The following is a 101648-nucleotide window of genomic DNA, read 5'->3' on the forward strand; positions in this document are numbered from 1 at the left end:
GGCAACATTGACGTTGTACTCAACGTCGTTTAATAGATAGGAGAATTCCTGGCTCTTTCTCTTTGAGAGTGACAGGTAAAATAAAGAGCAAGGTATCCAGTGATATCTGATCTTCAAGCACACAAACCCTGCTGGTAGCTCAGCAGGGTTTTGTTTTCCAAATTATTACACCCAAGAATCACCTAATCTGAAAACGGGGGAGGATTTCTCCGTGTTAGGTCGTACTCTTTTACATAAACGTACAGTCACTTCATGCCACATATTCCATAAGGGGGAACGGCGATGAGTATTGAAGAGATGATTGAGAGAAAATTTGTATGCACCAAATGCCGGGGCACGGAATGCAGTATCAAGGAGGTTTCCATGTCAGGGGCGGGGCTCAGCAAGGTGTTTGATATTCAGCATAACCATTATTTGTTTGTGGGCTGTACGGCTTGCGGATATGTGGAGGTCTTTAACCCGGACGTGCTGAAAGGCAAGAAACAGGGACAAGTTGGTACGATTTTGGATATTCTGTTTGGCGGATAGACATGCGTGAGTTGACATCGACCTGAAATTTCTTTAATATGATTTAGTACTGAAAGTGTCAGTGTCATTAGCATGAACCAAATTTGAATTCACGGGTGATATCCATGTCTTATAGACCAAGCATTGCACAACTGCAAGTAGCCAGCAAAAACGAAAAAGACGGATTGTACGAATTTACGATGAAACTGGTGGATGGTACACAGTGCCGTGTATTCTACTCCAAATCTCCGGATTGGAAAATGACTGCGATCAGCCGTCTGCAGAAAACACCTTGTCCTGTATGTCGCAAAGACTTTATCTGCAAATGTATGGATCAATGGTCAGGTGACCTGCATCAACAAATGATTAACGACGAGTGGATGGAAAAAGCACTGGCTGAGTAATTGTCGGACAGTTATGAGCGTAGGCACTGAGCCTGCGCTTTTTTTCTATTTTACCAGAGAGCTTGGCAGGATAAATTCAGGTTAGGCGAGAAAAGTTGGCTCAAAATGGGTAAGTAATCTAACAGCACCATATAGGAGGCCACGATCATGATGACAGTAGCGCAAGAGGATAAGCACCAGGGACACCCAATTGTTCTTGTAGACGGCGTATGCAACTTTTGCCAGGGGATAACAAAATGGATTATCAAGCGTGACCCGGAAGGGAAATATCACTTTGCTTCACTTCAGTCAGATGTGGCGAAAGGGTTGCTGGAGAAGGGTGGACTGAGAACTGACAGCATGGATACGTTTGTATTGATTGAAAATGGAACATATTATACACGCTCAACAGCAGCGTTAAGATTGGCTAAAGGTCTCAAGTTTCCTTATCCGCTACTATATGCGTTTATTATTGTACCCAAATTCATTCGTAATGCAGTATACAACTGGATTGCGCGCAATCGTTATCGTTGGTTTGGGAAAGAGGAGGCATGTATGTTGCCTACATCTGAGACTAAAGATCGATTTTTATAAGTATAAAAGTATCAGTTTTCGAGGATAAGCTTCCATAAGAAAGAAGTTTCATGTAAGGTGATTAATATCGGAAATTACTGGGTAATTACTGTGGGTTACATTATTTTTTACATTATTGGGAGGACAACAACTTGAAGAAGTGGACGACAATGATTATTGGGGCATTATTGGCAGTAAGCTTGGCAGCATGCGGAAATGACACAGATAAATCTGCAACGCCGCCAGCAGGTAATGAAACAACGACTGAAAGCAACAATACAGCGGAGCAGAATGCGGCTGTTCCAACACTGGATGAATTGCTTGCCAAAACAGGTGAAGCAACGAAAGCGCTGAAAAGCTTCACTACGGAAGCTAACATTGATCAAAAGATCAAATTGGATGCTGGTGAGCAATCTCAGGATCAGCAGGTAAAAACGTCTTTGAAAATGGATATCATTAAAGATCCAATGATGATCTATCAAGAGATGGAAATGGATATGTCTGGACAGAAGCAAAATGTAAAACAGTATATTACTTCAGACAAAATTTACTCCCAAGTGGGTGACCAGTGGGTATCGATTCCAGAAGATCAAACGAAGGCACTCATCGAACAATTGAAAGCTAGCATGAATCCGGAAAAAGAGCTGGACCAATTCAAAAAAGTAAAAGAAGACGTTAAGATCACCGAAGAGGGCGACAGTTATGTTCTGAACGCAGATGTATCGGGTGACAATGTCAAGGAATTGGCTAAATCCGTTATGGAACAAAACGGTTCAGATGCTCAAATGCAGGCTATGCTTGATCAAATGAATATTAAGAGCATGAAAATGAAATATTTGATTAACAAAGAGACGTCTCTTATGGAAAAGATCGATGTAGAAATGGTGATGGAAATGGAGCAAAACAATCAGAAAATGACGATGGACATGAAAATGGACACTTCGTTCTCCAACCATGACAAAGTTGCAGAAATCAAAATCCCGCAAGAGGCTTTGGACAGCGCAAAATAAGTAAAGCCTTAAACACCTTTGATTCTGAATACGGACTACCTGTGGGTAGACCGGATAAGGATCAGGGGTGTTTTTTTGATTTTTGCATTTCTTTAGCGTGTTATAATAACATGTATGATTTATTTTTAGATTTGCTATTTGCAGAAGGATGATCTGTAAGTAAAAACATGGTTGCCTGAGGTTAATGCATCATTGTTTAATGGGGAGGGGATGCCGAGATGATCAGATATGCACATATTCATCACGTAAGTCTGGCTGTTCGAGATTTAGAAACGGCAAAAAAATTCTATTCAGATTTGCTCGGAATGCAGGAGATTGAGCGTCCTCCGTTTCGTTCCACGGGTGCATGGTATGCGATTGGCAGTCAGCAACTTCATCTGTTGCAGCATCCAGAAGGTCACACGCTGCGGGAAGCGGGGATTGATACGACCGACGGACATTTTGCACTTTGGGTGGTCAGTTATTCGGAGACGATCGCTTGGCTGGAAGAGCAAGGTGTTGAATATGAAGCGAGACCGGATAGTGTGGCTGGATTTGCCCAGATTTTTATTCTTGATCCTGATCGAAATATCATCGAATTTGGAGCGCCTTACGGTTCCTAACTGAGAAGGCTAGAATAAATCCCTTGCTCGTCCAAAAATTGTATGTTATAGTATGCATACATTCATAGCACGTGACGGAAGCACCGTCCATATCCTGCAATTTCATGCGGGAAATGGGCGGTGTTTTTTTGTGCTTTTTTTGATGGGAGGTAGACGTAATTGATTGTCCTTAAGGCAGTGCTGATATCGAGGGATAAAGATTATATCCGAGCTTGGCTTGACTACGTGCAGAGTAGTTCGTCAGGCTCCACGATGCGATTCATTGCTTTTTCACAGTGGGAAGCATTCAGAAATCATATGGATAAACAGGACGAACAAGAGCTGCCTGATCTAATCATCGCTGAACCGGAGTTTCTAAACCCATGGTTGATGAATGGTGGGGATGCCTCAGGTATCCCATGGCTTATGCTTAGCGAAGGAACTGACGAGGGACACGAGGTGAATCGACTGATGAAGTATCAGCCGTTGCCTGCGTTGTTTGAAGCCGTTAGGAGGGCTTGCAGGCAACCGCGTAGTAAGCGGAGTCGACATTCGGGTCAAGAAACGTTAGCGATCGGTGTGTTATCGGCATCGGGTGGGAGCGGTAAAACAGCCGTAGCTCTGCATATGGCGAAGCAACTTGGACTCGCTGGGTATTCTGTGTTGTATCTCAATCTGGAGACTCTGGACAGCTCGTTTCCTTTCCTTGAGAAAGGTTTGCGGCGGGGCAGTCAGCATCACGTAGAAGCAGAGACAGGTTTATCACGACTATTATATGATCTGAAGGCTGCTAAAAGGGAAGTAGCTGGGGGGCAGCGACTACGGAGGGATCAAGGTCCCGTACAAGAGAAGGCAGCAGGGTTAAGGATCAGTACGGATGCACATACAGATGTAGTCTCTGGTGCTGATTCTGATATCTCGGTAACGGGAAAAATGAAAGCAACAGTGGAGTATGTGGTTGGGCATGATGCGTTAAAGGCGGATGTGTTCTGGCCTTTAGCCAACCGTAAGGAAATGGTACAGATGTCTAAAGCGGACACGGCGGATCTGATTAAGTATCTGACCGATTCCGGGCAATATGAAGTGCTGATTCTGGACGGAGACTCAGGCTGGGATGAACGTAGTGAGGGTATCCTGGAGACGGCAGATACCTTCGTCTGGCTAGTAGAAGATGATATCGCTGCGATGCATCGATGGGGGCAATGGCTTCAGCATAACGAGCGTACCCGAACGGAACGGTTAGGAAGTATGCTAGAGCGCACATATTTTGTCATCAACAAATATCGGGAGCAAGTGATCAATCCATTGCCAAGACCTGATCTGTATGTGGATGCGGTGTTGCCTTATATTCCTTCTTGGAAACAGATGAATCAGGAAGAGGTCATGCTGAGCTCACCGATCTTCCAGCGTGAAGTCAAGAGATTGTGTGAATTGCTGATTCAGGCTGAAGGAGGCGGTTAGCCAAAGACAAGATGCACATTTAAATTGGAGGAGCCTGGAGAGTTATGACAGATCATTTATGGAGCATCACAGATCGTGAAGAACGATTTCAAATGCTTCGCAGAGAGGTTCGAGCTTCGCTCGACATGACTTCTTCTGCCGAGGATGAGGAGTTGTGGCAAGGGATTGAGAGAAAAGTTCTCGGTGATTCGGGCCTGGAAGATTTGACTTCAGGTGAGCGCCATGTCCTGGTGCGGCGATTGTACGATTCTTTTCGCGGGTTGGATATTTTGCAACCTTTGGTGGATCACCCGGACATTACGGAGATTATGATCAACAGTCATCAGGAGATCTTTGTTGAGCAAGAAGGGGAGGTCAGACAGATTCCACTGCACTTTGAATCCAGAGAGCGGCTGGAGGATATTATTCAAATGATCGTGTCTGGTGTGAACCGCATTGTCAATGAATCTTCCCCCATTGTGGATGCTCGCCTGAAGGACGGTTCACGGGTTAACATTGTGCTTCCGCCTATTGCGCTAAAGGGGCCAACGATGACGATCCGGAAATTCCCAAGTGAGCCAATGAAGATGTCTGATCTGATTGAGAAGGGGGCCCTGCATGAGGAAGCAGCCGTGTTATTACAGCAGTTAGTAAGGAGCAAGTACAACATTTTTATCGGGGGAGGCACGGGCTCGGGAAAAACAACTTTTCTAAACGCGTTATCCCAATTCATCCCTGCTGATGAGCGGATTATTACGATTGAGGATTCAGCGGAGTTACAGATCGTGACCGTGCCCAATCTCGTCTCCCTGGAGACGCGAAATGCCAATACAGAGGGCAAAGGTCTTATCTCCATCCGGGACCTGATTAAATCCTCTTTACGGATGCGTCCAAACCGGATTGTTATTGGGGAAGTACGCGGAGCGGAAGCGCTGGATATGTTACAGGCGATGAACACTGGGCATGATGGATCGTTGTCGACTGGTCATGCAAATACGATCTCGGACATGATCAGTAGACTTGAAACGATGGTCCTTAGTGGAGCGGAACTTCCCATTACCGTCGTAAGACAGCAGATTAGCTCGGCCATTGATATTTTTGTACATCTTTCGCGGCTTCGAGACCGTTCACGTCGTGTGACTGAGATCAGTGAAGTGACGGGTTTACATCATGGTGAAGTGCTTCTGAACCCGTTGTTTCGATTTCAGGAGCAGGAGGAACGGGAAGGGCGTATCATCGGTGGACTCATCCGGGTGGGCAGCCTGAAGAAGGTGGATAAGATTCAAATGGCCGGCCTTGGAGAATGGCTTGAGAAATACATAGAACAAATAGCCGTGCAGACTGGACAAGAGGACAAGCGGTGAATTGTAAAACATAAACTGAGCAATAGAATGGGATACAAAGTAGGGGGATTACATCTTATAACAACTATAATTAGTTATTTTTTGATGTAACCAGTTATGTTGTTAACGATTTTGGGAAGTTCCAAACCATATCGTGAAAGAAAGAGGGTGCAGCGTGGGGCAGGGCAGGCAGACATTGACGAATTACACCATATATACACTTAGCTCAAGACAGCGAGTTGTCTGTATGCTGGTCAGTGGATCATTATTTTTCGGTATTGGTTTGTTATTTTACCATCACTGGATGGCAGGGATGATACTGGCTACAGGTTGTATATGGGTGCCCAGGTTTTGGACAAAGGTGCTACTGGACCGCAGAAGGATGACACTAAGTTTGCATTTCAAGCAAGCTCTATATGCGCTGTCCTCGGCCCTGGCGGCTGGGAAGTCGGTGGAAAACGGTTTTAAGGAATCCGTTGAGGACCTGCGGATGTTGAACCCTGAGGCTGATACCGATTTGATTCGGGAGTTCACTATATTGCGGACACGCATGGAATATGGTCAGCCGATTGAAGAGGCGCTGCAGGATTTCTCGGAACGGGCACAGATTGAAGATATTACGAATTTTGCAGACGTGTTTATTACTTGTAAACGAACGGGAGGTGATCTGGTAGAAGTGGTTCGTCGTACCTCCACAGTGATTGGAGAAAAGCTGGATATTCAACAGGACATTATGGTTGCTGTGGCACAGAAAAGATTTGAATCCAAGGTGATGTTTGCGGCACCATTCATTTTTCTGTTATTTCTCAACCTGACCGCCAATGATTTCATGGAACCACTATACAGTGGGCTCGGATATCTCATTTCTACAGGTACACTTGCGGTGCTGGTCTGCTGTTATCTATGGATTCATCGCATTATGGATATCAAAGTGTGAGGAGATGAAAAGATGCTGTTTCCCCTCTTGATTGGAGGAGTACTCAGCGCGGGCTGGATTTGGCTTGATCGAACCCTGGGGAAAACCTACAAGCATTTGCGAAAGCTGCATATGGAAGGTTTACGTTTGAAAAAAATGCACGCTCCGTTTCTGTTTATGCTGGACAAGTTCGAGATCGGCCGCAGACTGCCTGTACTTATGTTCCGGATGCAACACGCGATCCAGAAGATGTATGGCATACAACATAGCGGTGAAAAAACGATGCTCTATTGTGCTGAAATGTTGACGTACTCGTGGCTAGTGATGCTGGCAGGATGTTTACTATCCCTCGTGAAGGAGGTAGGCACGGGAGGATTAGCTGGTGGGGTTATTCTTGCAATCGCTTTGCCGTTTGCGATGTATAAGGATCTTTACACCAAGGTAAAGCGAAGGGATCAAGATATCCTTATAGAGCTGCCTGAACTGCTTAATCGAATTGTGCTCTTGGTTGGAGCGGGAGAAACGGTACAACGTGCAATCGTTCACTGCGTGAATAGCCAGAGTGAGCGGGATCACCCATTGTACAACGAATTGCGGAGAGCAGCAGGAGACTGGAATAACGGGTACTCGTTTCAGCAATCTTTAGAGCAGTTCAGCCGCCGCTGCGGTGTGCAGGAAGTGACGATTTTCACAACGACGGTTCTGCTGAATTTCCGGCGTGGGGGAGGTGACTTTGTATTGGCGCTGCGCGATTTGTCACATGTATTGTGGGAGAAACGCAAGACGGTTAGCCGGGCCAAGGGAGAGCAGGCCTCTTCGAAACTGGTATTTCCGATGGTATTGATCTTTTTTACAATCGTGGTCATGATCGGTGCGCCTGCTTTTATGATGATGAATATGTAGGAGGAATTGGGATGATTAGAGTAGGGGAGCAGATGATGGAAGTAAAGGAGCGGACAATGGAAATGAGTGGTCAGATGAGTGAGATGATGAAAAACAAGGCAGCGGCATTTTGGAAAGAAGAAGAGGGTTTGGGTACGCTGGAACTGATTCTAATTATTGGTGTAATCATCATTATAGCATTGATCTTCAAAGACCAGATTAAAACTTTGGTAGAAAGACTGCTGAAAAATGTCAGCAACAAAAGTAATGAGTTTTTTGAGTAGACGTTTCAGAAAGGAAGAAGGGAGCTTCACTATCGAAGCTTCCCTGGTCTTCCCGATCATATTATTTATCCTTGTGGTACTGCTTTTCTTCACGATGTACATGTACCAAAAAACATTTTTAAACCAGCATGCTTATGCCGCTTCTGAACGAGCTGCCTACAGTTGGGACAATAGCCACAAACAGGCGCTGACAGGTGAATATGCTACCGGCGAATATGATCACTTGTACTGGCGGCTAAGCGACGATCGGCTGTTAGGAGCATTGTTTGGTTGGGCGGGAGCGGACAATGAGGTTAGCGCTTCTATACCTGGAGCTGAAGGCGGCAATCTTTCGGAAACAAAACTAGCACAAGCTTCCAGCCACATGCCCTCAGCCATGAAGGGTACAATGACATATCAAAATGCATTGATCCAGCGGAAGGTAACCACTGAGCTTGAGCAGGTTATATCGTTGCCGCTGCCCTCATTTTTGTTTAATTCCGGCCATCGTGTGCTCACGCAGGGCTCCTCTGCTGTTGTAGAACCGGTTGAGTTCATCCGAACGGTGGATTTGATCCGTTATTACGGTGCGAAGTTTAAAGGAAAAGGCGGAAAGGGAGCAACTTCAGCGGTGGAGGCAGGACAAGTTATACAGCATTTTGGGAAAAACGAAAAATGAGGAAAGGGGAGGGAGGCACTGTTTAGAAAAAGAGATGGTGAGTCTGGAGCTGTAACGTTATTTCTGATCTTGATCCTGGCTGGAGTATATATGTTTGTGGCGATTTTTATTGATTATGCGAGAATTGCTGCATTCAAAGTGCAGACGGAACGGATGGTACATGCTGCAATGAGATCCGTTATGTCAGCTTATGATACATCACTTCGAGAGTATGGTTTGTTTGCATATGGCGACAGTAGCGGAGATGCCATTATGGCAAAAGTGTTAAATGATAGTGTGAAACCTTCCTCCGTAAAGGATAGTTTTCCGATTCTGGATATGCAATGGGACACCACTTCACTCGGTATGGACCGTGAACTGGGCAGGTATGATATTTTTAATCGTCAAATTCAGGAAGACATGAAGTATAGAGCTCCGGTTGATTTTGTTATTGAAGTGATTAATCGATTCAAACCGATGTCAGAGGAGATGAAGGAAGCCGCACATACCGTGGATCTGTTGAAGAAATTACAAAAGCTCTATGACAAACGTGAGAAATTGCTGGATGAAGCGATCAAAAATCAGATTGAATCTGCCGAGAAGGTAATGAAACTTCCAGATTTAATCATGAAACCGCCAGCCCAGGCCATCTATGAAGAAATGCTTGAGGCAACACCTGAGACAGCAGCAGAAGCGGCGGCACGTTATGCCGATTACCTAAGCAAGAAACAAGCAGATGAAGGACTGCCTTTAATTGAACAGCTGTACATATTGGAATTGGGGCGTTACCGGACAGGTGTAAATCAGATTGTGACAGGAATCAGTATGTTGATACAACCAGCGCTAGAGGCGCATAAGACCAAACTATTGGAAGCGCAGGACAAGATCGAAGAGGCACGTAAAATGAATGAAGAGATGAAACGAGTGATTGCGGAAGGGGAAAGTCGTTCCGAGAATGCCAGTTATGATAACGTGGGCAATTCTAGCCTTCCTGGAACGAGTCCGACATCTGCGGGTTCCGGCAATGAGGCCAAAAGCACACGTTCGCTCGCTTCCGAGCTTGTCAGGGAAGATGCGCTATTTGATCGGATAAAATCTCGTGTGATCTCCCAAAATGAAGACTTCTCTGGCGTGCGAAAAGATAGCATGGAACTTAATGCCCAGCTTCGGAGTGTGACGGGTATGAGTGGTGTTCCAATTAAACCTGCGGTCAGGCAGGCAAGTCAGACTACCGAACGTTATATGAATTCTTTTGGCAGAACAGGTCCTTTCAATCTTATCTCACAGAGCCAACAGGAGCTCGAAAACGGTCGGGGATCGGATGCCCAGCGTAAAGAGAATGATAAGCAATCCAAAGGGAAATTGAAGGAAATGAAACGGTTATTTAGCCGGATTGAAAACGGGACTTCTGGTTCCGTGCAGAAATTCAAACAGCTGGAACAATTTTATGAGGCTAACATCGCGTTCAATCAAAAAAGCTCTGATCGAGCGGAAAAGGCAAAGATTGCGAGTGATCCGTATGATTCCGGTGGAAATGCCATGAAGGGAATGGATCACCTGTTTGGAGGAATGTCAGGACTACTGGGAGACCTTGGCGATGAGCTGTTTCAAAATGAATATGCGCTTGCTTACTTTGATTCCATGGATTTTAGTCAATTGTTTTCCTGGACGGAAGGCAGTGGAGATGTTAATGACGTGTTCAAACTGGAGAATCAGGAGCTAGAGTATATCCTATACGGCTTTCATAACCCTTCAGGTAACATCGCATCTTCATATGCGGAAGTCTTCGGAATCCGTCTGGCAATTCGTACAGCTGAGGGGCTAAGTGAGAATAGTAAGCTGGGAAATCCGCTTCTTGTGTTGTCTGCCGCGATCCTATACGGAATTACGCATGCAATTGAAGATATGGACAAGCTGGCGAAGGACGGAAATGTTGAATTGTCCAAATATATCAAGGTGAAGCTGACATACAGGGATCACCTCAGATTGTTCCTGCTAATGCATAGCAATAATGATCGCAAAATGTCCCGAATGTTAGCCTTGATCCGATTGAATACGGGAGCTAACCCGGATGAGAAAAAGACTTATGCTTCCGGACAGGTACGCAGCAGCATTAAGCTATGGTTTTTGCCTGGAATTGTGCGAAGTATAGGCGCTGTTATGGGCAGTGAGGATCAAGTACAAGATGGACGCTTTTTCATTGAACGGAAGGCGGATTATTCCTATTGAACAGGTGAAAACATGTTGATGGAGGCATGATGGAAAAAAGGGTTCAGGTTCAGGGTGAAAGGAAATGTGTGCAGATGCAACATCGAATCATGCGGATAAGCAGATTGGAACGCTTGAAGTCCCTGAGGAAACAGATGCTTGAAGCGAAGAAAGAACAGGGCACTATGGTGCTGGAGGCTTCGCTGGTGCTACCTGTTTTTCTATTCTTTATTCTATTTCTTATCTTCATTGTTCAGATGACGCTGATTTCCACCGCATTGCAGAGTACAGCGGGGGAAACGGTAAAACAGTTATCAACGAAGATTTATCCAGTATCGCTTGCCTTCGTGCCTTCGGATTCTGCTGGAGGAGAGGGCCTAGAGGAGAAAGGGAAATGGCCCCAGCTGTCTCTGACAGAATGGGCAGACGGTTACGCTTCTTCCCTGCCCTCACCCTTAAGTGACTGGGTGCGAGATGCAGCGAAACGTGGTGAAGAGCCACTGCAAAGAATCAAAACGTCGGTAATGGAAGCCATACTTGACCCGGTTGTGAAGCCGTTGTTGCAACCCTTTGTTGAAACTACTCTGCTAGACATGGAACGTATTCATGTTAACGGAGTATCTGTTCCTAACTTGAAGAATAAAACGAATCCGTATTTCAGATTAGAGCTGAGTTATGAGCTGCCTGTGAAGGTTCCTTTTCTCGGCAAACCTTTGCGAATCCAGGTTGCTGCAGCAGAACGGATATGGATTGGTGACACAGGCGAGGGAACTGGTTACGGAAGCGGGGGAGAAAATAGTGCCGGTTCAGCAACTGTTTTATCAAAACCAGATCCGGCTTTTATAGGGAACCATGCAACGATAAAGGTTCAGGTCGAGCCAGGGGCAACGGCTAATCTCACGATTTTTTACAAGTCTGGTGAGAGTTCTGCGAAGCATATTGGCTGGGCAACAGCTGACGAGAATGGAATCATAGAATGGACATGGTTTGTGGGCACTCGAACAACGGAAGGGACTTGGAGCTTTGTTGTAGAGACCGCGGAGGGGATGCAGACGGAAACTTCATTTACGGTAGCATCCAGAAAATAAGGAGCGATGATATAGGTGGGTTGGTTTTATGTAATCTGTGGTGTATATCTTCTGGTGGCGTTTGTAACCGATATAAGGTCGATGAAAATTCCGAATCGGTTGACTCTGCCAGTAACGGCAATAGGAGTAGTTGCTCATCTTGCGTGGGGGGGCTGGCGAGGGATGTGGTTCTCTTTAGCTGGATTTGCTGTTGGTTTCGGTATGTTGTTTTTAATGTATGTCATTGGTGCAGTCGGTGCAGGAGATGTGAAATTATTTGGGGGTATAGGAGCCTGGACGGGGTTTACATTTGGTATACACGTGATCATATATTCCATTTTGTACGCCGGATTGATCGGCTTAGTGATCCTTTTGTTTCGCAAAGATGAGTCAATGCGGATACGTACAATGATGTTTAATGTATTCGGTTTCTTTAAACTAGGTTCTCTTAAACTTGTAAGTCACGAAAAAACGTTGAAGTTTCCGTTTATGCTGGCTGTACTTCCCGGTTTCGTAAGCTCATGGATTTATATGTTTGGGTAGTTGTATGCACGGGGGAAACAGCATTTGATAGACTCACCTGTCATCACAGTATCCGTGAAATGATTCTAGTTCAACGTACTATATTAACAATGGGAAGTGAGGAGCGGTATGTATGGATTAACGAGGGATTTCGTACGTAACGGCGGGACATTTATGATTTTGGAAAAAACGGACGGGCTACGGATGGAGGAACTTAGCAGGATACAGATCGGCATGTTAACTTCAAATCGAATTCCTCGTATGCTGCCTTTGTTCACACGGGAGATTGATCAGAATGTAACGTTACAGTATGACATCTCTGGATATAAGATGTTGTCCCAGATGTTAAAATCGAGTCAAATCAGCTTGACAGTGTTGTACAATCTTTTATTTCAGTTAGCAGAAGCCCTCGCGGAGTGCAGGCTCTACATGTTGGAGCCGCAAAATTTGTGCATTCAGGAAGACTATATATTTATTCAGGGGGCAATGGCGCAAGGGGAATTTGGTTTAGTTTACGTACCCATCATGAATGCCCATGCCCGGCAGGAGAAGCAAACGCCGCAGTTATTCCGTGACTTGGTAATCAAGCTTATGGCTCATGTTCAGGAAATAGAAGGAGAGGGCATACAACGAGTATTACAGTTATGTGACGACGAGCGGTGGGACATTCGGCAATTACGTGAACTATTATTAGAATTGAGTACTGGCCAACCTGCACGATTGGTATCCAGTCAGCTACCGGAAAAGAAAAGTGACGCCAGCTTTAATTACAATAAAGCTGATATAGAGCAATCAGATCGTCATCAGCGTGAGCGCCAGCAAATCATTAAACTGGATGCAGACATTAAAAAAGTAGCCCCCTATGCGAAATCTTTGTTACACAGGCCAACAGCGGCTGGTCAACTTTCGACGATAAATACAAACTACTTTCATCAGAATCAGACCTCAACTCAACTTGAGTCTTCTTCATCATTTGTTTCCGCGGATCAGGAAAATGTGGTGATGGAAGAGCAAAATTCGGTTACTGGCTCTTCGCGTACAACATATATCTGGCTAGGCTGTATGGTTGCCATGGCTTTGGTATGGAGGTTTATCTATATGCAAGAGCCAGGTCAGAACGCAATGATTCTGTCTACGGTGCTAAGTATTGTCCTCATTGCAGGGGCAAGTTGGATGTGGAAGAGAATGGGTGGTTCTCCTGATAAATCTGACGTTCGTCCGCTTTTCTCTTTATCATTGCTAGGCAGGAAAAAGGACAAGGGTGCTAAAGTAGAAGAGGAAATGTTTCAGGAGAGTTGGCGCTGGAATGCCATGGATAAGTCCAAAGAAGATAAGGTGAAATCCATAGAATCTTTGCCTGCCGCTGCTGTTGATGAAGATCATACCTCTTCCCGTCTTCGCCATATGAGCACATCCTCTAAGAACTTAACGTCTGAAGATATGCTCAATCCGCTGTATACTGCGGAACAGGGAAGAGAAGGCGGGAACACTTCTGAACTCCATCTTAGGGCTTCTGCCGCAGAGGCAACAGTTAATCTGCAGCCACTGGCCGGGTTAGCTAATAAAGACAGAAGCTCTAATGCACCATCATATTACCTGGAACGAACTCTAAATAAAGGTGAACGGAGCGAACGTGTTGATGTGAAGGGGGCATCGTTTGTCATCGGAAGAGCAGCGGATATGGTTCAATATGTCGATAACTCGACAGGTGTATCCCGTGCACATGTAGAATTGAGTCGAGGCCAGTCCGGCTATGCTATCAAGGATTTAGGGTCCGTCAATGGAACGATGCTTCAAGGAAATCTGTTGGCTCCTTACAAAGAATATCCACTGACGGACGGGGATACGTTCATCCTGGTCGAATCGGTCTACGTTTATCGAGTGGCAGGATGAACTGTACACACCAATTATACTGTTTTAGTCGGACAACCCTCGATGCTTCAAGTCCTCGAGAGCCTGAGTCAATGTGGGGAAGGTGAACTTGAAACCGTGATCCAAGGCTTTTTGCGGAATGACCCGCTGCCCTTGCAGCAGGACGACGGATAATTCACCAACTAGTGTTTTGATCAGGAAGCCGGGCACAGGGAACCAGTGGGGACGATGATAGACTTTACCTACTGTACGGCCGAATTCATCATTGGTTACCGGGTGGGGAGAAGAAGCGTTAACTGGACCCGAAATTTCTTTGTTATGAATAGTAAAGTCGATCAATCGAACGATATCCATGATGTGAATCCAACTGGTCCACTGCTTTCCGCTGCCGATTTTGCCGCCGAATCCGAGCATATAGGGCAGTTTCATCAATGGGAATGCCCCTTTTTTATGACCCAAAACGAGACTGACCCGGATTTTGACGAGTCTTACATCCCGGATGGCATCGGCAGCAACTTCCCATTGTTCCGAAACGCGAGAGGGAAAATTCATCGGTTTTTGCGGACTGTTCTCATCAAAGGTTTCGTCGGGAGATGTTCCGTAGATCGCCATGGCTGAAGCCTGGACAACAACTTCCGGCTTTTGCTGTAGCGATTCCACTAATCTAGCAACCCGGGCAACCGTCGTAACTCTGGATTCCACAATTTCCAGCTTGGCCTTCGTAGTCCAACGTTGGTTCAATGTCTCACCCGCTAGATTCACCAGAGCATCAAAACCTTCCAGTTCCCGCGGCATTTCTTCGAGCTGATCCCAAGATATATATGTAAGGTTTTTACTCGGATTATGCATGTCAGGCAGCTTGCGAGTGATTACTTTCACATGATGTCCGGCCTGCAACCAGTAATCTACAAGTGCGCCTCCGACAAATCCGGTTCCTCCACAAATGGCAATTTTCATATTGAACATCCTCTCTTATGGGTCAAAAAGCCCCGCAGGGTAAGTTAAATGAGTGAAAAGGACTTACCAAGCGGAGCTAATATGTGTTTAATTTAACCAAATTGGTGCCATATCTAACGATGCTGGCCTGCTTTATTTTCCAATCTGTTCATACGTTATAATTCATCAAAAGATTATTTCATCAAATGGCGATAGGGAGTATAGTCGATTTTATTTTTCTCCAAAAATTTCACCAGAAATTTGTTGTCCCGTTTTGGTGTCGCAATGATGTAACCTTTAATGCAATGATCTCTCGACACTTCGGTTGCATGATCTTCCACGGCAATTTTACCAATCTCGGCAGCAATGGAATGTTTGGCAATGTCGCGAAATGGTCCGGGAACAGGCTCAACCAGTTGATCCAAAAAAGCTTTGGCTTCATCCGTCCACAAGTGGCGGCTTGTCTCCACCCAGTAGTTCTGCCAATCCAGCTTGGACTTGCCGTCTGCCTTGGGCAGCACCTTAAGGAACTTGCGCATCATGAAAAATCCACCAATGCACATGCTGCCAAGCAGCACAAGCGTCCAGAAAGCAATCGTATTCATAAACCAGTTGCTGGGAGAATTGCTCGTTAGAAGCTGGACGTAGGTATTATAAATCATTGCGAAATCACCTCGGTTTATTGATTTTCACGCCCTGATGAATAGGCGTCCATGTTCCGTAATATGCTGTCAAAAATAGCCTCTCATTCGAATTATATCGCATTTCTAGATTTATTTCGATAATCGCGTTATGATAGTGGATAATTCAGAAAAAGGGGGATCAATGATGCTGAAAATCGGCTCCCATGTGTCCTTTTCGGACAAGGGATTATTGAGTGCAACGAAGGAAGCGTCCTCGTACGGTTCCAGTTCGTTTATGATATATACGGGTGCACCGCAGAACACACGCCGCAAGCCAATTGAATCAATGTTTATTGAGGAAGGCAAGCTTGCCATGCAGGCAGGCGGATTTGAGGAAATTGTTGTGCATGCTCCTTATATCATTAATCTGGGCTCTTACAAGGACAGCACATATGGACTGGCTGTGGACTTCCTGCAGGAGGAAATTCGCCGTACTCACGCCATTGGTGTGAAAAACATCGTATTGCACCCTGGTGCATTTACGGACAAGGATGCTCATTATGGTATCGAACGTATTGCGCAAGGCTTGAATGAAGTGCTCGATGGCATTCAGGAAACCGATGTGAATATTGCGCTGGAGACGATGGCCGGTAAAGGAACCGAGATGGGGCGCAGCTTCGAGGAACTTGCACAGATTATTGAGAAAGTAAAACATAACGAACGACTGACCGTGTGTATGGATACATGCCACATTCATGATGCGGGTTATGATATCGTCAACGATCTGGATGGTGTATTGGATCAATTTGATCGCACGGTTGGACTTGACCGAATTGCTGTAATGCACATTAACGATAGTAAAAATGCTGCCGGTGCACGCAAAGACCGTCATACACCGATTGGGTCGGGCTGGATTGGATTTGAAGCGATCAACCGCATTGTAAACCATGAAAAACTGAATAATCGTCCATTCATTCTGGAAACGCCGTGGATTGGTAAAGATGCCAAAACCCAGCGGCCAATGTATGAAATTGAAATTGCATTGCTGCGAGGAGATGTGGAAGGCCGTTTCGGTCAGGAGTTCCTGAGTGAAGTCGAGCAACTGCAACATTTCTTCAAAGGTAAGGAAGTGAATTCCCGTGCTTATGTACTTGATGTATGGACACTGCTCAAAAATGATGCCAAAGCCAAAAAAGCTGATCCGCGTGAACCGCTGGAACGCTTGTATGACATGGTAACAGAGGCGGCATTGTTCCCGCATTTGAATGAAGAACAAATCAATCATCGCTTGATAGCTTGGCTTGCAGGGTAATCCCTGCAAGTCTTGCCTGATATACTTCACGTATGTCTTGTCTAATTGAAGGAGGAAGATTAACCCGATGGAGATTCACGCAAAACAAATACGACCTGATGATCAAAACCGCGCCAATCGAGCGCGTATGCTTATTTCCTGTCCGGATGGACCGGGAATTGTAGCAGCGGTATCACATTTTTTGCATCAGCATGGTGCCAACATTGTACAGTCTGACCAGTATACGATGGACCCGTCAGGCGGTATGTTTTTTATGCGGATCGAGTTCGATCTTCCGCAACTGGAGAGTAACTTGGCGAAGCTGGAAGCGGATTTTGCCGATGTGGCGGCACGTTTCGAGATGGAGTGGTCTCTTTCCGCGGTTAGCCGCAAAAAAAGGTTGGCTATTTTTGTATCCAAAGAAGATCACTGTCTGGTAGAGTTGCTCTGGCAATGGCAGGCTGGCGATCTTGATGCGGACATCGCGCTTGTGGTCAGCAACCATTTGGATATGAAAAACTATGTGGAATCGTTCGGCATCCCATATCACCATATTCCGGTTACAGCCGATACGAAAAAAGAAGCAGAGCAGCGTCAGCTGGAAGTGATCGGCAACGATGTGGATGTGATTATTCTCGCTCGTTATATGCAGATTATCTCTCCAACGTTTATTGAACATTACCGTAACCGTATTATCAACATTCATCACTCGTTCTTGCCAGCCTTTGTTGGAGGTAAGCCATACGCTCAGGCCTATAACCGTGGTGTTAAAATCATTGGCGCAACGGCGCATTATGTTACGGAAGAGCTGGATGGCGGACCAATTATTGAACAGGACGTTCAGCGTGTAAGCCATGGAGATAATGTGACTGAATTAAAACGCATTGGACGTACCATTGAGCGTGTTGTGCTTGCGCGGGCTGTAAAATGGCATGTGGAAGACCGTGTTCTTGTACACGAAAATAAAACAGTCGTATTTTAAGTCTAAGTTTACGCTTTAATACTGCGCAAGGTTGATCCGTAACCTCATAAGAGAGTTACTCGGTAACCGTTTAGACTTCGATGCACCATAAAGCCGAGCGGCTCCAGTTCAATAATGAACTGCGTGCCGCTTTTTGGCGTGCAAGTATTTTCCGCACAGACCTAGCAAAGCGCCAAAGAGAAGGTGGCCAATGACCCAATAGAAAATGGCACCAGCGTCATTCAGATCGGGCACACGTGAGGATAACGGAGACAAAGGGAGATAGAGCAGGGAAGAGGCGGCGCCGAGAAATATTCCGCTGCTGACTGGACGGCCTGTACGTCTGACCCACCAGATGTAGAAAATCCCGATGACAACAGATACAGCCAGGTGTAAGGAGAATTCGATCCATTCGGGCAACCGCGGAGGAAGCCCTGGTACAAAATCAACGTTCAGTAGCAGGGTGTACACTTTTTCGCCAGTTAATGTCTGAACCACTTTTAGAAATAGTCCTAGAAAAATGCCACTAACGATTCCGGTTATGATCCCCGAAAACCAGGGTAATGATAATTTTAACGAATTAGACGGGTGTCGCGTTTGATCTGGCATTTCAAGCCCTCCTTGGGTATGAAGCGTATCTAATTGAAAAATAAACCGTTAACCGTATGCTCGAATCGAGAGGCGCTGATCAGCACAAGCCGATTTTCACGTTAATCTCTAAAATGTGTATGGTTTTCGGCTTAAAGGTTATACTTCATCCGATGGACTAGGGCGTATCTTAAAACCGACTGAATTGCATCTTTTACCGCCTTTTCGCCCCCTGCTGCGTCACTTTCCCTTGACGTGCCCCGGCACGCCTGCGGTAAACTTCCTGGCTTGGAACGAAAATTTGGCAAAATCTGCTTCCTTCAGCGTTTTCAGACACACCCTAGCAATGTTTAATCAGGATCACCTGAATTTTCCGTAACTTTCTAAAAGAAGGTTATGGAAAAGCTTCACGGCAAGTGATACAATACAAAAGTGAATAAGTCAAAATGAAACATTCAAGCGGATTCACTTATTGTTTATGCGGTTTGCTTGTATGATGAGAGGGACTCGCTTGCGCACCCGACTTATCTAAAGACATGAGGAGGACAAACCATGACTGACAAGAACGAAGCGATTCAAAAGGACGAGAACACCACAATCGACAACCTGTCGATTACAACCGTACGTACTTTGGCGATTGATGCAATTGAGAAGGCAAATTCCGGGCACCCGGGTATGCCGATGGGCTCCGCTCCGATGGGGTACCAGCTTTTTGCAAAAACGATGACTCATAACCCGGACCACCCGACTTGGATTAACCGGGACCGCTTTGTGCTGTCCGCAGGACATGGCTCCATGTTGCTGTACAGCTTGCTGCACCTGAGCGGCTACGATCTTCCTATGGAAGAATTGAAACAATTCCGTCAATGGGGAAGCAAAACTCCGGGTCACCCGGAATTCGGACATACAGCTGGTGTTGATGCAACTACCGGACCACTGGGTCAAGGTATTGCGATGGCAGTTGGTATGGCCATGGCTGAAGCTCAGCTGGGCGCAACTTATAACAAAGATCAATTCAACGTTGTTGATCACTACACATATGCAATCTGTGGTGATGGTGACCTGATGGAAGGCGTATCTCATGAATCTGCTTCCCTGGCTGGACGTCTCGGCCTTGGCAAACTGATCATGCTGTTCGATTCCAACGACATCACGCTGGATGGCAAACTTGACCTGTCTTCTTCCGAAAGCATCGCTAAACGCTTTGATGCGTATGGCTGGCAAGTGCTGCGCGTTGAAGATGGTAATGATCTGCCTGCAATTGAAAAAGCAATCAAAGAAGGTCAAGCAGACACAGCACGTCCTACATTGATCGAAGTGAAAACCGTAATTGGTTATGGTAGCCCGAACAAACAAGGTAAAGGCGGCCACGGCGGTACTCACGGATCTCCACTGGGTGCAGAAGAAGCTAAACTGACTAAAGAATATTATAAATGGGTATACGAAGAAAACTTCCACGTACCGGCTGAAGTACGCGATCACTTTGCTCAAGTCAAAGAAAAAGGTATCGCTGCAAATAAAGCTTGGGACGAGCAATTTGCGGAGTACAAAAAAGCATACCCTGAACTGGCTGCTCAGTTCGAAACAGCAATTAACGGCGACCTTCCAGAAGGTTGGGATCGTGATCTGCCTAAATATGCAGCAACGGACAAAGCATTGTCTACGCGTGTAGCTTCCGGTAACGCTCTGAACGGTCTTGCACATAATGTGCCTCATCTGACAGGTGGTTCCGCTGACTTGGAAAGCTCCACAATGACTCACCTGAACAACTTGACTAACTTTACTCCAGAAGACTATTCTGGCCGTAACATCTACTTCGGTATCCGTGAATTCGGTATGGCTGGTGCGATGAACGGTATGGCATTGCACAGCGGTGTGAAAGTATTCGGCGGTACGTTCTTCGTATTTACCGACTACCTGCGTCCTGCTGTTCGTCTGGCTGCACTGATGAGCCTGCCAGTCACGTATGTCCTGACTCACGATAGTATCGCTGTTGGTGAAGATGGTCCTACGCATGAACCGATTGAGCAATTGGCTTCCCTGCGTATCATCCCGAACCTGACGGTAATTCGTCCAGCTGACGGTAACGAAACTTCTGCAGCTTGGGCTTACGCGCTGGAGAACAAGAGCAACCCGGTTGCCCTGGTTCTGACTCGTCAAAACTTGCCGATCCTCGAAGGAACTGTAGAAGGTGCACGTGAGAACTTGAAACGTGGTGCTTATGTGGTATCCGACGCTAAAGACGGCAAAGCGGTAGCACAAATCATTGCTACAGGTTCTGAAGTACAGCTGGCGGTTAAAGCTCAAGCTGCACTTGCTGAGCAAGGGATTCAAGTTCGCGTAATCAGCATGCCTAGCTGGGATCTGTTCGAGAAACAAGACAAAGCTTACAAAGAGTCTGTTCTTCTTCCAGATGTTAAAGCACGTCTGGCGATCGAAATGGCTCACCCAATGGGCTGGGAAAAATATGTCGGAGATCAAGGTGACATTCTCGGAATTAGCACATTCGGTGCTTCCGCGCCTGGCGACCGTGTAATCCAAGAGTATGGTTTTACTGTGGATAACGTAGTTAGCCGCGTAAAAGCATTGCTGTAATAAAAACTTTATACTTTAACCGTCTGTCATGGGCCGAACGTCTTCCGGCGCTTCTGGCTCATGACAGTTGTTATTTCCGCAGAGTCAAGGGCGGCATGGCTGCCCTGATCTGTGTTGCCTTTTGTTTTCATTAACTTCAGGGGAGCGGGTACGCATGTCACAATTCGATCAAGTCAGTGTAGTGAAAAAGGCCAACATTTATTATGATGGTCAGGTAACCAGTAGAACGGTTATTTTGGGGGATGGCAGCAAAGTGACGCTGGGCATCATGCTTCCAGGTAACTATGAGTTCGGCACAGGTTCCCGCGAAATTATGGAGATTCTGTCCGGCGATCTGAGAGTATTGCTTCCTGGTGAAGAAGAGTGGCAAGAGATTCAAGGCCAAGCGACATTCCACGTGCCTGCTGAATCCAAATTTAAACTGGAGATACGCAGCGTTACCGACTACGTCTGCTCGTACCCGGCGGAATAACACAAGAAGGGGAACTCGAACCGCAGTGTTGCGGATTCGATTTGCCCTTTTTGCTTCTTGATTGTTAACAGCCAAGTTCATGCGTAAGCTTGTCAGCAGGGTGGATTTGAAGTATCCTTAGGACAAGTTGTTTAACATGGAAAACGGAATTATTATACCGATATCAGGAGGTTTTTGAGATCATGGCAAAAAAAGTGACATTTGACTATAGTACAGCTTTGCAATTTGTAAACCAGCACGAAGTAGACTATTTCGCTGAACCGATCCGTTTGGCTCACGAGCAACTTCATAACGGTACAGGAACAGGTTCCGACTATCTCGGATGGATCGACCTTCCGACAGCATACGACAAAGAAGAATTTGCCCGCATTCAAAAAGCCGCAGCTAAAATCCAAAGTGATTCCGAAGTGCTGATCGTGATTGGTATTGGTGGATCATACCTGGGAGCACGCGCAGCGATCGAAATGCTGACACATTCTTTCTACAACAACTTGCCGAAGGACAAACGCAAAACTCCTGAGATTTATTTTGCTGGTAACAACATCAGCTCCACGTATGTGACACATTTGCTGGATCTGGTAGAAGGTAAAGACTTCTCCGTGAACGTTATCTCTAAATCGGGTACAACAACTGAACCAGCGATTGCTTTCCGTATTTTCCGTGCAGCTCTGGAGAAAAAATACGGGAAAGAGGAAGCTCGCAAACGCATCTACGCAACAACAGATAAAGAGCGCGGAGCGCTCAAAAAGCTGGCAAATGAAGAAGGTTATGAATCCTTCATCATCCCGGATGACGTAGGCGGACGTTATTCCGTACTCACAGCCGTAGGTTTGTTGCCAATCGCAACAGCGGGCATCAACATCGAAGAAATGATGCAAGGCGCAGCTGACGCTTCCAAAGAGTACAGCAATCCGAATGTAGCGGAGAACGAAGCGTATCAATATGCAGCCGTTCGTAACGCATTGTATCGCAAAGGCAAAGGCACAGAGATTCTGGTGAACTACGAGCCGTCCTTGCACTTCGTATCCGAGTGGTGGAAACAGCTCTTTGGTGAAAGCGAAGGTAAAGACTACAAGGGGATCTATCCTGCATCGGTGGATTTCTCCACAGACTTGCACTCTATGGGCCAATTCATTCAGGAAGGTAGCCGGAACATCTTCGAAACCGTTATTCAAGTCGCTGAAGTATCCGAGCACATTTCCATTGAAGCTGATGCAGACGACCTGGACGGTTTGAATTTCCTGGAAGGCAAAACGATGGATTTCGTCAATAAAAAAGCATTCCAAGGAACGTTGCTTGCACATACAGATGGCCAAGTTCCAAATCTGATTGTGAACATTCCAGATATGACTCCATATTCGTTTGGATATCTGGTATACTTCTTTGAAAAAGCATGCGGCATTAGCGGATATTTGCTGGGTGTGAATCCATTTGACCAACCGGGTGTGGAAGCATACAAGAAAAACATGTTCGCATTGCTGGGCAAACCAGGCTTTGAAGAAGAGAAAGCAGCGCTCGAAGCGAGACTTTCTGAATAATTCACGGCTCCGCTCATATAGTTAAATAAAGATTGTTAAGTCCATCCGGGAATGCGAGCTTTTGCAGGGTATCGTTTCCCGGATGTCATTAACCAAGGCAGTTCATCCGCAATATGCGGGGAACTGCTTTCTTGTAAAATGGATGATTTACGGAAAGTTGGATTAAAAATGATGGAACGTTATCGAACAGTTCGAGGATCGGGCCAACTGGAAATTGTGATCAAAAAATCACGGTTTATCGGTCATATCATGCCGGTCACAACTGAGGAGGAAGCCATTGCTTTTATTGATGATATCAAGAAAAAACATTGGAATGCGACACATAACTGCTCAGCATACATGATTGGCGAGCGGGATGAGATTCAGAAGCAGTCTGATGACGGGGAACCGAGCGGTACAGCGGGTAAACCTATTCTTGAGGTGATCAAGAATCAGCAATTGAAGAATGTAGCGATTGTCGTTACACGATACTTCGGGGGAATCATGCTTGGCGCTGGAGGACTTATTCGTGCGTATACAGACGGAGCTGTCGCAGCAATTGAAGCAGGAAAAGTTATTACCAAAGTGCTGCATCGAGAAGTATTTGTAGAACTGGATTATACGTGGCTTGGGAAAGTGGAAAATGAGTTAAGAGGCCGGGAAGTGCGTACAGGTGAAACGGCTTTCACCGATAAGGTTACGTTAACGTGTCTTCCGCCGGATAGTGAAACCGAGGCATTTATTGCCTGGATTACGGATTTGACGCAAGGACAATCCCGGATCACGGAGGGACAGCGGCTTTATTTTATTGAAGGGGAATAAAATATATGGCTAGAAGAGCAGTCGAACAGGAGTTGTCGAGGGAGCGGATACTGGAGGCGGCGAGGCATCTTTTTATTACCAAAGGATACCGCGCCATTTCGATGCGAAGCATCGGCCAGCATCTAGGCTATAGTCATGGGTCGCTGTATTATCATTTTAAGGAAAAAGCAGAGTTGTTCTATGCGATCGTGGTAGAGGATTTCAACCATCTGGGACACCTACTGTTGCAAGCCATGGTCAGGCCGGTTGCAGGCGGCGTGAACAAAGTTGAGCATATTTTGATGGAGTTTATTCGATTTGGTCTGGAAAATCCATATCAATACGAGATTATGTTTATGATTCGAGACGAGGAGTTATTGTCCTATTGTCGTACGGAGCAGGGGCGTTGTTTCGAACTGTTTGCGTCGATCATTCGGCAGTATATGAAGGAAGAGGGCTGTGCCGAAGAGGATATTGAGCATGTGCCGCGTACTTTGTTTCTGGCTATGCACGGATTCATATCTTATTATATTCAAGACCGTTTGACGTTTGCGGAGATCGAATCCTCTGCATTGTCTCATGTGAAAGTATTGTGCCGTAATTTGGGTCAGCAGCCTGGCGTGCAATAATTGCCGCTTTTGCTTGTCCTCATACTTCAAGGCGGTGATTGATCATAACGTTAACTCTTTATTACGTTATCATGCGAAAGATAATATCTGTACACGCTGAAGACGACGACAGGCGTTCCTGAACCCAGTAAAGGGTGGAACGCCTGTTTATGTTTGTCTTTTTTGAGATGAAACTTAACCTTCCATAATTTTGATGAAATACTCCCGATGACGTGGCCCATCAAATTCACAAAAATAGATCCCTTGCCAGCGTCCCAAGAGTAGTCTGCCTTCATGCAGGATGACAGTCTGTGACGGACCGGTAGTTATTGATTTGAGGTGAGAGGCCGTATTGCCCTCGGCATGACGATACTGAGGGTGCTCCCAGGGGTACACCTCATCGAGACGTAACAAGACGTCATGTTTAACATCGGGGTCCGCATTTTCATTAATGGCAATCCCTGCCGTTGTATGGGGGCAATAAATAAGCACGGTGCCATTCCGGATGCCACTACTTTGTACAACCTGCTCAACATCCCGTGTGATCTCCTTCATTTCATCTCTTGCAAATGTTGATATGCTTTTCGTATATAACATAATTAATCACTCCTTCACGTAGTAATGTCTTTCCTGAATTTTAACTCTTTAGATTGTACCTTAACCACCCGAGGCTAAACAAACCGCACGGATAACATGTATACATAAATGTTTGATCTCAAGTATTGAACGAAATTGCGTCAATCTAATGTACTAAATTCGTTTATGAAAATGGGGAGATTCGTTTAAACAGAGCATCAAATAGTTCGAATAAAAGCATTGACGATCAGCACTGCAAACTGGTAAAGTATCAGATAAGCAAAAACCAAGTAGACTAATGGGAATAATAATAAAGTAAACTTATCCAAATCAGGGGAATATCGCATGAAATCAGGTAGACTGCCGACCGGAGTTAAAGCCGGAGGCTGGGAGGGAACACAGTAATGAACACCGTTCTTCGTCACAAGGGATGGACTTGGGGTTTTCGAAGTACCGTATTGTTATATTTCATCGTACTCATTGTACTTCCAATCATCGGTGTGTACGCCAACTCCTTCTCTGAAGGGTGGAGTAATTTTGCTGAGAGTATCATGGATCCTATTGCATGGAAGGCGGTGCTGTTAACGGTTCGTCTGGCCGTGGTTGCCGCTTTAATTAATGTGATCTTAGGAACCATGATTGCCTGGGTGTTAACAAGATATCGATTCGTTGGCAGATCATTTCTTAACAGTCTTGTCGATTTGCCTTTTGCATTGCCAACAGCTGTAGGCGGTCTGATGATTATGCTGTTGCTCGGCCCAATCAGTGCTGTCGGGAAACTGGCTGAGTCGATGGGGTTTGAAATTGTATTTCATCAGCCTGCAATTGTGATTGCGATGACCTTTGTTACCTTTCCTTTTGTCATTCGCGCAGTGCAGCCTTTGCTGGAAGAGATCGATCCTTCCGAGGAAGAGGCTTCATACACGATGGGTGCTTCCAAGGCACGTACGTTCATGCAGGTCATTCTTCCATCCATGGCTCCCGGCATGATTAGCGGCGGAATGTTGGCTTTTTCCAGAGCGCTCGCTGAATTTGGCGCAGTTGTACTGGTTGCCGGTAATATTCCAGGCAGAACACTAACAGCTTCCGTTTTCATCTATGGAGAGATTGAAAGTGATAACCCGACAGGGGCGGCCGCGGTATCCGTATTGTTGCTAACACTCTCCTTTCTGATCCTCTGGCTAATCAATCTCGTACAGATGCGGGGGAGAAGAAGATGAGAAGACTCTTAATCGGACTTACGTTTGTAGTGTTCACATTGCTGTTGATCATTCCTCTCGGACGGATTCTGATTGGCGCATTTGAGGACGGTGCTGGCGGCTTTGTTAAAGGTATTATGCGTCCGGAGGCGCTTCACGCACTGATGATGACAGGGCTGGTCGTTCTGGTGGTTACCCTGTTAAATACATTGTTTGGCATTATGATGGCGATTTATCTGGTTCGTGCAGGCTGGCTGAGTGATCGGGTGAAAGGGTTGCTTAACAGCATTGTCGATTTACCTTATGCGGTATCGCCGGTTATTGGCGGTTTGATGATTGTTTTGCTGCTTGGACCGAACAGCATCATGGGAGGATTTTTTGAGGGCATCGGATTTAATGTGGTATACGCTTTTCCAGGCATGGTTATTGCCACGTTGTTCGTTACGTTTCCGTTGATGGTAAGAGAGGTCATGCCTGTCTTGCAGGAGCTTGGTTCGCAGCAGGAGGAGGCGGCTTCCACACTCGGAGCCTACGGCTGGAGAACGTTCTGGAGTGTAACCTGGCCTTCCATTCGCTGGGCAGTGGTTTATGGTCTGGTTCTGACGGTAGCGCGCTCACTGGGAGAATTCGGGGCAGTATTGGTCGTGTCCGGTAACATTATGAATAAAACGCAGACAGCAACAACGCTGGTGTATCAGGATGTAGAGAATTTCAACGTGTCTGCCGCGAACGGTGTGGCATTGGTACTGGTAACCTTCTCTGTAGGACTGCTGCTCCTGATGGAGTGGGCCAAGAAGCGAAAGGAAGTGCATTGAGATGCATGTAGAAGTTCGTGATCTTAACAAACACTTTGGTGATTTTCATGCGGTAAAAGATGTCTCATTCGATATTGCCAAAGGCCATCTGATCGGTTTGCTCGGCCCCAGCGGAGGCGGGAAAACGTCGATCTTGCGTATGCTCGCAGGGCTCGAAAGCCCAGGCTCGGGGGAGATCCGGTTCCACGGAAAAGTCGTGAATCATCTACCGCCTCAAGAACGGGGCATTGGATTTGTATTTCAGAACTATGCGTTGTTCAAACATATGAGTGTTTTTGATAATATTGCATTTGGTCTCAAGGTGAAAAAAACACCTAAAGCCCAGATTCGTGATCGCGTGATGGAACTCGTTGAGCTGACTGGGCTGAAAGGTTTCGAACAGCGTTATCCGCACCAGCTGTCGGGTGGACAGCGTCAACGTGTGGCTTTTGCCAGAGCGCTTGCGCCTGAGCCGCAGTTACTGCTTCTGGACGAACCGTTTGCCGCCATTGATGCTAAGATTCGTCAAGAGCTTCGTTCATGGCTGCGTGAGCTGATTGAAAGGGTAGGCATCACGTCCATCTTTGTTACTCACGACCAGGATGAAGCGATTGAAGTCGCAGACGAGATTATGATTATCAGCCAAGGTCGTTTAGAGCAAAAGGGTACCCCTTGGAATATTTATAAAAATCCGCAGACCCCATTTGTGGCGACCTTTATTGGGGAGTCTACGGTGGTAGAGGATGCCTCTCAGCTGAAAGGCTTCGAACATGCGGTGCAAGGTGGCAATACGCGTGCACTGATCCGACCGGAGTACATCGAGATTGGACTCAAGAATGAATTCACCATGCTGTCTGCAACGGAAAAAGGGATCGTAAAACATCTTCACTTCCGCGGTAGTGAATGGATGGTTGAAGTTGAGGTGGAGGGCCACAAGCTCATCACCTATCGCTCTCTGGAGAAAACGACACTGGAGATTGGGCAAACGATTCGTGTACTTGTGCATCGTGCGTATATGTTCAATGACTCGGTGAGCTGGGTCGTGGAGAACCGATTGAAAGAAGATCCGATGCCAGTCATGATCTAGAATGGAAGATGTTAAGGAAAAAGCAGAAAAGAAAGAAGGAGCAGCCATGCCGACGAGCCGAAACAAGAAGAAATTCAATCCTCTATATTTCATTCTGATGCTTGTGCTCGTCTGTGTGACTGCCGGATGCAGCAAGCAGGAGCAAGGACAAACAGCCACAGTTACGAGTGGTGATTCTTCGAACACACTGGTTATCGGTGCATATAGCGTAGCGAAGGATGCGGTAGGCGAACTGTTGCCCAAGTTCCAGGCAGAATGGAAAGCCAAGACGGGACAGACCATCAATTTTCAAGAATCCTATGAAGCTTCAGGAACACAGGCGAGAGCGATTGTTGGCGGGTTCGAAGCGGATGTAGCCCTGCTTGCGATGGAAAGTGACGTCGATAAACTGGTGAAGGCCAAGCTTGTCACTGCGGATTGGAAACAAACGCCGAATGAGGGCATGATTACACGTTCAATCGTTGTGCTGGGTACACGAGCAGGCAATCCACTGGGGATTAAAGATTTCCAGGATTTAACCAAGCCTGGCGTGAAGGTGCTGTATCCTAACCCGAAAACATCTGGCGGTGCACAGTGGGATATTAATGCGATCTATGGTGCGGGACTGAAGCTGTCGGAGGAGAAAGAGGGCAAGAAAGACCCTGCCGCAGCGAAAGCATTTCTGGAAGAGGTACACCAGAACGTTGAATCCCTGGACAAGAGTGGTCGTTCCTCGATGGCTGCGTTTGAATATGGTGTAGGAGACGTTATCGTAACGTATGAAAATGAGCTGCTTGCCCGAATTGCCAAGGGTGTAGATTATGATATCGTGGTACCGAAAAATACGATTTTAATCGAAAATCCCGCAGTGGTGGTGGATAAATACGCCGACAAACATGGCAATCGGGAGCTGGCGGAAGCCTTTATCGCGTACTTGCGAACACCTGAAGCACAGCGTATATTTGCGAAACACGGCTTCCGCTCCGTAGACCCGGACATATTTGCCGAGACGAAAGAATCGTTCCCGACACCAGCGGGGCTGTTTGATATCAACTATCTGGGTGGATGGGATGAGGTGCGTAAGACACTGTATTCCAAGCGTGGAGTCTGGTATCAGGTGCTGGCAGGCCTGTAACCGCTACTCTCCAGGTTATTCTGTCATCGGAGTGTTCCGTGTAAAATCTCTAGTTCAACTTATATAGGAATGCGAACCTTCATTTTGCGGCATGCCGAGATGGAGGTTTTTTACTACGAAAAGGTTATAATAGGAAGTATACTAATACACATGTTGGCATAATTGTAGTTGCAGAAAGGTGTGACCTTAATGAGTACAGAGATTAAATTGTCCCAAAGCACAGCGATTCGACTGGAGCAAGCCCGTGGCAAAGGCATGTCAGAAGCGGATATATTAAAAGCGATTCAAGCCAAGGATGTAGCGGCATTTGATAGCGTATCCGAGGAGCATTATCGGTACGATACGTTTTTCTCGTATGCGGACGAGCATGGTGAGAACTTGGAAGGGGCTCTACAGAACGGATATCGAATTACGTTTAATACGCGTGGAGGGCTTGGCATCTGGCTGGAAAAAGCATTTAATCTGCAAGCAGACAAGGATTTCACGGTGGGTGAGGGGATCATCACCGGTTTGCAGTTGACCGCAGAACAGGCTGAGGTGCTAGAGCAACGTCTGGCATGGAACTGGGTCATTACGGATAACATAGAGGTTCCTGCTGGCCGTGAGCTGACGTTGAAGCTGCGTGCGCTGGTGTGAGCGGACGGATATGGAACTATCATGTCTGAGGCTGGGCTTCTCCAGCCAGATCAGACGACAGACTTTCCCGGCAGCAGCGATGCGCTGTGAGTGGGGGAGTCTTTTTTTTGCAAAAGCGGAGGTAGGGGATTACAATTTACATAAAATATTTGAGGCACAACTATGTTGATTACGAATGAAGAGACATCACATCTGAGCTGAATAGGCTTCAGGGAGCGAGAGGGGAATGCGGAATGAATCAGCTCACATTTCTGGGCACAGGAGATGCCATGGGTGTCCCACGGGTATATTGTAGTTGTGAGATATGTACGGAGGCAAGGCGGACAGGGGAAAATCGACGAAAACGTTCATCTGTCCTGATTCACGGGGGCGGTGACTTTCGAGATCAGCATGTAGACGGGATGTTTATGATCGACTGCGGGCCGGACTGGCGTTCTCAGATGGAAGATCAGGGAATGCGGATGGTGCATACGCTGCTGATTACACATGCTCATTTTGATCATATTGGCGGTTTGCCAGAATGGGCAGATGCGTGCCGCTGGCTAGGCGTGAAGGGTAGATTGTATGCCCCGCGAGAGGTAATCGTTACGATACAGGGGCAATTTCCGTGGCTAGCTCGTCACATGGATTTTTTGGAAACCGATAATGGGATCGAACTTGGTGGATGGAAGATTCGTTCCTGGAAAGTGTGTCATGGACATAACGGTTTTTCGTATGCATATCGGCTGGAGCGTGAGGAGTATGCGTGGGCGTACTGTTCGGATGCCATAGATTTGAAGGAAGAAGAACAGGAACTGTTGCATGGACTGGATCTGCTGGTTCTGGGGACGAGTTTTGTACATGAGCTGGCGGAGTTTTCGACGCGTTCGGTGTATGATATGCAGGAGGCGCAGGAGCTTTTGCGAGTGTTGAAGCCGGGACACACCTATTTTACACATATGTCTCATGATGTAGATGTAAGGCAGAACTATAAACTGGATGAGGGCATCACCATAGCACGAACGGGCATGACGGTGGCACTGGGTTAGGATTCGATGTGAAATCGGGATTCAGCAATGAAAGTGGATAATTTGAGATCCAGGAATAGTTTTGTTTTGAAAAAATAAATGAAGAAGAGCGTATCCTTTACAGGAGGTTCTTCGTTTACATAATGAAACACTTAATCAGGAACCAGCAAAGGGGGGCCCCCGAGATGGCCTTTGTGAAGTCCGCAGATTGCGAAGTCTATGAAATGAACCTAGTCACAGCCATGAGAAACGATAAATTGAAGGCGATAAATCAAACGAATCAAGGAAGTCAAAACCATCATCAAGCTATAGCAGTTAATCAGACTGATGCCATTGATTGTAGAGACGGTGCTGAAGGTAAACGTGTTCCAAATCCAGCGTTGCACGATGTATTGCCTGAACTAATGGCTTCGCTTTATGCATACTGCATGTCACTCACCAAGTCGGTGACAGAGACAGAGGATCTTGTGCAGGAAACTTGCCTTAAGGGATTATCATCTGCGGTGGCGCAAGCTTCGGAAAGAACAGACACGTCGTTTAACTGGGAGGCTTATCTGATTCGTATCGCACGCAATACATGGATTGACGGTATTCGTAAGCAAGAAAAGCTGCGCTCTATACTCGACGAGATGAAACCTGTCATGTTTGAATTTGCGAGAGAGGAATCCTTTGAAGAGATGGAATCTGCGGTACAACTATTGATTCACACCTTGCCGCCCTGGCAGCGTGCGATCTATATATTACGTGAAATCATGGGATATAAGGCGGCAGAAACTGCTGAGATGCTGCGTACAACCGAAGGTGCCGTAAAAGCAGCATTAAACCGTGCCCGCACAGCTTTGAGCAAGGTCAGGCATAAATTGGTGGAAGCAGGGATGGATGCTGCATTGGAACAGGGGACGATGGAAGAGCCCGCTGATCTGGAGCAAGAGCAGCTCCGCAGTTATCTGATGGCTTTCCGTCAAGGGGATACTGCACGTCTAATTGATCTGTGCCTGAATCGCACGGAAGATCCGATGGCTGTGGCGGGTATGATTCTGCAGCAGACTCTGCCGTCTAAAGCGATGCAGCCAGTGATGTACGGTTATGCCGCTTCGAGCACGAATTCGATGTCTTTTGGAGGTGGGTATACGGTCATCATGGCTGCCTAATATAAGGAGGCGACATATATGAACGTAGTACCGTATGTTGTAGAACAAACTGCTCGCGGCGAGCGGAGTTATGATATATATTCGCGATTGTTGAAAGACCGCATCATTATGGTGTCGGGAGAGATTGAGGATCAGATGGCCAATGCTATCGTGGCTCAATTGTTGTTTTTGAGTGCCGAGGACCCGGATAAGGATATTCAGATGTATATTAATAGTCCGGGGGGATCGGTTACAGCGGGATTCTCGATTTATGATACGATGCAGTTTGTGAAGCCGGATATATCGACGATCTGTACCGGTATGGCGGCGAGTTTTGGTACGATTTTGCTGGTGGGCGGCACGAAGGGGAAACGAATGGCGTTACCGAACAGCGAGATTATGATTCATCAGCCGCATGGAGGCACACGCGGGCAGGCATCTGATATGCTGATACATGCAAACCGTATTATCCAGCACCGCCAGCGTCTGAATCAGTTGCTTGCAGACCATACAGGCCAGCCGCTGGAGCGCATTGAAAAAGACTCTGACCGCGATTATTTCCTCACCGCAGCCGAAGCAGTGGAATACGGTCTGGTGGATAAGGTTGTTACAGGTGCGTAGTGTCACCGTAGATGAAATTGACGAAGCGAGTGGCACAGAAAACAAATATAAGCGCAATAAGGAATGAAAAGATTTGGACGACAGGGGACTGTCGTTCTTTTTTTGTTTTTTTCTGATGGAGAGAAGAAAATGGATAAAAAAGGTTGACCTTAACCAGGTATAGTGTGTATATTATATATATACAATATGCTTGGTTATTTATATGAAACAATGGCAATGAGGTGAAGGAACAAACATGAATATACGGATATCCAATGCATCAAGCGATCCCATATATATCCAGATTTTATCCCAGATTCGGCAGAGCATTCTGAACGGAGAACTGGCAGCAGGAGACCACCTGCCTTCTATCCGTCAACTTGCGAAGGATTTGCAAGTCAGCGTCATTACAACGAAACGTGTATATGAAGAGCTGGAAAAGGAACAGTTAATTGATTCCGTGGTTGGCAAGGGAAGTTTTGTATCCGGTGCAAATCAGGATTTTATCCGGGAGAGACGTATGAAGCAGTTAGAAGCGAAGATGCTTGAGGTTATCCAGGAGAGCAAGGAACTGGGCATGAGCGCACAGGATTTGATTCAACATCTTACTTTGTTGTTAGAGGAGGAATAGGCACGATGAATGCGATAGAATTGCGGAATGTTACGAAGGGGTATCCGTTATTTAAGGTGGATAACATATCCACGGATGTGAAGCAGGGATTTATCACAGGGCTCATTGGCCCAAACGGAGCCGGAAAAAGCACATTAATCCGAATGATTACCGGACTCATCCATCCTGATCAGGGGACAGTGCGAACGCTGGGCAGTGAGAATCCGAGCGGTGATGTGGCTGTCAAGCAGCGGCTCGGTATTGTGTCCGATGAATGCTTTTATTATGAACATTTGACCATCAGGGAGATGTCACGTTTAATTGCCCCTTTTTACAGTCGCTGGGACCATGCCGTATTCAAGAGTTATTTGGAGCAATTCGAATTGTCTCCGAAAAAGAAAATCCAGGATTTATCTAAGGGCATGAAGATCAAATTCTCGCTTGCCGTTGCTCTGTCTCATGATGCCGATCTGCTTGTCATGGATGAACCAACATCCGGTCTTGATCCAGTTTTTCGGAGAGAGTTGCTTGATCTACTGGCCAGCATGATTCAGGACGAGACCAAATCCATCATTTTCTCGACACATATTACGACGGATCTGGAGCGGATCGCGGACTATATCGCTTTTGTTAATCAAGGCAAGCTGATTTTCAATGAAGCCAAAGACGACGTGCTTGAGCGCTACATCATTGTGAAAGGGGATATGGATCTGCTGGATGCTGATACCCGGCGTCAATTCATTGGCATACGTGAAACATCGATTGGTTTTGAAGCGTTATCGGACAACAAAGCGGAGGCGCAGCGTATGTTTGGCAGTGAGGCTCTTATGCATAGGCCCGCATTGGAAGACTTGATTTATTTCACGGCAAAAGGGGGGCGTCAACATGCTTAATCTGCTTCGCAAAGACTTTATTGCACTGAGAAGTTCGTTGTGGATTATTGCTCTGTATGTGGTGATTTTCAGCTGGGCGTTTATTCCGAAGATGGAAATGTCCATGTATCTCGTGGGGATTTATACGGCTTTTGGCTCGATTATGCTAGCTACGATGGTGGACATCAAAAACCATAATCATAACTTTTTAGTTACACTTCCGGTCAGTCGCAAACAGATCGTGCAAGCAAAGTACCTGTCTTCCATTCTCTATTCCCTGTTTGGAGTCCTTGTATCCTTCGGCATTCACAAGATTGTTAACCTGAATTATCCTGAACTCAACAAACCTCATTATTCCCTGTTAGATATCCTCATTTCTATGGGGTTGGTATGTATACTGGTCTCTATTTATATGCCACTTTTCTATGCACTCAGTAAAAAGGGAGCAGGCATTATCAATACGGTTTTCTTCGTTTGTTTAATTGTTCTTGCTCAACCGACTGCGTTTATTCTTGATGTTGCGGGTAAAGAAGGGCTTATTACAACGCCAATTATCTTGGGGATTGCCGTAGCCGTAGTGGCTCTGTTTCTTGTATCGTATGTCGTCACGATCCGGTTATTTGAGAGAAAAGATCTGTGAGCGATTTGCTTTATGGACTATTGACTTATATAAATCTAGGTGTGCCACAGGGGGAGTCGAGCGCTAACGATCACAGATGACCCTATTTGCTACAATTCAGGTGATTTCGGAATGTAACGATCTCAGGAGACGCTATTTTAATTATTTCGATGGAAAACAGGCCTCAATAGCTCGTTTTCATTGAAATAAGCTCCATGGTGATCGTTACATTTTTTAGTTCGTGAAAAAAGACCACATAAGTTTTCTGGTGATCGTTAGCGTTGGCACGAGGTGGATGTTGACGTTGACGTTGACGTGCTCACAGAGGAAACAGCCAGTTTGATGATAGACAAAAAGTTGTCTGACCTAAGCCTTGGACACAATTCCCCGTTTTCGTTGAATCTCTGAGCTTTCGTTGACCGACTGTGGAATCCACGCCGGATAAGGAAGTTTGAGGAGTGAATTAAACCTCGGCAAGTCTTAAAAGAGTGCAGGATTCTGAATGTACCCACAGTGGTACTCCTTCGTATCTCTGTTGCTCTTAGGCCCTCAATGTCGATCCTAAACGAAGTTTCGTTTTTAACTTCTCGCCGCTAAGGTGATCAGTCTGTCCATGCCTTCCCGGATTTGCTGCTCACGGGCATAAGAGAAGGAGAGGCGAAGCTTACGATTTCCTGAAGTGGGGGAGGGATCAAATACGGTTCCAGGTACAAAAGCAATGGAGTGCTCCATACTTTGGTGCAATAACCTGCCTGTATCGATACCCTCTGGGAGCACTGCCCAGATATTCAGCCCCCCTTCAGGACGTGTCCATGCCCAGTCCGTATCCAGCAGACACTGCTCCATGACCTCCATTCGAAGTTGAAGCGCAGTTCGCAGTTTGGACAGATGCTGATGCATACGATCCGACTGGAAATAACGAAGAAACAGCTTCTGATTCAGGAGCGGTGATCCGTTATCTGTCAGGGCTTTGATCGCCTGGAGTCCTGCCATGAGATGTGAACGGCACATGATGGCTGCGATACGCAGACCCGGAACAACATATTTGCTGTAGCTGCGTATGTACAATGTATGTCCGGAAGTATCATAAGTGAAGATCGGCGCAGGTGGCTTCTCTTTAAAATAAATATCATATGTGCTGTCATCCTCCACCAGGAAACAGCCATATTGTTCAGCCAGCTCAGGCAGCTGTTTGCGTTGCTCTACAGAGATGCTGATGCCTGTCGGGTTTTGGAACGTCGGTGTCATATAGAAGAGGCGTGGTTTTTCTGTTTTCATCAGATGTTCAATCTGCTCCAGATCATACCCTTCGGGATGGATGTCGGTAAAAACAAGCCGTGCACCCTGTTTGCGGAAAATTTCCATGGCAGGGCCGTAAGTTGGTCGCTCAATCAGTACCCGATCTCCAGGCTTGACCAGTGCACGGGAGATGACATCAATCGCCTGTTGAGCACCGGATGTAATCAGCACTTCGTCAGAGGACAGGTAGAAGCGTTCTTTGGCCGTCAAATGGGTGGCCAGACTGGTACGAAGCTCTAAATCGCCTTGGATCGTTGAATACGTACCGAGTAGACGAGGATATTGATCTAACAGATCGCGCATTAACTCGCCCCAATATCGGTTGGGCAATAGTGCAGGATCGATTAATGATTTGGAAAACTGATATTCCGCTTCCAGTGATTGGACCCGGTCAAGTGTGTCCCAATGGAGCCAGGCAGACACGGAGGGATCATCTCCCTGATCTGTATCGGCTAGTGGTTTGGCTGGACTGACGTAATAACCAGATTTGTCTCTAACATAGACGATCCCACGCTGTTTTAACTCCTGATACGCTTTGAAAACCGTTAGCCGGTGTACGCCGAGCAGTTCGGATAAGCTTCGTACCGAAGGCAGTTTTTCCTGTTCAACCCACTCCCCTGCCTCAATCCGTACCATGAGATAGTGGATAACTTGCTCGTACCGTTTCATGCTGTTGTCTGCCATCATTACCGTTTTGCTCACCCGGCCCACGCTCCTTTTGATCTCCATTGTAACAGTTAATGAGAGATAACTGTTCTATTTTGTTCATTCTGTTCTGTAGACCATGAGCTATGATGGAGAACAGATAAAGGAGTGGTTAACATGGTAGGGATTGCATTTACCGTAATGTGTCTCGTTTTTGGAACAACGTTTCTGGCGATTAAAATTGGAGTGGAGGCAGGCATGCCGCCTTTTCTATCTGCTGGACTGCGGTTTGTGATTGCGGGAGCTTTAATGTTTACTTGGATGTGGATGAAGGGGAAAGTGAGTTTGTCCCTGTTATTCCGCAAAGAAATGCTGATTACAGGTGCAGGTCTAACATTTGCGACCTTTGCCACGTTATATTGGGCAGAGCAGCATGTCAGTTCCGGTGTTGGCGCTATTCTATCGGCAACAGGGCCGCTGATGATTATGCTTATGCAAACGGCATTGTTACGGCAGAAAACCTCTGCCCGCATGCTAATTGGTTGCTTGATCGGGTTTACAGGTGTTGTACTAGTCGTTTTGCCAGGCGTATCGCTTGGTGCAGGCTCTTTATTTTTGTGGGGATGCATCGCGGTGCTGGTGGGGGAAGTCTGTTATTCCGCAGGTACGTTATATTCCAAAAAAGTCATTCATCAATTCAGTGACATGAATCCTGTTGCCATTAATGCGGTGCAGATGATGTATGGCGGTGTGTTGTTATTTATCCTCTCTGCACTGACGGAATCCTGGAATATGTCGGCACTGGATGTACTGCCGGCAGTGTCGTCCGTAATCTATCTGACGGTCATCGGTTCAATGGTCGGGCACAGTCTGTTCTATTGGATTATGTCACGCACTAATCCGCTGTTCCCAGCAACCTGGTTATACATATCGCCACCAATTGCCGTTGGGCTCGGTGCGATCGTGTACGGAGAACATGTCAGTTGGGTGACGTGGGTCGGTGTCGTTTTGGTTATCTCGGGGCTGTTAACAATGAATGAGAAGGTAAACAACTGGTTAAAGAAAGGAAAGCGTGTGAGGGCGAACGTTCGAACTTCTGAATCTGTTTAGTAAAGTGATTTCTTCATTCCACCTATTCTAGTGTCTTTTTAACAGCTCAATCTGGAAATCAGTAGTTAATTTCAGATTGAGCTATTTGTTATTTCAACAAGATTTTCTCGTTAACCAATAGATAGTAATACTCATCCATCTGTTCAGCTGTAATATTTTCTTCAAAATGATGTATCCACCAATTCACAAGTAAACTAATAACCCCTGAGTGAAACTCGACTGCAAGTTCTACGGGAAGTGAGAATTGTTTACCTCTATTTTTTAATTCCATAAAATCCTGCTTGAATATTTCTTCGATGTATTTTCTGAAAAAATGTTTGAATCCCTCATCCTTCTTTTGATTTTGGACCATTCTCTCCAGTACATTGCCTGACAAAATTGTAGCGATACTTTGCATAGGCTGTCGCAGTCTGTCTTCCACGTTCATTTGTAAATAATCCTGAAGGAGCGAAGTCAGGGTAGAGGACAACAGCGCGAATTTATCTTCAAAATGTTTATAGAACGTTGTTCGGTGCACCATGGCTTTATCGCATATTTCGTTAACCGTAATGTTACTGAATAGCTGGCCTTGCTCACATAACAGAGTCAAAAGGGCCATCGTCAACAGTTTTTGAGTTCGAGCAACTCTCAAATCCGTTATTTTTCCAATTATTTTCATCTACACCATTTCCTTATTGTAGTTTAACTATATATTATTCTTAAATTGATTATTACTAAATAAGATATTTTAACTATATATTAGTATTATAAGAAATATTTTGATTACTCTACAAGTGTAGATAAAATCTAACGTCATAGAAAGGATGGAAGAGAGATGTCTGATATGAAAAGAGCTGTGGTGATCGGAGCAGGGATTGCGGGGTTAATCACTGCAAGAATGTTATCTGATTATTATGATGAGGTATGTATTATCGAGCGAGATGAATTGCCTTCTGAGCCGTCGAACCGGCAGGGAGTCCCTCAATCTTTTCATCCACATCGGGTATTACCGCGCGGCGGACTCATTCTGGAGCATTACTTTCCCGGGTACAATGATGAATTGATTGCACTTGGCGCCATTCCTTCACATGAAGAAGAGATTGTGAATGCAAATAAATACGGTAAATTTAATCATAAAGTGAATGCTTCTTTCATCGAAATTGCATCAAGCAGCAGACCCTTGCTGGAATGGGTACTGCGGAAGCGAGTGCAGAATATAAGTCATATCCGCTTTTTAACGAATACGGAAGTTACCGGGCTGATGGTTTCGGAAGATCAGAGTTCCATTATAGGCGTTTATACAAAGGAAAGACGCTCGGAGAGTCGGAAAGAAAGACGGGCTGATATGGTGATTGATGCCTCAGGGCGTTCCTCCAAATTGATTAAATGGCTTGATCAGATCGGATTATCTGTACCGGAGCCCGAGGTGTTGAAGGTATCTCTTGGCTACAGTACCCGGTATTATAAGATACCATCTCTTATTCAAAACGAATGGAAAACGATATTGACAGAATCAGATCCCGAGCAAGGTATTCGTGCAGGTATGTTGTGGCGCATTGAAAATGATATCGCTGGAATGCTGCTTTTCAATGCAGGAGGAGATGCATATCCTTCGACCCATCCCGATGAGTTTCAGGAACAAATGAAGCATCTGTTTGCTTCAAATGAAATCATGGAGTTGGCGGAACGGCTGGAACCTTTCCAGGGACCGAGGGGATACCGCATTTCCGAGTCTATCCGTCAACATTATGAACGCATGGAGGACTGGCCTTCCGGATTACTCGTCCTTGGCGATGCATTTTGCAGCTTTGATCCGATTCATGGACAAGGAATGACGGTTGCTGCCATTGAAGCCGATACGATAAGAAAATGTTTGGAGCTGCAGCGAGTACATCCTGAGTCGAAGTTTGAGCTCAAAGTGCTGCGTCGGATGCAGCAAGCCATTGAACCGGCATGGTGGCTTAGTTCTGTAGCTGACTTGCGTTGGAGAGGTGTTGAACATGTTGGGTCATCTCAACCACGAGGGGTTACTTTTGCTCAGAAATATATCAATTTGTTTACGAAGCAGGCGATGAAAAAGGCGATGTATGAAAAAGATACTCATCTTTTTTTCATACAGTTTCTGACGAATGCTTTGATTCTTCCTCCGGGTGAATATTTCAATGGTGGCGTACTGAAGATGATCCTGAATGACAATGGTTCCGAGGAAGAAATGGCGTTAAGAGCAGAGCTTGGTGTACAAGATCCCGAGCTGTTCCAGCAGAGGATAGATGAGCTCATTCCATCATTTCAGCTGGAACATGATGAACAGATCGAGAAGCTGCTGGAAACTTTTCAACATGCCATGAGCGAATAAGAGGGATAACATGAAAAACACAATGTTAAATTTCATAGCTAGTATTATTATTTCTCTCATTGTATTTTTTGTCGTTTTGTTTTTGGTCGCAGTTCCAGATACAAATCGTGTCATTTTATCAATAGCGATTACGATATCACTTCAATTATCTTTACTCACTGCCATATTGCTCTCAAAACAAAAATAATAAAAAACAGTCTGGAACCACACATTTTTGTGTTATCCGGACTGTTTTTTTTGTTAACGTCTTATGTTTACTTTGTGTTCAGTACAAATTTCTCGATAACCTCTTTTACGCCGTCTTCGTTGTTGCTCGCTGTAATATAGTCCGCTAATTCTTTCAGCGCAGGGATGGCATTGCCCATGGCTACACCCAGACCAGCGACTTCCAGCATCTCGTGATCGTTCCAGGAGTCGCCAATGGCGATACACTCGCTGAGTTGGTGACCAAAGTGGTCAGCCAGGAACGTCAGAGCATGACCTTTCGTACCTTCTTTATGCATGATTTCGAGGAAATAAGGCTTGGATTTGGTAATATGCACTTCAGGTCCGAGCAACTCACGCAGCTCTACAGCTACTTGATCCAGATAGTCAGGCTCGTCGATGATGAGCAGTTTTGGCGTTGGTTGTTCAATGACTTTGATGAAGTCAGACTCGATGTAATATTGTGTGCCGTTTAACTTGGCATAATCGAGCAGTTTCTGGTTTTCCTCACGAGCGTACAGCTTGTCGTCAATGTATGTTTGCAGGTGCAGATTTTTCTCCAGACAGTAGTCAAATAGTTTGCGGGAAGCTTCTTGCGGTACATAGCGCTCATAGAGCACCTTTTCATCCAGCAAGTTCTTTACCAATGCACCTTGATATGTGATGATCGGCACGTTCAGCTTGGTTTGGCGAGCAAGTGCCTGTGCGGAAGCGTAAGCACGTCCTGTAGCGAGGGTTACAACTACGCCGTGTGCTACCGCTTGTTCCAAAGCCGTTTGCGTAGCGGGTGTAACTTCCTTGTTGTCGTTAATCAGGGTGTCATCGATGTCGATGGCAATCAGTTTGTAAGTCATGCGATGTTTCTCTCCTTTTTTATCTGCTTCTATTTCATTGAACGAAACAGTCTCACGCAAAAACTACGATGACAGAATAACCTTTCAATCACTGTTATCCCCGGATTTTTTTGATCTTTATATTTCATAAAGAGAAAATCCGGTGATAAGCATATGCTTCCGATGTAGCTTTCTTGCAGAAAGCTTTTAGGCGAACGCTTCGCTTTTCCAGGTTTTTTCTGTCCTCTCCGTTGCTGTGATTCTATTTCGTTCAAACAATCTATACCCATCTAAATGTCGTATTTGCTTTATTACTCTTCCAGGAAAACAAGACCGATAAAGTCTTCCAGCTCCAGGTTGCCGAAGTAATGCTTCACATCCAGACCTTCCAGTGCGGAGCGAACCTCAGTCTCGTCATAACGCTTGCCGCGCAACATGTTCTCGATATCCGCTACATCGCCAACACCGAAGAAATCGCCGAAGATTTTGATATCTTCGATGCGTCCATCCTTGATGTTCATGCGCAGATCGATGATGCCTACCGGGAATTTGCGGGTATGCTTTACATTGCTTTCCGGTGACAAGCCGTAGTTCCAGTCCCAGTTGTTATAACGCTCGGCCGAGATTTCCTTGATTTTGTCCCAGTCCTTCTCAGTCAGCTTGTACTGAGGAACGTCCTGCGGCTCCATGCGGAAAATGTGACGAAGCAACTCATCACGGAACTCTTCAATCGTCAGGTTGGTGTCAATCAGATCACGAATGTTGGCAACGCGGCTGCGTACCGACTTGGTGCTCTTGGATTTGAATTTCTCGGGATTGACGTTCAGAGAAGCCTGAACATGCTCCAGATTCAGATCAAACATCAAGGTACCGTGGCTGAACATGCGTCCGCGGGTGGCGAATTGTGCGTTGCCCGAAATTTTCTTTTCACCGACTTGCAGATCATTGCGCCCGGTCAATTCGGCATTAACGCCAAGTTCTTGTAACGCTTCAACCACAGGCTGGGTGAATTTGCGGAAGTTGTGGAAGGATTGACCGTCATCCGCCGTAATGAAACTGAAGTTCAGGTTGCCCAGATCATGATACACTGCTCCCCCTCCGGAAAGACGACGCACCACCTGCACACCGTTATCCTGAACGTATTCGATATTAATCTCTTCAATCGTATTTTGGTGTTTGCCAATGATGATCGACGGACGGTTGATGTAAAACAGCAGGTAGCTGTCATCCTCCATCGGCAAATGTTTCAAAATGTACTCCTCAATCGCGAGGTTTACAGAAGGATCTGTAATGCCCTGGTTATCTACAAACAGCATGGTCATTCCTCCATTAATGTATGTGAGAGGCGCTTAGCCCCTTATGTAGTGATACTCGTGCAAAAGAATCAGAAAACCGAAGTCCTGAAATTCCTCTTCTATTGTAAACGAATTGTCGTTGGGACACAAAGAAAACAAGTAGACACGATGGAATTGGACTGACTTATGATAAACAGATGAATGGAGAAGGAATGCAGGATTGACCCATCCCTCCTATGCCATCCATAATAAAAAGAACATACAGAGAGGATGACGGAAGAATGACCGGTTATATCGAAGTGTTCGGACATGGTGGAGATGTGGAGACCGCAGCTTCGAGGTTTGGTGGGAGGGCAGCGGATTTTCTGGATTTTAGCGCTAATATCAACCCATTAGGTCCTCCCAAAGAGGTTTTGGAAGCATTACAGCAAGGTCTGCATTCGGTGCTTCGTTACCCTGACCCGGGCCATCGGGGATTCAAAGCACTCCTGAGCGAACGCTTGGGAGTAACACAAGAGCAGATTTCCGTAGGGAATGGTGCGGCTGAAAGTATGGCATTGATCCTGCTGGCACTTGCTCCGCGCAAGGTTGGCACGGTGGAACCGGGTTTCTCGGAATATCGCGCTTTGGCACGGCAATTTGGTGCGGAGGTTCTGCATACGGAAGGCCTTGAAGAACTGAATTGGCAAGCGGCGCCTGAACGTATCGAACAGTTGATGGAAAAGGTAGACCTGCTTTTTCTTGGACAGCCCAACAACCCGAACGGTGTGCAATATCCAGTGGAGGTGCTTCACAGGCTCGCCCGCAAAGCCGAAGAGACGGATACAGTGCTCGTTATTGACGAGGCTTTTATCGACTTTATTTCACCGTCCCTGCGACAGACACTTGCTCCAGATCTGAATAAATATTCGCATGTGATCATCATCCGTTCGATGACGAAGTTTTATGCGATTCCGGGTTTGAGACTCGGGTACGCCATAGGCAGCGCAAGATACATACAGGCGATGACGGAGAAACAGGTCACCTGGAGCGTCAACGGACTGGCTCTTATTGCAGGAGAAGCCTGTCTGCGCAGCCGGGAACATTTCGAGCAGGACACGATATCGCAAATTACACATGAACGGACACGTTTAATCCAAGCACTGGAGTCGTGTGGGTGCAGTGTAACGCCGGGTGAAGCCAATTTTATTCTGGCGCGTGTGCCGGAACCTTGGACAGCGGCTTCCGTGCAGGAAGCTTTGGGGCGGCGGGGCATTCTGATTCGCAGCTGTGCCATGTATCCGGGGCTTGAGGCAGGACATGTACGCTTTGCGGTCAAAGGTGCTGAAGCCAACGACAGGTTGCTTGACGGACTCAGAAGTGTGCTTGAACGAAGCGGGGATCTGGACGTGAATCCGGCATCTGCCGATCAGGGGAGTCAGCAGGATCATACGCAACATTTTGAAAAAACAAAGGGAGGGAAGCGGTTGTGACACTCCCGTTTTATGACTATTTTACAGATGGAAAAAGAGACGAGAATATCTATGTATCCTCTTCCTGGCCGGGTCTGCACATCTCTGCTCATGAACGGCATGTTAAAGCACAGAGCCCACAACCTGCTCTCGCACTTTCCAGCGCAGTATACGGCGGTGGTATGCTCGAATTAAATCGTGTATTTAACATCTATGTGGACAAACACTACCGATGTGATGATCCACCCCGTGATATCGCAGAGGCGCTGTATGAATGGCAAGAGCAAGCCGATCAGTGTGCAGGGTTGTTAACTGCGGTCAGAATGGAGCATACCTCCATTCAGGAGTATACGAGTTCAGCATTCGGTCTGTTGTGCTGTACGACTGCAGGCGTATCCAATGCAGCACGGGCAAGTTCGGAGAGAACTGTTTTTGATGTGCATGGGGAAAAACAAAACAGAATTTCATATATCCCCGGTACGATTAATATCATGCTGTGGTTCAACGGACAGATGACCCCAGGGGCGATGGTTAATGCGGTTCAGACGGCAGTGGAGGCCAAGGCTGCTGCTCTTGCCGATGCAGGTATTGCCGATATGGAGAACGGACTTCCTGCCACAGGTACAACAACCGATGCCATTGTACTTGCTGTACGTCAGGACGAGCATGAAACAAAGCCGATTCACGCATATGCGGGTACGGCTACTGCTTTGGGCGCGGTTATCGGCAGACTGGTATATGACACGGTGACAGAAAGCCTTCAGGCCGGATTGCGATGGAAAGAAAGGAACGGGCACAGTAATGACATTTGAATTGGAGCATCTATGGACATCATCGTTCTGGATTGGCATGTCTGGAGCTTGGATCATCATTCTTGCATACATATTAGACCGATGCATCGGAGACCCGCGCTGGATTCCGCATCCCGTTATCGGCATGGGGAAAAGCATCTCGGCACTGGAGCGTGTTATTCGTGCACGTGTACATACAGATATGGGACTGAAAAAAGCGGGGATCTGGTTCCCGATCTTGATTGCAGGGGGGGCTTTTGCTGTCACATGGGGTCTTCTCCTTCTGCTGGGTCTGATTCATCCGATCTTGGCGGCTGCAGCCGAAATTATCCTGATCGCAACAACGATTGCTTCCAAAGGGTTGCGTGATGCAGGCATGGAAGTGTACCGCCACCTGAAACAGCAGGATTGGCCTGGAGCCAGGCGTTCACTCGGCATGATTGTTGGACGTGATACGGCGCATCTGGACGAGCCGGAGGTTGTTCGGGGAACGGTGGAGACCGTTGCGGAAAACATTGTGGATGCCATTGTGTCGCCGCTATTCTATGCGCTCATTGGCGGTGCTCCGCTGGCTATGGCCTACCGTGCCGTCAATACGCTGGATTCCATGGTTGGATATAAAAATGATAAATATCTGCATCTCGGCTGGGCCTCCGCCCGGCTTGATGATTGGGCTAACTGGATTCCCGCGCGCGTGACCGCTCTGCTGTTAATTGTAGGCGCATGGGTGCTAAAACTGGATGCCAAAGGCGCAGCGCGTATGGTTTCTCGGGACGCGAGGCTGCATCCCAGCCCGAATAGCGGTTTTCCCGAGTCGGCAGTGGCTGGAGCGCTAGGCATTCGGCTGGGCGGGCATAACGTGTATCACGGCGTTGCTTCATTTCGAGCTTATATGGGCGAAGCTGCGCGGCCGATGGAGTCGGAAGATATCGTGCGAACGACACGACTGATGTTTTGGTCAGCGGGAGCTTTTGTGAGCCTTTGTTTCTTGGCAACCTGGGGTGTGTGGTTAGCAGGAGGTGCGTTGTTGTGGTAATTAAGGAATTAGAACAGCTTGGATCAAAACAGTTTTCGTCGAAGCGGAGCATCGTACTGATCCGTCATGGAACAACCCAGTGGAATGTGGAAAAAAAATATTTGGGCCATACCGACATTGGCCTGTTGCCTGACGCGCAAGAAGAGCTGGCTCTGCTGAGCGAGCAGTGCCGCAATCTCACATGGGATGCGGTGTATTGCAGTGATCTGCTTCGTTGCCGTCAGACGCTGGCACACATTGCACCGCAGATGATTGAGCAAGCGGCGTTTGATTCGCGCCTGCGCGAGAATCATTTTGGACAATGGGAAGGCCTGAATTATGAGCAATTGAAGGATAATCTCTTGTACCGGAGCTGGATTGATGATCCCCGCAAGGTATTCCCCCCTGAAGGAGAAGCGTGGCGGACTTTCGCGGAACGAGTGGATTCTTTTCTGCACGAACATATCTGGTCGGAGCATTCACATAAAAATTCACACAAGACACTTATTGTGACACATGGAGGTGTGATCCGTTATATGATGTCCCGGCTCATCAACGGCGTGGGGTTTTGGGATACACATGTCATCCCTGGACAGGCTATTCAGGTTGATCTTGAAAAGCAAGGGGATCACTGGCTTGGCAGACGAGTGAATTTTCCGTACATCGGGTTGTAAGGTGGTGCAATATACCCTATAATCACAACAGAAGTGTGACTCGGACGGACATATTTAGTGTGATGTGCTGAGAGGCCTGAACTGACGTGATTCGTGCGAAGAGCACTGCGAAAATGTTTGATCTGAATTAACCATCTTTAACGACCAAGGGTCCCTCGTGCAAAGCTAATGTTCAAGGTGAACAAGGACAAGTTATGGTGCGCACAAGGGTAAAATGGGGAAGCTGGTGCAAATCCGGCACGGTCCCGCCACTGTGAAACAGGAGCCATCCTGTAAGTCAGATTACCAGCCCTGGACGTACAAGCCGGTGTTCCTTCGAGGAAAGGACAACGTTTCGGGCCATTCTGTGCGCATGGACAGTTATCTGCTGAACATGTATCCGGATTGCCGTATGCGAGACGTCATCCCTCATCCTTTTAAGGATCAGGGATTTTTTTGTTGTACACGATGTGGTGGAGTCATTTTATACACGTATAACGGAGAGTGCAGAACCAATTCGGAGAAACGAAGTGCTCGCCTGAAAGCTTTCTACAAGAAAGCTACATCGAAAGCATACGCTTATCACCGAATTTTTCCTTTTGAATAAGGGAATTAAAAAAATCTGGGGGTAACAGCGATCGGAAAATGGTACTGTAATCGGAGTGGCATCGTGTATATAACAAAAGCAACAACAATAGTACAGATAGAGAAGGGGAGTTTAAATCAATGATTAAGAACTGGAAAGCACTCACATCCCTGTTGAGCGCAGCAATGTTGGCACTGGCGCTGGCTGGATGCGGTAATACCGCAACAAAAGAAGGAGCGGGCAGCTCACAGCAACCTGCACAGGAGCAGTCTCAAGAGCAAACACAAAAGGATCTTAAAACCCAATATCCACTGACCGTTACGGATGCAACGGGTGAGTCTTTCACTTTTGAAAAAGCACCAACCAAAATCGTATCCGTATCTCCGGCTGAAACAGAGTCTCTGTTTGCCCTTGGGTTGGACAATGAAATTATTGGTGTTTCCGATTATGATGATTATCCGGAAGCGGCAAAAACAAAAGCAAAAATGGGCGGTATTAACAAGCCGAATGAAGAATCCGTTATTGCAGCAGATGCGGATATCGTATTCGGAGGCATTTCATTGAGTGAGGATGCAGTGAAAAAGCTGCGTGATCTGGGCATCACCATTTTCAAAACCGATCCTAAATCCATTGACGATGTGATAAACAATATCGAAACATTCGGTAAAATTACCGATCATCAAGAGCAGGCACAGAAGCTGATTACACAGATGAAGCAGGATGTAACAGATGTAACCGAAGCGGTCAAAGCCGTAAAACCAGAAGATAAGAAAAAAGTATACATCGAGTTCTCCCCAGGCTGGACGGTTGGTAAAGGTGAGTTCATGGATGAACTGATCACCGTAGCTGGAGGAATGAATATTGCTGCTGATAAAGAAGGTTGGTATGAGATTAACGAGGAAAATGTGATTGCCTCCAACCCGGACGTTATTCTGTATACAAATGATGTTGTTGACGAAAATTCCAAAACGCTGGATCAGATTATCAAAGCACGTAGCGGCTGGGATCAAATTACGGCGATGAAAAACAATGCTGTGATTGGACTGGATGCCAACTTGCTCAGCCGTCCGGGCCCACGTATAACTCAAGGGTTGAAAGATGTTGCCAAAGCGATCTATCCTGACCTGTTCAAATGAGCAGAAAGCTGATCCTGTTCGGAACGATGGGTGTGGTGCTGCTGGTGCTTACCGTGCTCATCTGTACGGGCATTGGTTCAGTGGCGCTGCCCATCCGGGACATCGCTGGTATTCTCGTTCACAACATGCCATGGGTGGGTGACTGGATTACACCCGATTGGAGCAAGGCTGCCGAACAGATTATCTGGAAAGTGCGCTTCCCGCGTGTCTTACTTGCGATGCTCGTAGGTGCTTCACTAGCAATTGCAGGGGCGGGCTTTCAAGGTGTGCTACGCAATCCTCTGGCTGATCCATTCACACTGGGGGTTTCCTCTGGTGCTTCGGTGGGGGCGGCATTCCTGATATTCTTTGGTTTACAGTACGCTATAATTGGTATTTGGACACTGCCGCTGGTTGCTTTTTTGACCGGTGTAGTCACGTTATGGTTTGTGTTGTCGCTGGCTCGTGAAGGGCGGAAAATACCAACACACAGCCTGATTCTGGCAGGTGTGGTCATGCAAAGTTTCTTGGGGGCGGTCGTTTCCTTCCTATCGACCATGTCGAAGCAGACAATCAATGAAATTATATACTGGACGATGGGAAGTCTGGCACTGCGCGGGTGGTCGTATACGACCATCCTTTTCCCGTATTTTCTGCTTGGATTAATTTTTCTATGGAGCCGGGCACGTTCGCTGAATGTCTTGGCACTGGGTGAACGTCAGGCAGCGCATATTGGTGTCGGTGTGGACAGGCTCAAGTTATCTGTGCTCGCTGTAGGTACATTGCTAACGGCAGGAGCTGTTTCTGTTTCAGGAGTCATCGGTTTTGTGGGCTTGGTTATTCCGCATATTTTGCGATTGCTGGTGGGGCCGGATTATCGATTGCTGGTACCTTTGTCTGCGATTGGTGGTGCGATTTTTATGGTATGGGCAGACACCATAGCTCGCTCCTTGCTGGCACCGACTGAAATACCGCTAGGCGTTGTGACCGCTTTTGTCGGTGCGCCATTCTTCGCTTACCTGTTGCATCGGAATAAAAAGCTGAGGAAAGGGATGATGCCGTGACTGCCGAAAAAGATGATGCTGCCGCTGCTATGTTGGTAACTGTTGCACGGGCGGGCAAAACCTATGGTGATTATCATGCCCTGCATCCTACCGATTGGCGAATTAAAGAAGGAGATTGGTGGGGTGTCGTTGGCCCAAATGGAAGCGGGAAATCAACACTACTCCAGCTTATTGCAGGAACGGAACCGTTAAGCGAAGGCCAGATCAGCATTGATGGTCGAGATATCGGATCATATAGTCGTAAGGAACTGTCACGCATGATTGCAGTTCTACAACAGGATGGCTTACCCGCAATTTCCTATCCGGTTCGAGATGTTGTTGAGATGGGACGTTATCCTTACCAAAACTGGCTAGGCCGTGAATCGGCAGAGGGAGCCCGTGTGGTGGACAGAGTGCTTGAAGAACTGGGACTCACGGAACTGGCAGATCGACCGCTGGATTCCCTTAGTGGCGGACAACGGCAGCGAGTAGCCTTGGCCAAGGTCATGGCACAGGAGCCGCGATTACTATTGCTTGACGAACCAACGACGTTTCTCGATATCAAATATCAATTGCAGTTTATGGAGTTGTTAGCAGCATGGCAGAAGAAGAGCAACATTACGATTGTAGCGGTATTGCATGATCTCAATCTGGCTGCTTTGTTCTGCGATCATATCTTGGCTTTGCGTGAAGGCAAGGTAGTCGGAGAGGGGACACCTTATAGCTTGATGACGGGAGAGCAGATTCAAGAGATTTTTCGTGTTAAACCTGCGATGGTGTCCCATCCGGATCATTCGGTTCCTCAACTGTTGTTGCGGCGGGACATGGATTAAACGAGGCGGGATAGCCTCTATTTTGATGAAGGAAGTGCTGGTTGAATGAAGAAGGAAGAACAGGTATTGGAGCAAGTATTAAATAAGATTGCGGCTCCTGATTCAAAAATTGCTGCGGAAACGTCTGCTCATGTGGATATACTGACGAAACCGCCGGGTAGTCTCGGGAAATTGGAAGAACTTGTGATTCGACTTGCAGGGATAACAGGCCAAACTCGTCCATGTTTTGATCGCAGGGCTGTGGTCGTCATGGCTGCGGATCACGGGGTCGTAGCTGAAGGAATCAGTGCTTTTCCAGCCGAAGTTACACCGCAGATGGTCATGAATTTTCTGGCTGGAGGCGCTGCAGTCAATGTCCTTGCTCGTCATGCCAGAGCCGAAGTGATTTGTGTCGATATCGGTGTAAATGCTGACCTTGAGCATGCCAACCTGCTCTCCCGCAACATTCGTAAAGGTACGGCCAACATGGCTCAAGGAGCCGCGATGACTCGGGATGAGGCCATTCGGGCTATTTTAGTAGGTGTGGATGTCGTTGCCGCAGAAGTGGCAAAAGGGACAGGGCTGTTTGTCACTGGAGAAATGGGGATTGGCAACACGACGGCAAGCGCTGCAGTGATGAGTGCCCTGACCGGCGTTGCGCCAGTAGCTGCTGTTGGGAGAGGAACTGGCCTGGATGATGCAGGTGTGCTGCGCAAGGCTGCTGTGATCAGTCAAGCTTTGAGCGTTAACACACCTGACCCTGAAGATGCGCTAGATGTCCTGTGCAAGGTAGGCGGATTGGAGATTGCCGGACTCACCGGCGTTATTCTCGCAGCTGCGGCCCATCGCTGTCCAGTTGTTGTAGATGGTTTCATCTCGACAGCTGCGGCACTAATTGCAAGAAAGCTGGCTCCCCTGAGCACAGCTTATATGATCGCTTCCCATACTTCCCATGAGAATGGACATGCGGCTCTGCTGCGTGAGCTTGATTTGAAGCCGATGCTGGATCTGGATATGCGCCTTGGAGAAGGCACAGGTGGAGTGCTCAGTTTGCATCTCATTGATGCAGCATGTTTGATCTTGAATGAAATGGCGACCTTTGCGAGTGCGGGTGTTTCAGACGGAACGAATCAGCCTTCCGACTCTGATTCCAAGGTATTACCTGCTCAGGGAGATGGCTCCCGATGAGTGTGTTGGTTACTGGGGGTGCTCGCAGTGGTAAAAGTTCGTTTGCCGAACGTCTGTGCATGCAGCGTTCTTCCGAAGCCTGGTATGTAGCCACTGCTCAGGCGTATGATGACGAGATGCGTGAACGCATAACAATGCACCGGCAGCAGCGTGAAAGTTCCGGTTACCTCTGGCGTACGATGGAGGAACCCTTGGCTTTGCCTGCTCTAATTCAGCAGATGGGTGAAGGGCATACGGGCACGTCCGCACCAACGATTCTGGTGGATTGCTTGACTCTCTGGCTGACGAATGTGTTATTGGCCCATGAACATGATGAAGGTCACGTGTTACAAGGTCATCTGGATGCACTGGTAGAAGCGGTCCAAACCTATCCCGGCTTGCTTGTGCTGGTTACCAATGAAGTAGGGGATGGAATTGTACCGGAATATAAGCTTGGTCGTGTGTATCGTGATCTGGCAGGTGTACTTAATCAGCGCATCGCAGCAATCTGTCGTGAAGTGTTTCTTGTCACGGTAGGCATTCCGATCGAATTGAAAAGTAAGGAGTATCGCTTATGAAGCACCACTCAGCGGGCTCGCCCGTTCCGCAGCGGAAACATGCGGCTGCAGCAGCCTTTCAATTTCTGTCTCGTTTTCCTGTGAAAATGCAGCTCGATTTTGTGCCGCCATTGCTACGCGAAAGTGTGGTGTATTATCCACTGGTCGGCGCTGCAATCGGTCTATGTGTCTGGTTGGTCGCCGCTCTGAGTGGTGCGTTGCTTCCCGCATTTCCGGCGGCAGTTTTGACGTTGACCGTATGGGTCTGGCTTACCGGCGGGTTGCATCTCGACGGATGGATGGATACGGCAGATGGACTGCTCAGTTACCGCAGCCGCGAGCGAATGCTGGAGATTATGAAAGACAGCCGAGTGGGAGCGATGGGGGTTATCGCTTGTGTGCTGCTGCTTATGATGAAGGCGGCACTGATTGCTGACATGATTGCCCGCGGCAATTGGGGGTACGGTGTGTTACTGATTTTGCCCATGATCTGGAGCCGATGGTTCATGGTTTATGCCATGTCAGCCTGGCCTAATGCACGGGGGGATGATGGACTTGCCGTTTTATTCAAAGGGCTTGGAGAGCGGAATGAAGTCCAGCGGGCACGCAGCGCTGCGATTGGACTTACGATGGTCTCAGGCGTCATTACAATGGCTGTCGTGTGGCTGTTTAAAACGGATATAGCCATTGCAGATGCCATGGTTAGCGGGTTTGGGTCTCTCCCTTGGTGGCTGTATCCTGTAACGTCAGTCATCGTACTGCCTGTGGCGTGTTATTATATAGGGCGATTTGTTGCTTCCCGGATCAGTGCCCGGCTCCGAGGGCTTACCGGAGATACGTATGGTGCCATGAATGAATTGTTGGAAGCGGCTTTATTGACGGGGTTAAGCGTGCTTCAAGGACTGTTTTGGCTGTAGAGGTTGAACTGCCCAGAATTTTACTGGAGAATTTTCGTTTGGTTTGAGCATGATCGTTGTACAGCAAGTTAATCGCGCAAAAGACAGGAGTGAGGAACCGTGGAAGATCAGGTAAAACAACCAGCGGCTGTACTCATGCTGCAAGGCACGGCTTCTGATGTAGGTAAAAGTGTCATTACAACGGCACTGTGCCGGATTTTCAAGCAAGATGGTTTCAGACCCGCACCGTTCAAGTCACAGAATATGGCGCTGAACTCCTATGTTACGGAAGACGGCAAGGAGATTGGCCGGGCGCAGGGGGCACAGGCTGAAGCGTGTGGCATTGAAGCAACCACGGATATGAATCCGATTCTAATCAAACCTGTGCGGGATATGCATTCACAGATCGTGGTGCATGGCGTTCCTTTTGCGCAGATGAGCGCGTCGGATTATCGTCAGCATTTCTTACCCGAAGCGAAGCAGACTGTTATGGATGCATTAAATCGGTTGCGCGATACATATGACATCGTATTAATGGAGGGAGCAGGCAGTCCGGCAGAGATTAACCTGAAAGATCGGGATATTGTTAACATGAATCTGGCGGGATGGGCCGATGCGCCGGTTATTCTGATTTCTGACATTGATCGTGGTGGTGTGTTTGCTTCGATCGTGGGTACGCTCGAACTGCTGGAGTCACATGAGAAATCTCGTGTAAAAGGATTTATCATCAATAAGTTCAGAGGGGATCTCTCTTTGCTGCAGCCAGGGTTAGACTGGCTTGAAGAACGGACTGGAATACCTGTCCTGGGTGTATTGCCATACATAAGAGATATTCAGATCGAGGCAGAAGATTCGGTGGTGCTGGATTCCCTGCGGCATGGCAAAAAGGAACATATGGAACTTGACATTGCCGTAATCCGTTATCCACGTATCTCCAACTTTACGGACTTCGATGCATTATCCCGTGAACCGGACGTGAATGTACGATATGTGACTTCACCGGAGGAATTGGGTAGCCCGGATGCCATTATTTTGCCGGGCACAAAAGATACGATCGGAGACCTGATTTATGTTCGGGAATCGGGACTGGAACAGGCGATCCATTCTCACTCAGAGCTTGAACATGTTCAACTTGTAGGTATATGCGGCGGGTATCAAATGCTGGGGCAACACTTGTTTGATCCGTATGCGGTTGAGGCAAACCAAGCCCAGGAAGCGGTGGGACTTGGCAGACTGCCGTTATCAACAACCTTCCTTCAGCACAAACAGACGGTCAGAGTTATAGGCAACGTACAGCCTGAACATCCCATTCGGCTACATGGCGGAAAACAAGTTGAGCCTTCGGCCATACCTGTTAAGGGATATGAAATCCATATGGGTGTAACGGAATGTCGCGAACCTGAACAGGTAACCGCTTTGTTTGAAATCGCTCATGCTGGCGGACAAGCCTTCTTGGAAGGATGGGGCACATCAGATGGGAAAGTGTGGGGAACGTACCTGCACGGTCTGTTTGAAAGTGATCAATTCCGGCGTTCCTGGTTGAACGGACTGCGTACAGCAAAAGGACTTGCTCCACTGGAGGAAACATACAGTGCTCAGGAGCGTAAAGAAATGGAGTTTGATCGAGTAGCTGCCTCTTTGCGCTCATCCCTGGATATGAAGCAAGTGTATGAGATTATGGGTGTGATACAGCCATTAGAAGTGCCTTATACCATTAATAATAATTTGTTTAAATAGAACGTAATGAGGAAACTAACAATGTCTCTCACATTGCATATTGGGTAATATAATCAGTGGGCACGTAATAGTGAAACAGGATGTAGGTCAGAAAGCTTTCTTGAAATATCCAAAAAGAAACTCCGAAAAATGTGGAGTTTCTTTTTGTCCTATATCAATTTAATGATTTTTATAAGTAATACAGAGGGAGCAGAGAGTTCGTAATACTTTCGCCATGTTTATTAGAGATTGAACTTGATATGCTAAATGCAAGTAAAAGCTAGAAGTACTAATTGGAGGAACTAAAATGAATCCAGATATTGAAATAGTCAATTGGCTTAATAAACAGTTTGATGAAGATGGAGATCTTAAAAGTATTACGTTTGAGATGTGTAACTATATTGATGAAGAAATTGGGGACGGAGTCAAATCTGAAAAGTCACATAATTTGCTCAAAGCTGTTAGACAAGACCTACAAAAAATTCATTTGATAGTTGATAAAATGAATTTCTTTCATAAGCAGAGCCTGAGTAATTCCCAAGATGAATTTTTTAGAGATTCCATAGGATTCAGTTCAATTCCTACTTATCTCGGGATGGATATAGAGTACTTTTTTGTGAAGTACAGATCAATTATTGATTATTCAATAGATTTATTAGTTGAGTTTTATCCTGAATTAAAGAAAAAACGTTATAAATTAGAGGATAAAATGAACTACCTACATGATGTTTTTAAAGAGAATGAATTCATAACAAAAATGATATTATCGACTAAATGGTTTTATCAGTTTAAGGAGATAAGGAATAGCATTGTTCATAACGGTGCAAGTTGCCTTATTTTCAATGAGAGTGGAAATAGGGAGATCTTATTTCAAATTTACAATACTGAATTAACAGAGTTGTTAGTCGACAATGATTACTACAAGTACAATCAAAATGTATATTTCTTCAGACGAATATATGTTGTATATATGGCTTACTTATTGTTTTATCTTGAAACACTATTTAGATCCATAATAGCAAAGAAGAAGGGTATTCAATTCTCAAAAGTTGAAGAGAAATATTCGACTAACTTACCAGAGATTCCGATTCCGGGTTTTAAAATAACTCACATACCTAACCAAAGTGCAAAGGTTTTATTAGATTGGACGTTAGACTATTTGAATAACTTAGATTTCAAAGATAAGAGCTTTTTATCTGACAATAACTAACATCTGATTGGCTATCATATGCAGTTTTATAACAAAAAAAGGCACCCCCATGACAAGCATACGTTCAGTTTGAACGAAAATTACTGTCATGGGGGTGTTTATTTTATCATTCATTTTTGTTTAAATCAGTTGATGCAGGGTAAAAAATATTTGTTCGTTATGGACGTTTAATCATTAGTCGATTTTAAACTTCTTCATTGCTGTTTGCAGCTCGACAGCTTGTTCATGCAGATGGCGCACCGTGTTGGAATGAGAGTCCATCTCACTGAGTTGCATTTCTGCGGTAGTTGCAATCTGTTCCATGCTCTCACGGGCCTTGGATGTAATCTGTGCCGTTTCTTCCACCGAGGCGCTAACTTCTTCTGCACCTGCAGAAACCTGTTGGGTGGAGGAGGAAACGGTTTGAATGGTCAGATTGACATTTTGAATCAATTCATTGAGCTGCTGGAAGGCTGAACCTGCCTGTTGTACGACAGCAGTTCCAGAACCAATTTCTTGCGTTACCCGGTTCATCGCACTTACGGAACGTTCGGCATCTTCACGAATCGTACCGAGATAATCGGCAATTTCTTCGGTCGCTGTCTTGGATTGTTCCGCCAGCTTGCGGACTTCTCCAGCCACTACGGCGAATCCGCGTCCGTGTTCGCCGGCACGGGCCGCTTCAATGGAAGCGTTAAGAGACAGCATGTTAATCTGTTTCGTAATTTCAAAAATAGAATTGACAATGGTACCGATGGCAACAGAACGCTCATTCATCGTTTCGATATAACGCAGCGATTCACTAGCGGTCTGTCCGACAAGTTCCATCTGATTCACTGCATTTTGTGCCAGTTGATTGCCGTTAAGCGCCTCTGTTGCAGCTTCATTGATTTGTTCGGATACTTCGGCTGCAGAAGTCGCGATATGCATAATACCTTGGGTGATCTCTTCCATCGCTCTTGCGTTCTCGGATGCACTGGAAGCGATACTGACGCTGCCTTTTCCAGCTTCTTCGGCAGCATGGCTGGAGTTCTGTACCATACCAGACATGGACTCTACACGCTCAAGCAAGTCATTGGAACCCACAACGACCTCATTGGAGGTTGTCAGGGCACGGCTAATCATATCTTTGAGATTATGTGTCATCGTCTGGAAGCTGAAGGCCAGTTGGGCGATCTCATCTTTGCCTTTAATTTGCAACTCAGCGGTAAGATCACCTTGAGAGATTCGTTTACTATGTTCTACAAGTTTAATGATTGGTTTAGTGACTCTTTTGATCATACTAGTAGAAATGAGCCAGCCAAGGACAAATACTAACGCTGTAATACCGAGGCACAGCCAGAAAATTTGAGCAATTTTATCTTGAACAAACTTGGCATCCATGCTAACAGCCATGAGCATATTGCTTCCGGCAATCGGCATAAATGCTGCTTTATGTACACCATAAGAATCAGAGAACACCGGGCTAATGACCGCTTGTTTCTTCTCGCTTGCTTGGGTCATGGAAGGTTCTACATCAATTGAGTCCCCGGGTTTAAATTTGGAGTTAATGCTAGCGACAACAACGGTGGCTTTACCATCTTGCACAGCAATAACGTAAGCAGCATCAAGGCTATGTTCTTTGGATTGATCAGCCAGATAGGAACCTACCGTCATGGCAGCACCTTCAGCACCTGCGCCGCCACTTTGGATCTGCAAAAGTTTGGATGAGGATGTATTTTTGTAAATATCCTGAATGGACGTATTCAGAACTTTGTCGAACTGAGGCAGTACGTAACTTTGAATAATATTCATCGATACGGCATAAAAACTGATACTAAACAACAGGGAGGCAACAAGTAATACTAGGAATAACGTGCCCCTGATCTTGCCAGCAACGGTGCGTTTGCGAAACATAGAATCACCCTTTCACGTCATCTTCAATAACATTGTCCCTTATTCAGTTCTCTATGGCCTTTTTACTAACGAAGAAAGACCTATTTTTTGTGTTTGTGAAACTCTCGAATAAGCGGATATACCCATTTTACAAAATTAACCGCGGGTTGAATAGAAGAATTTTCATAAAACTGCATAATTATTTTCATCAATCCAGAATGAATAACATGAATGTTACATAATATCAATTAATACCTACCAGAATAGTTTGATATATGTTATATTGTTCATTGTCACATTTGGAGGCCAAATATAAATTAGAGAATCGGTTCAAAACCGATCATACATGTCTGAGGAGGAACAAAGGTAATGAATACATTTTTATTAATTGTGAATGTAGTGGTCATGCTGGCGCTGCTGGGTGTTCTCTACTGGATGCAAAAGAAACACATCTCGTTCACGAAACGTGTATTTGCGGGTCTAGGTATGGGTGTTGTGTATGGTGTTATTCTGCAATTGATCTACACATCGGGTTCGGATGTGATTACGAAGTCAGTCGATTGGTTTAATCTGGTCGGTTCAGGATATGTTCGTTTGCTGCAAATGGTAGTTATTCCACTCATCATGGTGTCGATTATCTCGGCGATCATGAATCTGAAGGGCAAGCAAAACCTGGGTAAGATGAGTTTCTCCATCATCGCTATTTTGCTAATTACGACAGCGATTGCTGCAGGAGTCAGCATTGCAACAAGTTTAGGCTTCAACCTGACTTCCATTGAGATTCAAGGCGGAGACCGGGAAACGGCTCAAATCCAGAAGGTGGAGGAACGTTTGGCTGATGTGAAGGATCAGACGATTCCACAGCAGGTGCTGGAGTTCATTCCTTCCAATCCATTTGCGGATATGACGGGTGAACGACGTACGTCTACACTGGCTGTCGTTATTTTCTCAGCCTTTATCGGCGTAGCTGTATTAGGATTGGATCGCAAAAAACCGCAGCAGGCGGAAACGTTCCGTGGTATGGTGAATGCCGTCTACGCAGTTGTGATGCGGATTGTCACGCTGGTACTGAGGCTTACGCCTTACGGTATTTTGGCGCTCATTACGAAAGTAACGGCGACCACAAATGCAGAGGAAATTTTGAAGCTTATCAAATTTGTCATTGCGTCTTACGTGGCGCTGGCGATTATGTTTGTCATCCATCTGATCATCATCTCCCTGTCCGGATTTAACCCGGTTACGTATGTGAAAAAAGTACTGCCAACGCTGGTATTTGCTTTCACTTCTCGTTCAAGTGCGGCAGCGATTCCGCTGAACGTGGAGACACAGACGAAGAAACTCGGCGTATCCGACGGGATTGCCAACCTGTCTGCAAGCTTTGGGGCTACGATTGGGCAAAACGGCTGCGCCGGTGTATATCCGGCCATGCTGGCGGTTATGATTGCTCCGACGGTCGGAATCGACCCGCTGAGCTGGGACTTCATCGTGACGTTGATCCTCGTAGTTATGATCAGTTCGTTTGGTGTGGCTGGCGTTGGCGGCGGGGCAACCTTCGCTTCCCTGATCGTATTGTCCACATTGAATTTGCCTGTGGCTCTGGTTGGACTGTTGATTTCCGTTGAGCCGTTGATTGACATGGGTCGTACTGCGCTAAACGTGAATGGGTCCATGACATCCGGACTGCTGACAAGTAAAATTTTGAAAGAAAATGATCGGGACACGTTTAACGATCAAAGCCGTGAGCTGGATTCTGCTGCTCACGCGTAAACCGGGCGAAGCTTATGCCGCACAGCTTGTGCGCTTGGTGATGCAGCGTGCGCAGAGCGAGCTGCAAAAGAGTGGATGCAAGGCCGTCCTTCGGAGAACTTCCGGAGGGCGGCTTTTGCGTGTAGATTACACTTGAACGTGCAGATGGGGCACGAGTGGTGGGAGTCTTTTTTTCAATAGAGAAGGAGCTAGAGTCACGGTGGGGTATAGAGCGGGTGAGGATACTTGTATGTTGGGTTAACGTTGTTATGCAACGCTGGAGGGATTTAGTGCTGTTCAATGTTGCGGAAATGTGATAGAGTTATTCATGTTTTGGCGCTGGGCCAAACCGCGGTTCGTAACCATCCCGCGTAATCAAAACTAGGAAGGCAGTGTATGTATTCATGTTTAATTTGGTTTGGGGAGCGGTATTCGTTCTCGTAACGTACGGATTTTTTCTTCTATGTTATCGTCTGTTTGGCAAAAAAGGTCTGTATGCCTGGATCGGGGTAGCAACGGTCATTGCCAACATTCAGGTGACCAAGACGATAGACATTATGGGGATCGTCTTGACGCTGGGTAACACGATGTATGTCAGCATGTATCTGACCAGTGACCTTCTCAATGAGAAGTACGGGGCGGGTGAGGCACGGAAGGCGGTATGGTTTGGGTTTTTCACATTGATCATGACGACCGTTCTGATGCAGATGGTGTTGTTCTTTAATCCGGCACCGACTGATTTTGCGCAGGAATCCATGGAAAAATTATTTGGACTGTTGCCACGTCTGGCGCTTGGTAGTCTGTCTGCGTATTTTATCAGTCAGTTTCTGGATGTGCGTTTGTTCAGTTGGCTGCGTAAACTCGCACCAGGACGGAATCAGCTCTGGATTCGAACCAACGGCAGCTCGATTATCAGTTCCTTTGTGGATACGCTCGTATTCTGCACGGTTGCCTTTGTGTTTATCTATCCATGGGATGTGTGGCTGGAAATTTTCCTGACGACCTACCTGATCAAGTTTGTGCTGACTGCGGTCGGAACGCCGTTTTTGTATGCCGCGCGTAACTTTAAATTTGAAGATGAGGCGGATGAATCAAACAAGGCGTCGATATGAGTCGTGTATTGAACCAACAGTGAGCATAGATGAACACATAAATGAACGCATCAATGAACAAACAGTCTGAATAAGAAAATGATCGCTGACATTCGATGGTTTGAAATAGGATCGCCACTTAAAATCCCTCTGCGGAGCCAGTTGCAATATGGACTCTGCTGGGGGATAATTTATAGAGAATGTGTTTCCCGGTATTATACGTCTACGATTACATAAGATAAGGGGGATTGAGCATGTATTCCACACTGCGCTACAAACTGGAGAGCAACGGCACAACCTACGAGAATGAGAGTCTTAATGCCTCGGTATTTGTGGATTTGATTACGGATCTGGAATTGCACGATTTTGTAGTTCTGCAACCGTCAGAACTGGTAGAAGGAAGTATGTATTTGCAGGCTGCTTCGCTTGAGGAACCAGGGCAAATGGTGGTAGAGACCCGTTTGCAGGAAGGTGAGAGCGGATTTAAGCATTACAGTTATACCACGGCAGATACAACGAAGGTGATTCAGTGGTTTTTGGATTACTGGGGGAAACAGGAACTTCCAAAGCTGGAGGACTGGCAGGTATAACCCATGAAATGGGCTAACGAAGATGGATTGAGCAGGTACTACAAAATGTAAGCCTTTTGTAGTAGCCCTCTAGTCGATACGAATCAGATCGCGATGCATGTGCGCTTAAATGGACGCTTGACGCATCGCAAGAATCAAAATCCCGCAAGCCATGTTGTCATGGGTTGCGGGACTTTTTGTATTAATCACGGTGTATTTATCGTGTTCTGCGGCTGCTTACTTGCTTACTTGCGGATTTAGTCCGTCAGGATTTGCAGTTCTTTGGGATACGTTGTGAGTACCTCTACACCTGTCTCGGTTACCAGTACATCGTCCTCAATACGCACGCCGCCTGCTGCGGTGTAAATACCTGGTTCAATGGTAAACACGGTTCCTGCGCGAAGCAGATCCATGTTCTCTCCATGTAGGGAAGGATACTCATGCACATCAATGCCGAGTCCATGCCCGACACGGTGCATAAAACGCTCGCCGTATCCTGCATCAATCGTCACTTGACGAGCAGCGCGGTCAACAGATGCACAGGTAATTCCTGGTTTAACTACCTGTATCGCGGCTTCGTTGGCGGCGAGTACGGTATTATAGATGGTTCGCAGCTCCGGTGAAATGTCTCCAAAAGCAAAAGTACGCGTAATGTCTGACGCATATCCTCCGGCGTACACACCCATATCAAACATAAGCAAATCCCCGTGCTGCAGTTTACGATCACCAGGCGTACCATGCGGCAGGCCTGTTTTGGGTCCGGTCAGCACCATTGTATCAAAGGAGGGACCGTCGGCTCCGAGTTTTTTCATCTGATATTCCATCTCAGCGACCAGCTCGATCTCCGTAACGCCTGCACGTACATGGGTGAGACCTTGGCGCAGTGTCTCTTCAATTAAATAGATGGCATGGCGAATACGAGCGACTTCATCTGGTGTTTTGTTCACGCGCAGTGCGCGCAGCAACGAACCGACATCTTCAAAGCTTGCACCGCCGAGAGCGGAGTTCAATTGCTCATAACGAGAGACGGTAACGTATTCTTTTTCCAAACCTACCCGGCCCAGTCGTCCTTGATATCGGTCAAACAGCGCGTAGGGATTATCCGTATCCGAATGTGTAGCAATGTTGGACACAGAAGAAGCTGCCGCTGCAGCATCCGCGTCCAGTGCAGGCACGATCAGCAACGGATCTTCACCGCGTGCCAGCATGAGGCCCATAAAACGTTCATGCGGATTGCTCGCATATCCCGTCAGATAATAAATATGTTTTGGATCTGTGATGAGCATGGCGTCGAGCCCTTGCTTGGACAGATCGGCTTCCAGTCTGGATAAAGGAGTTTGGTTCATATTAGATATATCCACCTTTCATATGTACGCTCTTTTTAATACACCGTGTTTGCTTAACACTATAGCGTCTGTTTCTTCTATTATAGAAGATGTTGAAAAAATTCTAAACTGGCGGCGAATTTTGAGCCAAGGAATGCCTGTTTTTACCGTTTAGACGAAGAGTGGCAAGGGTAATACAGGGCGAAACCGCTTTACAGGTGGGACGTTGGCTGAAGGAATAGACGCATATATACTAGACATATAGAGACTTGCAACACAGATAAACGATACAGGAACACAACATGAGAGACAACACAGACACACGATACAGGCATACAACACGAAACGCAGCACAGACACACAACATAAACTTGCTTTACAGTCATATGACACAGAGACACAGACAAATCGGCAGGCAGACACATGAATCAAAGACTCACACATATGACGCGTCACGACTTCAGGCAACATACGAAAATGAGGGAGAGAAGCTGATCCACGTTTTATACTCAATTCAATGAAGCTGAAAGGGGAGTTTGATTCGTCATGAACAATCGATTAACTGTGCCGCTGTATGCCTCATTGCTTAGCATGGCTTTGTTAACCGCATCCTGTGCTCCCGGCACACCGACGTCAGATTCGCAACCATTGTCTCAAGGAGAGGGAGCTGGTCAAGGACAGACGGCAACCGGAGGCAATAATGAAGCAGATACTGGCGAGGTTGATGAGCAAGAAAGTACGGTCGTTCCCTATCAAGCTTCTGTTCTGGTCGAGGGATTGAATGCACCTTGGGAGATGGTGAAGGTTGCCGATGGGCGGATGTTTGTGACTGAGCGCCCGGGCGCGATTCGAGTCATTACGAATGGAAAACTGGAGTCTGAGCCGCTAATTGAATTCGAGGCACCCTTTAACGAAGAGGGAGAAGGTGGACTGCTTGGGCTAGAGGCAGATCCAGACTTTGAGAGCAACGGTTATCTGTATGCCTACCACTCGTACTTGGAAGGGCAAGATATTGCCAATCGCGTGCTGCGCCTGAAGGTGACAGATGGAAAAGCGGTAATCGACAAAGAGCTTCTGACTGGCATTCCAGGCGGGGTCAATCACAATGGCGGAAGAATCAAGATCGGACCGGACCAGCTGCTGTATATCACCACAGGTGAGCGTTATGAACCGGAATTGGCACAGAACCGGGATAGCCTTGGTGGAAAAATATTGCGCATTGGTCTCGATGGGTCGATCCCTTCAGATAACCCTTGGCCGAATTCCCCCGTATACAGTATGGGACATCGTAACGCTCAAGGGCTGGCATGGAATCCGGATAACGGTTATCTCTATGCGACCGAACACGGTCAGCGCAATCATGACGAAATTAACCGGATTGTTGCCGGGGAGAATTATGGCTGGCCCGAAGTAGAGGGCGACGACGATGATAACGGAACCTATCAGGCTCCGCTGGCACATAGCGGGAATGATACTTGGGCGCCTTCGGGTGTAGCTTTCATTACGGAAGGCCCGTGGGCGGGTTCATTGGTGGCTGCGAATCTGAGAGGGGAGCAGCTCCTGCGGGTTATATTGTCCGAAGACGGTACGAAGGCCGAGCAGGTGGTCCCTTTTTTCGAAGATGAATGGGGTCGTATACGTAATGTCAGCGTCGGTGAAGACGGTAAGCTGTACGTACTAACAAACAATCGCGATGGCCGGGGCACACCGCGTGACGGGGATGATAAATTGATTGTGCTTACTCCGGAAGGATAGCGTTTATTTAGCTGGATTGGTTGGAAGATCGTTAGATCGGGGAAGTGAGAGTGCAGGTAGAGGGGGATTACAGAGTAAATGAGGAAACGTTCCTAATTAGGAGTTAAGGAGTTAAGGAGTAAAAGAGCAAAGGGGTTAGGCGTCACAGGGGGGGACAGGAAAGGGTAGGGTAGGGTAGGGTTTTGCAGACTACTAAACGCCGGGTGTAAGGGTAATGGCTCGGACTTAATTCTAACGATCACAGGCGAGCTTATTTTGCAGTTTTTGAGGGTTTGTGAATTTTAACGATCACCACAGACGTTATTTCGCTGAAAATGCGCATAATGGGGTGAAATCATCACGAATTGGAGTAAATAAGCTTTCTGGTGATCGTTAGAAAGTAAAACGTGGCGAATCGGGCCAAATAAGGCTTCTGGTGATCGTTAGAATTTTTGGCGGACTACGGCGTATTGAATAGGCAGAAGGTAAGTACTCAACCTCTGGGAGGTGGAGGGCTCCGCTCACTCGATATAGCTCTGCTCTGTTAATTGCAGCTGCATCCATCGATAAAATTCAAAAAAAGCTGTCCCCGCCAGTATACAGACGAAGGACAGCTTTTGAATTACAGGCAATATAGTTATGGAATTTACTTAGAGTTATTAGGGAAAGCACAAGCTAACTTAGAAAGCCTGTGTACCAATGTACACTGTGAGAAGGTTTTATGTGACTCAAATGCTACACATCGTGTCCTCCCAAATGATTATAAAGCTCTAGCCTCCACTGTGTCTCATGCACAAACTGTAATCTTACACCTAAGCTTCCGAATTCTCGGCAAGTTGCGCAATGCGCTTTGCAGGCTCTTTTGTATATTCTCCCCCATGGTAGCAGAGAACTTTATCTACGTTGAGGCCCGTCAATTTCTTCAGACTGCGCAGTGCTTCGGGCATGTCCGGCGTTGCTGGTGGAGCTGGGCCGACCAGTTCATCTTCGACGACTCGCAGTTCATCGGCAGCAAGCAGGAACTGTTGCTCGCTAAAATAAAAACACAGGTGGCCTGGCGTATGTCCTGGTGTATGAATCACCTGTGTTCCGCCTTGGAGCGGAAGGATGTCGCCGTCCGCAAGTGTTCTGCTGATGTTGATCTCAGGCAGCTGCATCAGCAATTGATCTGCTAGAGCAAGTACAGGAGCGGTCAGCATGGCACGGCGTTCCGGCGTGAATTTGATCAGAGGTTTTGCACCTGTCAAATAAGGAATTTCATCCGTATGAGCCCAGACTTCCAGGCCTGGAATAGCATCCAGCAGAGCACCCAGATTACCAATATGATCGATATCCTGATGCGTCACAATCACACGTTTAATGTCGGAGAGAGAGACGTCCAACTCTTCGAGTGTAGATTGTAATTCGTCAAATTGGCCAATCATGCCCGTATCTACTAATGTGTGTCCGTCCTCGTCACGAAGAAGCACAGGATGAATAGGGCTGTTGCCCGAAGGTGTTGGAATGTTGAGTGTTAGAACTGTGATGGATGGTATAGGTTGGCTCATAAAATATCCGGATATGTGTCCGGAGCACCTCCTTATAAGGTTGTGTTTTTAATAAGGGACAGTAAACTCAGCTTGTACCTTGTACCTTGTACCTTGTACCTTGTACCTTGTACCTTGTACCTTGTACCTTGTTCATTTTCCCATTATGCATTAAGCAACGTACAAGTAATCACTTACTTACTCCTTATTCTGAACGTTCAGTTCATAGCTCAGATGTTTTCTATATTTTTTCACCGCATGTAAAATCGTTTCGAACGTTTCTTCCTCGTTGCTGCCGTCTTTCACGATCGCTGCGAACGAGAAGTTCTCGTGAATCAGTCTGTTCCTTGTCTGGAACGCCTGATGGAGCGCTGCGCTGCATGGCTCTTTGCCAGATTTCAAAGCAATATGCTGCTTGCCCAGTTCGGCCTCCAGCATCTCCATGTTAGAGCGTGCCCGGTAAGCAGGAGTTTTCATGAGCTGGGTCGAATTAAACTTTTTCTGATACGTACGTTTGTAAAGCTGTAATAACATCTGTTCCATAATAGAGCATAACTCCATCGTTAGCGAAGCGTATCTCCGGTTTTTGCGTTTGCGGGTAAGCTCGCTTGACTGTTCTTCGTTCAGCCATTCGTATTCTTCATATATTGAGGAATCGTCATGGTTCAGAATATCGCGATATTCCTGTTCCAGCAGTTTGATCTCAAGCTTGGCGAGTTTCTTGACGTGTTTGAAATCCTCTTGGGTTAGCATACGACTTGTCCTCCCATGGGTACCGAGATGTGAATGGAGCACGATCTAATCATGAATGATGCTGATCAGGTGATCACTGTATTATCTCATATTCTGGATCATAATGCCTTAGCGTTAAAATAATTCACGGAACCTCCGGTTCAGAAGGGAAGGGCACCTCATGTCCATTCAGACAGCCATCGTTACAGGAGCCAACTCAGGGATGGGACTGGCCACTACCATTGAACTTGCCGAGCAAGGGTATCACGTCATTATGGCATGCCGCAGCGAAAAGAGAGGACAAGAGGCGCTTCAGCAAGCTTTACGCGAATCCGGCTCTACCAGTATCGAGCTGATGCTGTGTGATCTCGGTTCGCTGGACAGCATCCGCCAGTTTGCACGAAAGTACCGCGAGCGCTATGATCACCTGGACGTACTAGTGAATAATGCAGGCGTGGTGATGGTGAAGCGCAAAGAAACGTCGGATGGCTTCGAGCAAAGCATTGGCATTAATCACCTGGGTCACTTCCTGCTCACGTTGCTCCTCATTGAACCACTCAAATCTGCTAAACAGGGCCGAATTGTAAATGTGTCTTCTGGGGCGTACAAAGCCGGGAAAATTCATTTTGATGATCCGCATTTGCGAAAAGGCTATAATCCGATCAAAAGTTACGCCCAATCCAAGCTGGCTAACGTATTTTTTACCCGGGCGCTTGCTCGTAAGCTCGCGGGAACTTCCGTTACGGCGAACTGTTTACATCCAGGTGCAGTAGGCACCAGCATCGGAGTGGATCGCAACACCGGATTTGGCACCCGCATCATGGCACTTGCAGCCAAGCTGCCGTTTTTCCTGACACCCGAGGAAGGGGCCCGGACAGCGATTTACTTGGCAACAAGTCCAGAAGTCACCGGGGTGACTGGGCGGTACTTCTATCAGCAGAAGGAGCAGCGTTTGAAAGACCATGCTTTGGATGATGCGGCCGCCCAGCAGTTATGGACGTGGAGCGAAGAACAGGTTGGTTTGCAGCCTGACGAGAGGTTATAACTTCTTATAACTGTCTGAGCAGCGTGAGCAGTCCTGAGTGCGCTTCGTGAAAAGGGAGGAAATCTTTACCATGCATCGCCTCCCTAAAAAGAATTGTATTACTCCATTCATTTTTCAGGATTAAATCTTATTCATCACCGCGTGCTGAAGCATCTGGACAAAAGCATCGATGTGCTGCATGCCTTGATCTCCCTGACCGTATGCACGGACAGAGGCGGATGAGGCATTTTTCTCTTGTTCGCCAAGTACAAGCGAATAAGGGACTTTTTCCATCTGTGCTTCACGAATCTTGTAACCAAGCTTCTCATTGCGTAAATCGGTTTCTACACGGATACCTGCTGCCCGTAGTTTACTTTGCACTTCAAGTGCATAGTCGGCATAATGATCCGATACGGGAATCAGCTTGACCTGTACAGGAGCCAGCCAGAGTGGAAACGCACCTGCATAGTGCTCAGTCAAAATGCCGATGAAACGGTCAATCGAGCCATAAATAGCTCTATGAATGACGACTGGACGGTGTCTCAGACCGTCTTCACCGATATAAGTAAGATCGAATTTCTCCGGCATCTGAAAATCAAGCTGGATCGTTCCGCACTGCCAGCTTCGCTTCAGCGCATCAAGAATGTGAAAGTCAATCTTCGGCCCGTAAAAGGCGCCGTCGCCTTCGTTAATTCGATACTCGACACCGCGTGCATCTAACACATTGCGTAACGCCTGTTCCGCCTGATCCCATAATTCTTCTGAGCCCATGGAATCCTCGGGGCGTGTGGAGAGCTCGATTTTATAATCGAATCCAAAAATGTCGTACATCCGCCCAATCAGGGAGATCGCCCGATTGATCTCGTCTTCGATCTGTTCAGGCATCACATAGAGATGGGCATCGTCCTGACAGAACGTCCGCACCCGCATCATGCCATTTAGGGCTCCTGAGAATTCATGACGGTGAACCTGACCAAATTCCATCATGCGAATCGGCAATTCGCGATAGGAATGCAGTGTGTTTTTGAAAATCAACATATGTCCGGGGCAGTTCATCGGTTTTAAGGCAAATGTAGCGTCATCCACGTCCGCAAAGTACATGTTGTCCTTGTAGTGCTCCCAGTGACCCGACTGTTCCCACAGGCGGTTGTTCATCATCAGCGGAGTTCGAACCTCCTGATATCCTTCCTGAAGCTGCAACTCCCGTGAAAATTGCTCCAACGCTGTACGAACAGTCATGCCTTTGGGCAGATAGAAGGGCATGCCGGGGGCTTCCTCAGAGAACATAAACAGCTCCAGCTCTTTGCCAAGCTTGCGGTGATCCCGCTTTTTCGCCTCTTCCAGCATGTGAAGATGTTCCTGCAACTGGGCCTTGTTCGGAAAAGCAGTGCCATAGATACGCTGCATCATTTTGTTGTCGGAATTTCCGCGCCAGTAGGCACCAGCGACATTCAGCAGTTTAAACGCTTTGATCCGGCCAGTGGATGGGAGATGAGGCCCGCGGCACAAGTCGAAAAACTCACCCTGCTCATAGATCGAAAGTTCAGCGTCTTCTGGCAGATCACGAATAAGCTCCAGCTTGTAAGGGTCATGGATGGCTTCGAATCGCTCCAGGGCTTGCATCCGACTAACCACTTTGCGGCGGATGGGCCAATTTTCCTGAATAATTTTGTTCATTTCCCGTTCAATGGCTTCTAGGTCACGGATAGAGAGGGTCTGCTCCAGATCGACATCATAGTAAAATCCATCTTCAATGACCGGGCCGATACCCAGCTTCACGTGGTCTGCGCCATACAACCGTTTCAGTGCCTGTGCCAGCACATGTGCTGTGCTGTGACGATATCGGTGCAGACCTTCCTCGCTGTCCAGTGTAACGATGATGAGTTCGCAGTCCTGCTCCAGTTTTCCGCTCAGATCGACATTCTGGCCGTTCAAGATCCCACCGATCGCCTGTTTGCCAAGACTTGTGCTGATCGAAGAGGCAACTTCGGCTACAGTGATGCCTGCTTTGTAACTACGTACAGCACCGCCTTGCAACTGGACTTCAATCTTTTCAATCGACGATTCCGTTGCCAACGATTCAGATGCTGCTGCGTGTTGATCACCCAAGGATAAATGCTCGCTTGCATACTCCCGTTTTTCTTGACTCATGTGAACCACTCTCCCATATTTTTGTGTTGGAAGCGCAAAAAACACCCGTCCCGGAGAAGGGACGAGTGCGCTTGGCTCGTGGTTCCACCCTAATTTGGTTATGCTGCATTCTGCTCTCGGCCAGCCGCCGCAAACAGAACCCAACATAACCCTCATTGGAATCCGTTAACGGGGATCAGGCGGTGAACTCTACTGACCGTACATGTAACCATCTTGCTAGATCATCGATTGAAGTAAACTATTGTGATGATCTGCGCATTATTTATACATTGTCGGAGGTTCGAGATCACGGCTACAGAGGGGTAACTTGGATTCGTTCGCTGAAGAAGGTTTCACCAATCCCTTCTCTCTCTGGGCAGCACGCAATCCAAATCATGTCTCTGGTCATCGCTAAATATGAAGGATGCGAGGAACTGAATATCGCTAGGATATTTCAGAGCCGTTGATCCTGTAGTGTGCAGAATTTAATGTAGTCATTGGAACAGGTGTTACTTGAGAGTCGATTATATAGACTGAAAATGGAAAGGTCAAGTGGAATGTTCGAATGCGGGCTAGCCCATTTCTTTTGTATTTTGCATCCAGATCAATCGAATCGTCGTTCCTTCGCCAGGTGTAGATGACACTTCAATTCGGCCTTTCATTGCCTCGATTAAACCTCTCGTAACCGCCATGCCAAGTCCTGATCCCACATCACTCGTTCCCGTATCTGTACCTCGGTAATAGCGTTCAAATAGCTTCCACACGGTCTCGGGACTCATGCCTCGTCCATTATCGGCAAACTCGATTGTAAATTCACCGTCACGTTCACCAACAGTCACACGAACAACCAGACCAGAGTCGGGCGGATTGTGCAGCAGAGCATTAGCAGTGAGATTATCTACAATCCGTTCAAAAGAAGGAACGTGTACTAGCCCATAGACAGGTGCGTCTGCAGATTGGAAAACAATACGTCCTTCACCGTACGCAGGGTTGCACTCGGCTCGCTGCACGAGATCACGAAGTAGCGTATTTACGTCAGTTCGTTCAACCTCAGGTTGATATCCTCCACTCCGCAGCCGATAGGTCATCGCAAGATCATTCACAAGTCTGTCCATATACATGGATTTGTCTATTATGATGCCTGCGAATTCTCGAACTTCTTCAGCCGTCCAGGTGTATTTGTCCGTTTCCAGCATATGCGCGTATCCCTGAATGGAGGAAAGAGGTGTCTTGAGGTCGTGCGTGATGCCAGCAATCCATTCCTCTCGAAGGGAATCCGTTTGTTTCCGTAGTTCCTCATCCTGCTTGAGTGTATGGGACAACGCTTGCATGGAGTGGAGTACGTCACCATACACTTGATATTTGCGCTTCCATTTTCCATTGCGGCGTTGGCTCCGCGGAACACCTGATGCTCCAGTTGGTTCCTCATACTTCCCTTGTTCCAGACGTTGCAACCACTGAAGCATGTGCAGCATCGGAGCGCCGAATCGATTAGCGTACCATAAAGCGAGTAAAATCAGTAGCGCAACGATGGACAAGATCAAGACGATGAGCGCCGGTTCAAGAATAAAAGCGTATGGATTCTGTTTCTCAATGACAGTTGAGTCAATCCTTACACTTACCATCCAGGTCGTTTCGTTTTGGTTATCGTACCATGTGGCGACCGATATGCCTGAACGATTCGGGTAACGAACTTGGAGAACGAGATCCTGAATACTGTACTGGTTCGGCACGCCAACAGCCGGTTTGTTGTAAGAGTCGATTTCTTTTCCATAAGGGTCCAATATTTGGATGTAGGCATCTGCTTTGCGAATCGTTTCTTGCTCAGCAGGTTTCACAGTCAGTTTGCCGCCCTCATACGACAGCTTTGGACGGATTTCATCAAGTAAGGATTTGGCCGCATTTCGCTCTCCGTATAATAACGTGAAATTTTTCCCGTCCTTTTCCCGGATCAGCATGGATAGCTGGTAGGGGAACGGTTTATTAGCTTCCCAGTAGGCGATCAATTCTCCTGGTTTGTAGTGGTCTGGTACATCGGAAGGGACATGATAATCGTCGATGACATAGCCCTTTTCATCCAGAACCTGAAGCCAGCCATGATTTTTATCCACCTGCTTGAGCAGATCGGGATCGTATCGTATCGTGTTATCCGGCAGGATCTCGGCGGTATTAATAAGTTGATCCAATCCGTTAATTGCAAAGTCATCTACAATATTCACTTCATTCACTTTTTGCAAAACCCAGATGGTAGCAAGTGATCCTAACAAAATAATCAGAATGACCGTGCCAGTGAGCATACCGATGAAGCGAGTCAATAACTTGCGGCGAATACTCATGTCCGTGACAGGTTACTAGGCAGGATCAGTTTGTACCCCAAACCGCGCACGTTAACAAGAAAAGCCGGATTGGAAGGGTCTTCTTCAATGCGTTCCCGAATGCGATGGATGTGCACCATAACCGTGTTGTCGTCGCTGATGGCTTCTGAGCCCCACACCCGTTCATACAGTTCAGATTTGGTGAAGATTCGGTTTGGATGTTTGCAGAAGAATAGAAGCAGCTGGAACACCAGTGCCGGACAGGTTACAGCCTGTCCTTGAACACGCAGCTCCCCAGCCAGTTCAAACACTTGAAATCGTCCAAAATCATAAATGCCTTGCGATAGGTCGGCAGATGACGTATTTGCGTGTAATGAAATGCTTTGTTGTTGCTGCCAAACCGCTGTCGCTTTGGAAGGTAAATAGCGATTCAGAAGTGATTTGATTCTTGCAACAACTTCCAGCGGGTTGAACGGTTTAACGACATAATCATCGCCGCCAACGGCAAATCCGGTCAGTTTGTCATAGTCCGTTGTTTTGGCGGTTAGGAACAGAATAGGGGCATCTGTGACCTGGCGTAGAAAGGGACAGATTTCCAAGCCGCTTTTCCCTGGAAGCATAATATCAAGCACGATACAATGATACGTTTTGTTGCTGCATGCTTCGAGCGCTGCTTCACCTGTAGTGACCGTATCAATGTCGAGAAACTGTTCTTTGAGCAGTACGGTTTGGAGCATATGTAAAATCGCTTGTTCATCATCAACAAGCAGTATTGAGACATGATCCATATGTAATGCTAACCTCCTCTTTACTCTCTTTCTTGGTATATTGCCCATCATAACATTCTTGAGACCGATTGGAAGATAGGTTGCCTTAACAGAAGCTTAATTATAAAGCTTGGGTAGGGCCATAAGTTTAACTAGATGTAAGTGAAGGTTAGACAAACCATAAGACTCATGATGTACATTTGAGGTAAGCAAGAAAAGATAAACAGAAAGGGTGTTGAATGATGAATAGGAAATGGAAACTACTGCTTCTAACCGTGACAGCATTTGCCGTACTCTCTGCTTGTACAAGCAACAAAATTACCTCTGACGAAGCAAAGCAGGCTGAGAAGCAAGCTACAGAACAGGTGAAGGATCAAAAGGATAACGGTGACACTTCAAGCAAAGAACAAAATGATGGTTCGACAGATCAACAGGTAACACCGGATAATCTCTTGGATACATTGACGAATGGTTCCAAAGAAGCGATTTATAATCAGTTTACTCCTGACATGAAGCAAGTTGTTTCCTTGGAAGATTTCAAGGCGTCTGCTGACAGCTTTTTGATAGGAGTGAAGTCGTGGAAGCAGGTGGTGGATGCTGAGATCAATGGTTTGACTGAACATGCGTGGACAGACGATACAGGAACCAAAGGGATCGTCGCCAATTTTACAGAAGATCATCAGATTGCCGGATTAAGGATTACTCCACTGGAACCACATCCCGATACAGATAACAAGCTGACCAAGACCGAATTTCAGTTCCCGATGAAAGGAGAGATGTATGTCTTCTGGGGAGGTCATAGTGTTCTGGAAAATTATCATTACGAGCATGAAACACAGCGCTATGCACTCGATATTGTTCAGACGAAAGACGGGGCGAGTTATCAGGGCGATGCCAAGGATAATGCCAACTATTATGCCTTTGGTCAGCCGCTCTATGCTGCCGCGGATGGTACGGTAGTGGAGATCAAGAACGATATTGAGGATAATGTGCCTGGCGTAATGAATCCAGAGGAGCCGGCGGGTAATTATGTTGTTATCGATCATGGCAATAAAGAATACAGTATTACGGGGCACATCAAAAAAGGCAGTGTAGCGGTGAAAAAAGGAGATAAAGTCAAGCAGGGGGATCGCATCGGAGATCTGGGTAATTCGGGCAACTCCAGTGAAGCTCACTTGCACTTCCAGGTATCCGATGGTCCAGACCTGTTCACGTCACGTTCTCTCAATATTCGCTGGGCCGATCAGAGCCAGGAGTTGACACGGGGCAATACCGTTCAGGGACTGCCAGAGTAAGCAGGTCAGGCGAAAAACATTTTATTGATAATACTTGTTGTCGCGGTATGGGTATAACATGCTGTACGCCAGCTTCCATTTTCCATTATAATAGCCTCTATAATTAATTATAGCCTTGAACTTGGTTGTGAATGAGATTAGAGCTGGATAAGGTGAAAATTTTATTTACACTTTAACGGAGAGGACAGAAAAAACCTGAAAAAGCGAAGCTAAAAGCTTTCTGCAAGAAAGCTACATCGGAAGCATAAGCTTAGCGCCTTTATCACCGGATTTTTCCCTTTGGAAAAGGGGATCAAAAAAATCTGGGGATAACAGCGATTGAAAGGTTATTCTGTCATCGGAGTGGACTGTGTAAATTCTTAGTTCAACTTATAGAGGTCAATGGAGGAATAGGGAATGACACTGGAAAAGGTACAGATCGAATATGCATGTCTCGAAGACTTGCCGAGAATTGTGGAGATCTATAATTCAACCATCGAGAGCCGCATGGTCACGGCGGATTTGGAACCGGTGACGGTAGAGCAACGTTTGCCATGGTTTAATGAGCATACACCGGATCGTCGTCCTTTATGGGTAATGAAACGGGATGGACAGCTTGTTGCATGGGCCAGTCTCAGTTCGTTTTATGGGCGCCCAGCGTATAACGGGACGGTGGAAGTCAGCGTATACGTCGATCAGCAGTGCCGTGGAATTGGGGCCGGTGGGTTGATGCTGAATACAGTATTCGAGGCTTGTCCTGAGCTGGGAATCACGACGATTCTAGGATTTGTATTTGGGCATAACGAGCCGAGTCTGGGGTTATTGCGCAAGCATGGCTTCGAACAGTGGGGATTTTATCCTGAAGTGGCGGTGCTGGATGGCGTGGATCGGGATCTTGTGATTCTGGGGAAAAAAATTGGAACAGATCACCGCCTGAAAGAGGCGCAGATCTAAATAAAGAAAAACCTCCGTATCCACTATAAGTGGAATGCGGAGGTTTTTTGCTTATTTTACAAACCATGAACCCATTTACAGTCCCAGTTGCTGCTTGATCTCGCGAATCTGTCCCAGATGACGTTCCTCGTGGTAGCTTGTAAAATCGATCCATTGTGCAAGATCCATCTCACCAAACGCCGGGTGAGGGAAGGACTTGCTGCGTAACAGGGCAACATCATGCTCGCGTGCAAACTGTTCCAGTGCTTGATGGGACTCAGCCAGATCCCTACGAATATCCGCAAGTCTCTCAGGCTCAGTTGGTGGTTGCACATGAGGAGGGGCTTCGACAGATCTGCTGCGGTCCAGAGACATTTCATAAGGCTTTTTCTCAATGGACACATTCTGTTCTTTTTCCACTGCAAGACGAGCTTGCTTGGTGATTACATTTTCCATCAGATTCAAGTGCCGTAACACTTGCATAATGCTCCACTGTTCCGGGGAAGGTTTCCGGTTCAATTGATCTTCATCTAACCCAGAGATAGCCTCCCAGATTTGGTTACGTATTTCGTCATTACGTTCAAACATCATAAACATCCTCTCTTTAGGTTTATTACAATAACATTACTATTTCTATATGTCCAACCGAACATATAAAACCCTGTATAACCAGCATAAAACACAAAATGAGCAAATGCGAACTTCACATACATTATCCCTTGTTAGGTGAATTTGTGGAGAAAATAAAAAAACATACCCTTAAATTGGGTATGCTGAATTGTATACAACGGCTTCCATAAAACGAAAAAAAGATTGACGGGCACACCCCGGCAAACTATAATCGGTAACAAGTAACTTGATATGTAAGGAGTCCTGACATGATATGTTAGTAATCGACGAGGTGTATCACCATACAGCATTGCAAATATCATCGTCCGATCTATTGTACCTTATCGAACGGTTGAAGGTCAAAAAAGAAAATGAGATCGAAACGCTCAAGCAGAAGATTGAACAGTTTGAACAAAAACGACGAGCTGAGGAAGTGGCTTATCAGTCGCTGTCTCCTGTTCGCAAATGGTTTGCGGGACGTCCAGCTTCTCATCACCAAGCGGTGGAATATATGGTTCAGGTGAAGGAACGATTCCGCAAAATGGAGCAGATTCGCAGGCGTATCCGTGACCTTGATCTGATCATGGGACGTATTCAGCTCGCTAGTCATAACCGGCAGGAAGAGATTGAGCTCTCGCCTGAAACGATCCGCGAGATCAGACAGCTTAGTGAAACGGAGGATGTACAGGCATGACTTTGGAAACGTTAAGCTCCGGAATCGACACGGTCTGGGTTGTTCTCAGCGCAGCGATGATTTTGTTGATGGAGGGCGGATTCGCCTTGCTGGAGGCTGGTTTTGTACGTTATAAAAATAGTGTGAATATCATCATGAAAGTATTTGCGGATATTACGATTGGTACGTTATTGTTTTATGCGATTGGTTTTGGCTTGATGTATGGTTCGGATGCAGGAGGGTTTATAGGAGTGACAGGTTTTTTCCTGAACGGTGATCTCTCTCATCTGAACGTGCCGGTATCCCTGGAGACGTTTTGGCTATTCCAAGCCGCGTTCACGATTGCCGTCATTTCAATCGTATCCGGTGCGGTAGCCGAACGGATCAATTTCCGTGCATACCTGCTGTATATCATCCTGATGACGGCGATTATATACCCGATTGGCGGACACTGGGCTTGGGGTGGCGGCTGGCTCAGTCAGCTGGGCATGCAGGATTTTGCAGGTTCAGCTGTGATTCACGCACTGGGTGGTTTCTCTGCACTGGCGGCGGCTATTATTATCGGGCCACGTAAAGGGAAATACACACCGCTTGGTGTAAGTGCAATTGCACTGCCAAGCAATCTGCCGCTGGCATCGGTAGGTGCCTTCCTGTTATGGTTCGGTTGGTTTGGATTTAATGCAGGAAGTACATTGAGTGCAACTGATGTCAGAATCGGTCACATCGCCATCGTTACGATGCTGTCCGCGGCTGCGGGTGGTGCGGCTACGTTGCTCTATACCTTGTTCCGCTTTAATCGTTCCGATGCACCGTCTGTCATTAATGGTTCACTAGCTGGACTGGTAGGCATCACAGCAGGCTGTGCATTTGTAGGTGATCTGGCAGCGATATTCATCGGCGCTGTCTCCGGTCTGTTGATGATGGCTGCTACGAACTGGCTGGATCGCATGCGCATTGATGATCCGGTAGGTGCATTTCCGGTTCATGCCGTTTCGGGAATGTGGGGGACTGTTGCTGTAGGTCTGTTTGCTACGGACGGAGGATTGTTCATGGGCGGCGGCTGGAAGCTGCTTGGCGTTCAGGTGCTGGGTCTGACTGCGTTGGTCGCCTGGGGATTCGCCATGACCTGGTTCGGACTGAAGCTCATTGGCAAAGTGGTTCCTGTCCGTTCAACCGAGGAAGAGGAAGACCTTGGTCTGGACATCAGTTATCATGGGGTGATGGCTGCGCACCAGTCGCATGAATTTCTGGATGGTGAGGAGCATATGATTGCTTATCAACAGAAGTCTTCTGATTCAAATCGATAACAAAAGTATATGAAAAGATAGGGGCTGACGAAGGTCAGCCTCTTTTTTACACAGAAAGCAGGGAAAAAAGACAAGGCGGAAGAATATACAGGTGTGAACGTGAATAAGTCTCAGCATAGGTGTAACGTCAAAAAGGGAGGATCTATATGATTAAGCCGGAACAATGTGAACGTCTGACTAGAAAAGCACGCAAAACCCTCGAAGAAGAATACGGTCTCGGTGCTGTTGCCGATCTGGTGCTGGATGCTGGGCGCTGGGGTATTCGCCTGGATGTGTCCACAACGGATGAATATCGCAGAACAGGAAATTCGCGTGTTGGCGGACATCCTGATCTGCCAGAAGATCTGGACTGGCCGCTTACGGAGGACGGGGTGCCAATGACTTTTCTGGCCCAGCTGAATATGGTGGATTTGTCTCCGTATACACCGAATGACGGGCGCGGAACGTTGCCGGAGCGGGGCATGTTGTACTTTTTTATTGGCAGTGTGGATGCAGCTTATCCGATTGAACATCGAGTGATCTACGAACCGTCTACATATAATCTTGTAAAACGCGAACCTGACGGGGCTACCGCTCTGGGGGGAGAGCCTACGATAGCGCATTCGGTTACCGTCTTGCCTAACCTTGAGCTTCCTACTTATGCTTACATAGATGCTGCGGCGTTGGCTGAACAGGGGAATACTTCAGAGGCAGTTCGCGATGAAGAGGGAGCTCTGGAAGGCCGCTGGCTTGACCGTTATCTGGAATTCGAATCCGACTGGAATCACCCAAGCCCGCTGAATTGGGGCGGCATGTTTGGTTACCCCGATGGGCAGCATCCTGATGCAGAACATCAGGCTTTGAGTTATATTGAGCTGGGTGAGGCATACGGCGGCAGTGAGCAGGAATGTGTGAAGAAGCTGACGGCGCATTACGATGGGGATGAAGAGCGTGCGTGGGAAGAATTATCCGACACACTGCTGCTCTTGAAAATAGATACGCATGATGCAATCGGTTTTCAGTGGCTGGATTGCGGTGAATTACAGTTTTTCATTCGAGGGGCTGACCTGGAGGCCGAGCAATTTGATCGTACATGTTGTTCTATTTACTCCAGTTAAGTTATAGTTCATTTTTATACAAAGTCGAGTGTCATCCCATAAATTAGGAGAATAATTATTCAATAGTTGTAACAAAATGTCCTGAATCCTCGTTTATAAGAGGAGGAGGGACTTTTTTTGAGCGCATATGTTAATCAGAGGCGCCAGCGTGTTTAAATAGTTAAAGGAAGTACATAGGTTGAAATGAGATCATACGTTCTGTATAATGGGATGAAAAGGAAGTGATAGTGTTGATTGAGTCTGCATTCAAACATATTGATACGGCGGTTTCGTCATTAGTTGATATTTGCGATCAATTAAGTGAAGAAGATTTGGACCTGACTCCGATTGAGGGCAAGCGTTCTATAAGGGAGTTACTCTCGCATCTAGCGTTAGTCTGTCGCGCAGATCTGTACATATCCGAAGGGTCATCGGAAGAGGAAATGACTCAATTTTACCAAGAGAACTGCGTTTGTTCGGTGAACCAGATCAAGGATTCATTCATAGAGAACCGGAACTTTCTCTACCAGCGGTACATGCAGTTTACGACGGAAGAATTGCTTCATGTCACAACATCATATTGGGGTGCTTCCTACAGCCGTTTGGAATGGTTACTTGAAATGATGGGTCATATGTACCATCATAGAGGACAACTCTATACGATGTTAACCTTGACGGGAAGAGAACCCAAGACGGCAATGTTTGTCTAAACGAATACATATCATCAATACATATATTAGGTGGCACATACCTACAATGGAGGGATACAGTTGGTAGAATTCATGCATAATGGGAATCTATCTTCAACTGAGCGTGGAGTACTCGAGCTTGTGAAAGTGATTCCTCAACTTCGAGAGGCGAAGCAGATTGAACGAATATCCAAAGGATATTCCCTGGATCACAAGTTCAAAATTGCTGTTTCAGGCCAAGGAAATGTATTGCTGCGAATCTTTCCATACCGAGATATAGATAGTAAACAAAAAGAGGTTCATGTTTTAGAAGCATTGAAGCAAATGGGGGTTCTTTGCTCGACACCGCTTGGCATTGGCAGGCTGGATGAAAACAATGGATATATGATCTTGAATTATCTTGAGGGAGAAGACGCTTCCGAGGTATTACCTTCAATGAGTGAGCAACAGCAACATTCCATCGGCTTGCAAGCGGGTGCCGAGTTGAAGCGTATCCATCGGCTGCCTGTAGAGAAACAGGGCGAGTCATGGTACGTACGAAAGAGTAAGAAGCATCGACGCTACGTGGATCAATACAAGGCGTGTCCTGTGGTAATGGAGAGAGATCAACCTATTTTGAATTTTATTGAGGATCATCTGGAGTGGATGAAAGAACGTCCCGATGGTTTTCAGCATGATGACTTTCATCCCGCTAATCTGGTGGTGAACAATGGTGAACTGGCTGGAGTAATTGATTTTAACCGAGCAGACCAAGGAGATCCTGTGCATGAATTTTTGAAACTGGGTTTGTTCGCTGCGAAGGTCAGTACTCCTTATTCCATTGGACAGATACAGGGATACTTTGACGGACGTGAGCCGGATGAGGGTTTCTGGAACATGTATTCACTGTATATGGCCATGGCATTGGTATCTTCAGTGGTGTGGATTCAGAACGTGAAGCCGGAAGAAACAGATCAGATGATGATGAAGATTGAACAGGTGCGCGAAGATCACGATGATTTCCGTAGGTTGATTCCAAAGTGGTATACTGTGTACAGATAGATTGCTTAGATATTCGGTTTAAACCGATGTAGCACTTGTGAAGCAGAAAGGAAATATGCCGTGGCACAACCAGCATCACTACTGCTTGTCGATGATGAGCAGGATATTATTAAATTGATGGAAATTTATTTTGGCAATGAAGGGTACCGGATTTTTACTGCGAATGACGGAATACAGGCTCTAGAGGTGCTTAAGACGGAAGACATTGATCTCATTATTCTGGACGTCATGATGCCCAATATGGACGGAATTGAAGCGTGTATGAAAATTCGCGAAGAGCAGAAAATGCCAATAATAATGCTGTCTGCAAAAAGTACGGATATCGATAAAATAACGGGTCTGAGCATCGGCGCTGATGATTATTTAACCAAGCCGTTCAATCCGCTTGAGCTTGTGGCGAGAGCCAAGTCCCAGCTTCGCAGGTATCATACGTTTAATGAGGGCAGAGAAAGCAAGGAGCATGAATGGATCATTGATGATCTGATTATTAATACAGACACACATGAGGTGTGGGTGGATGACAGGCCTGTGCATCTTACCCCCCGGGAATTTGCAGTGCTTGAACTGCTCGCTAGGCATCAAGGATCGGTACTTAGTATGGAACAGATCTACCGTCAAGTCTGGAAAGAAGAATTCATGGAGTCTAACAACACGGTCATGGTGCATATTCGTAAACTGCGTGAGAAGATTGAGCACGACAGTAAACACCCGAAGTTCATTCAGACTGTATGGGGTGTCGGATACAAGATGATTAAACCGATTTAGGTTATATGTCACGAGCAGGTTAAATGCTGCTAGAAGGCTGGATGTTACGCGTAGGTTGAATGATACAAACAGGGAGTTTCTACCATGAATTCGAAATGGATTAATACGGTACGCTGGAAGTTTATTTACGCATTTATGTTAAGTGGCATTTTGACTGCGGTGATATTGTATGGAGCAGGTAAAGTGGGCGAGACGATTCTGGAAAATCAGCAATATCCGAATTACACGATTCCGGGGCAAGTGGTTCGCTGGCTAGTGAATCATATTGGCTCTGTTCCGCTGATGATTGCTGTAGGAATCATCAGTTTTGTGCTGTTTTTCTTTCTGTTCACTCGCAAAGTGATGGTTGTCCTGGATGAGATCACGGCGGGTATTCAGGAAGTTGCCAAAGGGGAATTGTCACATCGGATTGAGGTGAAGACTTCCGATGAATTTGGTGTGGTTGCGGCGAGCATCAACCAGATGGCTGAACAACTCCAGCGATCTCTTCAGGAAGAACGGAGTGCAGTTGCAGCCAAAAATGATCTGATTACAGGCATCTCGCATGATTTGAGGACACCCTTAACCTCGATTCTTGGATTTTTGGAGTATATCGAGAAGGATCGGTATCAGGATGAATTAGAAATGCGTTATTACGTCAGTATCGCTTATGAGAAATCTTTGACGTTGCGCAAACTCATTGATGATTTATTTGAATATACTCGAGTCAGCGGCGGAAGTCTGCCGTTGTCTTTAAGACCACTGAATCTGACTCCATTCCTCATGCAACTCGCCGAAGAATTCGCTCCAATGCTTGAAGAAGCAGGAATGACCTATACGATCGTTGGAGGCCAAGAGCCTTTATGGATCCAGGCTGCTCCGGGAGAACTCGTTAGAGCCTATGAAAACTTGTTCAGCAATGCGATTCGATATGGTGCAAAGGGCAAAGTAATGGAAATTGGCCTTGCTCTTGAAGAGGGAGAAGCTGTGGTACGTATCAGCAATTACGGGGAACCGATCCCGGCTCAGGACTTACCACATCTGTTTGAACGCTTCTACCGAGTAGATAAATCACGTTCTCGTGATACAGGAGGCACAGGACTGGGACTTGCCATTGCCAAATCCATGATAGAACTGCATCAGGGGCAGATTGCGGCCTATAGTGATCAGGGCCGGACGGATTTTGTTACCCGTTTTCCAGCCATAAAACCACCCGTCCATACTCCATTGGAAGAGTAGAATGTTACATATCATACCTCTCATATTAAGCTTTAGATATGTAAATTAAGAATTTGATAAGAAGTTAACAACGCTTCTTTAAGAACTATTCGGTATGCTACCTCTATCAATCTGTTTGAAGTATGAGGAGGATACCGAAGATGAGTTCGAGATTTAACACCGTTCGAATGAAATACATCTATATTTGCGGAGCAAGCGCGGTTCTCAGCATCGTGCTTCTTTTTGTTATGTACCAGATCATGAGATTAGCTTATCGTTTGATGTTCCATGAGGCTGCCTGGTTTACTCATCTCGTACATTGGTGCATTAATCATATAGGGAAGAAACCGATCGGTTTGCTTATAGGTGCAGGTTTGTTTCTTTTGTTTTTCTGGATTCGTTCTCAGAAAATAAGCGAAGACATGCAAGCCCTTGTGCGGGGAACCCATGAACTTGCTAATGGCCGGAATCCTGCACCAATTCAGGTGTTAAGTGGTGGTGAATTGCGGCAATTGAGTGATCAGATCAATGCGATTGCGGCGCTCACAGCGAATAAAGATTGCTCTGGAATGAAGGTTAAGTCCGGGGAACCATCATGTTAAATATGAAGATAAAACGTTCGATCTATCGATTGTATGATGTTGCTGTTATTGTAGCGGTTCTACTGGTGCTGCTGTACATCTATTTGTTTTCGTATGGAAAAATGATTATTCGCCATCAACCGGAAGTTATGAATCAAGTTTCATCAACCGTCATTCTGGATGAGGCTGGACAAGAGATCATCAAGTTGGCGACACCAAACGGAGGATATATGGTGCATGCCGATCTGCAAGAAATGCCGGATATGTTAAAACAGGCCTTTTTAGTGACCGAGGATCGACGTTTCTACCGACATGCGGGTCTAGACGTCATTGGTGTTGGCAGGGCAATGGTAGAAAATATATTACATATGAATTGGAGCCAGGGTGGGAGCTCGATCACACAGCAACTGGCTAGAAATCTGTACCTGAACAGAAATAAGAACTTCATCCGTAAAATAAACGAGTTATCTATTGCGATCGAGATGGAAACGAAGTATTCGAAGGATGAAATTCTGGAAATGTATCTGAATCAGATTTACATGGGACGGCAGCAGTATGGGGTCAAGGCAGCGGCCTGGCGTTATTTCGGTGTGGAAGATTTAAAACAATTAAAACTCTGGCAAATCGCGACGCTTGCGGGTATTCCAAAAGGGCCGTCTATATACAATCCGGTGGATAACGAGATTCTTTCCCAAGAGAGGCGTAAGGTCGTTCTTTCCATGATGCATGAACAGGGAATCATTACGAGCAAGCAAATGCAGGAGGCCGCAGTTGTTGATTACCAAGCACTTCCTCCAAATATGAGGAGCCTGTCAACGGCACATACATCGGCAATGGAGCAGCCTTCCTATACATCTGCATTGGATGCAGTCATGCAGGAGGCTTCACTTCTAACCGGCAAGGGTGAAGCCGAGATTCGTTCCGCGGGATGGACGATTCGAACAGGCTTGAACGCAACAGCGCAGCGGGCAATGGAGAAGACATTTGAGGAAGATGTCTGGTTTCCGGATGACCGAGAAAATCAACAGGTACAGGCCAGCATGGTTATCCTTGATCAACATAACGGCGAAGTGAAGGGCATGATGGGCGGACGAAATCCTGTGAAGGGAGATATGAATCGTGCTCTGAAGAATGCAAGGCAGCCTGGATCCGTATTTAAACCCGTCATTGTCTATGGCCCTGCATTGGAGTCTGGACGATTCGGGGCAGCAAGTATGCTGCCTGACCAGCCTACGCGTTACGGGAATTACCAGCCGGGCAATGTGGGAGGAAGGTATAGAGGTACGGTATCGTTGTCGGAGGCTCTGCAAAAATCAATCAATGCGCCTGCGGTTTGGCTGCTGCACGAAATCGGGTTGAACCAGGCCAAAGGGTTCGCTCAGCGAATGGGAATTCAATTACAGGATGAAGATATGAATCTGTCCGTTGCCCTTGGGGGGCTGCATCAAGGTGTCTCGCCGCTTAAGCTCGCGCAAACATATGCTGTATTTGCCAACGAAGGGAGATTCAATCGTGCACACTTTATACGTGAAATAACGGATGCCCGTGGGCAAGTTATCTATAGCCATCGCTCAGAAAATAAACAAGTCATCACGAGGCGAACGGCTCAAGAAATAACGAACATGCTGCAGCTTGTCGTAAGCCAAGGAACAGGAAAGCGTGCCCAGTTGCCTGATGATCATGTCGCTGGCAAAACGGGGACGACACAGGCCGCATTGCCGAATGTGCCCAAGCAAGCAAATCGGGATATCTGGTTTGCCGGATATACAAGGAAATGGACGGGTGTCGTGTGGATGGGATTTGATTATACGGATGCGAAACATTACTTAAAGTCCGGAAGCGGAACTGCAGCGGAGTTGTTCGGAACGGTGATGAAACGTAGCAAGGAATAAAGGAAAGGGAATAAGGGAGCGGAAAGTTCAATTGATACTCGTGCTCGATCTGTAAGAGAATATTCTCCTTTTTATAACACAACATACAGATATTAAGTTATAATAGATGCTCTTATGTTGTTATAAGGAGGGTATCATGAATAGTTCATATGGTAAGCAAGATGAGGATCTAGATATGTATTCGTCCAAAAGTGGCACCAGGCCTGAACTTCCAGGCATTTCGGGTTTGGGCGGCTGGTTGATTTTAATTCAGATTAGTCTTTGGGCTTCACTGGTATTTTTACTCTCGGATATTTCACAGGTTGCGGTGATCATGGATCCAGCACGATGGGAAGGAAGTCGGGGCATCGACCCGCAGCTGTATACGGAAGTCATAAAGCCGCTGCTGTGGTTTGGATTCATTAGCAGCGTTATTCTGTTTGTCATCGTTGTTGTGAATCTTGTTCTTTTATACCGAAGAAAGCGGCTTTTCCCACGTTTGATGATTATACAGTACATTGTCAATCTGATGATCGGTATCGCTACCTGGATTCTTATTGCCCAGAACGAGGTGGGAAGGGAAGAACATGTGCTGGATGCGACCCCTGCTTTTAACCTGATCATTCGCTCACTGTTGACGTGCTGTATTTTTATTCCGTATTTTCTGAAATCGGTGCGTGTAAAAAATACGTTTATCAAGTAAACGAGAAGGAGATCGTTTTAATTTTCATTTGATCTCAAAAACGAAAAAGCCCATAGCCTACAAGAACGGAGCTAAGTCAAAACTCCAGCTTGCAGACGATGGGCTTTTTTTGCGAGATGATCAACCTGCCATTGAGGATTTCATTTGGAGGTGGACTTAATGCGGGTTGAACGGGAAAGGCTCTGAATCATCTGGTTTAATACCTCTGATAGTACAAGTCCTACGGCGATAGCACCCGATAACATCAGTGCTTTGGCTGCCATCTCCATGGCAGCACTGTAATCATTTTGCACAAAACTACGCATCGCATTATACGCCAGTCCACCCGGCACGAGAGGAATGATACCTGCCACGCTAAAAATAATGACAGGTGCCCGGAACATGCGGGAGAATAGCTGACTGATGACCCCAACAGCAATCGTTGCGGCCAGTGTGGCCGGAACAGCATCTGCCGCGTACTCCAGCACAATATAGATAATCCAGCCAATCATACCGACAAATCCACCGTGAAGCAGCATCCGTCTTGGCGCATTGAAAATAATGCCAAACGCAGCTGAAGCAATGAAGCTGGTTAAAGCTTGTCCTACAAAATGGAGCATTTCCTGCAACCCTCCGTCTTACATCAAAAGTGAAAATACAACAGCAATGCCTGTGCCGATGGCAAAAGCAGTCAGAAAAGCCTCGGCGCCCTTAGATAAGCCGGATACGAGATGCCCAGCCATCAGGTCGCGCACTGCATTGGTAATGAGCAGTCCTGGCACGAGCGGCATGACAGAACCGATAATGATTTTGTCCCGCTCAAAGCCTGCACCCGCATACACCAGGAAAAAGGCGAGCATGCCGATGACAAAGGAAGCTGTGAGCTCAGCAAAGAATTTGACGCGCACCCAGCGGTGAAAAAGAATGACCGCCGCGTAACCGATTCCGCCGCAGAGTAGTGCCGGAAGAAAATCTCCCCAGCCTCCGCCGAACATGATCGTGAAGCAAGCACTGGATAATGCAGCGGCCCCTAGCTGCACAGCATACGAATAACCAGAAGGTTTTCGTTCGATCTCCAGCAACAGGTCATGGGCTTCCTGAACGGTTAGTTGCCCTTGTCCGATGCGGCGCGAGACCGCGTTGACTTCAGATACTTTATCGAGATCTGTTGTGCGCTCCGAGATGCGAATCAGCTTCGCAGGTTCCGTGGCATCCACGGAGAAAAAGATGCCGGTGGGCACCACATAACTATGTGAATGTGGCAGCCCCAATGCAGCGGCCATCCGCTTCATCGTATCTTCAACGCGGTACGTTTCACCGCCGCTTTGCAGCATGATTTTCCCAGCAAGCAGACAGATGGCGATGACTTGGGATTGCTCAGACGGTTCAGTAACAGGATGTTGACTTTTGTTACGCATCTCCGGTTCGGATTCAACAGGAGAAGAGGGGTTATGACGTATGTATTCCAACCGGATCAAACTCCGTTTCATATGTAATAAGGCGAGGTACCGACACCATTGTATCATATTTCACAGGCTCATAAGCAATCCCGGGACAGGTAAGCCAAAAAGCTTCGCCCGATCCCCGAGAGGAAAGAGACGAAGCCTTTTGGCTTACATTAACAAGGTGATGACGAGCAATTCATACAGCACCAGCGGTAAAATTGTGGGGCCAAACAAAGCGCGTGGTTCAGGATAACCATGCATTGGCGTCACTTGAAGGTACAGAATTCCGCGGTCTGCACTAATAATGACTCCTTCCCAGACCTGACCATCGATGTTCTGAACGTGCACTTTCTTGCCGATATGCTGACGAGCCGTATGATGCAGCATGTTCCGCACACTTTGCACGGATTGCAGCATCGGTTGATTGGCCTGATATACAACACGAGTGGTTGGTGTGGATGATGATTCAGACATGATGCACAACCCTTCCTCGAAATAAAATCCTTCTTACTTCAAGGTATGCATCTGCCTACAAAAGGTGATTACACATATATCATATGCAGTGCTCCGCCGCCATCTTCGTAACTTACCTGACCTAATGCGCCATTTACGAAAGTCATCTGAGGTGGAATGTGACCCAGGTCTACATCATAGAGGACAGGCACGTTCAGATCGCCAAGAGCGGAAGACAAAGCATCGGTAAACGTAAAATCGGCTGTATCCGAATAACCGGCAGGTCGTCCAAACAGAAAACCGTTGGCTCCGACAAACCAGCCCGCTTGTCTCATCTGCCACAAACGACGATAAATATCACTTGCATTCATCTCACAGCTTTCCAGATACCAGATCGTTCCTTCGTCAGCGCAGTACTGATGCAAATAGTCTTTTACCGGTGCATAAGGAGTACCGATCAGGCACGTAATCGTGTCCATGCAACCTCCGATTAGCCGTCCTGAGAAGCGAACAGGGGCATGTTTACCTTCAGTTGCTCCAAGCTGCTTCCAGGAAGAAGGCGTATCCAGATTGAAGCCGGGCAGTGCCATATTCCATTTGGATTGATAATGGGTAGAAGATACTTGTGTGATCTCTTCGTCAGCCTTCGTCTGCAGCACATCAAGCCAGCGAGCCGTAACCGGATCTAATTCATTTGACCGTAGATCAACATAATTCGTACCATGAGCTGAGGCTGATCCGGTTAACAACGTGTAGGCAAACAAGAATGTACTGAGATCGGAGTAGCCGAGCACCCATTTAGGTGGTGACTTCTTCAACGCTTCCCAGTCTAACAGCGGCAGAATATCCATCAGAAACTCTCCGCCCCATGGAGGAATGACGGCCTGTATCCCGGGATCAAGCATAAATGCGTTCAGCTCTGCCGCGCGAGTTTCTTTGGGAGCACTCACACATTTGGAATTGTTACGCAGGGAAGTACTTTCCTTAATGTTGAAGCCGAGACGCTCCATATGGTGTTTGCTGTCTTCCAAATGACGATGCATAGACTCGCCTACACCACTGGATGGTGCAGCTACACCAATCGTATCGCCCTTCACGAGTGGCTGCGGATAACGGATAGAATGCAGGTTCATCTTATAACACACCTTTCCCACTTGAGCTGACGTTGCTCATGAAGTGACTTCATAATATTTCCATCATTATATAGGAAAGTTTGGCGAAAGACAGCCTTTTGTTGATTATGCATCAAGGGTTTACAGAGATTTCGAGTGAGAAAGGTGACTTTATTTTTGACGGATAGGTAGCAATTTTCATCTGAAGTTCACCCTGTAACTTTGCACCATTTTCGATGGTGATGGATACCGTGGTGTGATCCTGATCTCTTCCATATCCCGGACTCCAGCTTGAACCAGGGGTTTGATAGGTTTTACCTGAACGGTCTTTCACTTTGCTGAAACCAAGCATGAAACTATCTTCCATGTTGTCAGGAACAGAGAAATCAACAATGAGATCTTTGCCTTCCACTTTGCTGTCAAGCATTTGGAGCCCGGAAGGGCCGCCCGTGATCTCACGTGTTTTCAGGTCGAGGCTGAAATCAAGCTCCTTTTTATCCAGACCTGAGAATCCGGAGCCTTGTAAGGTCAGCTTTTCAGGTTTGGAGAAATACATGCTTTCAAAATAGATGGAACGTGTATCTTCCCCGATGGAGGTATCGGTTCTCCAGGCGCGTCCTTGTTCATCCACGAGTTGCAGATCGCTGAGACCAAAGATCTTTTTGGTGTTGTTTGGGTCCATCTGCACGTCAAGTACCAACCGGGTTGGATACATGGTGGCCTGTTTTACCTGGATACGTTGTCCATCGACGACCAAGGTTTCGTTTACAGGGATGACCTTTTTCATGCCTTTGGTTAGATTTTTATCGACTGGCATCGTTACTTTCCATACCCCTGGATTGGCTTTATCTCTCGATTTGAACACCACCGTTAATACATCCGGAGGGGTGGCTTCATCGGTAAAGATGACGTCAATAAAGTTTTCATATACTTGAGCATCTGAATCAGAGTGGGTTGTAGAATAACCAAAACCAACAGGAAGATCTTTACCGTCTCCATCAAGTAAATCGATGTCATAGTCGAATTTCTCTGTATTTTTCATGCCTTTCATCTTATAAAAAATAACCATGCGTGAGTCGTCTGTAATAATGCCTTCCACGGTTACGGAACCCCCGTCATGCTCGTCGGTGATCCCGACTTTCTGCAACAGGGACTGATCAATCGCCATCATCAATCCTTTGTCTTGCCGGATCAGACTAACGACGCCTTCCATTCCAGGCAGTTGCTCGACAAAGGACGCAAAGGCAGGGGATACCCGAATACAGCCAGTGAACAATAAAATCAGGGCAGCTGCGGAGATCGAGCTGGTCAGCCAGCGTAATCTTGTTTTTCGTTTGCGGGAAGCTTGACGAATTCCAGCTTGAATGGCCTGTGAAGTTGCTGTATCCGGTACGGGCATGGTATCGTATTCGGCCTTGCGTGCTTGAAGACGGGTCTCCAAAGCTTCGAATGAATTATGTTCGTCGTTCATGATAAGATCTCTCCTTTCGGTTCAAGTTGATCCCGGAGCTTTCCGAGCGCGCGGTGCAGTCGTGATTTGACCGTGCCTGCCGGAATTTCGAGAATGTCAGCGACTTCAGTTAACGAGAAACCTTCGAAATAACTTAGAATAATAATTTGTTTGTATTCCGGTTCAAGTACAGCTACCGCAGCGGCAAGATCTGGATCTTCGGGACGATCCCAGCGGCCGGATTCACGGATCTCGGTCACGGGACTGAACCGGATTTTGCGTTTGCGTTCATCTGCACAGTAGTTCAGAAGGATGCGGATTAGCCATGTACTGAAGTAGGTAGGTTCTTTCAGTTTTTTGAGTTTGCGGTATGCGCGGTAGGTTGCTTCCTGTATCGCTTCCAGTGCATCGCCCTCATTATGCAGATACGCATAGGCGATCCGGTACAGGCGGCTCTGATGCGTCTCCATTAAGGCTGCAAACGCTGCAGCATCCCCCTTTTGTGCAGCTCGCGTAAGTTCGGTAGGGGTCACAAGGCTCCTCCTTTGCTGATGTTGTTTCGTATTAGACAGAGAAAGTTGCCAAACGGTTCTTGTTTTTTGAAAAAATTTTGTGCATGTTCCTCTTCAGAAAGTTTCATAGCATTATACAGCAAAAACCGTCAGCCCTCCCACGAGCATTGCGCTCCAGGAAGATTCTGACGGTTACAAGGATGACCTCGTATAGCCTTATAGGTACAGTACCAATTCTCAAGTGTAGCATGAGTCCAAAGTATAGTGCTGATTCACATCGCTATAGCAGCTTATATCTATCCCTCTTAGGATAGCATTGCCATCGCTTGCTCCAGACGAGCAGCGACAGAGTTGCGCTAATGTATTTTCGGAAGAGGCCTTCATTGGGTGCCGCTGTCCCGATTTTTCTCTGTATATTGCCGCTTCGCTGCTTCCAATGCCGGGATGGCAAAGCTGGCGAGTGGGGAAGGCAGCGAATGGAGCGGGAACCAGCCAATCTCTCCAATGGCTCCACCTTCTTCCAGGTTACGTGCTACTCCGCTAACTACCTTGGTGGAGTATAGCACGGAAATCCAATGCTCCTGCGATTCAGGACGAATCGTTTCTGCGGTACAGAGAAGACCGTCGATCACAATACCCAGATTGACTTCTTCTTTAACCTCCCGAATAACAGCCGTTTCCAGTGTTTCATACACATCGACTTTCCCGCCGGGGATACTCCAGGTATGCTGTTCGGGTGCACGATTACGCCAAACAAGAAGCACTTCATTTCGTTCATTAAGAATCACTGCACCTACGCCGATTCGGGGAGTGACCTCGACCGCCATGCGACCAACAGTAGTAGAGCCTGTCGAAGGGAAAACACTTTCACTACCCGAACTAGCCCCTGGCTGAAACGAAACGGGATATCCTGTCTGGGCGGACCAATCCGCTGCAAGAATGCTCATCGAGATCAGATCGTATTGTGTACCGTCTCGCAGCACTGCAGCACGATGCCTGCCTTCCTCGCGGAATCCGGCCTTCAAATATGCCCGTCTCGCGGCTTCGTTGTATTCAATCACGTCAAGAGCAATCCGATTCAGGTTTAACTCATGGAATGCATATCGCAAAATCAACGCAAGAGCGTCACTGCCGTAACCTTTGCCACGATCTCGTTCTTCACCAATGCCGATAGCCAGTTGTGCAGAGCGGTTATTCCATTCCAATCGATAGATGGCAACAAATCCGAGAAAGCGATTGTCTTCCAACGTGCGCAGGGCAAATTCAAAATCTTGACCGTTCCGAACGGAAGAAGAACCGGTTTCATCGGATGTTTGTGGCGTCACAATATCCGTATCCATGTTACGCATATATTCGTAGTTTTGTGTAAAATGTGCAATTTGCACGCGGTCTTCAGGACACGGTGCCGTGAGTCTGACCTTGGAGCCTTGAAACGCATTGTATTGATGAGTCATGTTGCACCTCTTTTTATATAATCTAACTTTCTTCGCTTAACCCATTATACTACAGCCCTAATAAATACCGAACTTCCAGTGTGGATTAAAGAGACATTCAAGCCAACTACCTATCATTCTGGCTTTCATCATCGGTGTTTCTACACAAAAAAGCAGCCACGAGGGCTGCTGGTATAGGCTTTTTATTTTAAATCATTCAATAAATTTTTCATTTTTTTGTAATGTCCGCTAACTCGATCAGCCATGTAGTTATACAAGAGTTGATTCTCGGAAAGCAGAGCCATCTCCCGGTCGATATCTACATTGTTGTTGTTATTGTTCATGGCTGTTTCATTGTTCTGCATCACTCGGTACTGTACGATGGAGGCATTCGGATTGCTGACGGGAAAATGTTTCTCATGTGTCCGCTGCATCCGGAGTTGTCCGGTTTTACCGTTCTCGATGATACGTCTAAGCTCGTCTTGAAACTCAACGGTTGTCTTTTTGAAGTTGGGCGTATCGGCGTTAGCAATGTTGTTCGTGATGGCTGCATGTCGTGCGTTTAAGGCTTGCAAAAGGGATTCATTACGCTTGGTCGTATTCGTTTCAATCATACCCTAGTCCTCCTTCACCGCATCCGAGTGCAGTTCTCTCTATTTTAAGAAATTCGCCCACACACTGTCAAGCGGATCAAACGAACAACAGGCTGTAGGCAAGTGATGATCGTTACGATAAACAACAAAAAAGACAAGTGTATGACCAGCAACATCTGCTTTCGTAAAGGAAGTCAGGAGCAGGGTCAGAATCACTTGTCTTTTTTGATTATCACATCATTTCAGATTGCTCTGTCCAATTAGGAAGAACGGTCTATATTTTTGCCATAATAAATCTCGTCCATCTCCAGCTTCAGCCACTCGGTAATCTCCTGTTGCTCGGCTTTGCTCAGCTTGTCCTTGGTGTACCCGAACAGATAATTATCCAGATCGAATTCTTTCAGCTTACATTTGGTGTGGAAAATGTTTTCCTGATAGACGTTCACGTCAATCATATCAAAGCCGCTTTTGATCTCGTCCGGAATATAGTTCTGGATCGAACTGATCTCATGGTCGATAAACAGCTTGCGTCCACTCGTATCCCTCGTAAAACCGCGCACGCGATAATCCATAATCATAATGTCCGTATCAAAAGAATGAATCAGGTAATTCAACGCCTTCAGCGGTGAAATCTCACCACAGGTCGACACATCGATATCGGCACGGAAGGTGCTGATGCCTTCGCTGGGGTGGAATTCGGGATAAGTATGCACGGTAATGTGGCTTTTGTCCAGCTGCATGACTACATTATCGGGCAGGGGACCGGGCGATTCATCGAAGGATTCCTCGGGAATCTCAACGATCGGGCCTTCCGATACCAGCATGGTCACACTCGCGCCTTGCGGCACATAATCCTGCTGTGCGACATTCAGGACGTGTGCGCCGATGATGTCCGATACATTTTTCAAAATATGTGTCAGTCGGTCTGCGTTATATTGTTCATCGATATATTCAATGTAAGCTTCACGTTCTTCTTTGGTCTTGGTGTAACAGATATCGTACATATTGAAACTGAGTGACTTGGTCAGGTTATTGAACCCGTGCAGCTGAATGCGCTGCTCTGGCGTTAAAGTCATGGTTGCAGTTCCCCTTTGTCCCATACGACATAAAAATCGCAGTTTTAATACTACTTATACCCAACCTTGCCCGAAAAAAAACATGAGATTCCCATTTGTGGCGAGAGGGCAATTTCCTATAGTTCACCGATGAACTCCATTTAAGAGTGATTTATAACATCTCACCGATCCCGGAATGCAGTCCGATAATAGGGCCAGTCCGGGCCCAGTCCAATAGAACGGAGTCCAGTCAGATAAAAAAATACTGTACAGCAATTTGCTGTACAGTATCTGTAGTTAGAAGGGGATGTCCCCATCATAAGCAAAATCATTCATGCGTTCTTCCTCCGCGACAGATTGAATATCCTCGGAAGTTACCGTAATGATGGGATAATGCTCGTTTTGTTGTTTCTTCATTGCCTTTTCCTTTACAAAACGTGGGCTGCCTTCGCCTGCATCTTCGTCATAGACGAGCAGCAGACCGTCGCTTTTGCGCAGCAGCAGATCGTCCCGTGCAGTGAACTGCCACGGCCCGATGTATGGCTGTTTGCTAATTGCACCATAATAGTCTACCCCAGCCAGAATGGAGCGGTAATACTCCTGCTTGTCTTCTTTCCATTGTTCCTCCGGGTTCTGAAAAGCAGTAATGATCGACAGCTTCAGATGCGGATATAACTGTTTTAATTCAAGAACAACCTCGCAGGCCCAAAGATCGACACCGTATTGACCTGGAGTAAGCACCCATTCCAACCCATCTTCCACAAGAGGTGTAAGGCGGGAGGAGATTGCTTTTTTAATGTAAGGGATGCCCTCATGCTTTTGACCAAAAATCTGCAGTTCATGTGCGCGGTAACCGGTAATGAACAGGTTTTGCAAACGTGATAACCTCCTTTCAGACGGTCAATGTACCCGCGAGGTACAGCAATCCCAGTCGGTTGTCCGTCTTCGTATGAGCACGTTATTGTGCAGGTGTAGCTTCTCCGCGGAACGGGTACAGAAATGGCTTCGGAATATCTGTTTCAAATGTCATCAGTTTGCCTGTCGTTGGATGAATAAATGACAACACTCGTGCATGGAGTCCCAGACGTCCGAGATCTCTTGTGCGTGCGCCGTATTTACGATCCCCGGCAATTGGATGTCCCAGGTCTTCCATATGCACACGAATCTGATTTTTGCGACCTGTTTCCAGACGTACTTCCAGCAGTGAGAACTCACGGTTCGACTTCAGCCGTTTATAATGGGTAACCGCATGTTGCCCGTCGTTTGGACGCGAGCTGGAGTACATCTTGAGTGTTTTGGTTTCCTTGAGCCAAGAGGAGATCGTACCTTCTTCTTGAGCTACCGCGCCTTCAACCAGTGCGACATAAACACGGTCTTGTACGTTTTCTTTCCAGTTATTTTGCAGTTGCTGCTGAACCTCTTCACTTTTGGCAAACATCATCACACCCGAGGTGTCCCGATCCAGACGATGCACGATGAAAATCCGGTTCAGTTCGTTGGTACGACGCACATGTGACATCAGCTGGCGATAAGCGGTCAGATCGTCACTTTTGTCAGCCGCGATGGATAGGAGTCCGGCTTCCTTCCGAATGACAATGATGTCGTCGTCTTCATGCAAAATGTTAATCCCCGTCAGAGAAGGAGCGGCTACAGCGCCTTCTTTGCTGATCGATACGATCTGTCCGGGCAGCAGAGGTTCGTTAAACTTCGTCACAACTTTCTCATCTATCGATACTTGTCCACGTCCCAAAATAGACTTCACCGCATTGCGTCCTGACTTCACGTGTTTCAACAGGAAATGAAGCAGTTCATCGGGTTCGGTTACCTTGTACTGGCGTGGCGGTTCGGACTTGCGATAGTATGCATTTCCTGGACGCTTGGATGCGGCAGCCGATTTGGCCGGCTTGCTTCCTTTGTCACCGCTTTTTGCAGGGGCCACGGATGAATGGGAGGCTGAAACCTTCTTCGTATCCTCTCCCGAGCGAGGGGAATTCGGTTTGGATGATGAAGTGTTGGAGCGGCCGGAACGCGGCTTGGAAGAGCCTCCGTATGATTTTCCTTTGGCAGATGTACCGCTGCTTGCGCGTTTTCGTTTATTCATGAATGACAATCTCCTTCTGAACAGCTTGTACCCTTTGTGTGCATACGATCCGTTCATTTCGTTATGCTGTTCAATATACCATTAACCGCGCGGAATTAAAAATAGGTTCATCGAATCTGCAAACCATCCAATCCGAAGAGTTGTCAGTTTCATAGAATATGTTATCCCATAGCATTGGAGGTGTTACTTCATGGGCGTGTTTCTTGATATGAGAACCTCGGAGAACTCGGGATCTGTTGGAGCACCAGGATTGCCTTTGTCCGAATCCCCTGAAGCCTTCGGCGTAATCGGTCTTCAAACCCAGGGGGTCATTAATCCGATCATTACCTTCAACGGCACGGTGGGTGTTACGGGAGAACTGGGCGATACATTTGTTGTAGAGATTGTGCGCGGTTTTATCTACGATCCATTCTACGTGATCTATCGTGCAGAAGGTACGGTCGGGCAAAATGGGGGTGCCGAGTTCCATTCGTTCACAGCTCAGGATTTGGCTGCACCACCAGCGCTGGAAAATGTATATACGTCGTTCATCTCGGGTGTGTCCACAGCTGTGCGAACCGGACCGGAGATGTTCTACGGCATTGCTGCGACCAACTAAAAGAAGACGGGATAGACTTTAGAGAGATGTTAGAGAGACTGTAGAGAAAGATATGATAAGTTCGGTCGCATGCGATCCACGTGATGTAATTTCATTCATGCTGATAGTGACGTTTGTTGTACCCGTTTCAGTTACATGGCAATCAAGATCATTCCAATCAAGATATAATTCAAAATCCCCGCCTCGGTAGGCGGGGATTTTGGTTTTGAGATGAAGCAGAAGTGTAAGCATTGATTTATAAGAGAGAGTTGAAAGACTTTGATATAGAAAGAAAGGGAGAAGTAGAGATACAAGCAGAGCTGGCGATTGCGGGTATGAAGAAAAACTGAAAACAGTAGATGAAGCTTAGTTGGCACGCCCTTTTAAAATCATGTTGTTGGCTTTGCCAAAGTCGATAGCGACTTTACCTGCCAGTGCTGCTGTTCGTTCTGCAAGAATGACGGCGTTAACCCCGCAAGAGAACAGAGCAACATCAAAATCATCCTGATGCGTTTGAATCCATTGCAAGGTCTCATCCATCTGATCATAGTTGTCAAATGCCAGTGTACTTACGATGTTGAGATGGTAAGGCTCCTTAACGAGTGCGGCCTGTAACTCATCCAGTTCACGCGTAACGAGCAGCACACGTTTGCCAGCAAGCATCTGCCAGAAACGCGGTACCTGCACAAGTTCACGATTCACACAAGCATGACAGGTCAACTTTGGCGCGATGCCGTAGTGAGCAAAAATCATATCGGTCAGCGGCCGTTTGAGATAATCCGGAGCTTTGATGGTGCTGTCTCCACGTGGAAGGACCCCTACAATGGTGGCCCGCTTCAACGAAGCAGCGACTTCGTCCCGCATCTTCAGGTTGGGAAGGCGCAGCCCCTTTTGTCCGAGATTGGCTTTGACCGCCCAGCGTTCTTGCAGTACTTGCTCCATAGGCCATACGGATTCTTGCGACATTACGATATTTTCACCATCCCCCACACGCACCAGAGAGAACGGACGTTTCTCGCGTAAAGCCGCTTCGAGCTGATCCAGCACTTCCTGCATTTCAAGATAAATGGAATTCATTCCGAATGCCTGCCTCCTTTGAAAATCAAGCTCCTCTATTCTATGTTGCGAGAGAAACCGTGATCTGTGCGTTCGACCTTCAAGAGAGAACTTGGGGTGTATATCAATCTATTTATAGGAAAATCAGTACATATGTCGGTGCCGGAATGTTCAGGAGTTCATACGTTATACTGTGCTGGCAATTAAGAGAATTGAAGTGTAAGCGATCAGCGCGAGGAACGAGTTTCGTAGATACGAGATTTCATATTTAAAAAACTATGAAAACGTCTGTACTCGCCATATAGGCTTACAGCGTTCATGAGGAGGAAGGGTATGTCCAGGAAAGTTGTGATTGAGATTAACTTCAATAACTACGGGTTAGATCCGCAGCGGCTGACCCGCGAATGGCTGGAGCGCCGTATGACCATTTTTCGCACATTTACATTGCATTGTCTCAAGGCTCAGACCAATCAAGATTTCTTGACAGTGGTGAAGCTCTCGAAGGAATCCGGGGAGTTGATGCAGGAGATTTTGGCGAGCCAGGAGCCGCTGCCTTCGAATATTCGCTTTGGAACCCATATCGAAAGTGTACGTGCGATTTTGGAGTTTGCCAAAGACGTAGAAAACATCTATATTGCCCGTCTGGATTCAGATGATCTGTATCACAAAACATTTGTGCAACAGCTCTATGACGTGCAGCCTCAGCCAGAAACGATGGCGTTGATTAATCAAAACGGCTATCTGTGGGACAGTGTGAACAACGAGATGGCTCCGGCATTTCACCGTTCACCGCAATTTTATGTCTATCTCTACAAGACAGCGGAGTATGCCGCGGGATATCGTGTGAAACTTCCGGGCCGAGGCACGCATGGGAATGTGATCGACTTGCCACATGAGTTGCTTGCACCGCGGAACTACGTCAATATCGTGCATTCCAGCAATACGTCAGTCAAAAAAGTACCGCCTAAAGACCGTTTAAGCCGCGAAGAGATGGCTCAGGTTTTACGTGAATTTATGAACTGAACAGGAGGGATTCATCCATGATTCAAGGACAAACAATTCTGGTCACCGGAGGAACTGGCTCCTGGGGTCAGAAACTAACGGAGGTACTGCTCGCGCAGAGCCCGGCGGAGATCCGACTGCTTTCCCGGAACGAGTATGCTCAGATCGCAATGCAGCGGGAGTTCAATCATGATCCGCGTCTGCGTTTTATTATTGGAGATATTCGAGATTACCGAGCAGTGGAGGAGGCGTGCAAAGGCGTGGATGTGCTCTTCCATCTGGCAGCGCTGAAACATGTCCCGGTCTGTGAGGATCAGCCGGATGAAGCATTTAAAACAAATGTGATTGGAACTCAGAATATTATTCGGGCGGCCATCCGTATGGGGATTCCGAAAGTCATTGATGTATCCACCGACAAGGCGGTTGATCCGATTAACGTATACGGCATGACCAAAGCACTGGGCGAAAAAATGATGATTCGAGCCAACTGGCTGAGCGAGAAAACCCGGTTTGTATGTATCCGCGGCGGCAATGTGCTGGGCACAAGCGGCAGTGTTGTACCTTTGTTCCGCAGACAGATTGATGAAGGCAAAAGCCTGACCATTACAGACGAAGGTATGACTCGCTTTTTCCTGACACGTACCGAGGCTATTCATCTATTGCTCAAAGCAGCGGAAGCGGCGGTGGGCGGAGAGACCTTCGTCATGAAAATGAAAGCATGCAATATGACCGAACTGGCTTCTGTCATGCTGGAACAGGCAGGCCGCCCGTCAGGCGATTATAAAGTGACAGGCATCCGTCCAGGGGAGAAGCTGCACGAAGTGCTGATCTCGCCATTCGAAGCACCGCGCACACGCCAGTACGATGCGCAATATTATGTCATTTTGCCGGAGCATGCCGATCAAGGGCTTACGAATCATTATGATCATTTGCCGCGTGTGAAGTTTGACCAGTATCGTTCTGACAGTGAAATGATGAACAAACCGGCGATTGCTGCGTTTTTGCGTGCAGGAGGATATATCAACTAACGGAAGGGAGGCGGAACGTTTGGAGGTGGAAGAGATGAGTGAGAACAGCCTGTATCCCGAAGAAAAAGGTCAAGACGAAAAGGAGAAGCGGGCACAGGCTCCAGCAGAGCACCGTGGCCGGAAACAGCAGCGATTGAAGCAACTCTGCCCGAAGCCGCAGCAGACCACGCTTCAATGCATTCATGACCGCTCCCTGAAGGCTGTTGTCATCGGTCTTGGTTACGTGGGTCTGCCGATGGCCGTTGAGATGGCACAGTCCGGTTACCAGGTGCACGGCATTGATATTGATGCAGGCAAAGTGGCAAAGCTCCGTGCAGGCCGTTCGTATATTATTGGCATTGAAGATGGGGTGCTTCAAACGCTGCTGGAAGCGAATTTGTTGACGGCAGGCACAGATTATGAGGCCGTCGCAGGTGCGGATGTCATTGTAATCTGTGTACCGACTCCGTTAACGGATGAGCATCAGCCGGATATATCCTATATTTCATCAGCTGTGGGGGGGATGACCCCCTATCTTCAGCAAGGCAGCTTGGTCATTCTGGAGAGCACCACATATCCGGGAACAACAGAAGAGCATGTGAAACAGCCCATAGAGTCAGCGCGCGGCTGGACAGCAGGTGAGCAATTCTATGTCTGTTATTCTCCTGAGCGAGTGGATCCCGGAAGTGTACATTATGGTGTGAAAAATACGCCTAAAATCATTGGCGGTTCTACTCCGGCTTGTCTGAGTTATGGAACACAGTTCTATGGCTCGTTTCTGAACGAAGTCGTGCCTGTTAGCTCGACAACCGTTGCCGAGACAGCCAAACTGTTCGAAAATACGTTTCGCAGCGTAAACATTGCGCTGGTTAATGAGTTAACCCCGGCCTGTGAGCAGATGGGCGTGGATATCTGGGAAGTGTTACAAGCCGCAGCAACGAAGCCGTTTGGATATATGCCGTTTTATCCTGGACCGGGTATAGGCGGGCACTGCATTCCGATTGATCCGATCTATCTATCTTGGGCAGCCCATCGTCAGGGATCGGAGCTGCGGTTCATTGAGCTCGCAGATGCGACCAACAGGCAAATGCCAGAGCATGTCGTTCAGCGTGCAGCAGCCTTGCTGGAGCAACGTGGCCATTCTATTCGCGGCGCCCGCGTTGTACTGGCAGGTATGGCGTACAAAAAAGATATTGACGACCTGCGCGAATCCCCTGCGCTCGACGTCTTTCGGCTACTGAGCGCAGCGGGTGCCGACGTTGTTTTCACTGATCCGATGGTGCCCGTATTCCGTCAAGATGATGGTTCAATGCTCCAGTCCCGGCCGGCTTCGCCCGAATTGTGGACATGGGCCGATCTGGTGATCATCACGACTGACCACTCTGCGTTTGATTATCAGGAGATGGCGGATCATGCACCGTTGATTTTTGATACACGTAACGCCACCGCCGGATGCCGCGGAGACAATATCGTTGTGCTCGGTCAGCCTGAACGACATGACTATGGAACAGCACACAGCTTGGAGCAGGAGAAGGGTGCTGAAGGATATGCGGTTGCGCAATCAGAACATGTAAAGCATGAAGGCCACGAGGTACATGTGGAATATGCAGAAGTTGTGGAAGATGCTGAACATGCAGAAACAGAACATGTAGAGCATGAGGAACAAGTGATGGAGAAAGAGGACTACCAAGATACAGAACATGAAGTAGCAGGATCGGAAGGCCATAGTAATAGCGTTCAGGTCACGAGAGAGGGAGATTCAGCAGGGGCAGATGTAAAAGGGCAAATTGAAAGAACTCCGCATACGAAACGCGAGAGCGTTCCCTCGGGTGAAGGTGCAGAGAAAGAGAACAAGAAAGATCAACCTTTTGGGAACCGTGATGCTGGATGGACGGATAAAGATGTAGAAAACCTGCGCGGAAAAACGGGAGATGGCTATGGCGAATCATGACCGGGTGAATGAACGGTATTACGGGCAGATCAACTCCGAAGATTCTCATGAAGCGACGAGGACCCGTGTGCACTGGATGTGCCGGGAAACCACAGGCAAACGTATTCTGGATGTGGGATGCAGTCAGGGAATTACGTCTATTCTGCTGGGGCGTGAAGGGTTTCGTGTGACAGGTGTGGACCTGGAGGAAGAAAGTATTCGCTATGCGCAAGAGGAGCTGGCTAAAGAATCCAAGCCCGTCCGCAACCATGTCGATTTCCGCATGCTGGACATCACACAGTGGAAGGCGAGAACCACGTTTGACACTGTCCTGCTAGGGGAAGTGCTGGAGCATTTTGCGCATCCCGAGACACTGCTGCTGCAGGTTCATCGTCTGCTCGGGGAGGAAGGCACGCTCATCGTGACCGTCCCCTATGGCTACCATCCATTCTACGATCATAAACAGACGTTCTATGCGAGTAACCTGGCAATGTGTTTAATCCCTTATTTTGAAGTATTGAAACTGGAAGTTCATCATAAATATCTATGTTGTGTGGCACGCAAACGCCAGAAAATACAGCTCGACGTAAAACCACCTCTGAACCAGGTGCTCGACTGGATGAAGCTGGATCATACCCATTTTGAAAAGGTGGAGCAGCAACATCTACGCTCCATGAAACAGCGCAAAAAAGCGCTGGATAGTGCCGTGGACCAGCTGAAACGTTTACGTCGTCAGGAGAATGAGGAAGGGTAAGCGGAGAAGCGGCGTCGTAACACCAACACCAACACCAACACCAACACCAAAACCAAAACAAAA

At 47.0% G+C, this 101648-nt stretch carries 100 protein-coding genes, 1 pseudogene and 1 riboswitch (1 of these 102 running past the window's edge); of the genes and pseudogenes, 72 read left to right on the forward strand and 29 right to left on the reverse strand.

The window, feature by feature from the left end:
* The 16 genes from EC604_RS06320 to EC604_RS06395 form a co-directional block, all read left to right on the forward strand.
* A protein-coding gene (locus tag EC604_RS06320; RefSeq protein ID WP_123063303.1) for an organic hydroperoxide resistance protein crosses the window boundary here: on the forward strand, positions 1 to 33 show its 3' portion. It extends 387 nt beyond the left edge of the window; only the last 33 of its 420 coding nucleotides appear in the window; its start codon lies beyond the left edge, outside the window; the stop codon is at positions 31 to 33.
* Positions 34 to 282: 249 nt separating this feature from the next.
* Positions 283 to 528, forward strand: coding sequence for a zinc ribbon domain-containing protein (locus EC604_RS06325; RefSeq protein WP_123063304.1), 246 nt, complete (start codon positions 283 to 285; stop codon positions 526 to 528).
* A 104-nt stretch (positions 529 to 632) separates the two neighbouring features.
* Positions 633 to 911, forward strand: a complete 279-nt coding sequence (locus tag EC604_RS06330; protein WP_090918103.1) for a hypothetical protein — start codon at positions 633 to 635, stop codon at positions 909 to 911.
* Positions 912 to 1061: 150 nt separating this feature from the next.
* A complete protein-coding gene (locus EC604_RS06335; protein WP_123063431.1) occupies positions 1062 to 1484 on the forward strand; it encodes a thiol-disulfide oxidoreductase DCC family protein in 423 nt (140 codons plus the stop codon).
* Between the two features lie 131 nt (positions 1485 to 1615).
* The gene (locus EC604_RS06340; protein WP_123063305.1) at positions 1616 to 2473 is read left to right on the forward strand and encodes a DUF6612 family protein; all 858 of its coding nucleotides are present in this window, start codon (positions 1616 to 1618) and stop codon (positions 2471 to 2473) included.
* 218 nt (positions 2474 to 2691) lie between these two features.
* Positions 2692 to 3075: a VOC family protein gene (locus tag EC604_RS06345; RefSeq protein WP_123063306.1), complete on the forward strand. Its 384-nt coding sequence runs from the start codon at positions 2692 to 2694 to the stop codon at positions 3073 to 3075.
* Between the two features lie 159 nt (positions 3076 to 3234).
* Positions 3235 to 4515: a hypothetical protein gene (locus tag EC604_RS06350; RefSeq protein ID WP_123063307.1), complete on the forward strand. Its 1281-nt coding sequence runs from the start codon at positions 3235 to 3237 to the stop codon at positions 4513 to 4515.
* A gap of 44 nt (positions 4516 to 4559) precedes the next feature.
* Positions 4560 to 5858, forward strand: coding sequence for a CpaF family protein (locus tag EC604_RS06355; RefSeq protein WP_123063308.1), 1299 nt, complete (start codon positions 4560 to 4562; stop codon positions 5856 to 5858).
* A 154-nt stretch (positions 5859 to 6012) separates the two neighbouring features.
* On the forward strand, positions 6013 to 6774 hold the full coding sequence (locus tag EC604_RS06360) for a type II secretion system F family protein (RefSeq protein WP_429351476.1): 762 nt from the start codon (positions 6013 to 6015) through the stop codon (positions 6772 to 6774).
* A gap of 12 nt (positions 6775 to 6786) precedes the next feature.
* Positions 6787 to 7656 (forward strand): type II secretion system F family protein, encoded by an 870-nt coding sequence (locus EC604_RS06365; protein ID WP_123063309.1) that lies wholly within the window; start codon positions 6787 to 6789, stop codon positions 7654 to 7656.
* A gap of 11 nt (positions 7657 to 7667) precedes the next feature.
* Positions 7668 to 7919, forward strand: a complete 252-nt coding sequence (locus tag EC604_RS06370) for a Flp1 family type IVb pilin (RefSeq protein WP_429351477.1) — start codon at positions 7668 to 7670, stop codon at positions 7917 to 7919.
* On the forward strand, positions 7903 to 8577 hold the full coding sequence (locus EC604_RS06375) for a TadE/TadG family type IV pilus assembly protein (protein WP_123063310.1): 675 nt from the start codon (positions 7903 to 7905) through the stop codon (positions 8575 to 8577). The genes EC604_RS06370 and EC604_RS06375 overlap by 17 nt, the downstream gene beginning before the upstream one ends.
* Positions 8578 to 8673: 96 nt before the next feature.
* A complete protein-coding gene (locus tag EC604_RS06380; protein ID WP_151458055.1) occupies positions 8674 to 10785 on the forward strand; it encodes a hypothetical protein in 2112 nt (703 codons plus the stop codon).
* An 89-nt stretch (positions 10786 to 10874) separates the two neighbouring features.
* The gene (locus EC604_RS06385) at positions 10875 to 11852 is read left to right on the forward strand and encodes a pilus assembly protein (RefSeq protein ID WP_345789252.1); all 978 of its coding nucleotides are present in this window, start codon (positions 10875 to 10877) and stop codon (positions 11850 to 11852) included.
* Between the two features lie 15 nt (positions 11853 to 11867).
* The gene (locus tag EC604_RS06390) at positions 11868 to 12374 is read left to right on the forward strand and encodes an A24 family peptidase (protein WP_123063312.1); all 507 of its coding nucleotides are present in this window, start codon (positions 11868 to 11870) and stop codon (positions 12372 to 12374) included.
* 108 nt (positions 12375 to 12482) lie between these two features.
* Positions 12483 to 14246 carry a DUF6382 domain-containing protein gene (locus EC604_RS06395; RefSeq protein ID WP_123063313.1) on the forward strand — a complete coding sequence of 588 codons (1764 nt, stop codon included), beginning with the start codon at positions 12483 to 12485 and terminating at the stop codon, positions 14244 to 14246.
* Positions 14247 to 14270: 24 nt separating this feature from the next.
* On the opposite strand, the gene EC604_RS06400 is transcribed toward EC604_RS06395, so the two are convergent.
* Together EC604_RS06400 and EC604_RS06405 are read right to left on the reverse strand one after the other, a co-directional pair.
* Complete coding sequence (locus EC604_RS06400) at positions 14271 to 15182, reverse strand: TIGR01777 family oxidoreductase (RefSeq protein ID WP_123063314.1); 912 nt, start codon at positions 15180 to 15182, stop codon at positions 14271 to 14273.
* 173 nt (positions 15183 to 15355) lie between these two features.
* The gene (locus EC604_RS06405) at positions 15356 to 15823 is read right to left on the reverse strand and encodes a DUF2621 domain-containing protein (protein ID WP_192895063.1); all 468 of its coding nucleotides are present in this window, start codon (positions 15821 to 15823) and stop codon (positions 15356 to 15358) included.
* Between the two features lie 166 nt (positions 15824 to 15989).
* Here EC604_RS06405 and EC604_RS06410 point away from each other — a divergent pair, with 166 nt between their 5' ends.
* Together EC604_RS06410 and purU are read left to right on the forward strand one after the other, a co-directional pair.
* Positions 15990 to 17096 (forward strand): deoxyribonuclease IV, encoded by a 1107-nt coding sequence (locus EC604_RS06410; protein ID WP_123063315.1) that lies wholly within the window; start codon positions 15990 to 15992, stop codon positions 17094 to 17096.
* 67 nt (positions 17097 to 17163) lie between these two features.
* The gene (purU, locus tag EC604_RS06415) at positions 17164 to 18057 is read left to right on the forward strand and encodes a formyltetrahydrofolate deformylase (protein ID WP_123063316.1); all 894 of its coding nucleotides are present in this window, start codon (positions 17164 to 17166) and stop codon (positions 18055 to 18057) included.
* A gap of 108 nt (positions 18058 to 18165) precedes the next feature.
* Here the strand turns inward: purU and EC604_RS06420 are convergent, their stop codons facing one another.
* Positions 18166 to 18645, reverse strand: a complete 480-nt coding sequence (locus tag EC604_RS06420) for a hypothetical protein (protein ID WP_123063317.1) — start codon at positions 18643 to 18645, stop codon at positions 18166 to 18168.
* Between the two features lie 531 nt (positions 18646 to 19176).
* On the opposite strand from EC604_RS06420, the gene tkt reads away from it, so the two are divergent.
* From tkt to EC604_RS06445, 5 genes are all read left to right on the forward strand, one after another.
* Positions 19177 to 21219 carry a transketolase gene (gene tkt / locus EC604_RS06425; protein ID WP_123063318.1) on the forward strand — a complete coding sequence of 681 codons (2043 nt, stop codon included), beginning with the start codon at positions 19177 to 19179 and terminating at the stop codon, positions 21217 to 21219.
* Positions 21220 to 21373: 154 nt separating this feature from the next.
* On the forward strand, positions 21374 to 21691 hold the full coding sequence (locus EC604_RS06430; protein WP_123063319.1) for a pyrimidine/purine nucleoside phosphorylase: 318 nt from the start codon (positions 21374 to 21376) through the stop codon (positions 21689 to 21691).
* 182 nt (positions 21692 to 21873) lie between these two features.
* Positions 21874 to 23229, forward strand: coding sequence for a glucose-6-phosphate isomerase (locus EC604_RS06435; protein WP_090918059.1), 1356 nt, complete (start codon positions 21874 to 21876; stop codon positions 23227 to 23229).
* Positions 23230 to 23397: 168 nt separating this feature from the next.
* The gene (locus EC604_RS06440; protein ID WP_123063436.1) at positions 23398 to 24030 is read left to right on the forward strand and encodes a YigZ family protein; all 633 of its coding nucleotides are present in this window, start codon (positions 23398 to 23400) and stop codon (positions 24028 to 24030) included.
* 5 nt (positions 24031 to 24035) lie between these two features.
* On the forward strand, positions 24036 to 24638 hold the full coding sequence (locus tag EC604_RS06445; RefSeq protein ID WP_123063320.1) for a TetR/AcrR family transcriptional regulator: 603 nt from the start codon (positions 24036 to 24038) through the stop codon (positions 24636 to 24638).
* 174 nt (positions 24639 to 24812) lie between these two features.
* Here the strand turns inward: EC604_RS06445 and EC604_RS06450 are convergent, their stop codons facing one another.
* Positions 24813 to 25214, reverse strand: a complete 402-nt coding sequence (locus tag EC604_RS06450; RefSeq protein ID WP_123063321.1) for a secondary thiamine-phosphate synthase enzyme YjbQ — start codon at positions 25212 to 25214, stop codon at positions 24813 to 24815.
* A gap of 383 nt (positions 25215 to 25597) precedes the next feature.
* On the opposite strand from EC604_RS06450, the gene cysT reads away from it, so the two are divergent.
* The 11 genes from cysT to EC604_RS06505 all read left to right on the forward strand — a co-directional run bounded on the left by cysT (position 25598) and on the right by EC604_RS06505 (position 34882).
* Positions 25598 to 26413 (forward strand): sulfate ABC transporter permease subunit CysT, encoded by an 816-nt coding sequence (cysT, locus tag EC604_RS06455; RefSeq protein ID WP_123063322.1) that lies wholly within the window; start codon positions 25598 to 25600, stop codon positions 26411 to 26413.
* Positions 26410 to 27207 carry a sulfate ABC transporter permease subunit gene (locus tag EC604_RS06460; protein WP_090918049.1) on the forward strand — a complete coding sequence of 266 codons (798 nt, stop codon included), beginning with the start codon at positions 26410 to 26412 and terminating at the stop codon, positions 27205 to 27207. The genes cysT and EC604_RS06460 overlap by 4 nt, the downstream gene beginning before the upstream one ends.
* A 1-nt stretch (position 27208) precedes the next feature.
* Positions 27209 to 28273, forward strand: a complete 1065-nt coding sequence (locus EC604_RS06465) for a sulfate/molybdate ABC transporter ATP-binding protein (protein ID WP_123063323.1) — start codon at positions 27209 to 27211, stop codon at positions 28271 to 28273.
* 46 nt (positions 28274 to 28319) lie between these two features.
* On the forward strand, positions 28320 to 29387 hold the full coding sequence (locus tag EC604_RS06470; RefSeq protein WP_192895070.1) for a sulfate ABC transporter substrate-binding protein: 1068 nt from the start codon (positions 28320 to 28322) through the stop codon (positions 29385 to 29387).
* A gap of 189 nt (positions 29388 to 29576) precedes the next feature.
* A complete protein-coding gene (locus EC604_RS06475) occupies positions 29577 to 30023 on the forward strand; it encodes a hypothetical protein (RefSeq protein WP_123063324.1) in 447 nt (148 codons plus the stop codon).
* A gap of 233 nt (positions 30024 to 30256) precedes the next feature.
* Complete coding sequence (locus tag EC604_RS06480; RefSeq protein WP_123063325.1) at positions 30257 to 31051, forward strand: MBL fold metallo-hydrolase; 795 nt, start codon at positions 30257 to 30259, stop codon at positions 31049 to 31051.
* Between the two features lie 164 nt (positions 31052 to 31215).
* Positions 31216 to 32181 (forward strand): RNA polymerase sigma factor, encoded by a 966-nt coding sequence (locus EC604_RS06485; RefSeq protein WP_240036681.1) that lies wholly within the window; start codon positions 31216 to 31218, stop codon positions 32179 to 32181.
* An 18-nt stretch (positions 32182 to 32199) separates the two neighbouring features.
* Positions 32200 to 32781 carry an ATP-dependent Clp endopeptidase proteolytic subunit ClpP gene (clpP, locus tag EC604_RS06490; protein WP_123063326.1) on the forward strand — a complete coding sequence of 194 codons (582 nt, stop codon included), beginning with the start codon at positions 32200 to 32202 and terminating at the stop codon, positions 32779 to 32781.
* Positions 32782 to 33016: 235 nt separating this feature from the next.
* Positions 33017 to 33391: a GntR family transcriptional regulator gene (locus EC604_RS06495; RefSeq protein WP_123063327.1), complete on the forward strand. Its 375-nt coding sequence runs from the start codon at positions 33017 to 33019 to the stop codon at positions 33389 to 33391.
* A 5-nt stretch (positions 33392 to 33396) separates the two neighbouring features.
* On the forward strand, positions 33397 to 34263 hold the full coding sequence (locus EC604_RS06500) for an ABC transporter ATP-binding protein (protein ID WP_123063328.1): 867 nt from the start codon (positions 33397 to 33399) through the stop codon (positions 34261 to 34263).
* A complete protein-coding gene (locus EC604_RS06505) occupies positions 34256 to 34882 on the forward strand; it encodes an ABC-2 transporter permease (RefSeq protein ID WP_123063329.1) in 627 nt (208 codons plus the stop codon). The genes EC604_RS06500 and EC604_RS06505 overlap by 8 nt, the downstream gene beginning before the upstream one ends.
* 558 nt (positions 34883 to 35440) lie before the next feature.
* Here the strand turns inward: EC604_RS06505 and EC604_RS06510 are convergent.
* Positions 35441 to 36862 (reverse strand): PLP-dependent aminotransferase family protein, encoded by a 1422-nt coding sequence (locus tag EC604_RS06510; RefSeq protein ID WP_429351487.1) that lies wholly within the window; start codon positions 36860 to 36862, stop codon positions 35441 to 35443.
* A gap of 120 nt (positions 36863 to 36982) precedes the next feature.
* Between EC604_RS06510 and EC604_RS06515 the strand changes: the two genes are divergently transcribed.
* The gene (locus EC604_RS06515; protein WP_123063331.1) at positions 36983 to 37915 is read left to right on the forward strand and encodes a DMT family transporter; all 933 of its coding nucleotides are present in this window, start codon (positions 36983 to 36985) and stop codon (positions 37913 to 37915) included.
* 88 nt (positions 37916 to 38003) lie between these two features.
* Here EC604_RS06515 and EC604_RS06520 read toward each other — a convergent pair whose 3' ends face one another.
* Positions 38004 to 38573, reverse strand: a complete 570-nt coding sequence (locus EC604_RS06520) for a TetR/AcrR family transcriptional regulator (protein WP_123063332.1) — start codon at positions 38571 to 38573, stop codon at positions 38004 to 38006.
* 156 nt (positions 38574 to 38729) lie between these two features.
* Between EC604_RS06520 and EC604_RS06525 the strand changes: the two genes are divergently transcribed.
* Positions 38730 to 40250: an NAD(P)/FAD-dependent oxidoreductase gene (locus tag EC604_RS06525; protein ID WP_123063333.1), complete on the forward strand. Its 1521-nt coding sequence runs from the start codon at positions 38730 to 38732 to the stop codon at positions 40248 to 40250.
* Positions 40251 to 40504: 254 nt separating this feature from the next.
* On the opposite strand, the gene EC604_RS06530 is transcribed toward EC604_RS06525, so the two are convergent.
* Together EC604_RS06530 and EC604_RS06535 are read right to left on the reverse strand one after the other, a co-directional pair.
* On the reverse strand, positions 40505 to 41308 hold the full coding sequence (locus EC604_RS06530) for a Cof-type HAD-IIB family hydrolase (protein WP_123063334.1): 804 nt from the start codon (positions 41306 to 41308) through the stop codon (positions 40505 to 40507).
* A gap of 290 nt (positions 41309 to 41598) precedes the next feature.
* A complete protein-coding gene (locus EC604_RS06535) occupies positions 41599 to 42603 on the reverse strand; it encodes a lipoate--protein ligase (protein ID WP_123063335.1) in 1005 nt (334 codons plus the stop codon).
* Positions 42604 to 42818: 215 nt separating this feature from the next.
* Between EC604_RS06535 and cobD the strand changes: the two genes are divergently transcribed.
* The 12 genes from cobD (at position 42819) to EC604_RS06595 (ending at position 55594) form a co-directional block, all read left to right on the forward strand.
* A complete protein-coding gene (gene cobD, locus EC604_RS06540; protein ID WP_240036682.1) occupies positions 42819 to 44054 on the forward strand; it encodes a threonine-phosphate decarboxylase CobD in 1236 nt (411 codons plus the stop codon).
* The gene (locus EC604_RS06545; RefSeq protein ID WP_123063337.1) at positions 44051 to 44845 is read left to right on the forward strand and encodes an adenosylcobinamide amidohydrolase; all 795 of its coding nucleotides are present in this window, start codon (positions 44051 to 44053) and stop codon (positions 44843 to 44845) included. The genes cobD and EC604_RS06545 overlap by 4 nt, the downstream gene beginning before the upstream one ends.
* Before the next feature lie 37 nt (positions 44846 to 44882).
* Positions 44883 to 45860 (forward strand): adenosylcobinamide-phosphate synthase CbiB, encoded by a 978-nt coding sequence (cbiB, locus tag EC604_RS06550; protein WP_123063439.1) that lies wholly within the window; start codon positions 44883 to 44885, stop codon positions 45858 to 45860.
* On the forward strand, positions 45854 to 46513 hold the full coding sequence (locus tag EC604_RS06555) for a histidine phosphatase family protein (protein ID WP_161556872.1): 660 nt from the start codon (positions 45854 to 45856) through the stop codon (positions 46511 to 46513). Before cbiB ends, EC604_RS06555 begins: the two co-directional genes overlap by 7 nt.
* Positions 46514 to 46691: 178 nt before the next feature.
* A riboswitch (cobalamin riboswitch) is annotated at positions 46692 to 46821 on the forward strand.
* 397 nt (positions 46822 to 47218) lie between these two features.
* Positions 47219 to 48214 carry an ABC transporter substrate-binding protein gene (locus EC604_RS06560; protein ID WP_123063339.1) on the forward strand — a complete coding sequence of 332 codons (996 nt, stop codon included), beginning with the start codon at positions 47219 to 47221 and terminating at the stop codon, positions 48212 to 48214.
* Complete coding sequence (locus EC604_RS06565; protein ID WP_123063340.1) at positions 48211 to 49257, forward strand: FecCD family ABC transporter permease; 1047 nt, start codon at positions 48211 to 48213, stop codon at positions 49255 to 49257. The genes EC604_RS06560 and EC604_RS06565 overlap by 4 nt, the downstream gene beginning before the upstream one ends.
* A 29-nt stretch (positions 49258 to 49286) precedes the next feature.
* A complete protein-coding gene (locus tag EC604_RS06570) occupies positions 49287 to 50069 on the forward strand; it encodes an ABC transporter ATP-binding protein (RefSeq protein ID WP_123063440.1) in 783 nt (260 codons plus the stop codon).
* Positions 50070 to 50114: 45 nt separating this feature from the next.
* The gene (gene cobT / locus EC604_RS06575) at positions 50115 to 51236 is read left to right on the forward strand and encodes a nicotinate-nucleotide--dimethylbenzimidazole phosphoribosyltransferase (protein ID WP_123063341.1); all 1122 of its coding nucleotides are present in this window, start codon (positions 50115 to 50117) and stop codon (positions 51234 to 51236) included.
* Positions 51233 to 51793, forward strand: coding sequence for a bifunctional adenosylcobinamide kinase/adenosylcobinamide-phosphate guanylyltransferase (cobU, locus tag EC604_RS06580; protein ID WP_123063342.1), 561 nt, complete (start codon positions 51233 to 51235; stop codon positions 51791 to 51793). The genes cobT and cobU overlap by 4 nt, the downstream gene beginning before the upstream one ends.
* Positions 51790 to 52689 carry an adenosylcobinamide-GDP ribazoletransferase gene (cobS, locus tag EC604_RS06585; protein WP_123063343.1) on the forward strand — a complete coding sequence of 300 codons (900 nt, stop codon included), beginning with the start codon at positions 51790 to 51792 and terminating at the stop codon, positions 52687 to 52689. The genes cobU and cobS overlap by 4 nt, the downstream gene beginning before the upstream one ends.
* Before the next feature lie 135 nt (positions 52690 to 52824).
* Positions 52825 to 54405 (forward strand): cobyric acid synthase, encoded by a 1581-nt coding sequence (locus EC604_RS06590; protein ID WP_123063441.1) that lies wholly within the window; start codon positions 52825 to 52827, stop codon positions 54403 to 54405.
* A 286-nt stretch (positions 54406 to 54691) separates the two neighbouring features.
* Entirely contained in the window at positions 54692 to 55594 is a 903-nt protein-coding gene (locus EC604_RS06595) for a hypothetical protein (protein ID WP_123063344.1), read from the forward strand.
* Positions 55595 to 55768: 174 nt separating this feature from the next.
* Here EC604_RS06595 and EC604_RS06600 read toward each other — a convergent pair whose 3' ends face one another.
* Entirely contained in the window at positions 55769 to 57469 is a 1701-nt protein-coding gene (locus EC604_RS06600; RefSeq protein WP_123063345.1) for a methyl-accepting chemotaxis protein, read from the reverse strand.
* 348 nt (positions 57470 to 57817) lie between these two features.
* Between EC604_RS06600 and EC604_RS06605 the strand changes: the two genes are divergently transcribed.
* The 4 genes from EC604_RS06605 (at position 57818) to EC604_RS06615 (ending at position 60875) form a co-directional block, all read left to right on the forward strand.
* Positions 57818 to 59215, forward strand: a complete 1398-nt coding sequence (locus tag EC604_RS06605; RefSeq protein ID WP_090918005.1) for an L-cystine transporter — start codon at positions 57818 to 57820, stop codon at positions 59213 to 59215.
* The gene (locus EC604_RS29840; RefSeq protein ID WP_161556873.1) at positions 59187 to 59351 is read left to right on the forward strand and encodes a hypothetical protein; all 165 of its coding nucleotides are present in this window, start codon (positions 59187 to 59189) and stop codon (positions 59349 to 59351) included. The genes EC604_RS06605 and EC604_RS29840 overlap by 29 nt, the downstream gene beginning before the upstream one ends.
* 247 nt (positions 59352 to 59598) lie before the next feature.
* Complete coding sequence (locus EC604_RS06610) at positions 59599 to 60306, forward strand: queuosine precursor transporter (RefSeq protein ID WP_123063346.1); 708 nt, start codon at positions 59599 to 59601, stop codon at positions 60304 to 60306.
* A gap of 233 nt (positions 60307 to 60539) precedes the next feature.
* Entirely contained in the window at positions 60540 to 60875 is a 336-nt protein-coding gene (locus EC604_RS06615) for a hypothetical protein (RefSeq protein ID WP_123063347.1), read from the forward strand.
* Between the two features lie 236 nt (positions 60876 to 61111).
* Here EC604_RS06615 and EC604_RS06620 read toward each other — a convergent pair whose 3' ends face one another.
* A complete protein-coding gene (locus EC604_RS06620; RefSeq protein ID WP_123063348.1) occupies positions 61112 to 62200 on the reverse strand; it encodes a M24 family metallopeptidase in 1089 nt (362 codons plus the stop codon).
* A gap of 525 nt (positions 62201 to 62725) precedes the next feature.
* Here EC604_RS06620 and EC604_RS06625 point away from each other — a divergent pair.
* Complete coding sequence (locus EC604_RS06625; RefSeq protein ID WP_123063349.1) at positions 62726 to 63934, forward strand: PQQ-dependent sugar dehydrogenase; 1209 nt, start codon at positions 62726 to 62728, stop codon at positions 63932 to 63934.
* 791 nt (positions 63935 to 64725) lie between these two features.
* On the opposite strand, the gene EC604_RS06630 is transcribed toward EC604_RS06625, so the two are convergent.
* Positions 64726 to 65460: an MBL fold metallo-hydrolase gene (locus EC604_RS06630; protein WP_123063350.1), complete on the reverse strand. Its 735-nt coding sequence runs from the start codon at positions 65458 to 65460 to the stop codon at positions 64726 to 64728.
* Between the two features lie 177 nt (positions 65461 to 65637).
* Positions 65638 to 66192: a hypothetical protein gene (locus tag EC604_RS06635; RefSeq protein WP_123063351.1), complete on the reverse strand. Its 555-nt coding sequence runs from the start codon at positions 66190 to 66192 to the stop codon at positions 65638 to 65640.
* Between the two features lie 160 nt (positions 66193 to 66352).
* Here EC604_RS06635 and EC604_RS06640 point away from each other — a divergent pair, with 160 nt between their 5' ends.
* The gene (locus tag EC604_RS06640) at positions 66353 to 67216 is read left to right on the forward strand and encodes an SDR family oxidoreductase (RefSeq protein ID WP_123063352.1); all 864 of its coding nucleotides are present in this window, start codon (positions 66353 to 66355) and stop codon (positions 67214 to 67216) included.
* A gap of 120 nt (positions 67217 to 67336) precedes the next feature.
* Here the strand turns inward: EC604_RS06640 and thrS are convergent, their stop codons facing one another.
* Positions 67337 to 69346: a threonine--tRNA ligase gene (gene thrS, locus EC604_RS06645; RefSeq protein ID WP_123063353.1), complete on the reverse strand. Its 2010-nt coding sequence runs from the start codon at positions 69344 to 69346 to the stop codon at positions 67337 to 67339.
* Between the two features lie 155 nt (positions 69347 to 69501).
* Here thrS and EC604_RS29705 point away from each other — a divergent pair, with 155 nt between their 5' ends.
* Complete coding sequence (locus EC604_RS29705; protein ID WP_151458056.1) at positions 69502 to 69792, forward strand: hypothetical protein; 291 nt, start codon at positions 69502 to 69504, stop codon at positions 69790 to 69792.
* Positions 69793 to 69897: 105 nt separating this feature from the next.
* On the opposite strand, the gene EC604_RS06650 is transcribed toward EC604_RS29705, so the two are convergent.
* Both EC604_RS06650 and EC604_RS06655 read right to left on the reverse strand, forming a co-directional pair.
* Positions 69898 to 71661, reverse strand: coding sequence for a sensor histidine kinase (locus EC604_RS06650; protein WP_123063354.1), 1764 nt, complete (start codon positions 71659 to 71661; stop codon positions 69898 to 69900).
* Complete coding sequence (locus EC604_RS06655) at positions 71658 to 72428, reverse strand: response regulator transcription factor (protein WP_123063355.1); 771 nt, start codon at positions 72426 to 72428, stop codon at positions 71658 to 71660. Before EC604_RS06655 ends, EC604_RS06650 begins: the two co-directional genes overlap by 4 nt.
* Positions 72429 to 72649: 221 nt before the next feature.
* On the opposite strand from EC604_RS06655, the gene EC604_RS06660 reads away from it, so the two are divergent.
* Together EC604_RS06660 and EC604_RS06665 are read left to right on the forward strand one after the other, a co-directional pair.
* Entirely contained in the window at positions 72650 to 73702 is a 1053-nt protein-coding gene (locus tag EC604_RS06660; protein ID WP_123063356.1) for a M23 family metallopeptidase, read from the forward strand.
* Positions 73703 to 74098: 396 nt separating this feature from the next.
* Positions 74099 to 74635, forward strand: a complete 537-nt coding sequence (locus tag EC604_RS06665) for a GNAT family N-acetyltransferase (RefSeq protein ID WP_123063357.1) — start codon at positions 74099 to 74101, stop codon at positions 74633 to 74635.
* A gap of 75 nt (positions 74636 to 74710) precedes the next feature.
* Here EC604_RS06665 and EC604_RS06670 read toward each other — a convergent pair whose 3' ends face one another.
* A complete protein-coding gene (locus EC604_RS06670; protein WP_161556874.1) occupies positions 74711 to 75202 on the reverse strand; it encodes a DinB family protein in 492 nt (163 codons plus the stop codon).
* Between the two features lie 295 nt (positions 75203 to 75497).
* Between EC604_RS06670 and EC604_RS06675 the strand changes: the two genes are divergently transcribed.
* From EC604_RS06675 to EC604_RS06720, 10 genes are all read left to right on the forward strand, one after another.
* The gene (locus EC604_RS06675) at positions 75498 to 75917 is read left to right on the forward strand and encodes a hypothetical protein (protein WP_123063359.1); all 420 of its coding nucleotides are present in this window, start codon (positions 75498 to 75500) and stop codon (positions 75915 to 75917) included.
* Positions 75914 to 77203, forward strand: a complete 1290-nt coding sequence (locus tag EC604_RS06680; RefSeq protein ID WP_123063360.1) for an ammonium transporter — start codon at positions 75914 to 75916, stop codon at positions 77201 to 77203. Before EC604_RS06675 ends, EC604_RS06680 begins: the two co-directional genes overlap by 4 nt.
* 146 nt (positions 77204 to 77349) lie before the next feature.
* Positions 77350 to 78300 carry a DUF1963 domain-containing protein gene (locus EC604_RS06685; protein WP_123063361.1) on the forward strand — a complete coding sequence of 317 codons (951 nt, stop codon included), beginning with the start codon at positions 77350 to 77352 and terminating at the stop codon, positions 78298 to 78300.
* Positions 78301 to 78521: 221 nt separating this feature from the next.
* On the forward strand, positions 78522 to 78989 hold the full coding sequence (locus EC604_RS06690; protein WP_240036683.1) for a DinB family protein: 468 nt from the start codon (positions 78522 to 78524) through the stop codon (positions 78987 to 78989).
* 60 nt (positions 78990 to 79049) lie between these two features.
* Positions 79050 to 80009 (forward strand): phosphotransferase family protein, encoded by a 960-nt coding sequence (locus EC604_RS06695; RefSeq protein WP_240036684.1) that lies wholly within the window; start codon positions 79050 to 79052, stop codon positions 80007 to 80009.
* Positions 80010 to 80069: 60 nt separating this feature from the next.
* Positions 80070 to 80774 (forward strand): response regulator transcription factor, encoded by a 705-nt coding sequence (locus EC604_RS06700; RefSeq protein WP_123063363.1) that lies wholly within the window; start codon positions 80070 to 80072, stop codon positions 80772 to 80774.
* Between the two features lie 84 nt (positions 80775 to 80858).
* On the forward strand, positions 80859 to 81992 hold the full coding sequence (locus EC604_RS06705; RefSeq protein ID WP_123063364.1) for a sensor histidine kinase: 1134 nt from the start codon (positions 80859 to 80861) through the stop codon (positions 81990 to 81992).
* 140 nt (positions 81993 to 82132) lie between these two features.
* Complete coding sequence (locus tag EC604_RS06710) at positions 82133 to 82573, forward strand: hypothetical protein (protein ID WP_123063365.1); 441 nt, start codon at positions 82133 to 82135, stop codon at positions 82571 to 82573.
* Between the two features lie 2 nt (positions 82574 to 82575).
* Entirely contained in the window at positions 82576 to 84444 is a 1869-nt protein-coding gene (locus tag EC604_RS06715; RefSeq protein WP_240036685.1) for a transglycosylase domain-containing protein, read from the forward strand.
* Between the two features lie 136 nt (positions 84445 to 84580).
* Positions 84581 to 85126 (forward strand): DUF2569 family protein, encoded by a 546-nt coding sequence (locus tag EC604_RS06720; protein ID WP_161556875.1) that lies wholly within the window; start codon positions 84581 to 84583, stop codon positions 85124 to 85126.
* Between the two features lie 140 nt (positions 85127 to 85266).
* Here EC604_RS06720 and EC604_RS06725 read toward each other — a convergent pair whose 3' ends face one another.
* From EC604_RS06725 to EC604_RS06780, 12 genes and pseudogenes are all read right to left on the reverse strand, one after another.
* Positions 85267 to 85725 carry a threonine/serine exporter family protein gene (locus EC604_RS06725; protein ID WP_123063368.1) on the reverse strand — a complete coding sequence of 153 codons (459 nt, stop codon included), beginning with the start codon at positions 85723 to 85725 and terminating at the stop codon, positions 85267 to 85269.
* An 18-nt stretch (positions 85726 to 85743) separates the two neighbouring features.
* The gene (locus tag EC604_RS06730; protein WP_123063443.1) at positions 85744 to 86523 is read right to left on the reverse strand and encodes a threonine/serine exporter family protein; all 780 of its coding nucleotides are present in this window, start codon (positions 86521 to 86523) and stop codon (positions 85744 to 85746) included.
* Positions 86524 to 86718: 195 nt separating this feature from the next.
* A complete protein-coding gene (locus tag EC604_RS06735; protein WP_123063369.1) occupies positions 86719 to 87024 on the reverse strand; it encodes a hypothetical protein in 306 nt (101 codons plus the stop codon).
* Between the two features lie 68 nt (positions 87025 to 87092).
* Positions 87093 to 88136 carry a S66 family peptidase gene (locus EC604_RS06740; protein ID WP_123063370.1) on the reverse strand — a complete coding sequence of 348 codons (1044 nt, stop codon included), beginning with the start codon at positions 88134 to 88136 and terminating at the stop codon, positions 87093 to 87095.
* 112 nt (positions 88137 to 88248) lie between these two features.
* Entirely contained in the window at positions 88249 to 89586 is a 1338-nt protein-coding gene (locus EC604_RS06745; protein ID WP_123063371.1) for a DUF4179 domain-containing protein, read from the reverse strand.
* Positions 89583 to 90098, reverse strand: a complete 516-nt coding sequence (locus tag EC604_RS06750; protein WP_240036686.1) for a sigma-70 family RNA polymerase sigma factor — start codon at positions 90096 to 90098, stop codon at positions 89583 to 89585. Before EC604_RS06750 ends, EC604_RS06745 begins: the two co-directional genes overlap by 4 nt.
* A 359-nt stretch (positions 90099 to 90457) precedes the next feature.
* Positions 90458 to 90904 carry an NUDIX domain-containing protein gene (locus EC604_RS06755; RefSeq protein WP_123063445.1) on the reverse strand — a complete coding sequence of 149 codons (447 nt, stop codon included), beginning with the start codon at positions 90902 to 90904 and terminating at the stop codon, positions 90458 to 90460.
* 141 nt (positions 90905 to 91045) lie between these two features.
* A pseudogene (locus EC604_RS06760) lies at positions 91046 to 91531 on the reverse strand (GNAT family N-acetyltransferase); the annotation flags it as partial.
* Positions 91532 to 91713: 182 nt separating this feature from the next.
* On the reverse strand, positions 91714 to 92124 hold the full coding sequence (flgB, locus tag EC604_RS06765) for a flagellar basal body rod protein FlgB (protein ID WP_123063372.1): 411 nt from the start codon (positions 92122 to 92124) through the stop codon (positions 91714 to 91716).
* A gap of 239 nt (positions 92125 to 92363) precedes the next feature.
* On the reverse strand, positions 92364 to 93179 hold the full coding sequence (speD, locus tag EC604_RS06770; RefSeq protein WP_090917942.1) for an adenosylmethionine decarboxylase: 816 nt from the start codon (positions 93177 to 93179) through the stop codon (positions 92364 to 92366).
* Between the two features lie 276 nt (positions 93180 to 93455).
* On the reverse strand, positions 93456 to 94034 hold the full coding sequence (locus EC604_RS06775) for a DUF1273 domain-containing protein (RefSeq protein ID WP_123063373.1): 579 nt from the start codon (positions 94032 to 94034) through the stop codon (positions 93456 to 93458).
* An 82-nt stretch (positions 94035 to 94116) separates the two neighbouring features.
* Complete coding sequence (locus EC604_RS06780; RefSeq protein ID WP_240036687.1) at positions 94117 to 95259, reverse strand: RluA family pseudouridine synthase; 1143 nt, start codon at positions 95257 to 95259, stop codon at positions 94117 to 94119.
* A gap of 190 nt (positions 95260 to 95449) precedes the next feature.
* Here EC604_RS06780 and EC604_RS06785 point away from each other — a divergent pair, with 190 nt between their 5' ends.
* A complete protein-coding gene (locus tag EC604_RS06785; RefSeq protein ID WP_123063374.1) occupies positions 95450 to 95857 on the forward strand; it encodes a hypothetical protein in 408 nt (135 codons plus the stop codon).
* A gap of 345 nt (positions 95858 to 96202) precedes the next feature.
* Here the strand turns inward: EC604_RS06785 and EC604_RS06790 are convergent, their stop codons facing one another.
* Positions 96203 to 96913, reverse strand: a complete 711-nt coding sequence (locus tag EC604_RS06790; RefSeq protein WP_123063375.1) for a GT-D fold domain-containing glycosyltransferase — start codon at positions 96911 to 96913, stop codon at positions 96203 to 96205.
* Positions 96914 to 97225: 312 nt separating this feature from the next.
* On the opposite strand from EC604_RS06790, the gene EC604_RS06795 reads away from it, so the two are divergent.
* The 4 genes from EC604_RS06795 to EC604_RS06810 are packed head-to-tail and all read left to right on the forward strand — an operon-like array spanning position 97226 to position 101585.
* Positions 97226 to 97915, forward strand: a complete 690-nt coding sequence (locus EC604_RS06795) for a glycosyltransferase (protein ID WP_123063376.1) — start codon at positions 97226 to 97228, stop codon at positions 97913 to 97915.
* 17 nt (positions 97916 to 97932) lie between these two features.
* Entirely contained in the window at positions 97933 to 98922 is a 990-nt protein-coding gene (locus tag EC604_RS06800) for a polysaccharide biosynthesis protein (RefSeq protein ID WP_123063377.1), read from the forward strand.
* Positions 98923 to 98956: 34 nt separating this feature from the next.
* Positions 98957 to 100852, forward strand: a complete 1896-nt coding sequence (locus EC604_RS06805; RefSeq protein WP_240036688.1) for a nucleotide sugar dehydrogenase — start codon at positions 98957 to 98959, stop codon at positions 100850 to 100852.
* Positions 100839 to 101585: a class I SAM-dependent methyltransferase gene (locus EC604_RS06810; protein ID WP_123063378.1), complete on the forward strand. Its 747-nt coding sequence runs from the start codon at positions 100839 to 100841 to the stop codon at positions 101583 to 101585. The genes EC604_RS06805 and EC604_RS06810 overlap by 14 nt, the downstream gene beginning before the upstream one ends.
* Positions 101586 to 101648 lie beyond the last annotated feature (63 nt).

The organism is Paenibacillus amylolyticus, from assembly GCF_003719335.1.
Classification (GTDB): Bacteria; Bacillota; Bacilli; order Paenibacillales; family Paenibacillaceae; genus Paenibacillus; species Paenibacillus amylolyticus_D.

Bases quoted from the DNA above. Each gene is read 5' to 3' on its own strand.
- EC604_RS06430 (WP_123063319.1), top strand. From the start codon at position 21,374: ATGTCACAATTCGATCAAGTCAGTGTAGTGAAAAAGGCCAACATTTAT.
- EC604_RS06795 (WP_123063376.1), top strand. From the start codon at position 97,226: ATGTCCAGGAAAGTTGTGATTGAGATTAACTTCAATAACTACGGGTTA.
- EC604_RS06745 (WP_123063371.1), bottom strand. From the start codon at position 89,586: ATGAACGACGAACATAATTCATTCGAAGCTTTGGAGACCCGTCTTCAA.
- clpP (WP_123063326.1), top strand. From the start codon at position 32,200: ATGAACGTAGTACCGTATGTTGTAGAACAAACTGCTCGCGGCGAGCGG.
- EC604_RS06400 (WP_123063314.1), bottom strand. From the start codon at position 15,182: ATGAAAATTGCCATTTGTGGAGGAACCGGATTTGTCGGAGGCGCACTT.
- tkt (WP_123063318.1), top strand. From the start codon at position 19,177: ATGACTGACAAGAACGAAGCGATTCAAAAGGACGAGAACACCACAATC.
- EC604_RS06675 (WP_123063359.1), top strand. From the start codon at position 75,498: ATGTTAGTAATCGACGAGGTGTATCACCATACAGCATTGCAAATATCA.
- EC604_RS06405 (WP_192895063.1), bottom strand. From the start codon at position 15,823: ATGATTTATAATACCTACGTCCAGCTTCTAACGAGCAATTCTCCCAGC.
- EC604_RS06325 (WP_123063304.1), top strand. From the start codon at position 283: ATGAGTATTGAAGAGATGATTGAGAGAAAATTTGTATGCACCAAATGC.
- EC604_RS06780 (WP_240036687.1), bottom strand. From the start codon at position 95,259: ATGAATAAACGAAAACGCGCAAGCAGCGGTACATCTGCCAAAGGAAAA.
- EC604_RS06535 (WP_123063335.1), bottom strand. From the start codon at position 42,603: ATGCTGTTTGTAGATAACCAGGGCATTACAGATCCTTCTGTAAACCTC.
- EC604_RS06465 (WP_123063323.1), top strand. From the start codon at position 27,209: ATGCATGTAGAAGTTCGTGATCTTAACAAACACTTTGGTGATTTTCAT.
- EC604_RS06735 (WP_123063369.1), bottom strand. From the start codon at position 87,024: ATGTCTGAATCATCATCCACACCAACCACTCGTGTTGTATATCAGGCC.
- EC604_RS06595 (WP_123063344.1), top strand. From the start codon at position 54,692: ATGAATCCAGATATTGAAATAGTCAATTGGCTTAATAAACAGTTTGAT.
- EC604_RS06800 (WP_123063377.1), top strand. From the start codon at position 97,933: ATGATTCAAGGACAAACAATTCTGGTCACCGGAGGAACTGGCTCCTGG.
- EC604_RS06705 (WP_123063364.1), top strand. From the start codon at position 80,859: ATGAATTCGAAATGGATTAATACGGTACGCTGGAAGTTTATTTACGCA.
- purU (WP_123063316.1), top strand. From the start codon at position 17,164: ATGGAGATTCACGCAAAACAAATACGACCTGATGATCAAAACCGCGCC.
- EC604_RS06435 (WP_090918059.1), top strand. From the start codon at position 21,874: ATGGCAAAAAAAGTGACATTTGACTATAGTACAGCTTTGCAATTTGTA.
- EC604_RS06715 (WP_240036685.1), top strand. From the start codon at position 82,576: ATGAAGATAAAACGTTCGATCTATCGATTGTATGATGTTGCTGTTATT.
- EC604_RS06810 (WP_123063378.1), top strand. From the start codon at position 100,839: ATGGCGAATCATGACCGGGTGAATGAACGGTATTACGGGCAGATCAAC.
- EC604_RS06710 (WP_123063365.1), top strand. From the start codon at position 82,133: ATGAGTTCGAGATTTAACACCGTTCGAATGAAATACATCTATATTTGC.
- EC604_RS06505 (WP_123063329.1), top strand. From the start codon at position 34,256: ATGCTTAATCTGCTTCGCAAAGACTTTATTGCACTGAGAAGTTCGTTG.
- EC604_RS06420 (WP_123063317.1), bottom strand. From the start codon at position 18,645: ATGCCAGATCAAACGCGACACCCGTCTAATTCGTTAAAATTATCATTA.
- EC604_RS06805 (WP_240036688.1), top strand. From the start codon at position 98,957: ATGAGTGAGAACAGCCTGTATCCCGAAGAAAAAGGTCAAGACGAAAAG.
- EC604_RS06520 (WP_123063332.1), bottom strand. From the start codon at position 38,573: ATGAAAATAATTGGAAAAATAACGGATTTGAGAGTTGCTCGAACTCAA.
- EC604_RS06370 (WP_429351477.1), top strand. From the start codon at position 7,668: ATGATTAGAGTAGGGGAGCAGATGATGGAAGTAAAGGAGCGGACAATG.
- EC604_RS06600 (WP_123063345.1), bottom strand. From the start codon at position 57,469: ATGTTTCGCAAACGCACCGTTGCTGGCAAGATCAGGGGCACGTTATTC.
- EC604_RS06450 (WP_123063321.1), bottom strand. From the start codon at position 25,214: ATGTTATATACGAAAAGCATATCAACATTTGCAAGAGATGAAATGAAG.
- EC604_RS06635 (WP_123063351.1), bottom strand. From the start codon at position 66,192: ATGCTAACCCAAGAGGATTTCAAACACGTCAAGAAACTCGCCAAGCTT.
- cobU (WP_123063342.1), top strand. From the start codon at position 51,233: ATGAGTGTGTTGGTTACTGGGGGTGCTCGCAGTGGTAAAAGTTCGTTT.
- EC604_RS06470 (WP_192895070.1), top strand. From the start codon at position 28,320: ATGCCGACGAGCCGAAACAAGAAGAAATTCAATCCTCTATATTTCATT.
- EC604_RS06530 (WP_123063334.1), bottom strand. From the start codon at position 41,308: ATGACTTACAAACTGATTGCCATCGACATCGATGACACCCTGATTAAC.
- EC604_RS06485 (WP_240036681.1), top strand. From the start codon at position 31,216: ATGGCCTTTGTGAAGTCCGCAGATTGCGAAGTCTATGAAATGAACCTA.
- speD (WP_090917942.1), bottom strand. From the start codon at position 93,179: ATGACTTTAACGCCAGAGCAGCGCATTCAGCTGCACGGGTTCAATAAC.
- cobD (WP_240036682.1), top strand. From the start codon at position 42,819: ATGCCATCCATAATAAAAAGAACATACAGAGAGGATGACGGAAGAATG.
- EC604_RS06730 (WP_123063443.1), bottom strand. From the start codon at position 86,523: ATGCGTAACAAAAGTCAACATCCTGTTACTGAACCGTCTGAGCAATCC.
- cysT (WP_123063322.1), top strand. From the start codon at position 25,598: ATGAACACCGTTCTTCGTCACAAGGGATGGACTTGGGGTTTTCGAAGT.
- EC604_RS06500 (WP_123063328.1), top strand. From the start codon at position 33,397: ATGAATGCGATAGAATTGCGGAATGTTACGAAGGGGTATCCGTTATTT.
- cobT (WP_123063341.1), top strand. From the start codon at position 50,115: ATGAAGAAGGAAGAACAGGTATTGGAGCAAGTATTAAATAAGATTGCG.
- EC604_RS06410 (WP_123063315.1), top strand. From the start codon at position 15,990: ATGCTGAAAATCGGCTCCCATGTGTCCTTTTCGGACAAGGGATTATTG.
- EC604_RS06650 (WP_123063354.1), bottom strand. From the start codon at position 71,661: ATGAGTATTCGCCGCAAGTTATTGACTCGCTTCATCGGTATGCTCACT.
- EC604_RS06755 (WP_123063445.1), bottom strand. From the start codon at position 90,904: ATGGCGGTCGAGGTCACTCCCCGAATCGGCGTAGGTGCAGTGATTCTT.
- EC604_RS06335 (WP_123063431.1), top strand. From the start codon at position 1,062: ATGACAGTAGCGCAAGAGGATAAGCACCAGGGACACCCAATTGTTCTT.
- EC604_RS06590 (WP_123063441.1), top strand. From the start codon at position 52,825: ATGCTGCAAGGCACGGCTTCTGATGTAGGTAAAAGTGTCATTACAACG.
- thrS (WP_123063353.1), bottom strand. From the start codon at position 69,346: ATGAGTCAAGAAAAACGGGAGTATGCAAGCGAGCATTTATCCTTGGGT.
- EC604_RS06345 (WP_123063306.1), top strand. From the start codon at position 2,692: ATGATCAGATATGCACATATTCATCACGTAAGTCTGGCTGTTCGAGAT.
- EC604_RS06385 (WP_345789252.1), top strand. From the start codon at position 10,875: ATGCGGATAAGCAGATTGGAACGCTTGAAGTCCCTGAGGAAACAGATG.
- EC604_RS06355 (WP_123063308.1), top strand. From the start codon at position 4,560: ATGACAGATCATTTATGGAGCATCACAGATCGTGAAGAACGATTTCAA.
- EC604_RS06395 (WP_123063313.1), top strand. From the start codon at position 12,483: ATGTATGGATTAACGAGGGATTTCGTACGTAACGGCGGGACATTTATG.
- EC604_RS06785 (WP_123063374.1), top strand. From the start codon at position 95,450: ATGGGCGTGTTTCTTGATATGAGAACCTCGGAGAACTCGGGATCTGTT.
- EC604_RS06375 (WP_123063310.1), top strand. From the start codon at position 7,903: ATGAGTTTTTTGAGTAGACGTTTCAGAAAGGAAGAAGGGAGCTTCACT.
- EC604_RS06625 (WP_123063349.1), top strand. From the start codon at position 62,726: ATGAACAATCGATTAACTGTGCCGCTGTATGCCTCATTGCTTAGCATG.
- EC604_RS06480 (WP_123063325.1), top strand. From the start codon at position 30,257: ATGAATCAGCTCACATTTCTGGGCACAGGAGATGCCATGGGTGTCCCA.
- EC604_RS06570 (WP_123063440.1), top strand. From the start codon at position 49,287: ATGTTGGTAACTGTTGCACGGGCGGGCAAAACCTATGGTGATTATCAT.
- EC604_RS06680 (WP_123063360.1), top strand. From the start codon at position 75,914: ATGACTTTGGAAACGTTAAGCTCCGGAATCGACACGGTCTGGGTTGTT.
- EC604_RS06525 (WP_123063333.1), top strand. From the start codon at position 38,730: ATGTCTGATATGAAAAGAGCTGTGGTGATCGGAGCAGGGATTGCGGGG.
- EC604_RS06330 (WP_090918103.1), top strand. From the start codon at position 633: ATGTCTTATAGACCAAGCATTGCACAACTGCAAGTAGCCAGCAAAAAC.
- EC604_RS06640 (WP_123063352.1), top strand. From the start codon at position 66,353: ATGTCCATTCAGACAGCCATCGTTACAGGAGCCAACTCAGGGATGGGA.
- EC604_RS06560 (WP_123063339.1), top strand. From the start codon at position 47,219: ATGATTAAGAACTGGAAAGCACTCACATCCCTGTTGAGCGCAGCAATG.
- EC604_RS06655 (WP_123063355.1), bottom strand. From the start codon at position 72,428: ATGGATCATGTCTCAATACTGCTTGTTGATGATGAACAAGCGATTTTA.
- EC604_RS06685 (WP_123063361.1), top strand. From the start codon at position 77,350: ATGATTAAGCCGGAACAATGTGAACGTCTGACTAGAAAAGCACGCAAA.
- cbiB (WP_123063439.1), top strand. From the start codon at position 44,883: ATGTCTGGAGCTTGGATCATCATTCTTGCATACATATTAGACCGATGC.
- EC604_RS06615 (WP_123063347.1), top strand. From the start codon at position 60,540: ATGTATTCCACACTGCGCTACAAACTGGAGAGCAACGGCACAACCTAC.
- EC604_RS06665 (WP_123063357.1), top strand. From the start codon at position 74,099: ATGACACTGGAAAAGGTACAGATCGAATATGCATGTCTCGAAGACTTG.
- EC604_RS06670 (WP_161556874.1), bottom strand. From the start codon at position 75,202: ATGTTTGAACGTAATGACGAAATACGTAACCAAATCTGGGAGGCTATC.
- EC604_RS06565 (WP_123063340.1), top strand. From the start codon at position 48,211: ATGAGCAGAAAGCTGATCCTGTTCGGAACGATGGGTGTGGTGCTGCTG.
- EC604_RS06740 (WP_123063370.1), bottom strand. From the start codon at position 88,136: ATGAACCTGCATTCTATCCGTTATCCGCAGCCACTCGTGAAGGGCGAT.
- EC604_RS06790 (WP_123063375.1), bottom strand. From the start codon at position 96,913: ATGAATTCCATTTATCTTGAAATGCAGGAAGTGCTGGATCAGCTCGAA.
- EC604_RS06475 (WP_123063324.1), top strand. From the start codon at position 29,577: ATGAGTACAGAGATTAAATTGTCCCAAAGCACAGCGATTCGACTGGAG.
- EC604_RS06630 (WP_123063350.1), bottom strand. From the start codon at position 65,460: ATGAGCCAACCTATACCATCCATCACAGTTCTAACACTCAACATTCCA.
- EC604_RS06620 (WP_123063348.1), bottom strand. From the start codon at position 62,200: ATGAACCAAACTCCTTTATCCAGACTGGAAGCCGATCTGTCCAAGCAA.
- flgB (WP_123063372.1), bottom strand. From the start codon at position 92,124: ATGATTGAAACGAATACGACCAAGCGTAATGAATCCCTTTTGCAAGCC.
- EC604_RS06495 (WP_123063327.1), top strand. From the start codon at position 33,017: ATGAATATACGGATATCCAATGCATCAAGCGATCCCATATATATCCAG.
- EC604_RS06445 (WP_123063320.1), top strand. From the start codon at position 24,036: ATGGCTAGAAGAGCAGTCGAACAGGAGTTGTCGAGGGAGCGGATACTG.
- EC604_RS06515 (WP_123063331.1), top strand. From the start codon at position 36,983: ATGGTAGGGATTGCATTTACCGTAATGTGTCTCGTTTTTGGAACAACG.
- EC604_RS06605 (WP_090918005.1), top strand. From the start codon at position 57,818: ATGAATACATTTTTATTAATTGTGAATGTAGTGGTCATGCTGGCGCTG.
- EC604_RS06720 (WP_161556875.1), top strand. From the start codon at position 84,581: ATGAATAGTTCATATGGTAAGCAAGATGAGGATCTAGATATGTATTCG.
- EC604_RS06660 (WP_123063356.1), top strand. From the start codon at position 72,650: ATGAATAGGAAATGGAAACTACTGCTTCTAACCGTGACAGCATTTGCC.
- EC604_RS06610 (WP_123063346.1), top strand. From the start codon at position 59,599: ATGTTTAATTTGGTTTGGGGAGCGGTATTCGTTCTCGTAACGTACGGA.
- EC604_RS06365 (WP_123063309.1), top strand. From the start codon at position 6,787: ATGCTGTTTCCCCTCTTGATTGGAGGAGTACTCAGCGCGGGCTGGATT.
- cobS (WP_123063343.1), top strand. From the start codon at position 51,790: ATGAAGCACCACTCAGCGGGCTCGCCCGTTCCGCAGCGGAAACATGCG.
- EC604_RS06460 (WP_090918049.1), top strand. From the start codon at position 26,410: ATGAGAAGACTCTTAATCGGACTTACGTTTGTAGTGTTCACATTGCTG.
- EC604_RS06440 (WP_123063436.1), top strand. From the start codon at position 23,398: ATGATGGAACGTTATCGAACAGTTCGAGGATCGGGCCAACTGGAAATT.
- EC604_RS06725 (WP_123063368.1), bottom strand. From the start codon at position 85,725: ATGCTCCATTTTGTAGGACAAGCTTTAACCAGCTTCATTGCTTCAGCT.